This window comes from Natronoarchaeum mannanilyticum, assembly GCF_039522665.1.
In the GTDB taxonomy this organism is placed as follows: Archaea; Halobacteriota; Halobacteria; order Halobacteriales; family Natronoarchaeaceae; genus Natronoarchaeum; species Natronoarchaeum mannanilyticum.
In genome coordinates, this window is sequence record NZ_BAAADV010000001.1 from 930,150 (window position 1) to 1,011,144 (window position 80,995).

At 68.4% G+C, this 80,995-nt stretch carries 80 protein-coding genes, 1 tRNA gene and 1 pseudogene (1 of these 82 running past the window's edge); 49 read left to right on the forward strand and 33 right to left on the reverse strand.

Translation table 11 applies throughout. From position 1 onward, the window contains the following. A protein-coding gene (locus ABDZ81_RS04905) for an MMPL family transporter (protein ID WP_343772759.1) crosses the window boundary here: on the forward strand, nucleotides 1–733 show its 3' portion. Its footprint begins 848 nt before the window's first position; only the last 733 of its 1,581 coding nucleotides appear in the window; its start codon lies off the left edge, out of view; the stop codon is at nucleotides 731–733. Nucleotides 734–789: 56 nt separating this feature from the next. Here the strand turns inward: ABDZ81_RS04905 and rnhB are convergent, their stop codons facing one another. Then, nucleotides 790–1,437, reverse strand: coding sequence for a ribonuclease HII (gene rnhB / locus ABDZ81_RS04910; protein ID WP_343772761.1), 648 nt, complete (start codon nucleotides 1,435–1,437; stop codon nucleotides 790–792). 58 nt (nucleotides 1,438–1,495) lie between these two features. Continuing rightward, nucleotides 1,496–1,660 (reverse strand): hypothetical protein, encoded by a 165-nt coding sequence (locus tag ABDZ81_RS04915; protein WP_343772762.1) that lies wholly within the window; start codon nucleotides 1,658–1,660, stop codon nucleotides 1,496–1,498. Between the two features lie 153 nt (nucleotides 1,661–1,813). On the opposite strand from ABDZ81_RS04915, the gene ABDZ81_RS04920 reads away from it, so the two are divergent. After that, nucleotides 1,814–2,503, forward strand: a complete 690-nt coding sequence (locus tag ABDZ81_RS04920) for a V-type ATP synthase subunit D (RefSeq protein WP_343772764.1) — start codon at nucleotides 1,814–1,816, stop codon at nucleotides 2,501–2,503. A gap of 60 nt (nucleotides 2,504–2,563) precedes the next feature. Further along, nucleotides 2,564–2,974: a DUF6276 family protein gene (locus tag ABDZ81_RS04925; protein WP_343772765.1), complete on the forward strand. Its 411-nt coding sequence runs from the start codon at nucleotides 2,564–2,566 to the stop codon at nucleotides 2,972–2,974. 1 nt (nucleotide 2,975) lies between these two features. On the opposite strand, the gene ABDZ81_RS04930 is transcribed toward ABDZ81_RS04925, so the two are convergent. Together ABDZ81_RS04930 and ABDZ81_RS04935 are read right to left on the reverse strand one after the other, a co-directional pair. After that, nucleotides 2,976–4,073, reverse strand: coding sequence for a thiamine pyrophosphate-dependent dehydrogenase E1 component subunit alpha (locus tag ABDZ81_RS04930; protein ID WP_343772766.1), 1,098 nt, complete (start codon nucleotides 4,071–4,073; stop codon nucleotides 2,976–2,978). Between the two features lie 86 nt (nucleotides 4,074–4,159). Beyond that, a complete protein-coding gene (locus ABDZ81_RS04935) occupies nucleotides 4,160–9,082 on the reverse strand; it encodes a beta-galactosidase small subunit-related protein (protein WP_343772767.1) in 4,923 nt (1,640 codons plus the stop codon). Nucleotides 9,083–9,327: 245 nt separating this feature from the next. Here ABDZ81_RS04935 and ABDZ81_RS04940 point away from each other — a divergent pair, with 245 nt between their 5' ends. Both ABDZ81_RS04940 and ABDZ81_RS04945 read left to right on the forward strand, forming a co-directional pair. Continuing rightward, nucleotides 9,328–9,645 (forward strand): DUF7991 family protein, encoded by a 318-nt coding sequence (locus tag ABDZ81_RS04940; RefSeq protein WP_343772768.1) that lies wholly within the window; start codon nucleotides 9,328–9,330, stop codon nucleotides 9,643–9,645. Nucleotides 9,646–9,802: 157 nt separating this feature from the next. Continuing rightward, complete coding sequence (locus tag ABDZ81_RS04945; RefSeq protein ID WP_343772769.1) at nucleotides 9,803–10,783, forward strand: transcriptional regulator; 981 nt, start codon at nucleotides 9,803–9,805, stop codon at nucleotides 10,781–10,783. A gap of 823 nt (nucleotides 10,784–11,606) precedes the next feature. On the opposite strand, the gene ABDZ81_RS04950 is transcribed toward ABDZ81_RS04945, so the two are convergent. Next, the gene (locus ABDZ81_RS04950) at nucleotides 11,607–12,482 is read right to left on the reverse strand and encodes an EamA family transporter (RefSeq protein WP_343772770.1); all 876 of its coding nucleotides are present in this window, start codon (nucleotides 12,480–12,482) and stop codon (nucleotides 11,607–11,609) included. A gap of 148 nt (nucleotides 12,483–12,630) precedes the next feature. On the opposite strand from ABDZ81_RS04950, the gene ABDZ81_RS04955 reads away from it, so the two are divergent. Then, on the forward strand, nucleotides 12,631–13,863 hold the full coding sequence (locus ABDZ81_RS04955) for a S1C family serine protease (protein ID WP_343772771.1): 1,233 nt from the start codon (nucleotides 12,631–12,633) through the stop codon (nucleotides 13,861–13,863). Nucleotides 13,864–13,998: 135 nt separating this feature from the next. Next, on the forward strand, nucleotides 13,999–14,484 hold the full coding sequence (locus ABDZ81_RS04960) for a TRAM domain-containing protein (RefSeq protein WP_343772772.1): 486 nt from the start codon (nucleotides 13,999–14,001) through the stop codon (nucleotides 14,482–14,484). Nucleotides 14,485–14,593: 109 nt separating this feature from the next. On the opposite strand, the gene ABDZ81_RS04965 is transcribed toward ABDZ81_RS04960, so the two are convergent. Both ABDZ81_RS04965 and ABDZ81_RS04970 read right to left on the reverse strand, forming a co-directional pair. Beyond that, complete coding sequence (locus ABDZ81_RS04965) at nucleotides 14,594–16,501, reverse strand: heme-binding protein (RefSeq protein WP_343772773.1); 1,908 nt, start codon at nucleotides 16,499–16,501, stop codon at nucleotides 14,594–14,596. Nucleotides 16,502–16,593: 92 nt separating this feature from the next. Next, a complete protein-coding gene (locus ABDZ81_RS04970; RefSeq protein WP_343772774.1) occupies nucleotides 16,594–17,952 on the reverse strand; it encodes an APC family permease in 1,359 nt (452 codons plus the stop codon). A gap of 94 nt (nucleotides 17,953–18,046) precedes the next feature. Here ABDZ81_RS04970 and ABDZ81_RS04975 point away from each other — a divergent pair, with 94 nt between their 5' ends. Together ABDZ81_RS04975 and ABDZ81_RS04980 are read left to right on the forward strand one after the other, a co-directional pair. Beyond that, a complete protein-coding gene (locus ABDZ81_RS04975) occupies nucleotides 18,047–18,580 on the forward strand; it encodes a DUF5815 family protein (protein WP_343772775.1) in 534 nt (177 codons plus the stop codon). Nucleotides 18,581–18,655: 75 nt separating this feature from the next. Beyond that, complete coding sequence (locus ABDZ81_RS04980; protein ID WP_343772776.1) at nucleotides 18,656–18,868, forward strand: hypothetical protein; 213 nt, start codon at nucleotides 18,656–18,658, stop codon at nucleotides 18,866–18,868. Nucleotides 18,869–18,899: 31 nt separating this feature from the next. Here ABDZ81_RS04980 and ABDZ81_RS04985 read toward each other — a convergent pair whose 3' ends face one another. Then, nucleotides 18,900–19,454 (reverse strand): class I SAM-dependent methyltransferase, encoded by a 555-nt coding sequence (locus ABDZ81_RS04985; protein WP_343772777.1) that lies wholly within the window; start codon nucleotides 19,452–19,454, stop codon nucleotides 18,900–18,902. A 49-nt stretch (nucleotides 19,455–19,503) separates the two neighbouring features. After that, nucleotides 19,504–20,001: a hypothetical protein gene (locus ABDZ81_RS04990; protein WP_343772779.1), complete on the reverse strand. Its 498-nt coding sequence runs from the start codon at nucleotides 19,999–20,001 to the stop codon at nucleotides 19,504–19,506. A 207-nt stretch (nucleotides 20,002–20,208) separates the two neighbouring features. Here ABDZ81_RS04990 and carB point away from each other — a divergent pair, with 207 nt between their 5' ends. From carB to ABDZ81_RS05040, 10 genes are all read left to right on the forward strand, one after another. Continuing rightward, entirely contained in the window at nucleotides 20,209–23,463 is a 3,255-nt protein-coding gene (carB, locus tag ABDZ81_RS04995) for a carbamoyl-phosphate synthase large subunit (RefSeq protein WP_343772780.1), read from the forward strand. Nucleotides 23,464–23,579: 116 nt separating this feature from the next. Then, nucleotides 23,580–23,993, forward strand: a complete 414-nt coding sequence (locus tag ABDZ81_RS05000; protein WP_343772781.1) for a hypothetical protein — start codon at nucleotides 23,580–23,582, stop codon at nucleotides 23,991–23,993. Between the two features lie 261 nt (nucleotides 23,994–24,254). Further along, on the forward strand, nucleotides 24,255–25,157 hold the full coding sequence (locus ABDZ81_RS05005) for a DUF4382 domain-containing protein (protein ID WP_343772782.1): 903 nt from the start codon (nucleotides 24,255–24,257) through the stop codon (nucleotides 25,155–25,157). Between the two features lie 289 nt (nucleotides 25,158–25,446). Next, nucleotides 25,447–26,586, forward strand: a complete 1,140-nt coding sequence (locus ABDZ81_RS05010; protein WP_343772783.1) for an ABC transporter substrate-binding protein — start codon at nucleotides 25,447–25,449, stop codon at nucleotides 26,584–26,586. Between the two features lie 67 nt (nucleotides 26,587–26,653). Continuing rightward, nucleotides 26,654–26,935, forward strand: a complete 282-nt coding sequence (locus ABDZ81_RS05015) for a DUF3006 family protein (RefSeq protein ID WP_343772784.1) — start codon at nucleotides 26,654–26,656, stop codon at nucleotides 26,933–26,935. 146 nt (nucleotides 26,936–27,081) lie between these two features. Next, nucleotides 27,082–28,206 carry a FecCD family ABC transporter permease gene (locus tag ABDZ81_RS05020; protein WP_343772785.1) on the forward strand — a complete coding sequence of 375 codons (1,125 nt, stop codon included), beginning with the start codon at nucleotides 27,082–27,084 and terminating at the stop codon, nucleotides 28,204–28,206. Further along, nucleotides 28,206–29,075, forward strand: coding sequence for an ABC transporter ATP-binding protein (locus ABDZ81_RS05025; protein WP_343772786.1), 870 nt, complete (start codon nucleotides 28,206–28,208; stop codon nucleotides 29,073–29,075). The genes ABDZ81_RS05020 and ABDZ81_RS05025 overlap by 1 nt, the downstream gene beginning before the upstream one ends. Nucleotides 29,076–29,128: 53 nt before the next feature. Then, nucleotides 29,129–30,238 carry an ABC transporter substrate-binding protein gene (locus tag ABDZ81_RS05030; protein ID WP_343772787.1) on the forward strand — a complete coding sequence of 370 codons (1,110 nt, stop codon included), beginning with the start codon at nucleotides 29,129–29,131 and terminating at the stop codon, nucleotides 30,236–30,238. A gap of 118 nt (nucleotides 30,239–30,356) precedes the next feature. Continuing rightward, entirely contained in the window at nucleotides 30,357–31,469 is a 1,113-nt protein-coding gene (locus ABDZ81_RS05035) for an ABC transporter substrate-binding protein (RefSeq protein WP_343772789.1), read from the forward strand. Then, on the forward strand, nucleotides 31,466–32,491 hold the full coding sequence (locus ABDZ81_RS05040; RefSeq protein ID WP_343772790.1) for an FAD-dependent oxidoreductase: 1,026 nt from the start codon (nucleotides 31,466–31,468) through the stop codon (nucleotides 32,489–32,491). The genes ABDZ81_RS05035 and ABDZ81_RS05040 overlap by 4 nt, the downstream gene beginning before the upstream one ends. A 23-nt stretch (nucleotides 32,492–32,514) precedes the next feature. Here the strand turns inward: ABDZ81_RS05040 and ABDZ81_RS05045 are convergent, their stop codons facing one another. From ABDZ81_RS05045 to carA, 3 genes are all read right to left on the reverse strand, one after another. Beyond that, complete coding sequence (locus tag ABDZ81_RS05045; protein WP_343772791.1) at nucleotides 32,515–32,832, reverse strand: hypothetical protein; 318 nt, start codon at nucleotides 32,830–32,832, stop codon at nucleotides 32,515–32,517. 133 nt (nucleotides 32,833–32,965) lie between these two features. Next, nucleotides 32,966–33,199, reverse strand: a complete 234-nt coding sequence (locus tag ABDZ81_RS05050; RefSeq protein WP_343772793.1) for a hypothetical protein — start codon at nucleotides 33,197–33,199, stop codon at nucleotides 32,966–32,968. 94 nt (nucleotides 33,200–33,293) lie between these two features. Beyond that, the gene (carA, locus tag ABDZ81_RS05055) at nucleotides 33,294–34,376 is read right to left on the reverse strand and encodes a glutamine-hydrolyzing carbamoyl-phosphate synthase small subunit (RefSeq protein ID WP_343772795.1); all 1,083 of its coding nucleotides are present in this window, start codon (nucleotides 34,374–34,376) and stop codon (nucleotides 33,294–33,296) included. 106 nt (nucleotides 34,377–34,482) lie between these two features. On the opposite strand from carA, the gene ABDZ81_RS05060 reads away from it, so the two are divergent. Further along, nucleotides 34,483–34,893, forward strand: coding sequence for an Lrp/AsnC family transcriptional regulator (locus ABDZ81_RS05060; RefSeq protein ID WP_343772796.1), 411 nt, complete (start codon nucleotides 34,483–34,485; stop codon nucleotides 34,891–34,893). A 32-nt stretch (nucleotides 34,894–34,925) separates the two neighbouring features. Here the strand turns inward: ABDZ81_RS05060 and ABDZ81_RS05065 are convergent, their stop codons facing one another. Further along, nucleotides 34,926–35,627 carry a CehA/McbA family metallohydrolase gene (locus ABDZ81_RS05065; RefSeq protein ID WP_343772797.1) on the reverse strand — a complete coding sequence of 234 codons (702 nt, stop codon included), beginning with the start codon at nucleotides 35,625–35,627 and terminating at the stop codon, nucleotides 34,926–34,928. A gap of 133 nt (nucleotides 35,628–35,760) precedes the next feature. Further along, entirely contained in the window at nucleotides 35,761–36,849 is a 1,089-nt protein-coding gene (locus ABDZ81_RS05070; protein WP_343772798.1) for an AI-2E family transporter, read from the reverse strand. Between the two features lie 135 nt (nucleotides 36,850–36,984). Between ABDZ81_RS05070 and ABDZ81_RS05075 the strand changes: the two genes are divergently transcribed. Both ABDZ81_RS05075 and ABDZ81_RS05080 read left to right on the forward strand, forming a co-directional pair. Then, the gene (locus ABDZ81_RS05075) at nucleotides 36,985–37,215 is read left to right on the forward strand and encodes an Lrp/AsnC ligand binding domain-containing protein (protein ID WP_343772799.1); all 231 of its coding nucleotides are present in this window, start codon (nucleotides 36,985–36,987) and stop codon (nucleotides 37,213–37,215) included. Nucleotides 37,216–37,299: 84 nt separating this feature from the next. Next, nucleotides 37,300–37,653, forward strand: coding sequence for a DUF2892 domain-containing protein (locus ABDZ81_RS05080; RefSeq protein ID WP_343772801.1), 354 nt, complete (start codon nucleotides 37,300–37,302; stop codon nucleotides 37,651–37,653). Between the two features lie 9 nt (nucleotides 37,654–37,662). Here the strand turns inward: ABDZ81_RS05080 and ABDZ81_RS05085 are convergent, their stop codons facing one another. The 5 genes from ABDZ81_RS05085 to ABDZ81_RS05105 form a co-directional block, all read right to left on the reverse strand. Next, a complete protein-coding gene (locus ABDZ81_RS05085; protein WP_343772802.1) occupies nucleotides 37,663–39,897 on the reverse strand; it encodes a hybrid sensor histidine kinase/response regulator in 2,235 nt (744 codons plus the stop codon). A gap of 341 nt (nucleotides 39,898–40,238) precedes the next feature. Then, nucleotides 40,239–40,312, reverse strand: a tRNA-Phe gene (locus tag ABDZ81_RS05090). A gap of 245 nt (nucleotides 40,313–40,557) precedes the next feature. Continuing rightward, nucleotides 40,558–42,240, reverse strand: a complete 1,683-nt coding sequence (locus tag ABDZ81_RS05095) for a bacterio-opsin activator domain-containing protein (RefSeq protein WP_343772803.1) — start codon at nucleotides 42,238–42,240, stop codon at nucleotides 40,558–40,560. A gap of 123 nt (nucleotides 42,241–42,363) precedes the next feature. Further along, nucleotides 42,364–43,221, reverse strand: coding sequence for a beta-keto acid cleavage family enzyme (locus ABDZ81_RS05100; RefSeq protein WP_343772804.1), 858 nt, complete (start codon nucleotides 43,219–43,221; stop codon nucleotides 42,364–42,366). Beyond that, a complete protein-coding gene (locus tag ABDZ81_RS05105) occupies nucleotides 43,218–43,478 on the reverse strand; it encodes a hypothetical protein (protein ID WP_343772805.1) in 261 nt (86 codons plus the stop codon). The genes ABDZ81_RS05100 and ABDZ81_RS05105 overlap by 4 nt, the downstream gene beginning before the upstream one ends. Nucleotides 43,479–43,606: 128 nt before the next feature. On the opposite strand from ABDZ81_RS05105, the gene ABDZ81_RS05110 reads away from it, so the two are divergent. Then, entirely contained in the window at nucleotides 43,607–44,572 is a 966-nt protein-coding gene (locus ABDZ81_RS05110) for a ring-cleaving dioxygenase (RefSeq protein ID WP_343772806.1), read from the forward strand. A gap of 1 nt (nucleotide 44,573) precedes the next feature. Then, nucleotides 44,574–45,824 (forward strand): iron-containing alcohol dehydrogenase family protein, encoded by a 1,251-nt coding sequence (locus ABDZ81_RS05115; RefSeq protein ID WP_343772808.1) that lies wholly within the window; start codon nucleotides 44,574–44,576, stop codon nucleotides 45,822–45,824. Between the two features lie 35 nt (nucleotides 45,825–45,859). Here the strand turns inward: ABDZ81_RS05115 and ABDZ81_RS05120 are convergent, their stop codons facing one another. Then, nucleotides 45,860–46,501, reverse strand: coding sequence for an alpha/beta hydrolase (locus ABDZ81_RS05120; protein WP_343772809.1), 642 nt, complete (start codon nucleotides 46,499–46,501; stop codon nucleotides 45,860–45,862). 59 nt (nucleotides 46,502–46,560) lie between these two features. Here ABDZ81_RS05120 and ABDZ81_RS05125 point away from each other — a divergent pair, with 59 nt between their 5' ends. Together ABDZ81_RS05125 and ABDZ81_RS05130 are read left to right on the forward strand one after the other, a co-directional pair. Further along, nucleotides 46,561–46,890 (forward strand): nuclear transport factor 2 family protein, encoded by a 330-nt coding sequence (locus ABDZ81_RS05125; RefSeq protein WP_343772810.1) that lies wholly within the window; start codon nucleotides 46,561–46,563, stop codon nucleotides 46,888–46,890. Between the two features lie 59 nt (nucleotides 46,891–46,949). Then, a complete protein-coding gene (locus ABDZ81_RS05130) occupies nucleotides 46,950–47,156 on the forward strand; it encodes a hypothetical protein (RefSeq protein ID WP_343772811.1) in 207 nt (68 codons plus the stop codon). A gap of 7 nt (nucleotides 47,157–47,163) precedes the next feature. Here ABDZ81_RS05130 and serS read toward each other — a convergent pair whose 3' ends face one another. Together serS and ABDZ81_RS05140 are read right to left on the reverse strand one after the other, a co-directional pair. Beyond that, nucleotides 47,164–48,546: a serine--tRNA ligase gene (gene serS, locus ABDZ81_RS05135; RefSeq protein WP_343772812.1), complete on the reverse strand. Its 1,383-nt coding sequence runs from the start codon at nucleotides 48,544–48,546 to the stop codon at nucleotides 47,164–47,166. 66 nt (nucleotides 48,547–48,612) lie between these two features. Then, a complete protein-coding gene (locus ABDZ81_RS05140) occupies nucleotides 48,613–49,008 on the reverse strand; it encodes a hypothetical protein (RefSeq protein WP_343772813.1) in 396 nt (131 codons plus the stop codon). A 152-nt stretch (nucleotides 49,009–49,160) separates the two neighbouring features. On the opposite strand from ABDZ81_RS05140, the gene ABDZ81_RS05145 reads away from it, so the two are divergent. Continuing rightward, a complete protein-coding gene (locus ABDZ81_RS05145; RefSeq protein WP_343772814.1) occupies nucleotides 49,161–50,072 on the forward strand; it encodes an MBL fold metallo-hydrolase in 912 nt (303 codons plus the stop codon). Between the two features lie 11 nt (nucleotides 50,073–50,083). Here the strand turns inward: ABDZ81_RS05145 and ABDZ81_RS05150 are convergent, their stop codons facing one another. Then, a complete protein-coding gene (locus tag ABDZ81_RS05150; RefSeq protein WP_343772815.1) occupies nucleotides 50,084–50,317 on the reverse strand; it encodes a hypothetical protein in 234 nt (77 codons plus the stop codon). A gap of 187 nt (nucleotides 50,318–50,504) precedes the next feature. Here ABDZ81_RS05150 and ABDZ81_RS05155 point away from each other — a divergent pair, with 187 nt between their 5' ends. From ABDZ81_RS05155 to ABDZ81_RS05170, 4 genes are all read left to right on the forward strand, one after another. Further along, entirely contained in the window at nucleotides 50,505–52,559 is a 2,055-nt protein-coding gene (locus ABDZ81_RS05155) for an AMP-dependent synthetase/ligase (RefSeq protein WP_343772816.1), read from the forward strand. A 141-nt stretch (nucleotides 52,560–52,700) separates the two neighbouring features. Then, complete coding sequence (locus ABDZ81_RS05160; RefSeq protein WP_343772817.1) at nucleotides 52,701–54,689, forward strand: AMP-dependent synthetase/ligase; 1,989 nt, start codon at nucleotides 52,701–52,703, stop codon at nucleotides 54,687–54,689. 150 nt (nucleotides 54,690–54,839) lie between these two features. After that, entirely contained in the window at nucleotides 54,840–56,747 is a 1,908-nt protein-coding gene (locus ABDZ81_RS05165) for a cation:proton antiporter (RefSeq protein ID WP_343772818.1), read from the forward strand. Between the two features lie 72 nt (nucleotides 56,748–56,819). Next, nucleotides 56,820–57,482: a cyclase family protein gene (locus ABDZ81_RS05170; RefSeq protein ID WP_343772819.1), complete on the forward strand. Its 663-nt coding sequence runs from the start codon at nucleotides 56,820–56,822 to the stop codon at nucleotides 57,480–57,482. 28 nt (nucleotides 57,483–57,510) lie between these two features. On the opposite strand, the gene ABDZ81_RS05175 is transcribed toward ABDZ81_RS05170, so the two are convergent. The 4 genes from ABDZ81_RS05175 to ABDZ81_RS05190 form a co-directional block, all read right to left on the reverse strand. Next, the gene (locus ABDZ81_RS05175) at nucleotides 57,511–57,957 is read right to left on the reverse strand and encodes a response regulator (protein WP_343772821.1); all 447 of its coding nucleotides are present in this window, start codon (nucleotides 57,955–57,957) and stop codon (nucleotides 57,511–57,513) included. Nucleotides 57,958–58,079: 122 nt separating this feature from the next. After that, nucleotides 58,080–59,729, reverse strand: a complete 1,650-nt coding sequence (locus ABDZ81_RS05180; protein ID WP_343772822.1) for a bifunctional N(6)-L-threonylcarbamoyladenine synthase/serine/threonine protein kinase — start codon at nucleotides 59,727–59,729, stop codon at nucleotides 58,080–58,082. Between the two features lie 19 nt (nucleotides 59,730–59,748). Then, nucleotides 59,749–59,883, reverse strand: a complete 135-nt coding sequence (locus ABDZ81_RS05185) for a 30S ribosomal protein S27ae (protein WP_097009620.1) — start codon at nucleotides 59,881–59,883, stop codon at nucleotides 59,749–59,751. 1 nt (nucleotide 59,884) lies between these two features. After that, the gene (locus ABDZ81_RS05190; protein ID WP_343772823.1) at nucleotides 59,885–60,202 is read right to left on the reverse strand and encodes a 30S ribosomal protein S24e; all 318 of its coding nucleotides are present in this window, start codon (nucleotides 60,200–60,202) and stop codon (nucleotides 59,885–59,887) included. A gap of 202 nt (nucleotides 60,203–60,404) precedes the next feature. Here ABDZ81_RS05190 and infB point away from each other — a divergent pair, with 202 nt between their 5' ends. After that, on the forward strand, nucleotides 60,405–62,210 hold the full coding sequence (infB, locus tag ABDZ81_RS05195; RefSeq protein WP_343772824.1) for a translation initiation factor IF-2: 1,806 nt from the start codon (nucleotides 60,405–60,407) through the stop codon (nucleotides 62,208–62,210). Between the two features lie 157 nt (nucleotides 62,211–62,367). Here the strand turns inward: infB and ABDZ81_RS05200 are convergent, their stop codons facing one another. Together ABDZ81_RS05200 and ABDZ81_RS05205 are read right to left on the reverse strand one after the other, a co-directional pair. After that, on the reverse strand, nucleotides 62,368–62,763 hold the full coding sequence (locus tag ABDZ81_RS05200) for a DUF5811 family protein (RefSeq protein WP_343772825.1): 396 nt from the start codon (nucleotides 62,761–62,763) through the stop codon (nucleotides 62,368–62,370). 111 nt (nucleotides 62,764–62,874) lie between these two features. After that, complete coding sequence (locus ABDZ81_RS05205) at nucleotides 62,875–63,984, reverse strand: RNA ligase (RefSeq protein WP_377074825.1); 1,110 nt, start codon at nucleotides 63,982–63,984, stop codon at nucleotides 62,875–62,877. A gap of 96 nt (nucleotides 63,985–64,080) precedes the next feature. On the opposite strand from ABDZ81_RS05205, the gene ABDZ81_RS05210 reads away from it, so the two are divergent. From ABDZ81_RS05210 to ABDZ81_RS05245, 8 genes are all read left to right on the forward strand, one after another. Next, entirely contained in the window at nucleotides 64,081–64,755 is a 675-nt protein-coding gene (locus tag ABDZ81_RS05210) for an RNA ligase partner protein (RefSeq protein WP_343772826.1), read from the forward strand. Nucleotides 64,756–64,815: 60 nt separating this feature from the next. Further along, the gene (locus tag ABDZ81_RS05215; protein WP_343772827.1) at nucleotides 64,816–65,685 is read left to right on the forward strand and encodes an alpha/beta hydrolase; all 870 of its coding nucleotides are present in this window, start codon (nucleotides 64,816–64,818) and stop codon (nucleotides 65,683–65,685) included. Between the two features lie 41 nt (nucleotides 65,686–65,726). Next, a complete protein-coding gene (locus tag ABDZ81_RS05220; RefSeq protein ID WP_343772828.1) occupies nucleotides 65,727–65,873 on the forward strand; it encodes a hypothetical protein in 147 nt (48 codons plus the stop codon). 196 nt (nucleotides 65,874–66,069) lie between these two features. Next, on the forward strand, nucleotides 66,070–66,264 hold the full coding sequence (locus tag ABDZ81_RS05225; protein ID WP_256391695.1) for a cold-shock protein: 195 nt from the start codon (nucleotides 66,070–66,072) through the stop codon (nucleotides 66,262–66,264). 282 nt (nucleotides 66,265–66,546) lie between these two features. After that, nucleotides 66,547–67,821, forward strand: a complete 1,275-nt coding sequence (locus ABDZ81_RS05230; protein WP_343772830.1) for an FAD-dependent oxidoreductase — start codon at nucleotides 66,547–66,549, stop codon at nucleotides 67,819–67,821. Between the two features lie 213 nt (nucleotides 67,822–68,034). Continuing rightward, nucleotides 68,035–68,370 carry a DUF7344 domain-containing protein gene (locus ABDZ81_RS05235; RefSeq protein ID WP_343772831.1) on the forward strand — a complete coding sequence of 112 codons (336 nt, stop codon included), beginning with the start codon at nucleotides 68,035–68,037 and terminating at the stop codon, nucleotides 68,368–68,370. Between the two features lie 95 nt (nucleotides 68,371–68,465). Further along, nucleotides 68,466–68,930 (forward strand): Lrp/AsnC family transcriptional regulator, encoded by a 465-nt coding sequence (locus ABDZ81_RS05240; RefSeq protein WP_343772832.1) that lies wholly within the window; start codon nucleotides 68,466–68,468, stop codon nucleotides 68,928–68,930. Nucleotides 68,931–69,092: 162 nt separating this feature from the next. Next, entirely contained in the window at nucleotides 69,093–69,335 is a 243-nt protein-coding gene (locus tag ABDZ81_RS05245) for a HalOD1 output domain-containing protein (protein WP_343772833.1), read from the forward strand. A gap of 185 nt (nucleotides 69,336–69,520) precedes the next feature. On the opposite strand, the gene ABDZ81_RS05250 is transcribed toward ABDZ81_RS05245, so the two are convergent. From ABDZ81_RS05250 to ABDZ81_RS05260, 3 genes are all read right to left on the reverse strand, one after another. Continuing rightward, the gene (locus tag ABDZ81_RS05250) at nucleotides 69,521–70,483 is read right to left on the reverse strand and encodes an electron transfer flavoprotein subunit alpha/FixB family protein (RefSeq protein WP_343772834.1); all 963 of its coding nucleotides are present in this window, start codon (nucleotides 70,481–70,483) and stop codon (nucleotides 69,521–69,523) included. Beyond that, nucleotides 70,480–71,274, reverse strand: coding sequence for an electron transfer flavoprotein subunit beta/FixA family protein (locus tag ABDZ81_RS05255; RefSeq protein ID WP_343772835.1), 795 nt, complete (start codon nucleotides 71,272–71,274; stop codon nucleotides 70,480–70,482). The genes ABDZ81_RS05250 and ABDZ81_RS05255 overlap by 4 nt, the downstream gene beginning before the upstream one ends. A gap of 152 nt (nucleotides 71,275–71,426) precedes the next feature. Next, a complete protein-coding gene (locus ABDZ81_RS05260) occupies nucleotides 71,427–72,770 on the reverse strand; it encodes a helix-turn-helix transcriptional regulator (RefSeq protein WP_343772836.1) in 1,344 nt (447 codons plus the stop codon). Nucleotides 72,771–72,974: 204 nt separating this feature from the next. On the opposite strand from ABDZ81_RS05260, the gene ABDZ81_RS05265 reads away from it, so the two are divergent. Beyond that, on the forward strand, nucleotides 72,975–74,231 hold the full coding sequence (locus tag ABDZ81_RS05265; RefSeq protein WP_343772837.1) for a DUF7096 domain-containing protein: 1,257 nt from the start codon (nucleotides 72,975–72,977) through the stop codon (nucleotides 74,229–74,231). Nucleotides 74,232–74,313: 82 nt separating this feature from the next. Beyond that, a complete protein-coding gene (locus ABDZ81_RS05270) occupies nucleotides 74,314–74,781 on the forward strand; it encodes a type IV pilin domain-containing protein (protein ID WP_343772838.1) in 468 nt (155 codons plus the stop codon). A gap of 70 nt (nucleotides 74,782–74,851) precedes the next feature. Here the strand turns inward: ABDZ81_RS05270 and ABDZ81_RS05275 are convergent, their stop codons facing one another. Continuing rightward, nucleotides 74,852–75,472 (reverse strand): methyltransferase domain-containing protein, encoded by a 621-nt coding sequence (locus ABDZ81_RS05275; protein WP_343772839.1) that lies wholly within the window; start codon nucleotides 75,470–75,472, stop codon nucleotides 74,852–74,854. A gap of 167 nt (nucleotides 75,473–75,639) precedes the next feature. Between ABDZ81_RS05275 and ahaH the strand changes: the two genes are divergently transcribed. The 7 genes and pseudogenes from ahaH to ABDZ81_RS05310 all read left to right on the forward strand — a co-directional run. Next, nucleotides 75,640–75,972, forward strand: a complete 333-nt coding sequence (gene ahaH / locus ABDZ81_RS05280) for an ATP synthase archaeal subunit H (RefSeq protein WP_343772840.1) — start codon at nucleotides 75,640–75,642, stop codon at nucleotides 75,970–75,972. After that, a complete protein-coding gene (locus ABDZ81_RS05285; protein WP_343772841.1) occupies nucleotides 75,959–78,241 on the forward strand; it encodes a V-type ATP synthase subunit I in 2,283 nt (760 codons plus the stop codon). The genes ahaH and ABDZ81_RS05285 overlap by 14 nt, the downstream gene beginning before the upstream one ends. Before the next feature lie 273 nt (nucleotides 78,242–78,514). Continuing rightward, nucleotides 78,515–78,787, forward strand: coding sequence for a hypothetical protein (locus ABDZ81_RS05290; RefSeq protein ID WP_343772842.1), 273 nt, complete (start codon nucleotides 78,515–78,517; stop codon nucleotides 78,785–78,787). Between the two features lie 22 nt (nucleotides 78,788–78,809). Next, a complete protein-coding gene (locus tag ABDZ81_RS05295; protein ID WP_343772843.1) occupies nucleotides 78,810–79,391 on the forward strand; it encodes a V-type ATP synthase subunit E in 582 nt (193 codons plus the stop codon). After that, nucleotides 79,388–80,443: a V-type ATP synthase subunit C gene (locus ABDZ81_RS05300; RefSeq protein WP_343772844.1), complete on the forward strand. Its 1,056-nt coding sequence runs from the start codon at nucleotides 79,388–79,390 to the stop codon at nucleotides 80,441–80,443. The genes ABDZ81_RS05295 and ABDZ81_RS05300 overlap by 4 nt, the downstream gene beginning before the upstream one ends. Continuing rightward, nucleotides 80,440–80,769, forward strand: a complete 330-nt coding sequence (locus tag ABDZ81_RS05305; protein WP_343772845.1) for a V-type ATP synthase subunit F — start codon at nucleotides 80,440–80,442, stop codon at nucleotides 80,767–80,769. The genes ABDZ81_RS05300 and ABDZ81_RS05305 overlap by 4 nt, the downstream gene beginning before the upstream one ends. Before the next feature lie 3 nt (nucleotides 80,770–80,772). Further along, a pseudogene (locus tag ABDZ81_RS05310) lies at nucleotides 80,773–80,995 on the forward strand (V-type ATP synthase subunit A); the annotation flags it as partial.

An 80,995-nucleotide genomic window follows, 5' to 3' on the forward strand; every position in this document is an offset into this window, starting at 1 on the left:
CAGTCAGTGGGGCTACTGTCAGCTGATCGTCTACGACAACGAGACGATCACCGGACTGACGATGAACCCCGGGCTCGGCGACTTGATGGAAAACGACCAGTTCGCGCTGGATCCGACGTTCGTCGTCTCGACGCCGGACCGCCAGAGCGCCCAGGAGATCCGCACCAGCATGCAGCAGGGTAGCCTGCCCGCGACGCTGGACCTGGGCGAGGACTCCAGCAGCTACGAAATCCAGCCCGATCAGGCCCAGCAGTTCCGGACCAGCTCGGCGCTGACCGGCCTCATCGCGGTGCTAACGGTCGTGCTCGTGGTGTTCCTGCGGTACGGTAACCCGCGGGTCGCGGCGCCGATGTCGGTCACCGCGCTCTCGGAGGTGGTGATACTGCTCGGCTTCGCTGCGGCGATCAAGATGCCGATCGACCTCTCGCACGTCGCCGGGTTCATCGCGGTCGTCGGGACCGGGGTGGACGACCTGATCATCATCGCCGACGAGGTGTTAGACGAGGGCGACGTCAGCTCCGGCCGGGTGTTCGACAGTCGGTTCCGGAAGGCGTTCTGGGTGATCGGCGCCGCGGCGGCGACGACGATCATCGCGATGAGCCCGCTGGCGGTGCTCTCGCTCGGCGAGCTGCGCGGGTTCGCCATCATCACGATCCTCGGCGTGCTGATCGGCGTGTTCATCACCCGACCCGCCTACGGGAACATCCTCCGGCGGCTGAAGACGGACAAGTAGAGCGTTCGCTTTCGCTGGCCGGATTCTCGTTTTGCGTCGTCGTTTCGCCGATTAGCTTAGAACTGATCCAACGCCGACTGCTCGGCGGCCGCCAGCGCGTCCTCGCAGGTGCCCCAGCTCTCGCGGGCGCAGTCCGGTAGCTCGCCGTACTCCTCGACGTACGACCGGATGAACTCGCGAGTGGTCGAGTCGCTCGGGTAGCCGCTGCCCACGTCGCCGTACGTCTCGGCGAGCGCGTCGACATGGCGATCCCGTGCGACCTTCGCGAGCACGCTCGCCGCGCTGACGACCGGGTACGTCTCGTCGGCGCCGTGTTCGGCGCATACCTCGACGTCGGCGTCGACGCCGTCGCCGACGCGTCGGGCGAACCGTTCGGCGTCGGTGTGGCAGGCGTCGACGATTCCCGCGGTTCCAGGCTCGACGACGGCGTCGAGCGCCCGCGCCTGGGCGTCGACGGTCAGCTCGTTCATCCCGGATTCGGGGGCGTCGATGCGCTCGGTCGGGATCTCCACGACGGACGCCTGAACGCGGTCGTCGCCGCGCAGCTCGGCCGCGAGCTCCTCGCGGCGCTCCCGGGAGAGTTGCTTCGAGTCGTCGACGCCGGCCGGGATCGCCGCCGCGGCGTCGACCGCGACCGCCGCGACGAACATCGAGCCGAGCGCCGGGCCGCGGCCGGCCTCGTCGGCGCCGAAGGCGTACTCCATCGAGCGATAGCAGCCGCTGGGCGCGCAAAGTCGTTTCGCAAAAACATGGCGGGTGTGCTCAGTCGTCGGCCGCCGGCTCGGGCGCCGTCGGTTCGACGGGCTCGTCCTCGTCGTGCGGATCGTCATCGACGTGCAGGTCGTCCTCGACGCGCTCGTCGTCGGCGTCCGCTTCGAGCAGCTCCTCTTCGAGGGCCAGTTCGTCGTCGACGTAGTGATGGCACATACTGTCTCCCCCTCCGTGGTACTATCTGGCACGAACGGGAATAAGCGTCACGCCGGCAGGAGACGGCCGTCGGTCGCGAGCCCGTCGGGACGCCGAAGCTCCCTCGAATCGTCTGTAAACAGTTATCCGACTCGGCCCACAAGGACCCGGTAAATGGCCAAAGACGTCAAGCCCACTCGGAAGAACCTGATGGCGATCGAGGATCGCATCGAGCTCTCCGAGCGGGGCCACGACACGCTGGAGAAGAAGCGCGACGGCCTGATCATGGAGTTCATGGACATCCTCGACCAGGCCCAGGACGTCCGGGCGAACCTCGAGGCCGACTACGAGCACGCCCAGACGACGATCGACAAGGCCCGCGCGATGGAGGGCGACGTCGCGGTGCGGGGCGCGGCCGCCGCGCTCAAGGAGCACCCCGAGATCACGACCGAGTCCAAGAACATCATGGGCGTCGTCGTCCCCCAGATCGAGTCCACGCGCGTCAAGAAGAGCCTCGACCAGCGGGGCTACGGCGTGCTCGGCACCTCCGCGCGGATCGACGAGGCCGCCGAAGCCTACGAGGATCTGCTGGAGTCGATCATCCTCGCCGCCGAGGTCGAGACGGCGATGAAGAAGATGCTCGAGGAGATCGAGACGACCAAGCGGCGCGTCAACGCCCTGGAGTTCAAGCTCCTGCCCGACCTCAAGGAGAACCAGGAGTACATCGAGCAGAAGCTCGAGGAGCAGGAGCGCGAGGAGATCTTCCGCATGAAGAAGATCAAGGAGAAAAAGGAGGAAGCCGAGGAAGAGGAGGAGCGCGCCGAGGCCGAGCGCGAGGCCGAGCCCCTGCAGGCCGACGACTGACAGACGCGTCTCGTTTCGTTCTCCCGATGACTTTTCTCGCTTCGCGCCGTTCCAACCAGCATGCGCTGTGACGCCTGCGGCGACGAGAGCGTGGTCGCGTTCGACGTGCCCGACGAGCTGCGCGAGTACGCGCCTGACGAGGCGGGCGTGGCCGCGATCTGCCCGACCTGTCTCGACGTCCGGTCCGCGTCCGACGCCGACGTGCAGGGTGGCGACGCCGCGGACGCCGCTGCGTCAGCCCACGACGCCTTCCCGGCCGATCCGGACGCCGCCGCGGGGGTCGCGCTGCTGCTCGGATTGCTGGAGTCGCTGGTGCTGAACAAGTCCGAAATCCAGTCGCTGGTCGACCACCTCGAAGCGAGCGGTACGGACGTGTTCCTCGTGCTGGATCGGTTAGAGGCCGATCCGGACGTCGACCCGCAGGTGGATCTGGAGCGGCGGCGACCGCAGCTCCAGCAGCTGATCGAGTAACCTACTCTTCGTCCGCAGTCGTCTCGCCATCGCCGTCGGTGCCGGTCGCGCCGTCGCTGCTCGGCCGCGCCTCTCCTTCGCCGTCAGTCTGCGTCAGCAGCTCTCGCTTTTGTCGTTCCAGTTCCGGCGGCAGGGTGTCGTAGACATGGTCGAACACCTCGCCGGCGGATGGGTCGGACACCGCTTCTGCGCGCCCGACCGCCCGATCGACGGCGTCGCCGGCGCCCGCGCGGATCGCCTCGCAGGTTTCGGCGTCGAGCAGCCCCTGCTCGATCAGGTACGCCTCGTAGCGCTCGACCGGGTCGGCGGTGCGCCACTCGGGGAACTCGGGGGCGTCCTCGCGGTACCGGGAGGGGTCGTCGCTCGTGGTGTGGGCGCCCTGCCGGTAGGTCAGGCTCTCGACGAGCACCGGCTCGCCCGCTCGCGCCTGCTCCAGAGCGGCGGCGACGACGTCCCGGACCGCCAGCGGATCGTTGCCGTCGACGCGCTCGCCGTCGATGCCGTAGGCGTCGGCTTTCTCGGCAATGGTGGGGCTGGCAGTCTGGCGCTCGGCCGGCATCGAGATGGCCCAGCCGTTGTTCTCGCAGAGGAAGACGACCGGGGCGTCGAACACGCCCGCGAAGTTGACGGCCTCGTGGAAGTCGCCCTCGCTGGTCGCGCCGTCGCCGAACAGGCACAGCACGGCGTTGTCGTCGTCCCGGTAGTCCGCGGCCATCCCCACCCCGACGGCGTGGGGGAGCTGTGTCGCGATGGGCACCGCCTGCGGGAACACGGGGCGGTCATGGTTCGAGCGGAACTCGGCGTGCCCTCGCCGGAACAGGAGGAGGTCGCTCATCGGGACGCCGCGGGCGATCTGGGCGGCGTTCGAGCGGTACGTCGGGACGAGCCAGTCGTCGCCCGCCATCGCGCGAACGGCGCCGACCTGCGTCGCCTCCTGGCCCCTGAACGGCGGGTAGCCGCTCATCCAGCCGCGGCGCTGGAGCGCGAGCGCGCGCTCGTCGAAGCGCCGCGCCCGGACCATCTCGCGGTAGATCGCGAGCGCGGCGTCCGCCGAGACACCTGTTTCGTCGAGATCGCGCTCGTCGATAACCCTGTACACGCACTGTGCGACGTGCGGCCGCGGCTTAACCGTTCGGCCGGCGCGAAAGAATAGAGCGAACGGGGCGTCGCGACGCCAGCGCCGACTTACTCGTCGGCGTCGGGCAGCGTCCGATTGGCGAGCGCCATCGGATCGGCGTCGTCGGGATCGAACGGCCGGAGCACGACGCTGAACGCGGTCGAGTCGACCGGGACCTGGTAGCGGTCGATCGGGTCGGTCGGCGTCCCGCCGACGCCGGTCACGCGGTGGTCGAGGTTGAACCCGACCGAGCCGCGCTCCTCCAGTTCGTACTGGTGCTCGGCCTCGTCGAGGTTCGCCCACTGTTCGAGGCTGACGTTGGCGTCCTCGTCGCCGGGCATCCCGAGCAGCGAGACGTCGCCGTCCGAGAGCGTCGCCCAGCGCGTCTGGGCCTTGTTCCCGTTGTCCGTCGGCGGCAGGTAGGGGACGTACTGCTCGTCGACCGAGCCAGCGTGGCGCCCGATCGGGACGCCCCACTTGCGGTCGGGGTAAGTCTCCAGCTCGCCGCGGCCGTACCACTCGAACTCCTCGAACCGCTCGGGCAGTTCGAGCTGGACGCCGACCTTCGGGAGCCATCCCGTCACCGCGTCGCGCAGCGGCGCGTTCGGATCGGCTTCGACGTCCATTCGCACGTCGCCACTCCCGTAGATCCGGTAGCGGTACTGCATCTCGAAGCCCATCTCCGTCGACTCGCCCTCCTCGAACTCGTCCAGTTCGTACCACAGCACCGTGCTCTCGGGCGGTTCGTCGAAGCCCGAGGAGATTTCGCTCGCCGACAGCGCCCGGTCGTAGATCCGCACCTCGTCGATCGTCGTCGCCGTGTACCGGTCGGTGTTCTCGGCGTTGTGCCCGACGTGGACCGGGAACGACGACCGGTTGACGCTCGTCGCACCGTGACTACTGCTTCCCAGCAGCTCCCCGTCCAGGTACATCCGCAGTTCCCCGTCGGTCGCGACGCCGGTCAGCGTGTGCCACTCGTCCTCTGCGAGGTCAGCGGGCACCGGCTCGTTGAGCGTGATCCAGGTGTCCTGGTAGATGAAGAACTGGAGTTCGTTGCTGTCGGAGACCTTCAGCGCGTACTGGTGGTCGCCCTTGCTGACGAACGGGTTGTTCTGGCCGTTCGCGGGGAGCCCCTTGAATCGCACCTGGATCGTGAACTCCGGCGCGCCGAAGTCGAGGCTGGCGTCGTTGCCGGCGTCGATGTACTGGGACTCGCCGTCGAGCGCGACGGCCTGGCCGCTCTGGCCCGAGACGATCTCGGGGTCGCCGACGACCTCGCCGCCGTTCCCCTCGCCCGAGGCGTCCGGCGTAACCAGCGGCGGCGGGAGCTCGGTCCCCGCCGCGAAGCCGTCGACCGACACCTCCACCAGCGAGTCGTCGAGCGCGTTCGTCTCGACGGACTCGACGGTGTGGGTCAGGTCGTCGAGGCCGGCGTCGTACCACGAGAGCGCGGGCGCCGACCCCCACTGCTGGATCTCGTTCATGATCGGCGCGCGCCACGAGCTAAACAGCGGGCCGCGGTCGAGCAGCTCGCTGCCGTCGTACGCCATCGAGGATAGCGTCCCCGCGTCGGCGTCGACGACGTACTCGAACTCGTCGCCGGAAACTGTGATGTCGGCATCGCTCTCATCGACCGAGAGCGACGGCATGGCGTCGAGCGATTCCGGCTCCGGCTCGGGCGCGTCGACGGGCATCTCCAACTGTTCGAAGGCGACCTCGTGGCCGGCGTCGGCGTAGTCGGTGTCTTCTGCGAGGGCGAACCGCACCGTCAGCCGGTACTCGACGCCCGGCTCGGGGTCGGCGGGCACCTCGACGCCGAGGCCGACGCGGCGCGTCTCGCCCGGTTCGACGTCGACGTCGATCTCGCCCGTCTCGATCGTCTCGTCGTCCGCGATCAGCTCCCACGACCCCTCCAGGGCGTCGAGGTCGGTGAAGTTGTAGCGGTTCGAGACGTAGATCTCGCCGTCCTCAACGGCGGCGTCGGCGACGCCGACCGGCTGGTGGGCGTGCTTGAGCTGCCACAGCTCGGGCTGGGGATCGCGATCGGACCAGACCAGCCCGTTGAGGCAGAACGCCCCGTCCGGGCCGTCGCTGTGGTAGAACTGGAACTTCTCGCCGTCCTCGGTGACGTCGTCGAGATCCTGGTTAACCCAGTCCCAGATGAACCCGCCGACGAGGCTCTTGTCCCGCAGCAGGTCCGCGAAGTCGTAGGCCGCGACAGCGCCGTCGTCGAGCTCGCCGTCGGCGTCGCCCGCTTCGTCGGCGCTCACGGCGCGATCGTAGATGCCGACGCCGTCGACGGTGAGAGCCGCGTCGGCGTGGCGGCCCTCGCGACCGCGATCGGCGTCGCCGCCAATCCGAACCGGCCCATCGCCGGCCGGCAGGTCCGAGATGGAGTGGCCCACCGCGGCGACGCGTTCGCCGTCGACGTGGATCGCGAGTTCGCTCGCGTCCGCGACGCCGACCACCGTCGTCCAGTCGTCGAGCGCGCCGACAGGGAGCGACGCCGAAGCCGACGCCTCGCCGCCCGCGAGCGAGAACTCGATCTCGCCGTCCGAGAGCGTCAAGGCGTAGCGGTCGTCATCCACGACGACTGGCGCGTCGGCGCTCGCGTCGAGATCGTCGCCGCGGATCGTCGCGCCGACCGTGAGCCCGACGCCGACGTCGAGGCTCGCGTCGCGCCGGATCTCGATCGCGTCGCCGGCACCGAGGGCGACGGCGCCGTCGGTGTTCCCGCCCGGCGCGGCGTCCGGCCCGGGGACGACCTCGGGCGAGCCGACGAGCGCGCCCGGATTGTCCGAGCCGCTCCGATCGGTCGCCTCTCGGACGGGCGGCTTGATGTGCTCGTTCCACATCTCGTGGACGAGCCCTAAGCTGTTGCCCATCGCGTGGTTGTACTCGCCCATCACGACCGGGCGGAGCCCGTCGCCGATGTAGGAGCCGTCGGCGACCGACAGGATGGTGCCGACGTCGGGGTACCGCGGCCCGAGCATGTCGCCGTACTCGACGTTCCAGCCGCCGCCGTTGGGCTGGTGGTAGAGCAGTCGATCGGGCGCGAGCCCCTCCACCGCCCCGTCGAAGGACTCGACGTTGCTGACGCCGGCGACGTCCGAGGTGTCCGCGGGGATGTACTCGTCGGAGTCGGCCGCCATCGACGCCATCTCCAGGTGCTCGGCGCCGGTGCCGGCCTCATTCCCGGTCGACCAGCTGAAGATCGACGCGTGGTTGCGATCACGGAGCACCATCCGGCGGAACTGCGAGACGGCCTGGTCGTGGTAGACCTCGGTGTTCGCGAGCAGACCGCCCCACCAGTGGGTCTCGACGCAGACCTCGTCCTGCACGTAGACGCCGTACTCGTCGGCGAGCCGGTACAGCGACGGGTCGTTCGGGTAGTGGGAGGTCCGGATCGAGTTGACGTTGAACCGCTTCATCGTCTCGATGTCTTCCCGTACCCGGTCGATCGGGACCGTCCGGCCGAAGTCGGGGTCGGTCTCGTGGCGGTTCACGCCCTGGATGTCGACCGGCTCCCCGTTGACCAGCACCTCTGCGCCCTGCTGGCCGCGGGTCGTCTCGAAGGTGCGGAAGCCGACCTTCTCCAGCATCGCCTCGGTCGTCCGGCCGTCGGCGTCGACGAGCTCCAGCGCGAGCTGGTAGAGGTTCGGATGCTCGGCCGACCACTTGTCGGGATCCTCGACGTCGGCGTCGAGCGAGACGACGGCGCCGTCCTCGTCGACGGTCGCGGTCGCCTCGATCGTCGTGACCTTGCGCCCGCGCGGCGGGTTGTCGCCCGGACCGCGCCCGTGCGGCGGGCCGCCTCGTTCGCCGGGACCGCGGCCGTCGGGCGGGCCGCGTTCCCTCGACTTGTCGTGTCCCTTCTTCTTGCCGTTGCCACGCTTTGCCGCGTTCGCTCTTCCCTTCCCGCGCGGCGGGCCGCGCCCCGGCTTCGTCCGGTCGGTCTCGTAGAGGTGCGCGCGCACCTCGTACTCCCCCGCGGGCGCGTCGCCGTAGTTGGCGATCTCGGCGTCGATCCGGAGTTGGCCGTCCTCGTAGTCGTCGTCGAGGTCGGTCCGCGCGTAGAAGTCCCGGAGGTGGACCGTCGGCGTCGCGAACAGGTAGACGCTCCGGAAGATGCCGGCGTACCGGAACATGTCGATCGTCTCCAGGGCCTCGCTGTCGGCCCAGCGGTACACCTGTACCGTCACCTGGTGGTCGCCGCCGGCTTCGACGTGGTCGCCGACGCCGAACTCGGCGGGCGTCATCGAGCCGGTGCGGAAGCCGACGTACTCGCCGTCGACCCACACGAAGAAGGCCTGCTTGACCCCCTCGAAGTGCAGGAACGTCTCCCGGCCGTCCCACTCGGCGGGCACCGAGAACTCTCGTCGGTAGGTTCCAACGGGGTCGAGGCCGTCGTCGTCGACGCCGGGGACGTCGACGGTGCCGTCGTCGCCGGGGACGAGCTCGCCGTCCTGTCCCGGCTCGTAGACGTCCCACGTGATCGAGTTGTTCGTGTAGATCCGCTGGTCGTACCCCTGCGTCTGCCAGACGCCGGGGACGTCGATCGATCCCCAGTCGTCGGCCCCGAGGTCGTCGTACGAGTCGGGGAGGTCGTCGGGATTCTCGTGGAACGCGAACTGCCACTCTCCGTTGAGCAGCCGGACGTACTCGGACTCGGCGAACCGCGCTTCGAGTTCGGTGAACGGCTCGTCGGCCTGCCGGGCCGCCCGTACGGATCCGTAGGGGACCGCGGTGGTGACGTGTGTCGGTTCGACGTTCTCCGCGACCGTCTCGGGATCCTCGAGATACGCCGCGAGGTTCGAGATCCGGCCGGGGTCGCCCGGCCCGTCCGACGGCGCCGCGGCGCCGGACTGGGCGCCGACGCCCGCCGCCAGCGCCGCCATCCCGGTCGCCTGCAGGAACTTCCGTCGCGTCGGCGAGAGCCGATCGCGAGGTGACTGTTCGGTCTCCGCCTCCCGTCGCTGTGAGTCGCTCATGGTGGTAGTATCGTTCGGTCGGCGAGGCGACCCGCGATGGCTATTAGCCTTCCCCCTGGAGTGCACGGTCGCGGAGTCGCGCTCGGCCTGTTACGATTATTTGCAATTACTTACTTAATACTAACAATCACTAGAAATTCCATCATGTATGGGTGTAAGCCATCACCGAAAACAAGTGCGAATGGCAATCGAACCGGTGGCCGGGTTCCGACAGCGAAAAGGCCGGGCGGATCGAACGGGCACGCATGGCTTCCATCGGCGCGGTCGCGGGACTGCTGTTCGTCGTCGCCCTGCACACGGTGATCGCGGCGGTCGCGACGCGGTTTTTCCGGATCAGTCTCGACACCGTCTGGGGTTCGGCGGTGTACGCCGTCCTGTTCGTCCCGATGCTGCTGATCGCGAGCACGCTCGTCCTGACCGGCGCGCTGGGGCTCGGCGGGAACCTCGGCAGCAAGACGACGGCGGTGTTGCTGGTCATCGCGATCCCGCTGACGCTCGGGTTCGCCATCGACCTGCTGTGGATGCCCGACCCCGAGACCGTCGAACTGCCGAAGAAGACCTGAGAGGCGGGCGATCCGGCGGCGTCGTCGGGCGTCGAGACGCCGACGACGAGCTGGCGCCGTATTTTAAACTATCGCCGGCGTTCGGGCGCAATCACCCGACGCGAGCGCGACGTAGACGCCACAACCCCTAAATAGAGCGAATTACTTACGTACGGGTATGTCCCGGTCTGCGCTGGTCGGCAACGTCGTCGCCATGCTCGAGGACGCGGGTTTCGCGGTGAGCGACCGCTGTGCGATCCGTCCGCGGAGCTTCGACGTCGCCGCCCGCCGGGGAGAAGACCTGGTGTTGCTGAAGATCCTGCGGAACGTCGACGCGTTCGACGCCGAGACGGGCCAGGAGATGCGCCGCATCGGCGCGTACCTCGACGCGACGCCGCTGGTCGTCGGCCTGCGGACGCGCGACGAGGAGCTCAAGCCCGAGGTCGTGTACTTCCGCCACGGCGTCCCGGCGCTGAGCCCCGACACCGCGATGGACCTGTTCGTCGAGGAGCTCCCGCCGCTGATCTACGCCGCCCCCGGCGGCCTGTACGTCAGCATCGACAGCGAGATCCTCGAAGACAAGCGCGAGGAACGCGGTTGGAGCCTCGGCCAACTGGCCTCGGAGCTGGGGGTTTCGCGACGCACCGTCTCGAAGTACGAGGACGGGATGAACGCCTCCATCGAGGTCGCGATGCAGTTAGAGGAGATGTTCGGCTCCGGGCTGACCAGCCCGGTCGACGTGCTCGACGGCGCCGAGGAGGTCCGCGACGAGGACCCGACGCCGAACGAACCCGACGCCGACCCCGACGACGAGCGCATCGTCACGGTGATGACCCAGGCGGGCTACGACGTCCACCCGACGCTGCGCGCGCCGTTCAAAGCCGTCAGCGAGGAAGCCGAGGACGCCGACCCCGCCGAGGGGACGGTGCTGACGGGCCACTCGGAGTTCACCCGCGCCGCCGAGAAACGCGCCAAGATCATGGGCTCGCTGGGCCGAGTGGTGGGGACGCGCTCTGTGTACTTCGTCGACAGCACCAAGCGCGACTCCGTCGAGGGCACCGCGCTCATCGAGCGCGAGGAGGCCGAGTCGATCGACGACCCCGACGAGTTCCGCGACCTGCTCCGCGAGCGGACGGACTACGAAGAAGAACCGGCCTAGGATCTGGTTTCGAGGTTTTGTCGTGAAGAGTCGTTCGTATCACGAGCGGTGCGACTGCTTCGGACGCCCTCGACTCATTTCTAGGAACCGCAGTGATCGATACGGAATGGATCAGCTCGAAAGCCCTCGGCCCGCTCCTAGCAGTGACTGTCGGTTCAACCAACGAAAACACCTCGAAAGCCCTCGGCCCGCTCGCGTGTTCTCAAGCGGATATCCTCGCTCCGCTCGGATAGAGCCGCTTGAGAACACGCGACCGCGCCTCGCCCTTTCAGTCCACCGGAAGACTCGCTCCGCTCGTCTTCCGAGCCCTGCCTCGCTTCGCTCGGCAGGACACCAGGCCCCGCGACCGCTTGCGCGGGTCGCTCACAGCGACCACGCGCAGTCCGGCCCTCCCCCGCGGGCGCAGCACGGTGGCTGCGCCCGGCCGTGCGGCTGCGGTGGCGCGCGCTGTCGAGCCTTTATGCCGAGACAGCGTCGCGCGAGGGGCGAGTAGCGCAGGAGCGGAGCGACGAGCAACGCAGCCGGTTGGGGAGGACGAGGCTACGGGTGGGGGGAATGAAAGGGGCCGTCGTCTGTGCGAGCGAAGCGAGCACAGGCTCGAAAGAGCGTGCTCTTTCGGCGCGCTCGATCCAGTGAGGCGAAGCAAGCACCGCAGCGACCGACGGGAGCGAGGAGCACAGCGAGCCGCAACCGGTCGAGCGCGGCGGAGGCTTTCGGAGAGTTGTGAGCAGTCAGTGCTGTTCCAGAGAGTGCACCGAGGGCTTTCAGGGCGTTCGATACGATCACCACGACGCCAAAGCGCACCCCCCAAACCGGTGCTAGTTCAGACCGCGATCAGCGTCACGCCGCCCACAGCCAACACCGCCGCGGCGACGCGCACGCGGAAGTGCTCCTCGCCGAGCACGACGCCGCCGAGCAGGACGACCAGGATCGCCTGCGTGTTGATGATCGGCGAGGCGACGCTGGCGGGCACCAGCGAGAACGCCAGCGAGGTGACGTGCTCGCCCGTCGCGACGAACGCGCCCGCGACGGCGAACTTCGGCAGGTCGGCCCGCATCGCGTCCGGGCGCTCCCTGACGGCCGGCACCAGCAACACGAGGAGGATGCCGCTCAGCAGCACCGGCACCCACAGTGCCGTCGGAATGGCGAGCTCCTGTAAGGCGACCCGCTTCCCGACGTCGCTGACGGCGTACAGCGCGGCCGACAGCAGCGCGAGCTGGGCCGGCCGCGAGCGGGCGATCCGCCGGAACGGATCGAGCAGCCCGCCGGCGCGGTAGTTCGCCACGTAGATCGCGGAAGTGGCGACGACCACACCCAGGAGTTGCAGCGGCGTCAGCACCTCGCCGAGGGCGAGCACTTCGATCGGGACGACCAGCGCGGGGACGATCTTGTTGATCGGCGTGACGTAGGAGACGTCGCCCTCCGCGATCGCGTACAGAAAGAGGACGAACGCGCCCGCCGTCGCACAGACCGTCAGCGCGACGACGCCGACGTCGAGCGCGCCCAGACCTGCGAGCGCCGATCCGGCGCCGTTCGAGAGCGCCCGCAGGGTCACCGGGAGGTAGAACGCGATCGCGAAGGCGTTGACACAGACCGTCAGCGTCGTCGCGGGGTAGCCCTCGAAGTACTGCTTGAGGCCGAACAGGTAGCCGCCCCAGACGAACGCCGCGAGCACCGCGTAGCCGAGCCCGAGTTCCATCCGCTCTGTGGGTTCCGCGGGATACCCTTGAACCCGCTGGTTCGGCCCGCAAGGTGGTCCGACCGGCAACCGATCGACGGATGGCCGAGACAACCGGCAACGGTCCGGCAGCATCCCCTTTCCGACAGTCCGTGGTAGCCCGACGCGCATGGGGCAGGGACGCTTCGCGCTCGGCGTCGCGCTGCTCGTCGTCATCGGAACGGTGGCGGCGGGCGCGGTCGCGGCGCCGACGAACGGCGGCGCATCGAGCGGTAACCAGGCGAGCGAGATCGACGGAGCGGCGCTGCAGGCGGACGCGACGGACGATAGCGGAACCGCGACAAACGAGAACGGATCGGGAACGAACGACGGCCCGAACGGGACGACGACCGCGACCCGGTCGCCCGGCGTCTGTGACTACGCGGGCCTGTACGACCGGACGATAGACTCGGTCGTCGCGATCCAGACCGGCACCGGGATCGGCTCGGGATTCGTCTACCGCGTCGCGGACGACGGGACGGGGTACGTCGTCACGAACGCCCACGTCGTCGGCGATTCCGAGGAGGTCGTCGTCCAGCTGGCCGACGGCGAGTCCCGGACCGGCGAGGTGGTCGGGCGGGACGTGCTCTCCGATCTAGCGGTGATCGAGATACCGGAGACGCCCGACGACGCCGAGGCGCTGCCGGTCGCCGACGGGACGGCCGATCCCGGCAACGCCGTCGCGGCGCTGGGCAACCCCTTCGGCCTCGACGAGACGATCACCCACGGGATCGTCAGCGGCGTCAACCGGTCGATGCCGACGACGCGGGGATACTCGGTCCCCAACGTCGTCCAGACCGACGCGCCGATCAGCCCGGGGAACAGCGGCGGTCCGCTGGTGACCTGCGACGGTACCGTCGTCGGCGTCAACACCGCCGGCATCGCCGCCCGGGGCGCCGAGAACATCGGCTTCGCGGTCTCGGCGACCCTGATCGACCGGGTCGTCCCCGCGCTGATCGAGGACGGCGAGTACGAGTACTCGTACCTCGGCGTCGCGGCGACGCCGGTCACGCCGCCGATCGCGGAGGCCAACGATCTGAACGTCACCGAGGGGCTGTACGTCGTCAGGACCGCGGAAGATAGCCCGGCGGCCGACGCGCTGGATGGCGCGACCGAGAACGAGACCGCCGCGGGCTTTTCCGTGCCGGTCGGCGGTGACGTGATCGTCGCGATCGACGGCCAGCCGGTGTCCTCGGGCGAGGAACTCTCCTCGTATCTCGTCACCGAGACCAGCCCCGGCGACGAGGTGACGCTGACGGTGCTGCGCGACGGCGAACGGCAGGAGATCGAGGTGACGCTCGCCGAACGGCCCGAACCCCAGACCGGGCCGACCGGACAACCGCCCGGCGGTCCTCCGGGATGACCTCCGCCGTCCCAGCGAAGTGACGCCGCCGCGCGGCCGCGGGATCGGCACGACCGCCGTGGCGCCCGCAGCGGGCCGGCGACGGCGGCCCAACCAGTCGCAAGCGTTTACTTCGGGGGTCGAATACCCCATAGCATGGCCGACTGTCCACTGGCGGACGACTGCCCGAGTTTCTCGGAGCGCATCGAAGGCATGGGGTGCCAGCACTACGGCGACCGGGGCGGCAAGGAGTGGTGCAAGCACTACAGCCAGCCGATCAGCGACCTGAAGACCCAGCCCGTCAAGCCCAAAGAGGAGGTCGTCGTCGACGTGACCGACATCCACGAGAGCGGCGCCGGCGTCGGCCGGACCGAGGACGGCTTCATCGTGATGGTCGACGGCGTGCTGCCCGACGCTCGCGCACGAGTCGAGATCACGGAGGTTCGCTCGAATCACGCCCGCGCGGAGGAGTTAGAGCGCCTCCCGATGGACGAGGACCTCGAAGACGCCGACACCGAGAGCGATGACGAAGACGGCGCGGACGCCGAGGACGACGCCGACGCCGAGGACGACGACAGCGGCGGCGGCCGCGGCCCCGACCGCGAGCGGCTCGGCAGCCGCGACAACTTCTGGGGCTCGTAGGGCCGATCCGGCCCGTCCCGCCAGCCTGGACAGCTATCGCTTTCTTCCGTTTCGCAGTCTCGCTCGTTCGACGCCACTGAAAAATCAGTTCGGAAGCCTAGCGACCGCGTTACGCCAGAAACACGTGTCGCGGACGCCCGTCGAGCACGTCGCGGCCCCAGTCGACGGTGTCGACGAACGCGTCGCTGCGGAAAAACTCCATGCAGTCCTCGCGGGACTCCCAGCGGCTCGCGATGAACATGTCGTTCTCGTCCTCGCGGTTGGCGTAGAGATCGGTCCGGCGGTGGCCGTCCATGTCCGCGAGCAGGCCGCCGACGGTGCCGAACTTCTCGACGAAGTCGTCGCGGTACTCCGGCTTGACCGTGTAGAACATCCCCATCGTCCCGAACTGGGACTCGTCTTCGGGCTCGTCGCCCGCTTGCCGGACGATTCCCGGCAGGTCTTCGAGGTAGCCGCCGGCGGTGCCGGCCGCGTCCTCGTTCTCCCAGATGCTGACGACCGCAGGGTGAGCGTCCTCGGGTGCGGCCTCGTACACCGCGGTCTTGACGTGGGAGTCGTACCGGTCGAACCCGTCGCTCAAGCTCTCGACTTCCTCGGAGAGCTCGTCGGGGTCGGCCTCGGAGTACAGCACGAGCGCGTACACGTCCTCGCCGCGGGGCTGACCGCCGTAGATGCCCCGTTCCTCCAGCTCATCGCGGATGTCGGCCTCGCCGTCGCTCCCGTGGGACGGGGCTGCGCGCTCGGTTTCGGCTTCGTGCGCGGCCGCGTCGTCGCCGTGGGGGTGGCCGCCCGAATCTGCATCGTCGCCGCCGTGCGGGTGGCCGCCCGCGTCGGCGTCGCTTCCGGGGTGACCGGCGTCGTTCTCTGCAGCCCCGCCTTCGGCGTCGCCCGCGCCGCCCAACGAGCCCTGTCGGTAGTCGGTGACGCCCGGCAGCTCTTCGAGGAAGCCGGCGGCGGTGTCGGCGGCGCTCTCGGTTTCCCAGACGCTGACGATCGCCGCGCCGTCTCCGTCCTCGTACACCTCGGTCAGCACGTGCGTGTCGTAGTGCTCGAAGTTCCCGCGCAGGCCATCGACCTCCTCGCGGACGGTTTCGACGTCGGCCTCGGAGTCGAAGACCAGTCCGTTCGCGCCGGCGGGCGCGGCGTCGACGTCGACGCCGAGCCGCTCCAGTTCCGCGAGCAGGTCCTCGTCGGCGCCGGCGGCGTCGGCGTCGCCGAAGGCGTCCTCGTCGGTCGGGATCGACTCGCCGGCCAGCAGCGCGCCGAGATCGCTCGGCGGGAAGCGCCGGCCGGAGAAGAACGGCCCGAACTCGGCGTACTTCGAGGAGGAGGGGTCGAAGCGCATCTCGTAGAGCAGATCCTTGACGTCGGTCGGATCGTCGGCAAAGAGGGTGACGCCCCACTCGAAGTCGTCGAGGCCGACGCTGCCGGAGATGATCTGGCTGACCTTGCCGGCGTACTCGCGGCCGATGTCGCCGTGGCCCGACATCAGCTCGGCGCGGTCCTCGAACGACAGGTCGTACCAGTTCTGCTCGGGCTGGCGGCGCTTGTCCATCGGGTAGAAGCTGACGAACTCGGCGTCGGGCAAGTCGGGGTAGAGTCGCGACTCGATGTAGTTCTTGATGCCCGGGTCGGCTTCCTGCTCGGGGTCGAAGTACGCCTCTGCGCCGGTGTAGCCCGACGCCTCGGTCACCGAGAGATAGGAGTTCGTGCGCTCGGTGAACTCGGCGAACGCGGTCTGCTCGAACCGGCGCTCCAGCGTGTCGAGTTCGCGGATCGTCGGCCGGAGGTGCAGGATCAGGAGGTCGGCCTCGTGGCCGAAGACGCTGAACACCGCGGAGGCGCCCGCCTCGGCGTCGTCGAGGTTCTCTGCAGCTTCCAGAAACTCGACGCCGTCGTCGATCGCCAGTTCGCGATCGCGCTCGGACGCTCCGCGCCAGGCGTCCCAGTCGATCGTCCGCAGGTCGTGGAGGACGTACCAGCCCTCGTCGGTCTGTGGCGGCTCCCGTCGTTCCATGCGGGCGGGTTGGAACGGACCGGGTAAGTGAGTTGCCGTTCGGCGGCGGTCCGAGGGGGCTGCAGTCGCCCGAGGCGTCACGCCCGGACGGCTCAGTCGGCCGAGTCTCCGGCGTCAAGGTACGGGATCTCCCGCTCGATCACCGTCCGCTCGAAGTACAGCAGTTCGACGGCGAACACCGCCGCGGCGATGAGCGCGACGGCGTAGAACGTCCCGCGCTCGGCGGTGTAGAGGTGATAGAGCATCAGGAGGAAAAACAGCGACGCGCCGACGGCGCCGACGGCCGGCCAGGTCGCGGCGATCCGGTCGGTGTCGCGTTTGGCGAACGCGAGCGCGCTCATCGCGCCGAAGACGAGGATGAAGGACAGCGACGCGAAGGAGGTGATCGCCGAGAGGCTCCCGTACGCGGTGAACGCCGCCGTGACGACGCCGAGGAGCAACAGCGTCTGCGTCGGCAGGCCGCTGGCGCTGGAGTCGCCGGCGCGATCGGGCAACAGGTCGTCGGTGAGCATCCCCTTCGCGAAGTAGCCCGCCGAGAACAGCGTCGCGTTGATCGCGCTGCCGGTCGAGAACAGCGCCGACAGGGAGATGACGATCGCGCCCGCGTTCGAGAGGCCGACGACGCCCGCGATCGTCGACGCCGCGTCCGCAAGTGCGGTGTGGGGGTTGCTCTGGACGGCCTGTGGGGCGATGTTGTACGTCACCACCGCGACGATCGCGTAGATCGCCACCGCGACCGGGATCGCGACGGACACCGCCGTCGGGATCACCTCGAGGGGGTCCCGCACGCTCTCCTGGTCGTAGAACAGCAGCTGCCACCCCTGGAACGCCACGAAGGAAACCGCCGCGGCCATGATCGGCCCGAACGACGCGATCTCCGCGGCGCCCAGCGCGACCTGTTCCGACGAGACGGTCGTCGCGTACAGCAGGCCGGCGACGCCGAACGCGACGAGCACGAGCACTTTCGCCGCCGTGAGGACGTTCTCGGCCGACCCCGTGGCCTGCGCGCCGAGCAGGTTCAGGCCGACGAACCCCGCTACGACGAGCACCGAGACGACCGGGCGCAGCGGCAGGCCCGCGAGCCGGCTCGGAACGCCGGGGAGCGCGATCGAGAACTCCGCGAACGCGAACGCGTACATCGCCATCGACCCGACGTAGCCGACCAGCAGCGTCCACCCGACCATCCCGGCGAGCGTCGAGTTGCCGGTGAACGACTGGACGAACGTCACCGAGCCGCCGCCGTCGGCGCCGTCGTCGGCGACGAGCCGGTTCAGCCCGACGTAGGAGTACCCCGTACACGCGGCGACGACGCCGGCCAGAACGAAGGCGAGCCACGTCGCGGGGCCCGCGATCTGCGTGACGATCCCCAGCACGGCGTAGATGCCGCCGCCGACCATCCCGCCGAGCGCCATCGAGACAGCCTCCGTCAAGCCGAGACTGTTCTCTCCCATACACCGTTGCCGTTCGGGCTCGAGCGTGGTATAACCGATGCTCGACCGGCCGCGAGACGCGGAGTTTATTCGGCCCGACCGCCAACCGACGACCATGCCTGAGCCGCGCGTCCCGGGCGGAGCGAGCGACGAACTGTCGCTGCCCTGCGGCGAGTCGGTCGACCCCCGGTCGCTGGATCTCGGCGTGCGGGAGTACGACTGCGACTGCGGGTCGGCCCACGCGGTCGTGATGGACGTCCACCCGCCGTCGCGGTTCGTCCCCGAGTCGCTCGTCGAGATGCTGCGCCAGACGATCGAGACCGACGACGAGTTCGAGGAGTTCGGGACGCCCCACGTCATGGGCGTGGTGATGGAGGAGTTCCCCGAACAGATCGTCAGCGAGGACAGGAGCGACGACGGCAACGTCGGCTACGGACTGCTGTGGGTGACCGACTTCGACTCCCGACGCCTCCACGAGATCGTCGTCGAGCTGCTCGTCGAGCTGATGGACCACGCGATCAGCCACGCCGACAGCGACGCCGCGGCCTCGGAGTTCGAAGAGCAGATGCTGGAGTTCGACGTCACCGAGTTCGTCGACCAGTACCGGGCACAGCGCGACTTCGAGAGCGAGCACGACGCCGCCCTGTAAGCGCGCGACGGCGACGCGTCTGACACACGCACGACGCAAGTTTATGAGCGTTCGGCAATAATATCCGGTACACCCATGCACGCTCGGGGGGAGTACGAGCGCATCAAGGACGCACTCGACGACGCGGACGTCGACGAGCCGCTGACGGCCAAGGAGATACTACAACTGCTCGAGGAGCGGGGCGTGGAGTTCGAGAGCGCCCACCGCATCGCGACGGTGCTCGGCCGGGAAGCCCAGCGCGGCGACGTGAAGGTCCACCGCGACCAGCCCTACCGGTACGAGATGTAGAGGATGCCCCGGATCCGGATCGACGCCGTCGCTACGCCGTCGCGACGACGAGCAACGTTTCCGGTCGCTCCTCGACCCGTTCTAGCGCGAATCCGGCGTCCTCCAGCATCGACGCCGCGGCGGCCGCGTCGTACCGTTCCGCGACCGGCGGGCCCGCCTCGCCGTCGCCCGACGCCGACCAGTCGACCGTCACGAGTCGACCGCCGGACGCCAGCGCGCGCCGGATCTCGACCAGCGCGTCCGCGCTCGCGAACTCGTGGAACGTCATCGTCGAGAACGCGGCGTCCAGTTCGGCGTCCTCGAACGGAAGCTCCTCGACGTTCGCGGTGACGAGTTCGACGGCCTCGGGGACGCCGTTCTCCCGATAGCGAGCGTGCATCTCCTCTTGGACGTCGACGCCGTACAGCCGGCCGACGAACGGCGCGACCTCGTCGGTGTAGAAGCCGGTACCGCTGCCGAGGTCGGCGACCGTCGCCGACGGGTCGGGATCGAGCGCCGCGAGCAGTTCCTCGCGCGAGCAGAAACGAAAACGGGTGGGGTCCTCGAGACGGTCGGCGCCCGCCGGATCGAACGTGTGAAAGCCCATCGCGCGGACGTACGATCCGGAGCCGCTTCATCCCTCGCGAACGGGTCGATCAGGCGACGAGCAGGTAGACGATCGCGCTCGCGATCAGGAGCTTTTTGACGACGATCACCGCGATGAGGAGTTTGTTGGTCGAGAGATCGCCGACGCGGCCCGTCGCAGCCCGGTAGGCTCTCGAGAGAGGGTCGAACCGACCCGTCGACGCGTCCCCGAGGACGTCCGGCCCGGCGTCGGGGAGCGTGGCCGCGGGCACCCACTCGCCGTCGAGGTAGACCGCGGTGACCGTCTCGCCCTCCAGATAGGGGAGATGGTCGTAGTCGTAGCCGAGGCCGCGGGCCAGCGTCTTCAGTTCCATCACGTCGCGCTCGCTGTCGAGATCGAACTCGGCGATCTCGCCGCCGTCCGTCCAGTCGAACTCGAGTGTCAGGCGAGCGGTGCTGTCGCCGACGCGGACGTCGGCGATCCGGGCGGGCTCCTCGTTGCCGGCGATCTCTCGCTTGCTGGTCTGGAGGGTCTCGTACTCGTCGTCCGTGTACTCGGACGCGCCCATGCGAGTAAAGTTCGGTCCGCAAGATCAAAAATGTAGCAGCCTCGACGCGTACTCGTCGCGTGAAACGCGCCCGTACGCGTGTGTGACGACTCGAGAGCCGGACTTCTCCCGACCGCGGCCGCCGAGATACGAATTTCGAAATTCCATTTCGCTCTTCGTAATCTATCGCCGGGCTTATTACGATGTGCGGATTCTGGGTAGATAGAAATGACGAGCGACGGGACAACCGACCCGGCGGAGGAAGACCGCAAGATCCTGCTCATCGGGAGCGGCCCGATCCAGATCGGGCAGGCCGCGGAGTTCGACTACTCGGGCGCCCAGGCCTGCCGCGCGCTGCAGGAGGAGGGCGCGGAGGTCGTGCTGGTCAACTCCAACCCGGCGACGATCATGACCGACCCGGAGATGGCCGACGAGGTCTACATCGAGCCGATCACCACCGAGGCCATCGCCGAGGTCATCCGGAAAGAACAGCCCGACGGCGTCATCGCCGGTCTCGGGGGGCAGACCGGCCTGAACGTCACCGCGGAGCTGGCCGAGGAGGGCGTCCTCGAGGAGCACGACGTCGAGATCATGGGGACGCCGCTGGACACGATCTACGCGACCGAGGACCGCGAGCTGTTCCGCCAGCGCATGGAGGAGCTCGACGAGCCGGTCGCCCGCTCGACGACGATCGAGCTCGACGAGGACGAGGCGGTCGCCGAGATGACCGAAGCCGGCCTCGAGGAGCGCGTGCAGGACGCCGTCGACCAGGTCGGCGGCCTGCCCGTGATCTCTCGGACGACCTACACGCTGGGGGGCTCGGGGTCCGGCGTCGTCGACGAGTTCGACGAGCTCGTCGAGCGCGTCCGCAAGGGGCTGCGCCTCTCGCGCAACGACGAGGTGCTGATCACCGAGTCGATCGCCGGCTGGGTCGAGCTGGAGTACGAGGTGATGCGGGACGCCGACAACTCCTGTATCATCATCTGCAACATGGAGAACATCGACCCGATGGGGATCCACACCGGGGAGTCGACAGTTGTAACGCCCTCGCAGGTCATCCCCGACGAGGGCCACCAGGAGATGCGCGACTCCGCGCTGAAGGTGATCCGCGACCTGGGCATCCAGGGCGGCTGTAACATCCAGTTCGCCTGGCGCGACGACGGCACGCCCGGCGGCGAGTACCGCGTCGTGGAGGTCAACCCCCGCGTCTCCCGCTCGTCGGCGCTGGCGTCGAAGGCGACGGGCTACCCGATCGCCCGCGTCACCGCGAAGGTCGCGCTGGGCAAGCGCCTCCACGAGATCGACAACGAGATCACCGGCGAGACGACCGCCGCCTTCGAGCCCGCGATCGACTACGTCGTCACCAAGGTGCCCCGCTGGCCCAAGGACAAGTTCGACGACGTCGAGTTCGAGCTGGGCACCGCCATGAAGTCCACAGGGGAGGCGATGGCGATCGGCCGCACGTTCGAGGAATCCCTGTTGAAAGCCCTGCGCTCCAGCGAGTACGAGCCCGAAGCCGACTGGGACGAGATTTCGGACGAGGAGCTCGAGGCCGACTACCTCGAGACGCCGACGCCCGATCGCCCCTACGCGATGTTCGAGGCGTTCGAGCGCGGCTACTCCGTCGACGAGGTCGTCGACCTGACGGGTATCTACGAATGGTACGTCGAGCGCTACCAGAACGTCGCCGAGGCCGCCGAGGCCGCACAGGACGGCGAGTTCGACGACGCCGCCCAGCGCGGCTTTACCGACGGCCAGATCGCGGCGGGCGTCGAGGCCAGCGAGGCCTCCAGCCTGCCCCGCGCGGACGGCGGGGAGATCGACGCCGTCGAGGCGACGACTCCCGACCGCTCGTTCAAGCAGGTCGACACCTGCGCCGGCGAGTTCGCCGCCTCGACGCCGTACTACTACTCGGCGCGCCAGGCGGCCGCCAGCAAGGGCCAGAGCCGGCTCACCGACGAGGTGAAGGTCGACCGCGACGCCGAGAGCGTCGTGGTCGTCGGCGGCGGCCCGATCCGCATCGGGCAGGGCGTGGAGTTCGACTACTGCTCGGTCCACGCGGTGCGCGCGCTCCGCGAGGTCGGCATCGACGCCCACGTCGTCAACAACAACCCCGAGACGGTCTCGACGGACTACGACACCTCCGACGGGCTGTTCTTCGAGCCGATCACCGCCGAGGAGGTCGCCGACGTGATCGAGGCGACCGGCGCCGACGGCGTGATGGTGCAGTTCGGTGGCCAGACCTCAGTGAATATCGGCGAACCCCTCGAGGAGGAACTCCAGCGCCGCGATCTGGACTGCGAGATCATGGGTACCACCGTCGAGGCGATGGACCTCGCGGAGGACCGCGACCGGTTCAACGAGCTGATGGACGAGCTGGGCATCGCCCAGCCCGAGGGCGGCACCGCCTTCAGCAAGGAGGAGGCGCTCGAACTCGCCCACGACATCGGCTACCCCGTGCTCGTGCGCCCCTCCTACGTGCTGGGCGGGCGCGCGATGGACGTCGTCTACGACGACGCCGAGCTCGAGGAGTACATCGAAGAGGCCGTCCGCGTCGCGCCGGACAAGCCGATCCTCGTCGACGACTTCCTCGAAGACGCCGTCGAGCTGGACGTCGACGCCGTCGCCGACGGCGAGGACGTGCTGATCGGCGGCATCATGGAGCACGTCGAGACCGCCGGCGTCCATTCGGGCGACTCCGCGTGCATGATCCCGCCGCGCTCGCTGGGACGGGACGTCAACCGCCGGGTCCGCGAGGTCGCCGAGGACATCGCCGAGGCGCTGGACACCGTCGGCCTGCTGAACGTCCAGCTCGCCGTCAAGGACGAGGAAGTGTACGTGCTCGAAGCGAACCCGCGCTCCTCGCGCACCGTGCCGTTCATCTCGAAGGCGACCGGCGTGCCGATCGCCAAGCTCGCCGCGAAGGTGATGGCCGGCGCCTCGCTCGACGAACTCGACGTCGACGAGCAGGTGCCCCAGCAGACCTCGATCAAGGAGGTCGTCCTGCCGTTCGACCGCCTACCGGGCTCGGACCCGCGCCTCGGTCCGGAGATGAAATCGACCGGCGAAGTCATGGGCACCGCCAGCACGTTCGGCAAAGCCTACGACAAGGCCCAGGACTCGGTCGGCAAGCCGATCCCCGAGGACGGCACGGCCGTCATCGACCTCTCGGCCGACGAGTTCCCCGACCCCGACACCGAGGCGGGCGAAGAGCTCGTCGAAGGATTCACCGAGTTCTACGACCTCTGCGAGGCCGTCGACCTGATCGACGCCGTCAAGCGCGGCGAGGTCGACCTGATCGTCTCGCGCGATCGCGACCTGCTGGAGACGGCCGTCGAGGAGGAGATCACCTACTTCTCGACCCACGCCTCCGCGAAGGCGGCGCTGGAAGCGCGCCAGCACAAAGAGGAGCCGATCGACGTCGCGCCGGTCGACGAGCGCCCCAAGATGCAGGAGTTCTGGGGCCAGCCGAAAGGCGAGTAGAACGGCCGCGGTAGCGATTCGGTTTCGGCGTCGCAGTCTCTTTGCGGAGCGGGATAGCGGTATTCGGCTCTCGTTCCGCAACATATTTTTATGCGATGACGGGAGCAAACTTCTCCGTGACCCGAGAGAAGTACACGCGTCGTCGCGCCGTCCTCGCTACCGGAACGACTCTTGCTGCCGTCGGTCTCTCCGGCTGTGCGGGCGTTCTCGGCGGCGGTGCCGACGGAGTGGTGACGGAAAACGAGTTAGAGGGCGACCTCGAGGTGCTGGATCACGAGATCGAGAACACCCGACTGAGCGGGACCAAATCAGTGAAGGTCGACGTCACTGTCACGAACAACTCGGAGGACGCGCTCACGGCGGCGGCGATCGCGGAGTTCTTCGACGGCAACGGCGTGTCGATCGACGAGTCTGCAGCCACGACACCGAAGTCTGTACCCCGAAGTCAGGACGTCCAGTTGCATCCGGCAGCGCGAGGCCGCGTCGAGGACGTGTCTCGGTACGAACTGCGGCTCGTCGAGAGATTCTAGTGGTACGGGAGCCCCTACCGGCGGCGGCCACAGGCGCCCGAAATATCGGAACTCGTCTACCCAACGGGTCGCGTCCGAACGTCGACGCCAGACGTTCGACGCGAGATCCGACGATTCAAGTGTCGACTTCGTCCCGCTGACGCCGGCCGGCGGAAATTCGGCTGAATCCGGGACAAAACTCGAATGAACGGCGTTGAACTGTCGTTGAATCGGCTTGACGAACTGCCGACTATTAGGCCGGTCCCCCACTGGGTGCGACCGATGACACGACACCGATCCGACGCCGACGATCGCGCCGACGAGCACAGCATCCAGCGCCGCGCACTGCTGGCGGCCGGCGGCGCGGCGGGCGCCGCGCTGGTCGCCGGCTGCACGGGAGCGACCGGTGACGCGGGCGACGACGGCGACACCGGGACGTTCCGGCTGCTCGTGACGGACCTCCCGGCGGACATCGGCGACTTCGACTCGCTCGAAGTCACCCTCGACAGGGCGCGCGTGTTCAGGGGGTCCGACGAAGAGGGAGAGGAGAGCGAAGAGAGCGAAACGGATGGTACCAACGCTAACGAGAGTGAAACGGACGACGCCGACGCTAACGAGAGCGAGGACGACGCGGATTCGACGAGCGAGGACGACGACGGCGCCGACAACGACTCGGACGGGGAGTCGGACGATCGGGAGTTCTTCTGGCTCGATCTGGACGGTGCGACCGTCGACCTGACTCAGGTCGTCGGCGACAAGGCGGTCTCCGTGTTCGAGGGCGAACTGGAGGCCGGCGCCTACTCGAAGGTCGAACTCCACGCGGCCGGGATCGAGGGGATCGTCGACGGCGAGCGAGTCGACGTGAAGATCCCCAGCGGGAAGCTCCAGATCGTTCACGGATTCGAGATCCGCCCCGACGAGCCCGTCGAGTTCGTGTTCGACATCCACGTCGTCGAGAAAGGAAACGGCGGCTACAACCTCCGTCCCGTGGTATCGGGGAGCGGCGTCAACGGCAAAGACGTCGACGTCGAGGAGATCGACGCGGACGAAGACGACGACGAAGCGTCGGGCGGTCAAGACGACGGCGACGCCGAAGCGACAGGCGATGGAGACGGCGGCGCGGACAACGAGAGCGCGGACGGCGCGGACAACGAGAGCGCGAGCGGTGAAACCGGGTCGGAGTAGACGGCCCGCGCGACTGCCGGCCAGCCGCTGCTTCGGTGCCGCCGTTCTCCCGGGAGTGACGTGCGCGCAGCGAACCGATCAACGCGGGCGTCGCAAACCGGGCCGTCCGCAACTAAACAGTGGTAAACGTACGGAAGTGGATCCAGAGAGCCTATAAACTGGACGGCGAGTCACGAGGGTATGTTCCCTATCGGTCACCACGCCGTCGCTCGTCGCCCGCCGATCGAGGCGGACGCCGCCGCCGGCATCGCGCGCTGGTCGCCTGCGGCCCCGCGGAGGTGCTGACGCCGTGGCGAACGAGCGAGTCGTGAGCCGGCGGGACTTCCTGCGGGCGAGCGCGGTCGTCTCAGTCGCGGGCGCGCTGGCCAGCGGGACGGGATCGATCGAGCGGTCGGGACCGCCCAAGGACACCAAAACCGACCGAGAGCCCTACGAAGTGACGATGGAGCCGGTCGGGACGGTGGAGTTCGACGCGGTGCCAGAACGGTGGGTCGCCTACGCGCCGGGGTACGCCGACATGGGCGTCGCGCTCGGTCTCGCGGACGATCTGGCGGCCGTCGGCGACTGGGGCCGGTACGGCGCCGACCGGTACGACGAGCTGGACGGCGTCGGGTTCGACGACCGGCCCGCGACGCTGGACGGGGACGACCCGGCCGACCGCAGGACGTTTCGCGAGCTCGGCGCTGACGTCCATCTGGCCGATCCCAACCAGCTGGTGTACGCGTCGGCGTTCGATCTCAACGCTGCCGACGTCGGGGAGATCGCCGAAAATATCGGGCCGATCGTCGGGAACGCGAACCGCCGGCGGAGCCAGCCCTGGCACAGCTATCGGTACTACGCGCTGTACGAGGCGTTCGAGAAGGTCGCCGCGGTGTTTCGCCGGCGGGAACGGTACGAGGCGTTCGCAGCGTTCCACGAGGAGTGGCTCGCCGAGCTACAGGCCGAGCTCCCGCCGGCCAGCGAGCGGCCCGACGCGCTGCTCGTCCGGCCCAAGGAGACCGGCAGGTTCGCGCCGCTGCGGATCGCCGACCGCGGGACGAGCACGAAGCAGTGGCGGGATCTGGGCGTCGGCGACGCGCTCGCGGACCTCAGCGCCGACGAGTTGCCGACCGCGCCGGACGGGACCGTCGGTTACGCGACGATCCGGAGCGTCGATCCGGACGTGCTCCTCGTCCGCGGGCACGAGGATCTCGACCGCGCGGCGTTCGAGGAGGCCGTCGTCGCGCCCATGCGCGACCACGACGTCGGCGGGACGATCGACGCGGTGCGAGAGCGCCGAGTGTTCAGCGGCGGCCCGAGACACCAGGGGCCGATCCTGAACCTGTTCGCCACCGAGCGCGCGGCCCGAGCGATCTACCCGGACGTCTTCGACGGTCGGTCGCTGTTCGACCGCGACCGCGTCGCGCGCATCGTCGCCGGCGAGGAGTGAGCGGCTGCGGAACAGGACACCCCCGGCCGCCCAAAGACCGAAGCGGCTGCGACGCGGGACTTCGAACGTGATCGAGGACGGTCGGTACGCTGCGACGATCGACGAGATCGAGGACGAGCGAGCGACGGTGCTGCTCGAAGCCGACGGCGAGCAGCTCGCCGAGCTGGTCGTCCGGACGGCCGACCTGCCGACCGACGAGGAAGGCGCCGTGCTCCGCGTCGAGATCAAGGACGGCGAACTCGTGGACGCCAGCGAGGACGCCGAGACGACCGCGGCGCGGCGCCGCCGTCGCCGCGCGCGGTTCGACGAGCTGGCCGAGCGGCCGCCGGGACGCGACGAGGACGCCTGATATTTAGAATTCTACGACGGAGAACGGCTATACTCTCGATGAGCGTGGTCGAGGTCCCCCGGCCGTCTACGTCCGTGCGCCGGAGAGCCCCGCACCGGTTTCGGATCGAAACGCCTAACTCCCTGTTTAGGCAAACCTAAATCCACATGGGAGAATCGCACGCGTCGACCGCTCGCGCGGCGACCCGGGAGCGGCAAGGATGGTTCACGCCGACGCTCGTCGCGTTCTGTCTGGCGTGTACGGCGCTCACCGTGCTCGGCGGGCTCGTGCAGGTGACCTTCGGCTCGTACGAGATGACGATCGTGCAGGCCTGGAAGACGGTGTTCGACCCGCACGTCGTGTTCAACCTCCACGCCTGGAACGCGTTCCTGTTCGGCGCCGAGCTACCCGAGATGAGCACCGCGAGCGTCGTCGTCTGGAACCTCCGCCTGCCGCGGGTGTTCGTCGGGATCATCGCCGGCGCCGTGCTGGCGATCTCGGGGGCGATCTTCCAGGCCGTGACGCGCAACGAGCTGGCGAGCCCGTTCGTGCTCGGCGTGAGCTCGGGCGCCGGCTTCGCGGTGCTGCTGACGCTCGTGATCTTCAGCGGTCTGGCGCCGTTCCTGCCGTTTCTCGCGGCGGCGGGCGGGGCGATCGCCTTCCTGATCGTGTACGCCATCGCCTGGAAGGGCGGGACGAGCCCCGTGCGGCTCGTGCTGGCTGGCGTGATCGTCAACATGGTGTTCCAGTCGCTGCAGAACGCGCTGTTCTTTTTCGCCGACGATCTCGGCGTCGTCCAGACGGCGATCGCCTGGACGACCGGCTCGCTCACCGGCACGGGCTGGGAGGAGGTGCGGATCGCGATCCTGCCGGCCGTCTTCGCGATCGCCGTGGCGCTGGCGGGCGCCCGCCAGCTCAACGTCTTGCTGCTGGGCGAGCGCACCGCCCAGTCGCTGGGGATGCGCGTCGAGCGCGTCCGGTTCCTGCTGTCGGGCGTCGCCATTCTGGCGGCCAGCGCCGCGATCGCGGTGGCGGGCATCGTCGGCTTCTTCGGCCTCGTGGTGCCCCACATCGTCCGGAACGTCGTGGGAAGCGACTACCGCCGGCTGATGGTCGGCTGCCTGTTCGCCGGCCCGGCGCTGATGGTCGTCGCCGACGTCGGCGCGCGGCTGTTCTTCCCCGTCGTGATGAACTCGCCCAAGCAGATGCCGGTCGGCGTCGTCACGGGGCTGGTCGGCGGGCCGTACTTCCTGTACCTGATGCGGAAACAGCAATCCATGGGTGAACTCTGATGACGCGAACCGACGCCGACGCGAAGTCCGAGGACGTCGAGCGCGACCGGATCACCGACGGCGACGGCGCGGTCGTCGACAGCGCGCTCGTCGGCGACGGGCTCGAACTGAGCTACCCGACCAGCGACGGCACGGTCGTCGACTGCGCCCGCCTGGACATCCCCGAGGGCGCGGTGACGGCGCTGGTCGGCCCGAACGGCAGCGGCAAGAGCACGCTGCTGAAGGCGCTCTCGGACCACCTCGCGCCGGACGCGGGCGACGTGCTGATCCGCGGGAAGGACATCGACTCGTTCGACAAGAAGGAACTGGCACGCGAGCTCGGCGTGCTCTCCCAGGAGAACGACTCGCTGGAGAGCATCACCGTCGAGGACCTGACCTACCACGGCCGGTACCCGCACCGCGGCTTCTTCGACGAGACCGACGCGGAGGATCGCGAGGCCGTCGAGCGCGCCCTGGAGATGGCGGGCGTCGAGCACCTCCGGGACGCCGAGCTCGGGCAGCTCTCGGGCGGCCAGAAGCAACTCGCCTGGATCGCGATGGTGCTGGCCCAGGACACCGACGTCCTCCTGCTCGACGAGCCGACGACGTTCCTCGACCTGTACCACCAGTTCCGGGTGCTGGAGACGGTGCGCCAGCTCAACGAGCAACAGGACGTCACCGTCGCGGTCGTGCTCCACGACATCGCGCAGGCCGCCCGGTTCGCGGACTACCTCGTCGCCATGCACGACGGCGAGCTGTACGACTGGGGGCCGCCGGAGGACGTCGTGACCGAGCAGCTGCTCGCGGACGTGTTCGGCGTCGAAGCTACGGTGAAGCACGAGCCCGAGCTGCAGGTGCTGCCCCACCGCGCGCTACCCGACGAGCAGTAGCGAGGCTTCGCGTTTCGGAACATTTTTGCTTTTTTAGGCTAACCTAAAAACCGATGACCGATCGAAGCGGATCGACGAGGCGGAACGTACTGAAAGCGAGCGCCGTCGGCGGCGTCGGCGCCCTCGCAGGCTGTCTGGCCTCGCCGGAGTCCGGCGACGACGAGGTAACCCACACCGTGACGATGGAGCCGGTCGGCGAGGTCGAGTTCACCGGCGTCCCCGAGGTCTGGGCCGCGAACAACGGGAGCTGGGCCGACATGGGGATCGCGCTGGGCCAGGATCCCCCGGCGTCAGCGTGGCTCCCCAGCCGATACCACACTCACTACTACGACGAGATCCCCGGGCTCAGCGTCGACAAGAGCGACATGGTCCGGCTGTCCGACGACGGCGTCGACGCCGAGAAGTTCTACGAGATCGACGCCGACGTCCACGTCATCGACCCGAACTTCCTGACGGGCCGGTGGTCCGACAGCTGGAGCGAGGAGGACATCGAGGAGGTCGAGGAGACGACCGGCGGCCCCTTCTTCGGCAACAGCATCTTCTCGACGGGGTACACCTGGCACGAGGACTACCCGTACCTCTCGCTGTACGAGGCGTTCGAGAAGCTCTCCGAGGTGTTCCAGGAGCAGGAGCGCTACGAGGCGTTCGCCGAGCACCACGAGCAGTTCCAGTCGAACGTCGAGGACGCCGTCCCGCCGGAGGGCGAGCGGCCCGCCGTCGCGGTCATGTGGGCCGCGGGGAACGACCCCGACGCGTTCTCGCCGTACCTGATCGGCGAGGGGACGAGCTTCAAGCAGTGGCGCGATCTGAAGGTCCGCGACGCGTTCGCCGAAACGAACGTTCGGGACTTCCACGACACCCGCGGTCAGGTCGACTACGAGACGCTGCTGGAGATCGACCCCGACGTCCTGCTGTTCCGCGGCCACGAGACCCAGACCGAAGCGGAGTTCCGGAACACGCTGGTCGCGAACATGGAGGCCAACGACACCGCTCAGGAGCTGACGGCCGTCCAGAACGGCGACGTCTACCGCGGCGGCCCGCTGTACCAGGGCCCGATCACGAACATGGTCGTGACCGAACGCGCGGCCGGGCAGCTCTACGGCGTCGAGGAGGAGCTGTACGATCGCGAGCGCGTCGCCGAGATCGTCGAGGGCGACTTCTAACTCGGCGTCCGCGGTCGGTCGGCGGCCGCGGCGTTCCCGCCGACCGACGGGATCGGACCGCCGGTCGACGGCGGATCGCATCGGAACGCTTTTTAATTTTTAGGTTAGCCTAAAACCCATGGCTAGAGAAAGCACCACGACCAGACGCGCGATACTCGGAACGGGCGCGGCGCTCGCGGCCGGAGCGACGGCGGGTTGCACGACGTACGGCGGGCCGAGCGCCGACGACGGCGGCGACGATAGCTACTCGGTGACGATGGAACCGGTCGGCACGGTCGAGTTCGACGCGGTGCCCGAGACGTGGTTCCCCTACACGGGCGACTACGCCGACATGGGCGTCGCGCTGGGCCAGGCAGACGGACTCGCGGCCATCGGCGTCGCCGCGCGGTACGGCGCACACCTCTACGACGAGCTCCCCGGCGTCGGCGTCGACACGTCGGCGCTCACCGAACTGTACCAGGACGGCACCGACCCGGAGATCTTCCACGAACTCGGCGCCGACGTCCACCTGATCGATCCGAACTTCATGCAGAACCGGCTCCAGTGGGACCGGAGCGACGTCGAGGAGGTCGAGAACACGACCGGACCGTTCGTCGGCAACACGATCTTCTCCCGGGTGTACGACTGGCACGACTACGCCGACTACTCGCTGTACGAGGCGTTCGAGAAGGTCGCGCAGGTGTTCCAGGAGCAGGCACGCTACGAGGCGTTCAAAGCGTACCACGACGAGGTGATCGGAGACGTCCGCTCGCGACTCCCCGAAGACCGACCGGACGTCGCGGTGCTGTACCCGGCGGAGGTGCCCCCTGAGTCGTTCTACCCCTACCTGATCGGCGACGGTACTCAGTCGAAGCACTGGAACGATCTGGGCGTCGGCGACGCGCTGGCCGCCCACGACGTCACGGACGCCCAGGCCGGCGGCGGCACGATCGACTACGAGACGCTGCTGGAGGTCGATCCGGACGTGCTGGCTGTCAGGCTCCAGGGCGAGATCACGCCCGAGTACTTCGAGGAGAACGTCGCCGCGCCGATCCGCGACCACGACGTCGCGAGCGAGCTGCGGGCGGTCCGGAACGATCGGATCGTCTACGGCGGCCTGACCTACCAGGGGCCGATCATCAACCTGTTCCAGACCGAACGAGCGGCACAGGGACTCTATCCCGACGAGTTCGGCGGCGAACGGCTGTTCGACCGCGAGCGCGTCGCCGAAATCGTCAACGGAAACCTATGAGCGAGGGGCGCGACGACGAGGTCGATGCGGGCACCGACGTCGACGCCGACGCGACCGGCGGGACAGACGTCGAGACGGCGAACAACGTCGAGGCGGCGATCGACGCCACTCGCGACGTCGTCGTGATCGGCGGCGGCCCGGCGGGCTGCTCGGCCGCGGTGTTCGTCGCCCGGTACGGCCTCGACGCGGTCGTGTTCGACCGCGGGCCGGCGGCGCTGCGCCGGTGCGCGTACCTCGAAAACTACCTCGGCTTCCCCGCGGGGATCGACGTGGACACGTTCCACGAGCTGATACACGAGCACGTCGAGCGGGCGGGCTGTGCGCTCCGCTCGGAGCTGGTCGAGGCCGTCGAGCGAGTCGAGGACGACGGCCCGACACCGGACGACGCCCGGTTCGTCGTCGAGACCGACGAGGGGCGCCGCGTCGCCGCGGCGTACGTGATCGCCGCGGCGTGGTACGACGGGTCGTACCTCCGCACGCTGGACGACGACGCGATGTTCGAGGAGCACGAACACCACGGCGAACTCGAGGAGCGGTTCGATCCCGAGTACCCCGACGAGGACGGCCGGACGCCGTTCGAGGGGCTGTACGTGGCCTCGCCCGCAGGCCAGCGCAGCGCCCAGGCGATCGTCGCGGCGGGCAACGGCGCCCACGTCGCGCGCTGTCTGCTCGAGGACCACCGCATCGCGCGGGGGTATCCCGAGGGCGTCGCGACGGAGTACGACTGGCTGCGACGGGACGGCGAGTTCTCCGGCGAGTGGGCCGAGCGGGACCGCTGGCGCGAGTGGTTCGAGAACGAGGCCGGCGAGGACCACGATCTCGACGACGATCGCCTAGAAGAGTTGCGGGAGCGCTACATCGACCGCGCGTTCGAGACGCGCCTCACGGACGCCGAGGCCGAGTCGCGAGCGGACGGCGGCGTCGAGCGGCTGGTCGACGTTCTCGGGCCCGAACGCGTGCTCGACGCCATCGACGACGCGACGATCGAGAAGTACGCCGAGGGAAGTCGGGACGCGCGGTGAAACGTCGGGATGGCCGGCCGCAGTTACAGGCCGTCCGCGGAGCCCCGCCAGCCGTCTGAGCGCTCGAACGCTTCGATCTCCCGTTCGAGGTCGATCCTCGCGATGCCGTAGTACCGCTCCCGGCCCGCCGGCGTCTTGCAGCGCAGGATCGCCGTGTCGGGTGTCGCCTCGAAGATCGTAACGACGCGCCCGCTGGCGTGTTCCCACTCGCCCAGCGTTGCCGCGTCGTCGGTGTTCCGTTCGCCGAGTCGCCAGCTCATCGGGTTGGCCGTGTCCAGCGAGACCGGGAGGGGTCGACCGAGAGTGCAGCGTCCGGTCGGGGCCGGTGCGCGTTGCGACATACGTTCACGTACCGTTCCACCCATTATATTCGTGATGGTTCGGCGCCGCGCCGGGCGCGGGTCGTCGTGCTGGCGTCTACTGCGCCGACTCGACTGCGCTCGTCGACGCCGCTGCGAACGTCACGCCGCGGCTCTACGCGGTCGCGTTGCCCGCACCGAGATCGCTCGCGCTGTGGAGGAACACGTCGAGGTCGACGTGGGACTCTCGGCCGGCGCGCCGGGCGGTCTCCGGATCCGAACAGACGCGGACGTAGTCGGTCAGGAAGCTCCGGGGCGTGGCGCCGAACGCGCCCTCGTACCGGTCGCCCATCTCGACGGTGGTCGTCGCGCTGTAGGGCGCGCCGCAGTTGGGGCAGGCGTCGGTCATAGCACGACGGACTAGCCGCTCGGGACACTTCTGGATGACGGCGAGATGTCGGTCGGCGGGAAAACTGCGAAAATCGAACGGACGCCGACGGCGCTCAGTCGTCGGCCGTGACGGTCGTCTGGGTCGCGGCGGAGTCGGTCATCGCGAGCACGTCGTCGAAGAAGTCGAGCGAGTCGTTCGGGCCGGGGTTGGCCTCGGGGTGGTACTGGCGCGTGATGATGTCCAGCTCGTCGTTGTCGAGCCCTTCGGGCGTGTCGTCGTTGACGTTAAACTGAGTGACCTCCAGCGTCTCGCCGGGCTCGTCGACGGTGTAGCCGTGGTTCTGGGTCGTCATGACGACCTGGTTGGTGCGGACGTCCATGACGGGCTGGTTGACGCCGCGGTGGCCGAAGTCCATCTTCTCGGTGGTGCCGCCCAGCGCCTCGGCGACGATCTGCTGGCCGAGACAGATGCCCGCGAGGGGAACCTCACCGGCGAAGTGGTCGACCAGCTCGATCGTCGCCTCGAAGTTCGCGGGGTCGCCGGGGCCGTTCGAGATAAAGAGGACGTCGGTGTCGTAGCTCTCGACGTCCTCGACCGACGCGTCGTGGGGCAGCACGTCGACGTCGGCGCCGCGCTCGTTGAGCGAGTCGACGATCGAGCCCTTCGCGCCGCAGTCGATCAGCGTGACCGAGGCGTCGACGCCGCCCTCGGCGCCCTCGTGGTGTTCGGGCTCGTCGACGCTGACCTGCTCGCCGATCTCGGTGTGCTCGCTCATCCCCTTGCAGGCGTCGAGTTCGTCGAGCGCGTCCTGCTCGGTGACGTCCTCGCCGACGGCGATGCCACATTTCATGGCGCCGCCCTCGCGGATGTCGGTCACGAGGTCGCGGGTGTCGAGATGGTCGACCGCGGGGGTGTCTTCCTCGTCGAGCCACTCGACGACCTCGTCGGTGAGCTCGCGGGCGACGACGGCGTTGGGGTGGACCCGATCGGACTCGAAGCGGTCCTCCCGGACGCCGTAGTTGCCGATCAGCGGGTACGAGAACGTCAGGACCTGCTCCTCGTAGGAGGGGTCGGTCAGGCTCTCCTCGTAGCCCGTGTACGCTGTGGTGAAAACGAGTTCGCCGCGTGTACTTCCCGGAACGCGACCACGGGCTTCGACCACGTGACCGCCCTCGAGCGCTACGTAGGCATCCATCGTTACGATATGCGTATGCCCTTCCGGTGCATAAAGCTTGCTTTCGAAGTGAAGTTACGAATTTCGTAACGGGTAAGTGGCCCCCCGGCGTAGCACCGGCCATCCGATGGACGACCTCGATCAGCAGATCCTGAACGTGCTGCGGCGGGACGCCCGGACGCCGTACACCGAAATCGCCGAGCAGGTCGGGACCTCCGAGGGCACGGTCAGGAACCGCGTCGAGCGGATGACCGAGGAGGGCGTCATCGACCGCTTTACCGTCTCGACGCGGACGGGCAACGTCAAGGCGATGGTCGAGGTCAGCGTCGCGGTCGACGTCGACACGACCGCGGTGTCCGAGCAGATGGCCGAGTGGCAGCTCGTCGACTTCGTCTGGCAGGTCAGCGGCGAGGAGGACGTCGTGCTGATCGTCGACGCCGCGGACACGCAGGCGCTCAACGAGCTGATCACGAAGGCCCGCGAGCTCGAGGACGTCGTGAGCACGAAGACGCGGCTGATTCTGGACGAGCAGCGCTGATCGCGGTCCGGACCCCGCTCTCCCGGCGAGCCTCACTCCTCGGGCGGGACGCCGAAGCCCGGCGTCGTCACCTCCGGGCGCTCGAAGTGGCCCTTCTGCCCGTGGACGAACCGGTACCCCTTGCGGATCGCCCGATGGGGGAGCCAGTCGTCGACCCGGGCCTCGACGCGGCCGTCCCGGATCGCCGCGACGACGCTCTCGGGCGTCAGCTCCTCGGCGTCGATCGCGGTGTGGGCCCGCCCGACCTCGATCGGGTAGTGGGCGTCGCTGCCGCCCACGAGCGGCAAGTCGAGGTCGTCGGCCAGCTCGCGCACCCAGTCGCTGGTCCGGGGGTGCTTGCCGTTGATCTCGACGGCGTCGAACCCGGCGTCGGCTTCGCGCAGGCTGCTGTCCCGGAACGGGTGGGCCAGGATCGCCGCGCAGTTCCGATCGTGAGCCAACTCGACGGTCTCGGTCGGCGTCAGTTCTCCCTGCTCGGTCTCGACGGGCGGGTCGGGGCCGACGATCAGCACGTGGCCGTCGCTGGTCGTCACCTCGATGCCCGGCAACACCGACACCGAGTTTCGATCCTCGAAGGGCGTGTAGTAGTCGTGGTTCGTCGTCGCGAGGCCGTCGAGCCCTCGCGCGGCGGCCGTCCGGGTGAGCAACTCGACGCCGACCGGGTCGAACAGGTCGCCGAGGCGACGCCGGCCGTGGAAAAAGCGCGTGTGCGAGTGGAGGTCGACCGCGAGCATGCGTCCGTATACGACCGCGAGGGGGTTGTGAGTTGGGCCTAAACAGCGCATCGCGGCGGCGAGGGGACGCCGCTTCGCGGTCAGCCGTCGGCGCTGGGGCGCCCCACGCTCGGCCGCGAGCGCCGCCCCCTCGTCACCGATGCAGGTACTCGCCGGCCAGCCACGGAAAGACCTGCTCGCCGAAGTGGACAGCCGCGACGACGACGATCGGGCCGAAGAACAACCCCCACCAGCCGAACGTCAGCGCCCCGAGGAAGTAGCCCAGCATCACGAGACCGATGTGGAGCGTGTTGCGTCCGGAGAGGTACGGCCGGATCACGACGTCGGGGATCGTGTCGACGATGACGGCCGAAACCGCCAGGAATGCGACCGGGTGCCAGATCGGCGTCGCCGTCGTCACGGCGAGGACGCCGAGGTAGGCGGCGTAGGGCAGGTAGACGATCTTCATGCCGACGACCGGGATGAGTGTCCCGATCCCGATGAGCGCGCCGAGCAACACCGGCGTCCCGACGACGGCTCTGCGCGGCGCGACCAGGTTGAACGCGAAGTAGATGATCGACGCCTGGATCGCCGTGAACACGATGAAGGCGAGGTTGTTGAAAAAGACCGTCTCGAGGTCGTCGTCCACGCTCTCGACGAACGAGACGATCCGCTCGTCGCGATCGACGGCGTCGACGAACCAGTTCCGGAGCTTGTGGCCGTCTCGGAGCAGGTAAAACAGGAAGATGAGCATCAGGACGACTCTGGTGAGCACGCCGAACAACACTCCCAGAACGCTCGCGAACCGGGTGAACAGGTCCCGGAGCGCGGCACTGACCGTCGATCCTTGCAAGCGGCCCTGGCCGGTGAGCGCGTCTCTGATCTGCTGGACCTCGCCCTGCCGGGCGTACTCGATGTACGGCTGGAAGTACGGGCGGAACGCGGAGAGAACGCCGCCAGAGAGGAGTCGATCGACCTCGTTGACCAGCAGAAATCCGGCGTACCCGATCACCAGCAGCATCGGCACCACAAGCACGAGCAGCGTGAGCGTAACGGCGACGTTCGGGTAGTCCGTGCGCGCCTCGATCCGCCGGTAGATCGGTCGAACCGCGTAGTAGATGAATATCGCCGAGACGAGCGCGCCGATGTAACTGTACAGCGCGAGGCCGACCAGCGCCGCCAGCGCGAGGCCGATCACCAGCCAGAGAACTCTTTCGGCGCCGGTGTCGCCGATGACGCCCATACGTCACGTTCGACGACCGACGGGAAAACCGCTGGCCTGATTCGGCGTCGTGACGCAGGGGCGTCTAGGTTCCGAAGGCGGCCGACAGCAGACGTCGGAGGGGTGTTTTCACGGCGGAGCGCGAAGTACGACGCGATGGTCAGGGCGTACGCGATGATCGACACCGGGGAGGGCACGTCGCCGGCACTGTGCGAGCGGATCCGAACGTTCGACGGCGTCACCGAGGCCCACGTCGTCGCGGGCGATTTCGACATCGTCGTCGAACTCGAAGGAGATCGTCCCTACGACCTCCAGCGGATCCTGACGAGGGAGATACGAGCGCTGGACGGCGTCGGCACGACGCGGACGTACGTCGTCCTGGAGTGATCCGCGCCGCCTCGACGGGTGACGACAGCGCCGCGCGTTGTCGCGACGGTGACCTTCAAGAGTGCGGAGCCCATCCGTTCGGATATGGAACTGCAGACCGTCGTCGACGATCGCAGCCGACTCGCTCGCATAGTCGCCGCCGGCGCGCTGGCGGTCGCGGCGATCGGCTCGCTCAGAAACGGAAAGCGGCTGCGCGGCGCGCTGGCGGGCGCCGGCGCGGTCGTGCTCGGCTACAAGGCGGTCGACAGCGGCGACGAGCTAACCGAACTCGACGTCGACGCGATCGGCGCGACCGACGAGGAGGAATCGACCGAATCCGAGACGACCGACGAGACGGCGAAGCTCCACTGTGCGGCCTGCGGCGAGCCGATCGTCGTCGGACAGGCGCGCGGCCCGAACGCGAACGACGAGATCGTCCACGAAGCCTGCGAGAACTGACCGAGCGAGTTAGCCCACCTGGCGCTCTACCTCGGCGTCGGTGATCTCGAAGCGGGCGCCGCCATCACTTCCGTCGGTCGCGGTGATGTCCCACCCGTGAGCGACCGCGAGCTGTTTCACGCTCGCCAATCCGAACCCGTGGCTGCCCTCGCGCGTCGAGTACCCCGCCTCGAACACGCGGTTTCGGTCGTCGATAGGAATCCCCGGGCCGTCGTCCTCGACGTAGAACCCGTCCGCGAGCGCGCCGGCCGTCACCGTCACCTCGGCCCCGGCGTGCTCGAGCGCGTTCGCGAACAGGTTCTCGACCAGTCGCTTGAGCGCCTCGGCGTCGGCGCGGATCGAGCCGTCGGTCTCGATCCGCAAGGTCGCGTCGCCCGTCTCCAGGGTCTCCCAGACCGACCGCAGACAGTCCCCGAGCCCGACCGCCGTCGGCTCGTCGACGAGCTCCCCTTTCCGCATCGCGCTCGAGAGGTTGTCGACGAGCTCTTCGAGGCGATCGAGCGCTGCCGTCGCCTGGTCGAGATGGTCCGTGTCGCCCGTTTCCCGGGCCAGTTGGAGCCGCCCGCGAACCGTGGTCAGCGGCGTCCGGAAGTCGTGGGACAGCACGCCGCCGAAGTGCTCGAACTGCGCCAGCTGCCGGTCGAGCTGGCGCTCCAGGCGTTTCCGGTCGGTGACGTCCTGCTGGAACCCCACGTAGTTAGTCACGTCGCCGGCGTCGTCCCGGATCGGCGTGATCGACACGCGGTTCCAGAACTCGGTGCCGTCCTTCCGGTAGTTCCGTAGTTCGACGGTCGTCCCCGCCCCGGCCTCGATGGCGGCGGCCAGTTCGCGGACCGGTTCCGGTCGGGTCGCCTCGCCCTGCAGAAACCGACAGTTGTGCCCGAGGATCTCCTCCCGCGAGTAGCCGGTCAGCCTGACGAACGCCTCGTTGGCGTAGACGAGCGGGACGTCATCCGACGGCGGCCCGCTGATCGTTATCCCGACGGGCACCTCGTCGATCGCCCGTTCGAGGAGCCGATCGTCGATACCGTCGTCCGCAGCGAGGACGTCGCCATCGTCGGCGCCTCGGCGGCGCCGGTCGGTCAGGTCGCGCGTGACTTTCAGGAACCCCTGATGGCAGCCGTTGTCGTCGCAAACGGCGGTAATCACGACGTTCGCCCAGAACGTCGAGCCGTCCTTGCGGACCCGCCAGCCTTCGTCCTCGACCGATCCCTCTTCGCGCGCGGTCGCCAGGAGCTCCTCGGGATACCCCTGTTCGGCCTTCGCGTCGGGATAGAACGTCGAGAGGTGTTCGCCGACTATTTCGTCCGCACTGTACCCCTTCAGCCGTTCGGCGCCGCGGTTCCAGCTGGTGACTCGGCCCTCCGTGTCGAGCGCGAAGATGGCGTACTCCTCGACCGCGTCGACGAACTGCTCGAAGTGTCGACGCTGGCGTTCGAGCGTCCGCTCCATCGCCTTCGCCTCGCTGACGTCCTGGATGAAACACAGCAGCGTCCCCTCGCTGCAGTACGCGAGCGCGTGACTGACGATTAACTCGGTGCCGTCCTTTCGGCGGTGGACGCTCTCGCCGGTCCACTTGCCGTCGGCGGGGACCGACGGCAGGATCTCGTCGTACACCTGCTCGACGCCGTCGTCGGGGTACAGCACCTTCCAGTGTTCGCCGATCAGCTCCTCGCGGTCGTAGCCGTACGCGTCGGCGTACGCCGGGTTGACGTAGAGGAATTTCCCGTCCTCGTCCAGAAACGAGATGCCCTCCCGCGCCGTCTCGATCGCCTGGAATCCCCGCTCGACTTCTCTGGTGGCGCGATGCTGCTCGACGGCGTTGCGGACCCGGTTCGCCAGCACCGCGTACTGGTCAGTGCCGCCGCCCTTCTGCAGGTAGTCGGTGACGCCCGCCGAGATCGCCTCGCTGGCGATCTCCTCGCTTCCCTTGCCGGTGTAGAGGATGAAGGGGAGCTCCGGGTGCTCCTCGCGAACGGCGTCGAGAAACTCTAGGCCGTCCGTGCGAGGCAGGTCGTAGTCGCTGACGACGCAGTCGACGTCGGCGCGCCCGAGCCGCTCGATCCCGTCCACCGCGCTGGTCTCGGTGAGCACCTCCATCGAATCGCTCTCCCGCTCGAGATAGGTCGCAACGAGGTCGGCGAACCCGGGATCGTCGTCGACGTGGAGGACGGTGAGCGCGTCCGGAGCGGTCAGGCGCTCTATACTGGCCTGAGGCGAGTGATCGGCCGAAAACGACGCCATAGCCAATTCCTAGGAACTTCACAATAATAATTATTTATAATGCGTCACGGTTGTGAGGACATGGAAACAAGATCATGACGGCCGTTCGCCGCACGGCGACGACACCGCTCGACCCCGCCTCGACCCGGCGATGAAACGCCTCGCTAGGCGGGGGTGCTCAGAGGAGTGCCGCCTCCCGGTCACGAGGAGGCGAGCAGATGAACTGCTCGCTGAGTTCGCCGCAAAAGTATGCCGCCTCCCGGATTTGAACCGGAGGAAGACTCACTTCGTTCGTCTTCCAGGGCTCAGATCCAGTCGGCGTCGTTTCTTCGGCTACTCACTTCGTTCGTAGCCTCAGAATATGCCGCCTCCCGGATTTGAACCGGGGACAGCTCGATCTTCAGTCGAGTGCTCTCCCAGTCTGAGCTAAGGCGGCGCGCCGCGTGGCGTACTCCCTACTCGGTCGATGGGAGAAAAAAGGATTTCGATACGGAGCCGACGCCGTACCGTGGTACGGCGCCGCATCCGACCCGGCAGTCAGGCTTTTGACGCCAAAGCTCGTCAGCACAGCACATGGGCGATCCCGCCTGTCATCTCGTGATCTGCGAGGAGTGCGACGCGACGGCACACAGGCAGGACGACCAGTGCCCCGAGTGCGGCGCGGACCTCGACGAGCAGTAGTCAGTCGTCGCCCGCGCCCTCGGGCGCTTCGTCGTCGCGCGCCTCGTCGAGCAGGACGTCGCCGATCTTGCGCTCGGCGTTGCGGATGTGCTGGGAGAACGTCGCCGGCGCGACGCCGAGCGTCTCGGCGATCTCCTCGCCGCTGTTCTCGCGGGGCCACTCGAAAAAGCCCGAGAAGTACGCGGCTTCCAGCGCGGTGCGTTGCTTCTCGGTGAGTTCCTCGAACACGCGGCTGCGGAACTCGCCGGTCGTCACGGCGTCCTGCTCGGTCGTGCGCTGGGCGACGAGTTCGGCGTCGGCGTACCGCTCCCGGACGGCCTCGAGGATCGACCGGACGTCGGCGTCCGGCGGCAGCTCGACCGTCGCGCGGAACTCGCCGTCCCGGACGGTCCCGGATCGGACGCGGCCGCCGAACGCCGCGACCGTGCTCGTCAGCGGCGGATCGGACTGGGCGACCTCGAACTGGTGTTCGGTCTCCGTTTCCTCGGCGCCGAGGTGCGAGACGCGCTCGACGCTGTCGACCTGCGCTGCGAGGTCGCGGACCGCGTCGGGGGGGATCCCCTCGACCGTGAGATACTGGACGTACTCGTCCTCGCCGGCGGGCAGCGTGCGATCGACGCGGATCGAGCAGTCCCGCTCCTCGGTCGCGGCGACCAGCGGCGACTCGAGTTCGGGAATCCGGAACTCCAGTTCCGTCAGCACGTCGCCCATCAGCGTCTTCTTGCGCTGGACGGCGTTGAACGCGTGGCCCAGCACGTCGCCGAGGGCGTCGAGAATCTCGCTCTCGCGGCCGCCGAACGCGTTCGTTCGCTCGGAGTAGACGGTCAGCACGCCGTACACAGACCCGCGGTGGGTGATCGGGATCGACGCCGCCGACCGGAAGCCCCGTTCGAGGGTGGTTTCGCGCCACGGCTCGAAGGACTCGGCGGTCGCGATATCGCCGACGATCTGGGGCTCGCTGGTGCGAACGGCCGTCCCCGCCGGCCCTTTCCCGGTGTCGGACTCGTCGGCAGTGATCGTCACGTCCTCGAGATATCCCTCCTCGCCGCCGGCCGAAGCCGACGGCGTGATCGCACGCGTACCCCGATCGACGTCGCCGATCCACGCGAACGCGTAGGAGTCCGACTCGACGAGCCGCTCGCAGACCCGGCGTTCCATCTCCTCGCGCGTCGGCGTCTCGATCACCGACACCGCGACGTCCTCGAGCACGCGGTGGAGCCGGTTGATCGCCGCGAGCCGCTCGCGCTGGCGCTCCAGCGCCGTCTCGGTCCGGTGTTTCTCGACGCCGTTTATGACTCGGTTCGCGAGTACGGCCGGCTGTTCCTCGCCCAGCGACACCGGGACGTAGTCGGTGACGCCCGCCGAGATCGCCTCGCTGGCGAGCTCCTCGCTGCCCTCGCTCGCGTAGAGGAACACCGGGATCGACGGGTGAGAGTCCCGGATCGCGTACAGCACGGAGACCCCGTCGGTGTCCGGCAGCGCCTCCGCGCAGACGACGCAGTCGACGTCGCGCTCGCCGACGATCGATCGGGCGCGTTCGCCGCTGGTCGCCGTCGTCACCGCGAACGCGGGCTGGGCGCCCCGGAGCTCGTCCGCCGTCGACTCGACGTGCTCGGCGGGTCCGACGAGCAACACCCGCGGCCGCTCGCCGTCGGTGACGGACTGAACCGTGACGGTGTCCATTACGATCCGTTACGAGAACCGAAACAAAAGGCGTTACCTACCACTCGAATTCACCGAGATTTCTGCATAGTTGCGTGACAGCTTGAGTGTCTGTAACGTCGTCTCGAACGGCGCCGGACCGGCTCAGCGATCGATCGCTCGAAGTCCGAGGATCTCGCGCGCCTGCGCCGGAGTGGCGACCTCCCGGCCGAGCGTCTCGGCGACGCGGACGACCCGCTCGACGAGCTGGGCGTTGCTCTCGGCGAGCTCGCCCCGCTCGTAGTAGACGTTGTCCTCCAGCCCGACGCGGACGTGCCCGCCCAGCAAGATCCCGAGCGTCGCGAAGGGTAGCTGGTGGCGGCCGAATCCGAGCGTGTTGAACAGCGCTCCCTCGGGGAGGTCCTCGACGGCGTTCAGCAGGTTTCGGGGGCGCGGCCGCGTCAGCGTCCCGCCGCCGAAGATCAGCGTCGCGTACACCGGATCGGCGAGGTCGCGCCGTTCGAGCAGGCCGTGGACCTCGTTGCGGTGGCCGTCGTTGAACACCTCCAGTTCTGGCTTGATGCCCCGCGCCCGCATCTCCTCGTGGAGCGCGTCGACCGTCGCCCGCGTGTTCTCGCTGGTCAGGCGGTCGTACCGGTTCAGCGGCCCCATGTCGAGCGACGCCATCTCGGGCGGCGGATCGGTCCGGAGGGGCTGGTGGCGCTCGGCGGCCGGCGCGCCGGTCCCGCCGGTCGAGTGCTGGATCACCACGTCGTCGGCGTGGCGCCGCACCGCGTCGTCGATCTCCTGAAAGCGCTCGGCGGCAAAGGAGCGCTCGCCGTTGGGCCGCCGCGCGTGGAGGTGGACGACCGCGGCGCCGGCGTCCTCGGCGGCCGCGGCGGCCCGGCCGATCTCCTCGGGCGTCTCGGGAAGGTTGGGATTCGCCTCCTTCCCGTGGACGCCGCCGGTCAGCGCCGCGGTGACGATCAGGGGCTCGCCCGCGAGAAAGTCCTCGTAGCTCACTGGTCGGACACCTCGTTTCCGGTGGTGTCTTCGGTATCTCGTGCGCCGGCCGCATCGGCATCGCCGCCGTCTCCGACCTCGTCGGCGTGCTCGCGGTAGATCTCGCAGTGCTCGGCGTGCTCGAGGTCGTACCGGTCGTTGCAGATGTCGGCGCGCATCGGCTGGACGAACCGCTCGACGGCGCCGCAGTACGCGCGAGCCTCGTCGAACTGCAGGTCGCCCGACTCGCGGCGGTACTCCAGAAACGGGCAGGTCATACCGAACCGTGGTCGTGTGCGTAGTTAACGATTGGCCGACGTCGCCGTCGGCCGGTGACGTCGGCGTAACCTGGTTGCGCCCCCGTCCGCAAAGCCATACCAACGTGGAGGCCCTACGGTGTGGCACTATGGCACCGCCGACTTCGGGACTCCACCACGTGACCGCGATCGCGGGCGACCCCCAGCGCAACGCCGACTTCTACGTCGGCACGCTCGGCCTGCGCTTTATCAAGCGCACGGTCAACCACGACGACACCGGCACCTACCACTTCTACTTCGGCGACGAGCGCGGGTCGCCGGGGACGAACATCACCTTCTTCCCCTGGACCGAAGGGGGCCGGCCCGGCGAGTTCGGCGCCGGACAGACCCGGGACACCGCGTACGCGATCCCGCCCGAGTCGGTCGACTTCTGGGTCGATCGGCTCGAATCGCGGGACGTCGACGTCGAGCGGGGCGAGCGCTTCGGCGAGACGGTGCTCCGCTTCGAGGACCCCGACGGGATCGGTCTCGAACTCGTCGCAACCGACCTGGCCGACGAGGCCGACGTCGACCTGTGGGACGACGGCCCCGTTCCGGTCGACCACCAGCTCCGCGGATTCCACGCCGTGACGCTCGCCGTCGAGGAGTTCGACCCCACCGCGTCGGTGCTGACCGACGTGCTGGGCTACGAACTGGAGGAAGAATCCGACGGCCGCCGCCGCTACCGCGCCGCGGAGGGCGGCCCCGGATCAGCTGTCGACCTCGTCGAGACCGACGCCGGGCGGGGCCGGATGGGCGTCGGGACGGTCCACCACGTCGCCTTCATGGCGGAAGACGAGGACGAACAGCAGCGCTACCGCGAGGCGTTCGCCGATCAAGGACTGCGCGCGACCGATATCGTCGACCGCAAGTACTTCCGGTCGATCTACTGCCGCGAGCCCGGCGGCATCCTCTTCGAGGTCGCGACGAACGGGCCCGGGTTCGCGGTCGACGAGGACGTGGAAGACCTTGGCTCCTCGCTGGTGCTCCCCGAGTGGCTCGAAGACGAGCGCGAGTCGATCGAGGCCCAGCTGCCCGAGTTCGATACCCCCTCGTTCGAGAGCGGGAGCGAGTGATATGAGCCCGCACGACGCCAACCCAAACTCCCGAGACGGCGTCCGGTTCGAGTACGATCCCGGCGTCGTCAGGTTCCGCACGGGCGCCGCCGCCGACCTCGCGGACGAACTCCAGAAACACGGACTGGAGCGGGCGCTCGTGGTCTGTGGATCGACCGTCGGAAGCACCTCCGCGGTGATCGACCCAGTCACCGAGGGACTCGGCGACCGGCTCGCCGGCGTGTTCGACGAGACGACGCCCGAGAAACGCCTCGACACCGCGTACGACGGCCTCGACGCCGCCCGAAAGCACGACGCCGACGCGCTGGTCGCGCTGGGCGGCGGGAGCAGCCTCGACGTGGCGAAAATGATCAGCGTGCTCTCGGCGGACGACCGCGACCCAGAGGCGGTGGGAGCCGAACTCGCCGACACCGGCTCGATCTCCGTGCCGGAGGGCTCGCTGCTGCCCGTCGTCGCCGTTCCGACGACGCTCGCGGGCGCCGACCTCTCCGCGGTGGCCGGCGTGACGGCGTCGCCTGGCTCCGATCTCGTCGACGAGAGCGCGGTTCCGGCCGGCACCGACGCCGTGGGCGGGGGCGTCTCCGACCCGCGTCTGATGCCGACCGCGACCGTCTACGATCCCGAGCTGTTCGCCACGACGCCCGAACGGATCCTCGCGGCCTCGGCGATGAACGGGTTCGACAAGGGGATCGAGACGCTGTACGCCCGGAACGCGACGCCGGTCACCGACGCCACGGCGGCCCGCGGGCTGGGGCTGCTCGCGGACGGGCTCCGGAAGTTCGGCGCGGAGGAGGAGGCGACTGCGGAGACGCTGGAGCCGGTCGTCGAAGGGATCTGGCTCGTCCAGTACGGCATCTCGCGGCCCGACGGGACGACGCTCTCGATGATCCACGCGTTCGGCCACGGGCTGACCCGCACCTACGACGTCCAGCAGGGCGCGGCCCACGCCGTCGTCGCGCCCCACGTCCTCCGGTACCTGTTCGAGCGCGTCGACGCCCGGCGCGACCTGCTCGCCGAGGCCCTGGGCGAACCGGGGGCGGCCGATCCCGCCGAGGCGGTGATCGACGCCGTCGCCGAGGTGCGCGACGCGCTGGGGCTGCCGTCGCGACTCCGCGACGTCGACGGCCCCGACCCCGAGGCGTTCCCGCAGGTCGCCGAGGCGATCGTCGGGGACTCGTTCGTCGCGAACGCGCCGCAAGGGCTCGACGTTCGGGCAGAAGAGATCGAAGCCGTGCTGCGCGACGCGTACTGAGCGGCGTCCGCGCAGCTGCGCCGCGGCGCCGCGTCCTACTCCTCGACGAGATCCGCGAGCAGATCCGAGACGTACTCGACCTCGTCCTCGTTGACGCCGTGGCCCATCCCCTCGTAGAGGCGCTTCTCGACGGCCGCGTTCAGGTTCTCGAACACCGACGCCGACTCGTGAACGCGCTCCTCGGGGATGTGGGGGTCGACGTCGCTGCAGCCGAAGAAGGCGGGCGTGCCCTCCAGGTCACCCTCGTAGTCGCCTTCGTCGACCGACTCGCCGATGAGGCCGCCGCTCAGCGCCACCAGCCCGCCGTAGCGCGTCGGGTTCCTGGCGACGAACTCGCTGGCGAGGCAGGCGCCCTGCGAGAACCCCAGCACGACGACGCGCTCGGTCGGGATTCCCGCGTCGTTGGCCTTGTCGACGGCGTCGGCGACCGCCTGTAGACCGGAGCTCCGGCCGGGCTCGTTCTGCTCGACCGGCGCGAGGAACGAGTTGGGATACCACGTGTTCCTGGCGGCCTGGGGCGCGAGGAACGCCACGCCGTGTTGGTAGAAGTCGTCGGCCATCTGGACGATGCTGCCCGCGCTGGCGCCGCGGCCGTGGACGAGCACCGCGGCGGCGTCCGCCGCGTCGAGCGGCGCGCCGGCGGTCACGAGTTCCTGGTCCTGGTGGGGTCCGCTCATGATCTACTGCACGTACCCGCTGCGGAGCCTTTAGTGTCCTCCCACCGGAAACGAACGCCATGGACTCGCCCGAGGAGCTCGTCCGCGCGTTCTACGACGCGCTCGACGAGCACGCTTACGACGACCTGCGCGGGCTGCTCGACCCCGAGTTCGTCCAGGAACGCCCCGACCGGACGTTCGAGGACCGCGAGGCGTTCGTCGCGTTCATGCGCGAGGACCGCCCGCAGACCGACACGACCCACGAGATCGAGCGCGTGTTCGTCGACGAGGACCGGGCGGCCGTTCAGGGGCGGCTGCTCGACTCGTCGGGCGAGGAACTGTTCCGGTTCGCTGACGTCCACGACGTCGAGGACGACCGGATCGTCCACCTGCGTACGTACACGCACTGACCATATCTTCGCCGAGATCAGACGGAAACAAAGATGGAGCCGGAGTCGGAAGCCGAACCATGGACCCGATACGAGTCCTCGCGATCGTCCTGACCGCCGCGATCGGCGGCCTCCTCGTGTTCTACGGCAGCCTGTTCACGATCATCGCGATCGGCCCGATCGGCCTCGCGGGCGTCGCGCTCGCGGGCGTGTTCGGACTGCTCGCGGCGTTCAACGTCGGGTCGTACGTCCGCGCCGTGACCGGAGACAGCGCCGAACGGCGCTGAGAAGGTACTACTCCCGCTCGCCGGCGCCGACGGCGGACTCGCCGACCGGTTCGTGGCCTTCGATGACCTCCTGACCGCCCATGTAGGGGCGGAGCGCCTCGGGCACCGTCACGGTGCCGTCGTCGTTCTGGTAGTACTCCAGAATCGCGACCAGCACCCGCGGGATCGCGACGCCGGAGGCGTTGAGCGTGTGGAGGTAGTCGGCCGATTCGTGGCGCTCGGGCCGGTAGCGGAGGCCGGCGCGCCGGGCCTGGAACTCCTCGAAGTTCGACGCCGAGGAGACTTCGAGCCAGCGCCCGCCCTCCTCGGGGCCCTCGTCCATGTCGTCGCCGGGCGCCCAGACCTCGATGTCGTACTTCTTGGCCTGCGTGAAGCCCATATCTCCCGTGCACATCTCCAGCACGCGGTAGGGAAGGTCGAGGCGTTCGAGCACCTCGGCGGCCTCCTCTACCAGTTCGTCGAGGCGGTCGTAGCTCTCGTCGGGGCGGACGAAGTTGACGAGTTCGACCTTGTGGAACTGGTGGACGCGAACGTATCCTCGGGTTTCGGTGCCGTGCTCGCCGGCCTCGCGCCGGAAGTTCGGCGAGAACGCCTGGTGCTTGATCGGGAGATCGTCGTCGAGCAGGATCTCGTCGCGGTACATGTTGGTGACCGGCACCTCCGCGGTCGGCAGGAGCCAGAGGTCGTCGTCCTCGATCTCGTCGTCCTGCCGCGCGCCGACGCGGTAGGCGTCCTCGGCGAACTTCGGGAGCTGGCCGGTCCCCTCCATCGATCGGGAGTTGACGGGGATCGGCGGCAGCACGTCGACGTACTCCTGCTCGCGGTGGACGTCGAGCATGAACTGGATCAGCGCGTGCTCTAAGCGTGCGCCCTCGCCCTTGACGAACTGGAACCCGCCGCCCGAGACTTTCGCGCCGCGCTCGAAGTCGAGCACGTCGAGTTCCTCGCCCAGATCGTAGTGCGGGACGACCTCGTCGGGCAGGTCGCGCAGCTCGTCGAATCCCCAGCGGTCGACCTCGACGTTGTCCGATTCGTCGTCGCCGACCGGCGCGTCCTCGTGGGGAATGTTCGGGAGCTCGAGCATCCGCTCGTCGATCTCGTCTTTCAGCTCGTCGGCGCGATCCTCGACCTCCTCGAGTTCCTCTTTGAGCTCCTGGGAGCGGTCGATCGCCTCCTGGGCCTTCTCCTCCTCGCCGGACTGCTTGTACTCGCCGATCTGCCGGCTGACCTCGTTGCGCTCGTGGCGCAGCTCGTCCCCGCGAGCCTTCAGGTCGCGCCACTCCTCGTCGAGGGCGACGATCTCGTCGACGTCGACGCCGTCGACGCCTTTCACCTCGACGGCGCGGCGCACCTGCTCGGGGTCCTCGCGGAGCAACGTTCTGTCGAGCATTCTTGCTCGGGAGTTCCGGGGCGCGTGGCAAAACCGTGTCGATGCGCCGGACCGGCCGGCCGGCGCCTACCGGAACAGGCCCTTGATCTTCGCGACGAACCCCTGGTCGTCGTCCGACGCGTCGGCGGTGGATTCGTCGGACGAGAACAGGGAGTCCACCCGACCGTGACCCTCATCGCCGTCGTCGCCCGCTGCAGCGTCCGCCTCGTCGTCGGCGTCGCCTTCCGATACAGTGTCAGCCCCGTCGGCGGCCGCCGCGTCGACGTCCGGTTCGCTATCCTCGACATCGGCGACCTCCGGGTCGGCCTCCTCAGCGGCGTCGTCCTCGGCGTCGTCCGCGTCGGCGACCTCTTCGAGGTCGGCGCGGAGGTCCTCCGGCGGCTCGAACAGATCCCCGTCGCACTCGTCGCAGACCTCGGCCTGGGGCCCGACCTCGGCCCCGCAGTGGTGGCAGTATCTCATTGCCCGGTTGTTTCCGGGCGGTTCCCATAAGGTTGCGGGGCTGAGAACTCGGGCGTCGGCTGCCGCGTCGGCGGGACGTGGAGCGGCGCCGAGCGACGCCGACGGGTTCCGGCGCGCCAAGTTCTTTGAGGCCGGGGGACGCGCGTCAAGGTATGGCAGCAGGCGACGTCTTCGAGGTGACGACCGGGAACTGCGAGGACTTGCACTACGTCGACACCGGGATGTACGACTCGCCCGAGTACGGCTCGGTGTACGTGCTCGACGCCGAGCGCCCCGCGGTGATCGATACGGGGCTCGGCACGAACTACGAGCGCGTCGTCGACGCGATCGAGGCGGTCGGGCTCGCGCTCGCCGACATCGAGGTGATCGCGGTCACGCACGTCCACCTCGACCACGCGGGCGGCGCGGGCTTTCTCGCGCGGGACTGCCCGAACGCCGACGTGTACGTCCACGAGATCGGCGCGCGCCACCTCGTCGACCCCGAGCGCCTCGTCGAGGGAACGAAGCGCGCAGTCGGCGACCAATGGCAGTACTACGTCGAACCGCGCCCGATCGCCGAGGATCGGATCGTCGAACTCTCGGACGGCGACGCGATCGATCTGGGCGATCACGAACTGGTCGCCCACCACGCGCCGGGCCACGCGCCCCATCAGGTCGTCTTCGAGGACCCCGCGAACGACGCGGCGTTCACCGCGGACGCCGCGGGCATCTGGGTGCCCTCGCTCGACCGGATCGAGCCGACGTCGCCGCCCTCGAACTTCGATCTGGAGGCGGCGATCGACGACGTCGAGATGCTGCAGGAACTCGGCGTCGAGACGCTGCTGTTCGGCCACTTCGGGCCGTGTCCGGCCGACGGCGTGCTCGACGAGTACGCCGACGTGATCGCGGAGTGGGTCGGCGCCGTCGAGGACGAGCGCGAAGAGCGGGGCGACGACGAGGCCGTCGTCGAGCACTTCGCCGAGACCGTCGACCCGGAACTGATCGAGATCTGGGGCGAGCACAAGACGCGAGCGGAGGCGGCGATGAACGTCCGGGGCGTGCTGGGATACCTCGACTCGTCGTAACGGTTCGCGTTTCAACGCACATCGCTCGCGCTTCGGCGCACGTCGCGATAGTACGCGTATCCGCCGACGTTGACGAGTACGAAGCCGAGCGTCGCCGCGGCGATGCGAAAATCGCTCGGGAAGTCCCCGGCAAACAGGCCGACACCTAATCCGACGCCGAGCAGCGCGGTGCCCGCCTGGCGCTGCAGTGACTCGCCTCGAAAGCGGTCGAGAACCGCGAGTCCCAGAAGCGTCAGAACCGACATCGCCACGAGGAGATCTACGACGCCAGCCATCGATATATTCACATCCATCTCGGAAGTATATAAACGTCGGTCGCGTAGCCTGCGTCCACCGCCATGAGCGATCGATATGCACGGCCGCGATTCCACAACTATACACGCCCTGCCAGTTCAGGACCTTTTATCATGAACGGGGGACGTTGACATGCACATGAACTGGCGAGAGGCGGAACGGGACTTTTCGGACGAGGTAGTCGGGATGACGACGCTCCCCCGGATGTTCGAGGCGAGCGCCGAGCGCAACGAGAACCGGCCCGCCCAGCGCTACAAGGGCGGGATCTACGACCGATCGCTGACCGAGACGGTGCTCCCGGCGGCGCCCGACGGCGAGTTCCGGTCGATCCCCTACGCAGAGATGCGCGATATCGTCCACCACCTCGCGGCCGGATTCCGCGATCTGGGCGTCGAAGCCGGAACGCGCGTCGGCATCTTCGCCGACACGCGCATGGAGTGGGCACAGTCCGACTTCGCGCTGCTGGCGGCGGGCGGCGTCGTCACGACGGTCTACACCGGCTCGTCGCCCCGGCAGGTCCAGTACCTGCTCGACGACCCCGGCGCGGAGGGCGTCGTCGTCGAGAACGAGGAGCTGTTGGATCGCGTGCTGGCCGTCGAGGACGAACTCGATCTGGAGTTCATCGTCGTGATGGACGAGGTCGACAGGCGCGACGAGGCGTTCGACCGCGACGACGTCCTGACGCTGGCGGACGTCCACGATCGGGGCGCCGAGCTGTTCGATCCCGACGAGTACGAGGGCTGGCTCGACGAGCGCGACCCCGAGGATCTGGCGAGCCTGATCTACACGTCGGGGACGACCGGCCAGCCCAAGGGCGTCGAGCTCACCCACGCCAACTTCCGGTCGAACGTCAATCAGGTGTACACCCGGTACGGCCCGCGCCCGGACAAGGGCGACGTGCCCGCAATCGACCAGGAGACCCGCACCGTCTCCTTTCTCCCGCTCGCGCACGTGTTCGAGCGCCTCGCGGGACACTTCCTGATGTTCGCGGCCGGCGCCTGCGTGGGCTACGCCGAGAGTTCCGACACGGTACAGGAGGACTTCCAGGCCGTCGGGCCGACGACCGCCACGAGCGTGCCGCGCGTGTACGAGAAGATGTACGACGCGATCCGCGAGCAGGCCCGCGAGTCGGATCTCAAGGCCCGAATCTTCGAGTGGGCGACCGACGTCGGCCGGGCGTACCACGAGGCCGACTCGCCGGGCATCGCGCTGGAAGCTAAGCGCAAAGTCGCCGACAAGCTCGTGTTCGGCCAGGTCAAGGAGGCGCTGGGCGGCGAGGTCGAGTTCTTCATCAGCGGCGGCGGCAGCCTCTCGGCGGAACTCTGCGCGCTGTACCACGGGATGGGCCTGCCGATCTACGAGGGGTACGGGCTCACCGAGACCGCGCCCGTCGTCGCCGTCAACCCGCCGGAGGAGCCCAAGGTAGGAACGATCGGCCCGCCGGTCGTCGACGTCGACGTGCGGATCGACCGGTCGATCGTCTCCCAGGAGAAGTACGAGGATCGACCGGGAGAAGTCGGCGAGCTACTCGTCAGGGGGCCGAACGTCACCGCGGGCTACTGGAACAAGCCCGAGGAAACCGAATCGGCGTTCGTCTCGGACGCGGCGCTCGCCGACGCCGCCGACGCCGCGGCGACCGCCGAGGACGGCGGGCCCGGTTCCGAACCGACCGAGGCCGACGGGGGAACGGCGGGAACCGACGCCGACGACCGCTGGTTCCGCACCGGCGACGTGGTCCACCGCCGCCCGGACGACTACATCGAGTTCGAGGAGCGCGCCAAGCAGATCCTGGTGCTCTCGACGGGCAAGAACGTCGCCCCGGCGCCGATCGAGGACGCGTTCGCTTCCAGCGAGGTCGTCGAGCAGTGCATGGTCGTCGGCGACGGCCGCAAGTTCGTCTCCGCGATCGTCGTTCCGAATCTCGACGGGCTGCGCAAGTGGGCCGACCGCGAGGGGATCGACCTGCCCGACGACGAGGACGAGCTGGCCGACGACGAGCGCGTCCGCGAGCGCATCCAGCGGGAGGTCGACGAGGTCAACGAGAACTTCGAGAGCTACGAGACGATCAAGAAGTTCCGGCTGGTCGGCCAGGAGTTCACCGAGAACAACGACCTGATGACGCCGACGATGAAGAAGAAACGCCGGAACATCATCGACCGATTCGAGGCCGAGATCGACTCGATGTACGAGTAATCGAGGCGGTGCGACGCGCGCCGTCGCCGCCGCCGTTCTCTTACTCGGTCTGACGTATCCACTGGCGGCCATCGCCAGGCGCGCTACCGGCGGAAACATCCCACTGATTTATTATTATAGAGTGAGACTGACACGCAAGGTATGAGCTGGCGTGACGCGGAACGGGAGTACGAGGACGAGGTAACGGAACTGACCACGCTCCCGCGGACGTTCGAGGCGGCCGCGGATCGCCACAGCGACCGGACGGCCCAGCAGTACAAGGGCGGCATCTACGACCGGTCGCTCGCCGGCGTCGCGGTCGACCCGGCGCCCGACGGCGAGTACGCCGCCATCTCCTACGACGAGATGCGCGACGTGGTCCGGAATCTCGCGGCGGGCTTTCGCGATCTGGGCGTCGAGGCCGGCGATCGCATCGGCATCTTCGCCGACACGCGCATGGAGTGGGCCCAGTCCGACTTCGCGCTGCTGGCGGCGGGCGGCGTCGTCACGACGATCTACGAGGGCTCCTCGGCCGACCAGGTCGAGTACCTGCTCGACGATCCGGGCGCGACCGGCGTCGTCGTCGAATCCCAGGACCACCTCGAACGCGTGCTGCGAGTGGCCGACGATCTCGACGTCGAGTTCGCGGTCTCGATGGACGAGCTCGACCCCGAGTACCGCGAGGAAGAGGGCGTGTACACGCTCGCCGAGGTGTACGAGCGGGGCGCCGACCGGTTCGACGCCGACGCCTACGAGTCGTGGCTCGACGAGCGAGAGCTGGCGGATCTGGCGACGCTGATCTACACGTCGGGGACGACCGGCCAGCCCAAAGGCGTCGAGCTCACCCACCGGAACCTGCGGGCGAACGTCACCCAGATCTACCGGCGGGTCGCTCCCCGCCCGGATCGGGACGCCTCGCTGCCCTCGATCGACCACGAGACCCGAGCGGTCTCGTATCTCCCGCTGGCGCACGTGTACGAGCGCACAGTCGGTCACTTCCTGATGTTCGCGGTCGGCGCGAGCGTCGCGTACGCCGAGAGCCCGGACACGCTGCGCGACGACTTCCAGGCGATCCGGCCGACCGCGGCGACGAGCGTCCCGCGCGTGTACGAGAAGATGTACGACGCGATCCGCGAGCAGGCCCAGGAGTCGGATCTCAAGGCCCGGATCTTCGAGTGGGCGACCGACGTCAGCCAGGCCTACCAGCGCGAGGAGCGTCCCGGCCTCGGGCTGAAGCTCAAGATAAAAGTCGCCGACAGGCTGGTGTTCTCGGACGTCCGCGACGCGCTGGGCGGCCAGCTGGAGCTGATGAACAGCGGCGGCGGGACGCTCTCGCCGGAGCTGTGCCAGCTCTACCACGGGATGGGCCTGCCGATCTACGAGGGGTACGGACTCACCGAGACCGCGCCCGTCGTCTCGACGAACCCGCCGGAGGACGTCAAGGTCGGGACGATCGGCCCGCCGCTGCCCGGCGTCGACGTGCGGATCGACACGTCGGTCGTGCCGGAGGGGGAGTTCACCGACGCGATCGGCGAGGTCGGCGAGCTGCTCGTCAAGGGGCCGAACGTCACCGCGGGGTACTGGAACAAGCCCGACAAGACCGAGGCGGCCTTTACCGAAATCGACGGCGAGCGCTGGTTCCGCACCGGCGACATCGTCCAGCAGCGCCCCGACGACTATCTGGTGTTCCGCGAGCGCGTCAAGCAGATCCTCGTGCTGTCGACGGGCAAGAACGTCGCGCCGGCGCCGATCGAGGACGCCTTCGCCTCCAGCGAGGTCGTCGAGCAGTGTCTCGTCGTCGGCGACGGCCGCAAGTTCGTCGGCGCGCTGATCGTCCCGAACGTCGAGGGGCTGCGCAAGTGGGCCGACCGCGAGGGGTTCGACCTGCCCGCGACCGACCAGCTGATCGACGACGAGCGCGTCCGCGAGCGCATCCAGCGGGAGGTCGACAAGATCAACGAGCAGTTCGAGGCCCACGAGCGGATCAAGCAGTTCCGGCTGGTCGGCCAGGAGTTCACCGAGGACAACGACCTCATGACGCCCACGATGAAAAAGAAGCGCCGAAACATTCTGGAGCGGTTCGACGAGCAGGTCGAAGACATCTACGAGAGCGCGGAGGAGTCCGACTCCGAACCCGCGCCCGCGGAGTGATCCCGCGGCCGTATCGCTCCGCCGGCTGTCGGTCCCGGAATCGACTGTCGAATGGGAAACCGGTTTGAGAGTGGCTCTCCTTGCTACCCGTGTGGGCCGCATCAACAGCTACGAGTCGATCCTGACGCCCCGGAGCGGCGGTGATCGGCGGTGATCGGGACGCTGGTCCCGCTACAGGAGGCCGGCGGCCAGTCGAACGTCGTCATCGTCGTCGCCGCGATCATCGCCGTCGGCATCGGGGCGCAGGTGATCGCCGACCGGTTCCAGGTGCCCAGCGTGCTGTTTCTGATCCTGGCGGGCGTCGCCATGGGGCCGGAGGGGTTCGACGTCATCCACTTCGCGCCCGACACGCTCTCGGCGATCGTCGGCATCAGCGTCGCGATCATCGTGTTCGAGGGGGCCTTCCACCTCAAGCTCGACAAGGTCCGGACGGCGCCGAACGCGGCGCTCAAACTGGTCACGATCGGCGCCGCGATCGCCTTTCTGGCCACCAGCGCCGCCGTCCACTTCCTGCTTGACGCCGCGTGGGACATCTCGCTGCTCATCGGCGCCCTGCTGGTCGCGACCGGGCCGACCGTCATCACGCCGATCCTCGAAGTCGTCCCCGTCCGGGATCGAGTGGCCGCCGCCATGGAGGTCGAGGGGATCGTCAACGACGTGACGGCGGCGATCCTCGCGATCGTCGTGTTCAAGGGCGTCACCGCCGAGCGCCTGGAGAACGTCCAGTTCCTCTCGCTGTTCTTCGAGCGGCTGGGCGCCGGGCTGATCGTCGGCGGCGTCGTCGCGCTCGTGCTGTGGTACCTCTTCGAGCACGTCGACCTCTCGCGAGGGAGCGCCCCCCAGAGCGCCCGCTTACTGACGCTGGCGGGCGCGATCGTCGCCTACGCCGCGGCCAACACCATCGCCAAGGAGGCCGGCGTCGCCGCCGCGGCGACGGCCGGCATCCTGCTGGGCAACGCCGACGTTCCCTACGAGGAGCAGATCGAGGAGTTCAAGGGCGACATGACGCTGATCGTGCTGTCGTTCGTGTTCATCGCGCTGGCCGCCCAGATCGAGTTCTCCACGCTCGCGGAGGTCGGCTGGCGCGGGCTGGTGGTGGTCGTCCTCGTCGGGCTGGTGATCCGCCCGGCGCTGGCGTGGATCTCGACCGCGGGCGATCGGTTCACCAGGAACGAGCGGCTGTTCGTGGGGCTGGTCGGGCCGCGCGGGATCATCCCGGCGTCGGTCGCGACCCTGTTCGCGCTCGAACTGCAGACGCTGGCGGCCGACACCAACAACCCGGTGTACGCCGCGGAGGCCGACCTGCTGCTGGGCACAGTTTTCCTGACAATCCTGCTGACGGTCGTCTTCCAGGGCGGCCTCGCCAGGCGGATCGCGGAAGCACTTGACGTACTACCAATGCGCGTACTCATCGTCGGAGGCGGTCGCGTGGGCCTCGCGCTCGCCGAGCGCCTCGAAGATCGCGGAGAGAACGTCGTCATCGTCGACGACAGGAAGGAGAGCATCGAAAACGCCCGCGAACTCGGGTACACCGTCCACCAGGGCGACGGGACCAACTCGGAGGTCCTCGCGGACGCCGGCGCCGACCACGCCAAATCGGTCATCGCCGCGACCGGCAACGACGACGCCAACCTGCTGATCGCCCAGCTCGCCGAGTCGAAGTTCGGCGTCGACCGGGTGATCGCCCGCGTCAACGAACCGACGAACGTCGACGCGTTCGAGGATCTCGGCGTCGAGACCGTCTCCTCGTCGCTGGCGACCGCGTGGGCGATCGACAACCGGATCGAGCGACCCGCGCTGTCGAACTGGATGACAGAACTCGGTCGCAGCGGCGACGTCCAGGAGATCGAAGTGACCGCGGAGGATCTGACGGGCCAGACGATCGACGATCTCGACGACGAGATCCCCAACGGCGCCATCATCGCGCTGGTGAGTCGGAACGGCGACAGCCACATTCCCGACCCCGAGTTCACGCTGGAGTACGGCGACCACCTCACGGTGATCGGTCGGAACGAGGCCGTCGAGACGGCGCTCGAACGCTGGCATCCCCACGACTAAACCGCAGTTCGCGGTCCCGTTCTCGCGGCGCCGTCCGAACGCTTAGCACGCCGGCCGCCGTACGCCGCTCCAGTGACGACGTACGATCTCTCCCAGCCCCTCGACGGCGAGGGAACGGTCTACCCCGGCGATCCGGCGGTGTCCGTGACGCCACACGCCACCCACGAACGCGACGGCTACCGCGTCAGCGAACTCGCGCTGGGCAGCCACGGCGGCACGCACGTCGACGCGCCGAGCCACATCCTCCCGGACGGCCGCGACCTCGACGAGTTCGACCTCGCGACGTTCGCGTTCGACGCCGCCCGGATCGACTGCACCGACGCCGCCGCCCGCGAGCCGATCAACCGCGACGCGGTCGCGGCGGCGCCGACCGACGCCGATCTGCTGGTCGTCCGGACCGGCTGGAGCGAGCACTGGGGAACCGATCGCTACCTCGATCATCCGTACCTCTCGCCGGATGCCGCGGCGTGGCTCGCGGAGCGGGGATTTCACGTCGGCGTCGATACGCCGAACGTCGATCCGACGCCGCGACAGGAGTCGACTGCGGAACGAACGGACGAAGCGGAGGGGTTCCCCGCCCACCGCGCGCTGCTCGGGAACGATCGCGTCCTCGTGGAAAATCTCACAGGTCTCGGGGCGCCGCCCGAGCGCTTCGAACTGTGTGCCTATCCCCTGCCGATTCCGGACGCCGACGGCGCGCCGGCGCGGGCGGTAGCGCGAGTCGACGACCCGTAATTCGATCGGGGACTCGCGACCCGTTCGCTCAGTCGCCGGCCGCCGACTTCTGGACGATCGCGAGCCAGAAGTCCTCGATCGTCCGCACGAAGTCGATGAACTCCTCGGTCTCGACCGGCTTGCGGATGAAGTGATCGGCGTCGAGCCCGTGTGATTTGACGATCTCCTCTTCGGCGTCCGAACTCGTCAGCACCACGACGGGGATCTCGCTCAGTTCCGGATCGCCGTTCAGTTCGGAGAGCACGTCTCTGCCGCTCTTTCCGGGCAGGTTCGGTTCGAGCAGTACGAGATCGGGCCGAGGCGTCTCAGAGTAGTCGCCGCGCTGGCGGACGAACTCGAGCGCGGCCTCGCCGTCGGAGACGGCGTGGAGGTTGTTGGTGAGTTTGGCGTCCTTGAACTGCTCCGTGAACAGGCGGGTGTCGGCGGCGTTCGGCTCGATCAGGAGGATGTCGATCTGGTCGTCGTCCGAGGCCATTGTAGCGAGTAGCGAACGAAAAGTGATAACGCCGCCGGTTGTGGGTACTGCCCGATTGGGTCGCTGTACGTGGCGTTTTGTTCCGCTAACTCGCGAAGGGTGCGGCGGTGCTCGGCCGCGATCTACTGGTAGCGCCCGCGGGACTCGATCTCGCGCAGCTGCTCGATCACGGCGTCGTCGCCGACGTCGGCGTAGCCGTCCTCGACAGCCGCCCGCATCGCGGCGGGGTCCTCGGCGGTGCCGTCGAGGCTCTGGGCGAACACGTGCAGGTCCATCGCGTAGTCCTCGACGGCGTCGGTGTAGAACCCGAGCCCGAAATCGATGAGGTAGACGCGATCGGCGTCGCCGCTCGGCCGGTCGGGCCGACCCTCCGCACCGCCCTCCAGATCGACCCGGACGTTCCGGGTCGTCGGGTCGCCGTGGACCATCCCGGCGCCGTGAAGCGCCGCGAGGTGACGCCCGACCGCCCGCGCCCGGTCGGCGGTCAGGTCGGCCTGCAGGTCGGCGTCGCCCACGCGCTCGAAGACGATGGTGGCCTCCCGCGGATCGACGTCGCGCACCAGCGGCGTCGGGACGCCGTGGCGTCGCGCTTCGCTGGTGAGCCGCGCCTCCAGCGTCGTGCGCTGGCGGCGCAGGCGCTCGTCGAGGTCGGGGTGGCGGTAGCGCTTGGGCACCCGACGCTTGACGACCCGATCGGCCTCGATTGTGACCGTGGCTTCGGCGCCGCGCAGTTCGTCGCCGACGGCACCGTCGCTCGTCGGCACGCGAGCGACGCTCTCGCCCTCGCGCCACGTCACGGGCACCTGATCGGGCCGGAAGTCCGAGTCGATCCGCGAGTCCTCGATCTCGATGGTGTCGCCGGCTTCGTACATCGTCGCGCCCAGCACCGCGATCATCCCGGCGTTGTCCCGCAGGAATCGCGGCTCGGGCGCGAAGAAGTCCGCGCCGCGCTGCTCGCACATCGCGTCGAGCATTTCCCGCAGGCGCTCGTTCTGCGCGACGCCGCCGCCGAGCACGAGCTCGTCGCTGCCGGTCAGCGAGAGCGCGCGCTCGGCGACCTCGGTCAGCATCGCGAAGATCGTCTCCTGGAGCGAGTAGCAGACGTCCTCGACCGGCACGCCCCGGTCGTACGCCTGCTTGGCGGCGCTCATGATCCCCGAGAAGGAGAAGTCCATCCCCTTGACGACGTACGGCAGGTCGGTGTACTCGCCGTCTTTCGCGGCGTCCTCGACCTTCGGGCCGCCGGGGTGGGACCAGCCGACGTGACGGGTGAACTTATCCAGGGAGTTGCCGACGCCGGTGTCCATCGTCTCGCCGAGCACGCGGTAGCGGCCGTCGTGGAAGCCCAGCACGTGGGCGTTGGCGCCGCTGGCGTTCAGGCAGACCGGCGAGTCGAATCCGGACTGGTGGCGACCGATCTCCAGGTGGGCGACCATGTGGTTGACGCCGACGAGCGGCACGTCGAGCGTCATCGCCAGCGAGCGGGCCGCTGTGCCGACGATCCGCAGGCACGGACCGAGGCCGGGGCCCCGCGAAAACGCGACCGCATCGACGATCGGCTCGTGGTCAGCCGCGCGATCGGCGGCCTCCGCGAGCGCGGCGTCGATCACGCGGGGAATCGCGTCCCGCATGTGCTCGGCGGCCTCGCTCGGGTCGATGCCGCCGCTCTCGGGCTGGTAGGCGTCGGTCTCGATAAAAACGTCGTCGGACTCGGAATCGTAGACTGCGGCACTGGCTGCCCAGGCCGTTCCTTCTATCCCGAGAATGCGCATTGTGGGAAGCTAGGAGCCGCTATTCCCACTCGGTGTACCCGCACTTGCCGCAGTGCAGGCGGTCGCCGTGGTCCGCGAGGAACGAGTCGCCACAGCGCGGGCACTGCTCGCGGTCGGTCGTGCCGTCGTCGTCGTAGAGCTCGTGTCGGGGCATATTAGGCCTCCTCCGCCTCTTCGGCGTCGGCGTCCTCGCCGGCGGTGATCTTGTTGCGCTCGAGCATGAAGTCCTGCTCGACGTCCTTGGCGTGGTCGGAGGTCTCGTAGACCTTCGCCTGGCCGATCGTCTTGCGCATCCCGAACTTCGTGTCGAGGCTGCGGACGACGACCTCGCCGGCGTCCTTGTTGAGCTTCGCCGCGAGGCTGTCGCGGACCGAGAGGCGCTCGGGCGTGGCGTCGTCGTGGGTGATGCGGAAGGTCACGTCGGTGCGGTGCAACATCGGGTTCTCGTCCTCGTCGATGATTTCGACGTCCATGTGTACTCAGTTGTCTCTAGGTTGCCCCCGAAGCGCGTAAAAGGATTTCGAACGGAGGGGACGAGCACTCCGGCGACCGCGGCGCGAGGGCGGCGAAACCGCCGCGTTCGGTGCGTCACCGCCTGACGAAGGGCGGGGCGTGACGATGGAACTAAATGCCGCGCCGCAAAGTTCCACACAACAACCTTCTCTGGTGGTTACCATGTCGGACACCGAACCTCCCGAATCCGCGGCATCCTCCCTCAGAACGCCGATCGTCGCCGTCCTCGGTCACGTCGACCACGGCAAGACCAGCCTGCTCGACAAGGTCCGGGGCTCGGCGGTGATCGAGGGCGAGGCCGGGGCGATCACCCAGCACATCGGCGCCACCGCCGTCCCGCTGGACGTCATCTCCGGGATCGCCGGCGATCTGGTCGACCCCGACGACTTCGACCTGCCCGGCCTGCTCTTCATCGACACGCCGGGGCACCACTCATTCACGACGCTGCGCTCGCGGGGCGGCGCGCTCGCGGACATCGCGATCCTCGTCGTCGACGTCAACGACGGGTTCCAGCCCCAGACCGAGGAGGCCATCGAGATCCTCGCGCAGTCCCAGACGCCCTTCATCGTCGCCGCGAACAAGGTCGACACCGTACCGGGCTGGAACGCCGAGGAGAACGCGCCGATCCAGAAATCCCTCGAGCGCCAGAGCGACCGCGTGCGCGGGGACGTCGACGAGAAGCTCTACGAGATCATCGGCCAGCTCTCGGACAAGGGGTTCTCGGCGGACATGTACTGGCGCGTTCAGGACTTCCAGAACAACGTCGGCGTCGTCCCCGTCTCGGCGATGACCGGCGAGGGCGTGCCGGACCTGCTAACGGTGATGATGGGCCTCTCCCAGCGCTACATGAAAGAGGAGATGGCGATCGACGTCTCGGGGCCGGGCGTCGGCACAGTCCTCGAGGTCAAAGAGGAGAAGGGCTTCGGATCGACGATCGACGTCGTGCTGTACGACGGCGTCGTCGAGGAGGACGACACCATCGTCGTCGGCAGCTCCGGCGACCCGATCGTCACCGACGTCCGCGCGCTGCTGAAACCCCGCCCGCTCGCCGAGATCCGCACCGAGAGCCGCTTCGAGAAGGTCGATCGGCTCAAGGCGGCCTCGGGGATCAAGATCGCCGCGCCCGACCTCGACCGGGCGATGTCGGGCGCCCCCGTCCGCGTGGTCCGCGACCGCGAGATCGACGAGGTCGTCGAGGAGGTCCAGGCCGAACTGGCCGACATCGCCGTCGACGCCGAAGAGCAGGGCCTGGTCGTCAAGGCCGACACGCTCGGCAGCCTCGAAGCGATGGCCAACGCCCTGGGCGAGGCCGAGATCCCGATCGTCCGCGCGGAGGTCGGCGACGTCGCGCCCCGCGACGTCTCTGTCGCCAGCACCGCCGAGGACTCGCTCCACGAGGCGATCCTCGCCTTTAACGTCGACGTACTCTCGGACGCTCGCAAGCAGGCCGAGAGCGACGACGTCCGGATCTTCCAGAGCGACGTGATCTACCGACTGATCGAGGAGTACGAGGAGTTCGTCGAGGAGCGCGAGCAGGCCCAGCAGGAAGCCGTCCTCGAGAACATCACGCGCCCGAGCCGGTTCCAGATCCTCCCCGATCACACGTTCCGCCAGAACGACCCGGCGGTCGTCGGCGTCGAGATCCTCGCGGGCACCCTCCAGAACAACACCAACGTCGTGGACTTCGAGGGCAAGGAGCCCGAGCGCATCGGCCAGCTCAAGGGCATCCAGAAGGACGGCGACGACGTCGACGAGGCCCGCAAGGGCGACCGCGTCAGTATCGCCATCGATGGCCCCACCGTCGGGCGCCAGATCGAGGAGGGCGACGAGCTCTGGACCGAACTCCACGAGAAACACGCCAAGATCCTCGAACAGGAACTCGTCGACGACATCCCGCCGGACGAGCGCGACGCGCTCCAGATGTACCTGGACAAACACCGGCGGCGCGACCCCTTCTGGGGGAAGTAGACGACGAGCCGGACGGGCGACTTCTCGCTATCGCGGTTCGATTCCTCGGAAGCGACAGCACTGCACGGCGGCCTGACGCCGCTGCTCAGCGTTCGACGGCGGCCTGACGCCGCCGCTCGGCGTCAAACGACGGTCGACAGAAACGAGACTCCGGTAGCTATCGCGCGGTCGGCATCACGTCGTCCTGCACGGCCTGCTTGACCTGCAGGGCGGCGCTGGCGGCGAGTCCGCGAGCGACCTCGCTGCGGTCCTCGTCGTCGATCAGCGAGTCGGACTCCAGATCCTCGTTCTCGGGCGAGAAGCCGGCGCTGACGGGGTGCCCGACCGGCGGCTGCACGGCGACGGTCGCGCGGGGGCCGCCGGCGGCCTGGCTCACGTCGGAGTCGACGACGTACTCGTCGGGGAGGTACGCGCGGGTCTGGTCGGCGATCCGCGAGACGTCCCGGCGGAGCGCGCGCTTCTGCTCGCCCGTGAGTTCGGGGAGATCGGCGGTGGCGCGCTTGCCCGCCTGCGTGGTGCCGGGAGACCCTGCGTACGGCGTGTTTCCGTTCATGAACAGTTCTACCCCTTATAGGGAACGGGCGGGTAAAAAGATTCGGACGCCGACGGTTTTTCGAGGGATCGGCGCGCGGTGATCCCGCCGAAGCCGACGCGACCGAGGCGATCACTCCCGGACGATCTGCCCGTCGAGGTAGCCGCGGATCTTGTCGTTGGTCGACTGGACGCGCTTGCAAAACGTGACGACGCGCTCGCCGTCCGCCCGATCGTCGGCCTCCACGTCGATCGTCAGCCCCTGCTCTTCGAAGTGGTCGAGCAGGGCGTCGATGGCGTCGGGATCGCCCCGCACCGTGTGGCGCTCGCCGACGGCCTCGCCGTCCGCGACCCGCTCGATGGACTCGGTCATCGACAGGACGATCGCCTCGCCCACCGCTCGAGCGCGCTCGCGGGCGGCTTCGGGCGACTCGTCCCACTCGATCGACTGGAACGCCTCGCGGATGAGCCGGCGGAACATGAACGCCTGCCCGTAGTCGAACGGCAGCGAGAAGGCGTACGCGAGGTCGCCGCGGTTGGCCGCCGACGTGGTGTACTTGAGCTGGGTCGCGCCGTCGAGCGACTTCATCACCACGCCCTCCCGGTCGTCGGCGTCGAGCTCGTCGACGATCTCTCGCAGGTCCGCTGCCGCGTCGTCGGGATCGTAGACGCCAAACAGCCGGGTCTGGGGGACGCCGTACTCGCCGTAGCGCTCGCGGCGCTCGCGGACGTCCAGGGGCTCGCCGGACTCGCGGTCGCGCCAGTCGAACGCGCGGAACGCCAGCGAGTCGACGTCCGGGTAATCGTGGGCCGTGTAGGGGTTCTCGGGACCGACCATCTCGCCGCAGACCGCGGCGTCGGGGTAGTCGTCGAACAGCGGATCGAGGTCGAGTTCGCGCTCGACGAACCACGTCGTGTACGGACAGACCAGCCCGCCCCGCGAGAACGCCAGCACGTCGCCGTCGATCCGGGCGACGCGGACGTTGTACCCGTCCAGTTTCTCCTCGACGGCGACGGGGCTGTCGAACTGCCGCGGGACGCCCTCGGCGAGCACGAGCGTCCGGGGCACCTTGGGGAACCCGCGGACGACCTCGCCGTCGAACAGGACCGTCCCGCGCTCGACGCCGCGCCGGTAGTCCGGGACGTGGCGGTACTCGGTGCCGTCGTAGCTCGCCCGCTCGGCGTGCTCTATCACGCCCTCGAACGCGTCCTCCGAGAGGCCGAGCTTCCTGTGGTACTCCACGATCTCTCCCCCGGCGTGAGTACGGCGCCGGCCACAATAGTCGCCCGTGGCGAATTGTGACGCACCTATTTGCCGGTCGCCCACCAACGTGTAGGTATGCCCGGCGATCCGTTCAAGCAGCGGTTCGTCCTCGACACGTCGATGTTTCTGACCGACGAGATCCGGGACGACGACGAGTCGCTGCAGGAGGCGCTGCTCGACCTGCTCGACCTGATCGCGGAGGCGCGACTCCGACTCGGCATCTCCTGTTACGTGCCGCCGACGATCCACGACGAGCTGACGACGATGCTCGCGGACCGCGACGTCGACGACGAGGTGTTCTCGAAGCTCAACACCTGGGTGATCCGCAAGCACCCCGACCGCTACGAGGTGTCGATCCCCGCGAACGTCGTCTACCGCTTCGTCGACGAGATGAGCGACCGCGTCGACCGCGGGCTCCGGGTCGCCGAGGACGCGGTCCGGCGCGCGGAGTCGGCGTCCGACGAGCCGATCGAGGACCACGAGCACATGACCGACGCCGACCAGATCGTCTCGGATCTGCGGGACAAGTACCGGAGCGCGCTCCGGCGGGGCGTGTTAGACTCACGGGAGGATTTCGACCTGCTCGTGCTCGGTCGGGAGCTCGACGCCGGCGTCGTCACCGAAGATCGGGGGATCATCGCCTGGACCGAGGACTTCGGGCTGCGATACCTCCGCGGGCGGGAGTTCCCGGATCTGCTCCGGGAGTACCTGCGGGCCGTCGAGGAGATCGACGAGGCCGACCGAAACTAACCGGCCGCCCCGGAGCGAAACCGAAACGGATTCTCTCCTGCGATCGAAACCGTACGACCAATGACCGACAGCCTCGACTGGCGCGAGTACGACCTCTCCGACGACCCTACCGTCACGGGCGACGTGCGCGTCTCGGAGCAACTGTACTCCGAGCGCCTCGACCGGGAGACACAGCTCCTCGCGTACCTGCCGCCGTCCTACGAAACGTCGGACCGCGAGTATCCCGTGGTGTACATGCACGACGGCCAGAACCTGTTCGACGACCGGACGAGCCACTCGGGCGAGTGGCGGGTCGACGAAACCATGGAGGAGCTCGCCGACGAGGGGCTGGAGGCGATCGTCGTCGGGATCCCGAACGCGGACGACGACCGGGGCACCGAGTACAGCCCCGTCCAGCCCGAGGGACGGGGTGCCGAGGACGGCCCCTTCGAGGACGACGACCTGCCGGGCGGCCGGGCCGACGAGTACCTCGCCTTTCTCGCCGAGCAGGTCGTCCCCGCCGTCGAGGCGTCGTTCCGGACGAAGGCGGGCCGCGAACACCGCGGCCTCGCCGGCTCCTCGCTGGGCGGGCTCGTCAGCCTCTACGGCTACTTCGAGTACCCCGACCTGTACGGGTTCGCCGGCGTGATGAGCCCCGCGTTCTGGTGGACGGAGGGACAGATCTTCGAGTACGTCGCCGACCAGTCCCGCGTTCCCGGTCGACTCTACCTCGACGTCGGCGGGGACGAGATGCCCGACAGTCCCGACCTCTCGGCGCGCTACCGCGAGGAGGCCCGCCGGATGGTCGACCTGCTCGAAGAGCTGGGGTACGGAGAGGAGGAACTCGAGTTCGTCCTCGAAGACGGGGCCGTCCACCACGAGGACGCCTGGGCGCGGCGGTTTCCCGACGCGGCACGGTTCCTGCTCGACGGCGTAGCGCCGCGTACGTAGCTACTTGCTCGCCGAGTGCGTTACCCCCGACCGGGAGAACTGTGGTACTCAGGATCGACGTGCAGGTCGAGTCCGGCGTGCGCGTCACGGACGCGGCGGTGACCGTCGACGGGGAGGGGACGGTCGCGTTCTCGGTCGACGGGACGATCGTCGTCACCGAGCTGGACGCCGATGACGGGCTGCTGTGATCGCCGCTTCGAACTTCCGATTCGGCGGAAAGGCGAGTTTCTCCGTCCGCATCCGCCACCACGGTGCTCATATTGCGACCGCGCATAGACAAGCGTAGCTCTCAGCATCTAATACCAAACCACCCGTCCAGAAATTTTCCCATCTGGGGAACGTATCGGAACCATTATCCGTGGTGCGGGCTTCTGTTAGGGTGTAATGGCGAAAGGAAACGTTGATTTCTTCAACGACACTGGCGGCTACGGTTTCATCGAGACGGACGAGGAAGACGACGACGTGTTTTTCCACATGGAGGACGTCGGCGGCGAGGACCTCGAAGAGGGACAGGAAGTCGAATTCAGCATCGAGCAGGCCCCCAAGGGTCCGCGCGCGACGAACCTCACCCGGCTGTAATTCGGTACTAATCGGTCGCTTTACCGCGACTTTTACAGACACCATTTCTTTCAGTGCTACTGACGAGCGACGCGTCTCCCGATTCCGATCGACGGACGGCGCGCCGTAGCAGCGCATCTCGACGGACGATCGATCGCAGCGACGGCACCCCGTGATCGTCCCCGTCGGTCGACGGCGTTGCGGTCGCGATGCTCGACGACGTACGCCGGCGCGGCGCCGACACGGCGGCGACTCGACGCCGCTACCCGGTTCCTGAAGTCGATTCGGCCCCTAGATCCGTCGATGGACCGAACTGACGTTCTGATCGTGGGCGGCGGGGGCACCGGCACGGGGATCGCGCGGGATCTGGCGATGCGCGGCGTCGACGTGACGCTGGTCGATCGCGGCGGCCTGGGATCGGGGACGACCGGCCGCTCGCACGGGCTGCTGCACAGCGGCGCGCGGTACGCCGAGGCCGACGCGACCGGTGCCCGCGAGTGCATCGCCGAGAACGAGATTCTCCGCGAGATCGCGGGCCGTTGCATCGACGACTCCGGTGGCCTGTTCGTCCAACTGTCCGAAGACGATCCCGACTACTTCGACGAAAAGCGCGACGCCTGCCGCGAGCACGGCATTCCGGCCGAGGAACTCACGCCCGAGGAAGCCCGAGAGACGGTGCCCGACCTCGCCGACGACGTCGAGCGGGCGCTGTCGGTGCCCGACGGCGTGATCTACCCCTCGCGGCTCGTCGCCGCGACGGCCGCCGGCGCGCGCGAACACGGCGCGACGGTACTTCCCGACGCTCCGGTTATCGACCTACTCGTGGAGGATAGCGAGGGCCGACGGCCCTCGAACCAGTCGAGCGGCCAGCGGCCGAGAGACGAGGCGGTCGTCGGCGCCGAACTCGACCACGAGGTCGGCGAGATACGGGCCGACCACGTCGTCAACGCGACGGGCGCCTGGGCGGACCAGCTCGGCTCGATGGCCGGCGTCGACCTCGACATGAAGCCGACGCGGGGCGTGATGGTCGGCGTCGACTACCCCGGACTGGGCCCGGTAGTGAACCGCTGCCGGCCGCCGTCGGACGGCGACATCGTGGTGCCTCACGAGAACGAGGCGGTCCTCGGAACGACCAGCGTCGCCGTCGACGATCCGGACGACTACGAGCAGGCCGACTGGGAGATCGAGCAGACGATCGAGGAGTGCGCCGCGATGCTCCCGCCGGTGGCCGACGCGTCGCGGACCAGAACGTACTGGGGCGTCCGACCGCTGTACGGCCCGGAGGAAGCTGAACTTGAGGGCGAGCGCGGCATCTCGCGGGGCTTCTTCGTCGTCGATCACGCCGACCGCGACGGCGTCGACGGGTTCACCAGCGTCGTCGGCGGGAAGCTCACCACGCACCGACTGATGGCCGAAGCCGCCGCCGATCACGTCGCAGACGTCCTCGGCGTCGATGCGCCCTGCCGGACCGCCGAGGAGACGCTGCCGGGCCACCGCGACCCCGAGCGCCTGGACGCCCTCGTCGAGGAGTTCGACGCCGGCGGACCGGCTGACGCCGACGTGATCGGCGGCCGGTAAGGCGCCGTTACGCGCCGCTCTCGAAGTAAGGGGAGCCAGAGCGGGCGGAAACCCCGGGCGATCACACCGATTTAGCTTCGGCGTCCGGCGGCCCAGCCCGCCACCGACGCTCGTAGCCGGCCCGGAAGCGGCACGATCCCTCGAACGGATGGCCACCGGTCCGCCGTCACCTCGCAAAAACCCTCTTTCCGTACCGTCGCGTTACTCGGAACGATGGCATCCCTGAGCAGGATTTTCGACCTCCTTAGCGAGGAACGACGCCGGTACGCCCTGTATTATCTCGAACAGAGCGAGGAGCCGGTCCCGGTCGACGAACTCGCCGAGCGGATCGCCGAGTGGGAGGACGATCCCGACGCCCTCGACCTGCCCGAGGACGAGTACCGAGGCGTCGAGATCGAACTGGAACACAAGCACCTCCCGAAGGCGTCCGACGCCGAGTTCGTCGAGTACGATCCCGCCGAAGGGGTCGTCGAGGTGACGGGGAGCCCGGCGGAGTTCTCGGCGATCATCTCGGTCTCCGAGACGGTCGAGCGTCCGAGTAGCGACTGACGGACGGAGCCCTCTCGGACGAAAACCCGGACCCAGAGGTGCGACGCATCCAGACCAAACGGCTATTTTCCCGGCACCCGTACGATCACTATCGGATGCCTCCGGAGAACCTCGACGAACTCGACCGAAAGATCCTCCGCGCGCTGGCCGACGATGCGCGGAACGTCACGACCGAAGAGATCGCCGACCAGGTCGGGTTGGCGTCGAGTACGGTCGCAGCCAGGATCAACGATCTCGAAGAAGACGGCGTCGTCGATGGGTACGCGCCGATGATCGACTACCGGCAGGCCGGGTTCGACCCGCACATGATTCTCTTCGGCACCGCGATCGACGACGAGTTCTCGGTCGAGGACACGCTCGCGGTCGACGGCGTGACCTGCGTCCGCCGGCTCGCGACCGACGAGGAGAACGTGCTGATCGAACTGGTCGCCGCGAGTCAGGAGGAGATCGAGCGCCGACTCGACGCACTCGACGAGCAAGGCCTCGAGATCACGCGCACCGAGGTGCTCCGTGAAGAGGCGGCCCAGCCGCTCGGCGGATTCGGCGACGATCCGGAGTAGCCGCTGGGGCCGCCAGCGGCAATCTCGCCGGGGCTCCCGATGGAACCGCAATTCGTCCGGAGAATCCCGTCGCGGCGGAAATGTATCCGGCGCTCTCGGTCGAACCCCGTATATGTATTATCTCCGACAGTTATTTACCCGCGGATCGCGTATCTCACGGCGATGAGCAGCACAGCCCTCAGTGACGAGTCTGCCCGAACCGTCGCCGAAAAGGTAGTCGACGCGATATCGGATGCGGAAGGCGAAGCGGCGACCGAACTGACGCCGCCGCTGTACGACGCTATCGATCCGGAGGCGTTGGACGCCGTGACCGAGTCGATGAACTCTGAGGGGACGATCGCGTTCGAGTACTGCGGCCACGAGGTGCGAGTCGACGGCGACGGAGAAATCTCGATCGACGGCTGACGGGTGGGTGTCGCGAACCGGGGCGGATACTTCTACCCCTCGAACTCCTCGATCAGCGCCGGCACCACGTCGAACAGGTCGCGCGACGACCTTTTTCTCGTCGGGTGCCGTCGCTACGCTCCGGCACCTCTCCTCGAAAAAGCTCGGACAAAAAGACTGCTCGCTCCCGCCGGTCGCTCGCAGTTCTACCCCTCGAACTCCTCGATCAGCGCCGGCACTACGTCGAACAGGTCGTCGACGATGCCGTAGTCGGCGATGTCGAAGATCGGCGCGTTCGGGTCGGTGTTGATCGCGACGATCGTATCGGACCCTTTCATGCCGGCGACGTGCTGGACGGCGCCGGAGATGCCGATGGCGATGTAGACGTCGGGCGTGACGACCTTGCCCGACTGGCCGACCTGCCGGTTCTTGGGGAGCCAGCCGTTGTCGACGATCGGCCGCGAGGCCGACAGCGTCGCGTCCAGCGCGTCCGCGAGATCCCGGATCAGGTCGATGTTCTCCTCCTCCTCGATCCCGCGGCCGACCGAGACCAGCACGTCGGCCTCGCTGATGTCGACGTCGCCGCCGCCGACCTCCTCGAAGCCCCGGACCGACGAGAACACGCGCGAGTCGTCGATCTCGACGTCAAACGACTCGATTTCGGCGTCGCCGGTGCCCTCGGCGGTCGGCCACTCGCCGCTGCGGATCGTCGCGACGACGCCGTCGCTCGCGTCGACCGAACAGGTGGTAGCGACCTTCGAGCCGTACATCTCGCGCTCGGCGGTGAGCTCGTCGCCGTCGATCGAGAGCTCGACCGCGTCGGAGACGTAGGGCAGGTCGAGCGACTCGGCCAGCGCCGGCGCGTAGTCGAGCCCGTTGACGCTGTTGGGCGTGAGCACCACTGCCGGATCGACGGCGGCGGCGAGCTGCTCGACCGACTGGAGGGAGACGTCGTGGTTGAACTCCTCGCCCTCGTCGACGGCGAGGACGCGGTCGACGCCCTCGCGGTCGAGCTTCTCGGCGAACTCGTCGACCGCGCCGCCGATCACCGCGGCGTGGAGGTCGCCGCCGGTCTGGTCGGCGAGTTCGCGACCCGCGGTGAGCAGTTCGAGGCTGACGTCCCGAAGGTCGCCGCGGCGGTGCTCCGCGACGGCGAGCACGTCGCTCATTCCGCGCTCACCCCCTTGTCGCGGAGAACGCCGGCTAACTTCGCCGCGCTCTCGCCGGCGTCGCCCTCGAACAGCTCGGCGTCGCTTTCGGTCTCGGGGACGAACATCTCGGTCACGTCGATCCGGCTGTCGGCCGCCGCGGCGTCGATCCCCAGATCGGCGAGCGTCTGCACGTCGAGCTCCTTCGACTGGGCCTGGCGGATGCCCCGCAGGCTCGCGTACCGGGGCTCGTTGATCCCCGTCTGGATCGTCAGCACCGCGGGCAGCTCGACGTCGGTCAGCTCCTCGACGCCGCCCTCCAGCTCGCGGCGCACCGACGCGACGTCGCCGCCCGGTTCGAGGTCGAGATCGTTGACGACCGCGGCCCAGCCGTAGCCGACGCGCTCGGCGAGCGCGACGCCGGTGCCGCCGAAGGCGTCGTCCTCCGCCTGGACGCCCGACAGCACGAGGTCGGGCTCCTCGGCTTCGACGACGCCCGCCAGGATCTCGGCCTTGGCGCCGACGTCGAGCGTCTCTACGTCCTCCAGCGCGTCGTCCCAGACCCGGATCGCGCGGTCGGCGCCTTTCGCCAACGCCATCCGGATCGTCTCCTCGCTGCGTTCGGGCCCGATCGTCGCGGTGACGACCTCGACGTCCTCGCCGGCCTCGGCGAGCTGGACGGCCGCCTCGATCGCGTAGTCGTCCCACTCGTTGAGGTCGTACTCGCGGTACTGCTCGCCGACTTCGGTGCCCTCGATCTCGAAGTCGTCCGCGACCCGCGCCACTTCCTTGACCGTGACCAGAACCTTCATCATTGTACGTTGCACGGACCAGCCGCTAAATGGTTTTGAAACTTGAGATACGTCGTCCGGCGTTGTCTCGACGCCGCCGAGCGGCAGTCGCGAGCACGCCCTCGGCGTCCGGCACAGTTGGAGGCCAGAATCGGCGCTACTAAACCGAGCGCTCACTCGACCTCGGTCACGTCCTCGTCCGGCAGGCTGATCAGGTTCTCCCGACCGATCCGGAGCTTGTCGACCCGGCCCTCTTCGTCCATCGACGACAGCAGCTGGGACACCTTCGCGTTCGACCAGCCCGTTTCCGTGACGATCGAGGCCTGCTTCATCCGACCGCCGTTCTCCCGGAGGAGTCGCTCGACGCGCTCCTCGTCGCTGAGCAGTTCGGGGTCGATCTCGTCGCCGCTATCGGCGGCACCGTCGTCCGCGTCCGACGCGTTCGCGGCGGCGCCCGCAACGCCGGCAGCCTCGCCGTCGGCGCCGTCGCTCGACGCCGCTTCGTCGTCGTCCGTACTGGCGCCATCAGCATCGGTCGTCGTCCCGGCCTCGCGGTCGCCGGATGCCGCCTCGTCGGCCGCCGGTTCGCCTGACGACGTCAGCCGAGCGGTGAGAGACTCGTCCTCGCCGGTAGCCGGATCGTCACCGACGCCGGGGATCGCCGCGGCAATCCGGGATGCGGCGTCGTCGCGTTCCCTGAGGACGTACCCCCCCAGCGCCAGCCCGCCGACGATCGCGACGAGACCGACGCCGAGCAGCGCGAGCCCGTCGAACGGCGAGTCGCTCGGCTGCTCGCCCGGCGATCCGGGCGGCTCCTCGGACCCGCCCGTGGCGACGTACGTCGCCTCGATGCCGCCGGGTTCGAACGTCGCCGGTCCGGTCCAGGTCGCGGTACCTCCCTTGACGCCGCCGTCCGGCGAGGTGCCGAAGTTCCAGGACTCGTAGGCGTAGCCGTTCGGCGCGGTGATCATGAGTCGTTGCCCGGCTTCGAGATCGGACAGCCACGTCCCGGACGGCGTCAGGAACGCGTCCCCGAGCGCGACGCGGTCGCCGTCGACGCGCGCGAAGTTGGTCCAGGTGAACGAGAAAGACAGGTAGCCCGTCCCGTTGTCCAGGCGGGTCGAGCGGCTCTCGTTGCGGATCGTCATCTCTCGGCCGGTCGACTCCGAGGCGTTGGCGGCGAACGGCTCGAACGTCGCCGCGGAGTAACCGGCGTCCGTCTCGCCGGCCTCGTACTCCGCGGCCAGGTCGCGGAACGCCTGCCGGTCGTCCTCGGTGTCGAGGTCGTGGATTCGCGTGGTGACGGTCCAGCGCGCGTCGCCGTCCGCCGTGAGGTTGATCCGGAACACCTGGCGCACGTCCGACTCGTTGGCGCCGTCGCTCTGTAGCGTCGGCGCCGCGGACTGGGCGGACGGACCGTCGGCCGCACCCGCCGGTAGGAAGGCCGTTCCGGCGGCCGGGGCGACGAGGAGGGCGAACAACAGCGGGACTGTCAGGAGGGCGGCGCGAACCCGCATACCCATCCATCCTGACTGGGGGAAGAAAATGCTTTTCATCGTGATAAAACGTCAGATCGGGTTATAAATCGTCTCGCGGACGCTCGTCTCGTCGCGGTACGCTCGACACACCGGTTCTGACGGGTGCGCAAACGGGAGATCGAGCGTTCGGGCAAGCGCCGGAGGCAGCGAACTTTTGTATAAGAACGTCCTACGTCGCCGGTAATGACACGCATCCCCGCGACGGTCGTCGTCGCCCTCCTCCTCCTCGTGTCGCCGGTGGTCGCCGCGACACCCGCCGGCGGCGTCGACCCTGCGAGCGCCGACGGGGCCACCCCCTCGATCGAGCACGAGGTCGCTGCGCCGGCCGTCGACGCGACCTCGCTCACCGAGTCGGCCGGACCCATCTCGTGGATCACCCACGACGGCCAGTCGTCGAGGGGCGTAGCCGGCGAGACAGCCCGGAGCATCGGTAGCACGCTGGGAATGGCGGACCGCGACCTCCGCGCGGAGCTGACCGAGGCGCGGTACGAGAACCGCTTCGAAGCGGGCGATACGAGCGCCGAGCGACAGGCCGTGCTCGACGAGGCGCTGGCGGACATGGAGCGGCGACACGACCGGCTCGTCGAACGGGAGCGAGAGGCCATCGCCGAGCACGCCGCGGGCGAGCGGTCGACGGAGGCGTTCCTCCGGGAGCTCGCCAAGATATCCGCCGACGCGTCCGCCGTCGAACGGCGGCTCGACCACCTCGACCGGCTCGCGGACCGCGACGCCGACGTGGAGATCAGTACGCGCAACCTGCGGTACGCGATGTCGCGGTTCGACACGCCGATCAGGAACGACCTCGTCGCCGCGACGACGGCCGGCGGCCCAGTCGGGGAGCGCATCTACGTCGAGACGTCCGAGAACACCGCCGTTCTCTCGAAGATCGAGGGCGATCAGTACCTTCGCGAGGGGATCCAGACCGACCAGTACGATCCCGACGGCACCGAGCAGTTCCAGAGCCGCGAGGAGGTCCTCGAGACCGCCGGCAGTCACTACCCCTGGCTCTACTCGCTTGCGCCCAACGAGCGGGAGCCGTCCTCGCGAACGTACGGGACGACGACCCGCGAGACCGTGAACAACCACCCCGCGGGCTCCAGCCGCATCTTCCTCGACAGTTCCACGAAAGGCGTGTTCCTCGAGTATCACACGCTCGACCTCGCGGCGCTCGACCAGACGGCCACCGTGCGACCGTCGGACAGCGAGTTCACCGTGGGCGCGAACCGCGTCCCCAACGGCGGCCCGCTCTGGGTCAACGTCACCGACGACGGCGGTGATCCGATCGACGCCACGGTGACGATCGGCGACGGGCACACGGCCCGAACCGGCGACGACGGCGTCGCGTGGTTGCTCGCCCCCGAGGGCGACGTGACGGTGACGGTGTCGGCGCCCGGCGCCGCCGAAAACGCGACCGTGACGGTGCGGGCGCTGTCGGGCTGAAAGGCGTCTCGACGCGACGCCGGTCCGTCGTCCGACCGTTCGCTCGACAGGTTGATAGTCGATGGCGCGGCGAGCGCCGGTCGTGACCGATCGCGGAGTGGCCCCGCTCGTCGGCGTCGCCCTACTCGTGCTCCTCAGCGTCGCGCTCGCGGCCGTCGTCGCGGGCGGTCTGGCGGCGGTCGACGCCGACGATCCGCCGCCCGCGGCGACGCTGGAGGTCGACGCCGACGCCGACGCGGACCGGATCGGCGTGACTCACGGCGGCGGGGACGCGCTCGATCCGGACGCCGTCTCGCTGCGCGTCGAGATCGACGGCGAGAACCTCGACCGCCAGCCACCGGTTCCGTTCTTTTCGGTACGGGGGTTCGATCCGGGACCGAACGGGCCGTTCAACTCGGGCTGGCACGGCGACTGGGTGGCCGGCGAGACGGCGTCACTGCGCGTCGCCGGCACGAACGATCCCGACGGTATCGACGAGGGCGAGACTGTTCGGGTTGTCGTCAAAGTCGACGGACGAGTGCTCGCCGATCAACGCGCCGTCGCGCAGTAAGTCAGCCGGTAGAAGCGGACGGGGGCGGCGGTCCGACGCCGGATCGCAGCGGCGTGTCGACGTTGCGCCGCTATTCGGGCGCGCGGGCCGCGGTGACGATCGCGATGTTGGGCTTGTGGGAGGGCCCCATCAGTCGGTGTTCGATCGCCTCGTAGCCCGCCTCGGAGAACATCCGGTCGGCCTCCTCGTCGTCGTAGAACAGCATGATCGCGTCGGCGACTTTCTGCGCGAGAGAGTTCTTCGGGTTGTTCGGCCCGACGACGAGCACCTGCCCGCCGGGCTTGACGACGCGGCGGAACTCCCGCAGCGCGGTCACCGGGTGGGGCCAGTACTCGATCGAGCCCGACGACCAGATCACGTCGAAGCTGTCGGTCTGGTACGGAAGCCGCTCGGCGTCGCCGCGGGCGAACTGCACTGGGTCGTGCTTGCCGAGCTTGGCCCACGCCTTCTCCATCTGGTGGACGCTCTGGTCGAGTCCGTGGACGTTCTCGGTGCGCTCCAGCAGTCCCTCGGTGGCGAACCCGGTGCCGCAGCCGACGTCGAGCACCCGGTCGCCCTCCTCGATGTCGAGCATACCGATCGCCTCCTCGCGCATCTCCTCGTTCCAGATGAACGGGTTTACCCGGTCGTACACCTGCGAGAGGTACTTGTAGAACAGCCGTGCGCGCCGCTTGTTCTCGAGAACGCCCATTACTCGGGGTTTTGGACTGCCGAGTCATAATCCTGACCTTTGGCATCGGCCGGTACTGGGCGTCGTCCCGCGCCGTGCCAACCGACGCCGTTCCGCGCGACCCGCGGCGCGGAACCTTTCGCAACTACCTTATACGCCCCTTTGCAAAGTTCCGCCTGATAATAGACATGCCGAGGCCAGAGGTTCTCGACCGAATACAGGAGGCCGAAGACGAAGCCGACGAGATCGTCGCTGAGGCCGAGGCGGATCGGGACGACCGCATCGCCGAGGCGCGCGACCGCGCCGAGGAGATCCGCCAGCAGGCGGAGACCGAGGCCCAGGAGCTCAAGGAGGAGCGGCTCTCGGAGGCTCGCGAGGAACTGTCCGAGGAACGCGAGGAGATCCTCGAAGAAGGACGCCAACAGCGCGACCAGCTCGCCGAGACCGCAAGCGAGCGTGAGGACGAGGTGGTCGAACACGTCCTCGAGGTGTTCACGGAGGCGGTGCATGCTCAGACCTGAGCGGATGAGCAAGGTGTCGGTGGCGGGCTCCCGCGCTGTGATGGAGCCGGTCATCGAGGCCGTCCACGACCTCAACCTGGTCCACCTGAGCGACTACGACGGCTCGTGGGCCGGGTTCGACAACGGCAACCCCGTCGAGGGATCGGAGACGGCGTCCGAGAAGCTGGTCACCGTCCGCTCGCTCAAGAGCATCCTCGGCGTCGAGGAGGAGGACGCCGGCCCGAGCCGGATCGTCGAGGACGAGGCCCTCGACGAGGAACTCGCCGAGGTCCGCGAGGAGGTCAACGAGCTCGACGAGCGCCGCACGGAAGTGCGCGACGAGCTGCGCGAAGTCGAGGATCGGATCGGTTCGATGGCGCCCTTCGCCGACCTGGGGATCGACTTGGATCTCCTGTCGGGCTACGAGACGCTCGAGGTTCGCGTCGGTGAAGGCGACGCGGAGGAGCTTCGCGCCGCGCTCGAAGCCGCCGAGGACGTCGACGAGTTCGAGCTGTTCACGGGCGAAGGTGACGTCGTCGCGGCGTTCGTCTATCCCGAAGGCGAGGCCGACGGCGAGACGCTCGACGACGCGCTCGTCGGCGTCGACTTCGCCGGCCTCGACGTGCCGGACGCGGAGGGCAGTCCCGAGGAGTACCTCGAGGAGCTGCGCCACCGAAAGGAGAAGCTCCAGTCGAAGCTCGACTCGATCGAGGGCGACCTCGAAGAGATCAAGCTCGACGCCGCCGGCTTCCTGCTGGCCGCCGAGGAGAAGCTCTCCATCGAGGTCCAGCAGACCGAGGCGCCCCTGCAGTTCGCGACGACCGAACACGCGTTCGTCGCCGAGGGCTGGGTGCCGACCGACCGCTACGACGATCTGGTCGCCGCGCTCGAGGACGCCGTCGGCGACCGCGTCGAGATCGAGGAGCTCGAGCGCGCGGAGTACACCGAGGAGGGCCACGCGGCCCACACCGAGGAAGTCGACCACGGCGAGCCCGAGTCGACCGAGACGCCGGCCGAGCCCGGCGACGCCGACGAAGAGGAGCCGCCCAAGGCGGCGACTGACGGTGGAACTGCCACCGCGTCGGCGGCCGGTTCCTCCGGCGCCGTCACGATGGCCGACGACCCGCCGGTGATCCAGGACAACGTCAAGGCGGCCCAGCCGTTCGAGTTCCTGCTCGAGATGATCAACCGGCCGAAGTACTCCGAGCTGGACCCGACGATCGTCCTGCTGCTGACGTTCCCGGCGTTCTACGGGTTCATGCTGGGCGACCTCGGCTACGGGCTACTGTACATTGCAGTCGGCTACCTGCTGTACAGCCGCTTCGAGGACGACGTGTTCCGCAGCCTCGGCGCGATCGGCATGTGGGCCGGCGGCTTCACGGCGCTGTTCGGCGTGCTGTACGGCGAGTTCTTCGGGATGCACTTCCTGGGAGAGATCGTGTTCCCGAGCGGGAGCCCGCCGCTGCACAAAGGCCTCCAGCCCGCCTTCAGCTACTACGGCCAGGCGTGGCTGGTGGCGAGCCTGCTGCTCGGCTTGCTCCACCTGACGATCGGCTACGTGTTCGGGTTCGTCAACGACCTCGATCACGGCGTCGTCGAGTCCTATCTCGAACACGGCTCGTGGGCGACGCTGATGATCGGGCTCTGGACGTGGGTGTTCAGCCGGCATCTCCAAGGCGCAAAGCCCAGCATGCTGTACACGTCGTTCGGCCCGCAGGGCGAACACACCGCACTTAACCTCGGATTTAGCGGTCTCCCCGAGGCAGTCGGGCTGTTCGTCGGCCTCCCGCTGCTGGCCATCGGCTTCCTGACGATGGTCTACGGCGAGGTCAAGCACTACGGTCTGCTGGGCGTTCTCATCGGCGGCCTCGAGAGCTTCAGCGTGTTCGGCGACGTACTGTCGTACCTCCGGATCGGCGCAGTGATTCTGGCGAAGGCGGGGATGGCGTTCGTCGTCAATCTCCTGTTCTTCGGAGTGTACGTCGTCGACGGCGAGTGGCACTTCGCAACGAGCCACGCACCGTCATATTACGCCGAACACGGCTACCACGGCGCCGAAGTCACCGAGGTCATGTTCGGCGGCCTGCTCCACGGCGGCATCGCTACGGCGATCCTCGGCGTGTTCGTCCTCGTGTTCGGCCACGCGGTCGTCCTGCTGCTGGGCGTGACCAGCGCCGGCCTGCAGGGGATCCGCCTCGAGTACGTCGAGTTCTTCGACAAGTTCTACGAGGGCGGCGGCCGCGTGTTCGACCCGTTCGGCTACGATCGGGAGTACACGGCCGAGGACTGATTCCGTCGACGCGACTCGTTTTTTCGGTCGGCAGCAGCTCGACAGCGACGACGCCGCGCCTCGGATCGAACGAGCGTGCTCGACGCCGCGTCCGGCTTGGCCGACGAACGACCATCGTACCTGTCACGATCCGGGCTCGTATCGAAAGTATAATACCCCTCGAATCCCCGTTTTAGCTGTTAGACCGCCGAAATCGGGCGTTTCGTTTGGGAAGCTTTATGAACTCCGTAGGGAGAAATACGGACTGTCCGAAGCCACGAGGTACACATAATCATGTTCGAAACCATCGCACTCGCACTAGTCGATAGCCTCACCGTCCTTCAGGACGGCACCACCGTCAACGAAGCACCCGCCCTCCGCCAGGGCGCCGCAGCCGCCATCGGCATCGGCCTCGCCGCGATCGGCGCGGGCTACGCCGAGCGCGGTATCGGCGCCGCGGCCGTCGGCGCGCTCGCCGAAGACTCCATCTCTACGGGTATCGGGATCGTTCTGACGGTCCTGCCCGAGACGCTGGTGATCTTCGCGCTCGTCGCGCTCTTCACGTAAACCGCACCCCCACTTTCTTACAATGAGTCTGGATACAGTCGTTGAGGACATTCGAGACGAAGCCCGCGCGCGTGCGGAGGATATCCGCGAGGAGGGCGAAGCCCGCGCCGAGGAGATCGTCGACGAGGCTCAGGCCGACGCCGACGAGATCGTCGCCGAGGCCGAGGAGGAGGCCGAGCGACAGGTCACCCAGGAGCGCGAACAGAAGCTCTCCAGCGCGAAGCTGGAGGCAAAGCAAAAGCGCCTCGAGGCCCGCCGCGACACGCTCGAGTCGGTCCGCGAGACCGTCGAGTCGGAGCTGGCCGAGCTGAGCGGCGACGAGCGCGAGGAGCTGACCCGCGCGCTGCTCGAGGCCGCCGAGCCGGAGTTCGAGGACGCCGACGACGTCGTCGTCTACGGTCGCGCCGACGACGAGGAGCTCCTGACGGAGATCCTCGAGGACTACGACGGGTTCGAGTACGGCGGCGAGTACGACTGTCTCGGCGGCGTCGTCGTCGAGAGCGAGTCGAGCCGACTGCGCGTGAACAACACGTTCGACTCCGTGCTCGAGGACGTCTGGGAGGACAACCTTCGAGAGATCAGCTCGCGACTCTTCGAACAATGAGTACGAGCCAGCACGGTGCCTCGAACCCGGAGTACGTGAACGCTCGCGTTCGCTCCCGGCGACAGAAGCTGTTCGACGACGAGGACTACCGCAAGCTGGTGCGGATGGGCCCCGGCGGGATCGCGCGATTCATGGAGGAAAGCGAGTACGAGCGCGAGATCAACTCGCTCGGGTCGCGCTACGGCGGCGTCGACCTGATCGAGTACGCGCTCCACGCCAACCTCGCGAAGCACTTCGACGACCTGCTGGAGTGGTCCGAGGGGACGCTGTACGACCTGATCGCGCGCTACCTCCGGAAGTTCGACGTCTGGAACGTCAAGACGGCGCTGCGCGGCATCTACACCGACGCCGACGCCGAGGCGATTCAGGCCGACTACATCCGCGCCGGCGAGTTCGACGACCGGTTGCTCGACCGACTGTCGGAGGCCGGCAGCGTCGAGGACGCCATCGAGCTGCTCGACGGGACCGTGTTCCACGAGCCCCTCGACGGCGCCTACGAGGCGTTCGAGGCCGAGGGGCTGCTCGTCCCGCTGGAGAACGCCGCCGACCGCGCGTTCTACGAGCTGCTGCTGTCGGACGTCAGCGTCGGGCCGAACGCAGAGGGGCCGACCGCCCGCTACGTCGAGTTCCTCGAAGCCGAGATCGACTTCCGGAACGCCCTGCGGCTCGCCCGCACCGGCGCCGACATCGAACCGACCGAGTTCTTCATCGAGGGCGGAACGCTCTTCGACGAGCGGGAACTCAGACAACTCGTGGGCAACTTCGACGAGCTCGTCGCGCACATCCGCGACAGCCACTACGGCGACGAGCTTGACGTCGCGCTCGACGAGCTCGAAGGTGCCGAGAGCCTGATCGGCTTCGAGCACGCCCTCGAGGCGGCGCTGCTGGAGTACTCCGACCGGCTCTCGAACGTCTACCCGGTGTCGATCGCCGCGGTGCTGTCCTACATCCTCGCCAAGGAGCGCGAGGTCGAGAACGTCCGCGCGATCGCCCGCGGTCGCGAGGCCGACCTCGACGAATCGGAGATCGAAGACGAACTGGTGATACTATGAGCCAGGAGATCGCCGTCGTCGGCAGCCCGGACTTCACGACCGGCTTCCGGCTGGCAGGCGTCCGCAAGTTCGAGAACGTCCCCGACGAGGAAAAGGAAGAGGCGCTCGACGACGCCGTCGAGAACGTCCTCACCGACGAGGGCGTCGGCATCGTCGTCATGCACGACGACGATCTGGAGCACCTCTCGCGGAACGTTCGACAGGACGTCGAGACGAGCGTGGAACCGGTCGTCGTCACCCTCGGTGGCGGCGCGGGCAGCGGCGGGCTGCGCGAGAAGATCAAGCGAGCGATCGGTATCGACCTGATGGAGGAAGACGAGACTTAAATCATGAGTCAAGCAACAGACACAGACTCCGTCCGCGAGGACGGCGTCATCGACAGCGTGAGCGGCCCCGTCGTGACAGCGACGGACCTCGACGCCCGGATGAACGACGTCGTGTACGTCGGTCACGAGGGGCTGATGGGAGAGGTCATCGAGATCGAAGGCAACGTCACGACGATTCAGGTGTACGAGGAGACGTCCGGCGTCGGGCCGGGCGAACCCGTCGAGA

Coding starts and splice junctions, on each gene's coding strand:
- rnhB (WP_343772761.1), bottom strand. CDS start 1,437: ATGGAGTACGCCTTCGGCGCCGACGAGGCCGGCCGCGGCCCGGCGCTC.
- ABDZ81_RS04915 (WP_343772762.1), bottom strand. CDS start 1,660: ATGTGCCATCACTACGTCGACGACGAACTGGCCCTCGAAGAGGAGCTG.
- ABDZ81_RS04920 (WP_343772764.1), top strand. CDS start 1,814: ATGGCCAAAGACGTCAAGCCCACTCGGAAGAACCTGATGGCGATCGAG.
- ABDZ81_RS04925 (WP_343772765.1), top strand. CDS start 2,564: ATGCGCTGTGACGCCTGCGGCGACGAGAGCGTGGTCGCGTTCGACGTG.
- ABDZ81_RS04935 (WP_343772767.1), bottom strand. CDS start 9,082: ATGAGCGACTCACAGCGACGGGAGGCGGAGACCGAACAGTCACCTCGC.
- ABDZ81_RS04940 (WP_343772768.1), top strand. CDS start 9,328: ATGGCTTCCATCGGCGCGGTCGCGGGACTGCTGTTCGTCGTCGCCCTG.
- ABDZ81_RS04945 (WP_343772769.1), top strand. CDS start 9,803: ATGTCCCGGTCTGCGCTGGTCGGCAACGTCGTCGCCATGCTCGAGGAC.
- ABDZ81_RS04950 (WP_343772770.1), bottom strand. CDS start 12,482: ATGGAACTCGGGCTCGGCTACGCGGTGCTCGCGGCGTTCGTCTGGGGC.
- ABDZ81_RS04955 (WP_343772771.1), top strand. CDS start 12,631: ATGGGGCAGGGACGCTTCGCGCTCGGCGTCGCGCTGCTCGTCGTCATC.
- ABDZ81_RS04960 (WP_343772772.1), top strand. CDS start 13,999: ATGGCCGACTGTCCACTGGCGGACGACTGCCCGAGTTTCTCGGAGCGC.
- ABDZ81_RS04965 (WP_343772773.1), bottom strand. CDS start 16,501: ATGGAACGACGGGAGCCGCCACAGACCGACGAGGGCTGGTACGTCCTC.
- ABDZ81_RS04970 (WP_343772774.1), bottom strand. CDS start 17,952: ATGGGAGAGAACAGTCTCGGCTTGACGGAGGCTGTCTCGATGGCGCTC.
- ABDZ81_RS04975 (WP_343772775.1), top strand. CDS start 18,047: ATGCCTGAGCCGCGCGTCCCGGGCGGAGCGAGCGACGAACTGTCGCTG.
- ABDZ81_RS04980 (WP_343772776.1), top strand. CDS start 18,656: ATGCACGCTCGGGGGGAGTACGAGCGCATCAAGGACGCACTCGACGAC.
- ABDZ81_RS04985 (WP_343772777.1), bottom strand. CDS start 19,454: ATGGGCTTTCACACGTTCGATCCGGCGGGCGCCGACCGTCTCGAGGAC.
- ABDZ81_RS04990 (WP_343772779.1), bottom strand. CDS start 20,001: ATGGGCGCGTCCGAGTACACGGACGACGAGTACGAGACCCTCCAGACC.
- carB (WP_343772780.1), top strand. CDS start 20,209: ATGACGAGCGACGGGACAACCGACCCGGCGGAGGAAGACCGCAAGATC.
- ABDZ81_RS05005 (WP_343772782.1), top strand. CDS start 24,255: ATGACACGACACCGATCCGACGCCGACGATCGCGCCGACGAGCACAGC.
- ABDZ81_RS05020 (WP_343772785.1), top strand. CDS start 27,082: ATGGGAGAATCGCACGCGTCGACCGCTCGCGCGGCGACCCGGGAGCGG.
- ABDZ81_RS05025 (WP_343772786.1), top strand. CDS start 28,206: ATGACGCGAACCGACGCCGACGCGAAGTCCGAGGACGTCGAGCGCGAC.
- ABDZ81_RS05030 (WP_343772787.1), top strand. CDS start 29,129: ATGACCGATCGAAGCGGATCGACGAGGCGGAACGTACTGAAAGCGAGC.
- ABDZ81_RS05035 (WP_343772789.1), top strand. CDS start 30,357: ATGGCTAGAGAAAGCACCACGACCAGACGCGCGATACTCGGAACGGGC.
- ABDZ81_RS05040 (WP_343772790.1), top strand. CDS start 31,466: ATGAGCGAGGGGCGCGACGACGAGGTCGATGCGGGCACCGACGTCGAC.
- ABDZ81_RS05045 (WP_343772791.1), bottom strand. CDS start 32,832: ATGTCGCAACGCGCACCGGCCCCGACCGGACGCTGCACTCTCGGTCGA.
- ABDZ81_RS05050 (WP_343772793.1), bottom strand. CDS start 33,199: ATGACCGACGCCTGCCCCAACTGCGGCGCGCCCTACAGCGCGACGACC.
- carA (WP_343772795.1), bottom strand. CDS start 34,376: ATGGATGCCTACGTAGCGCTCGAGGGCGGTCACGTGGTCGAAGCCCGT.
- ABDZ81_RS05060 (WP_343772796.1), top strand. CDS start 34,483: ATGGACGACCTCGATCAGCAGATCCTGAACGTGCTGCGGCGGGACGCC.
- ABDZ81_RS05065 (WP_343772797.1), bottom strand. CDS start 35,627: ATGCTCGCGGTCGACCTCCACTCGCACACGCGCTTTTTCCACGGCCGG.
- ABDZ81_RS05070 (WP_343772798.1), bottom strand. CDS start 36,849: ATGGGCGTCATCGGCGACACCGGCGCCGAAAGAGTTCTCTGGCTGGTG.
- ABDZ81_RS05075 (WP_343772799.1), top strand. CDS start 36,985: ATGGTCAGGGCGTACGCGATGATCGACACCGGGGAGGGCACGTCGCCG.
- ABDZ81_RS05080 (WP_343772801.1), top strand. CDS start 37,300: ATGGAACTGCAGACCGTCGTCGACGATCGCAGCCGACTCGCTCGCATA.
- ABDZ81_RS05085 (WP_343772802.1), bottom strand. CDS start 39,897: ATGGCGTCGTTTTCGGCCGATCACTCGCCTCAGGCCAGTATAGAGCGC.
- ABDZ81_RS05095 (WP_343772803.1), bottom strand. CDS start 42,240: ATGGACACCGTCACGGTTCAGTCCGTCACCGACGGCGAGCGGCCGCGG.
- ABDZ81_RS05105 (WP_343772805.1), bottom strand. CDS start 43,478: ATGACCTGCCCGTTTCTGGAGTACCGCCGCGAGTCGGGCGACCTGCAG.
- ABDZ81_RS05110 (WP_343772806.1), top strand. CDS start 43,607: ATGGCACCGCCGACTTCGGGACTCCACCACGTGACCGCGATCGCGGGC.
- ABDZ81_RS05115 (WP_343772808.1), top strand. CDS start 44,574: ATGAGCCCGCACGACGCCAACCCAAACTCCCGAGACGGCGTCCGGTTC.
- ABDZ81_RS05120 (WP_343772809.1), bottom strand. CDS start 46,501: ATGAGCGGACCCCACCAGGACCAGGAACTCGTGACCGCCGGCGCGCCG.
- ABDZ81_RS05125 (WP_343772810.1), top strand. CDS start 46,561: ATGGACTCGCCCGAGGAGCTCGTCCGCGCGTTCTACGACGCGCTCGAC.
- ABDZ81_RS05130 (WP_343772811.1), top strand. CDS start 46,950: ATGGACCCGATACGAGTCCTCGCGATCGTCCTGACCGCCGCGATCGGC.
- serS (WP_343772812.1), bottom strand. CDS start 48,546: ATGCTCGACAGAACGTTGCTCCGCGAGGACCCCGAGCAGGTGCGCCGC.
- ABDZ81_RS05140 (WP_343772813.1), bottom strand. CDS start 49,008: ATGAGATACTGCCACCACTGCGGGGCCGAGGTCGGGCCCCAGGCCGAG.
- ABDZ81_RS05145 (WP_343772814.1), top strand. CDS start 49,161: ATGGCAGCAGGCGACGTCTTCGAGGTGACGACCGGGAACTGCGAGGAC.
- ABDZ81_RS05150 (WP_343772815.1), bottom strand. CDS start 50,317: ATGTCGGTTCTGACGCTTCTGGGACTCGCGGTTCTCGACCGCTTTCGA.
- ABDZ81_RS05155 (WP_343772816.1), top strand. CDS start 50,505: ATGAACTGGCGAGAGGCGGAACGGGACTTTTCGGACGAGGTAGTCGGG.
- ABDZ81_RS05160 (WP_343772817.1), top strand. CDS start 52,701: ATGAGCTGGCGTGACGCGGAACGGGAGTACGAGGACGAGGTAACGGAA.
- ABDZ81_RS05175 (WP_343772821.1), bottom strand. CDS start 57,957: ATGGCCTCGGACGACGACCAGATCGACATCCTCCTGATCGAGCCGAAC.
- ABDZ81_RS05180 (WP_343772822.1), bottom strand. CDS start 59,729: ATGCGCATTCTCGGGATAGAAGGAACGGCCTGGGCAGCCAGTGCCGCA.
- ABDZ81_RS05185 (WP_097009620.1), bottom strand. CDS start 59,883: ATGCCCCGACACGAGCTCTACGACGACGACGGCACGACCGACCGCGAG.
- ABDZ81_RS05190 (WP_343772823.1), bottom strand. CDS start 60,202: ATGGACGTCGAAATCATCGACGAGGACGAGAACCCGATGTTGCACCGC.
- infB (WP_343772824.1), top strand. CDS start 60,405: ATGTCGGACACCGAACCTCCCGAATCCGCGGCATCCTCCCTCAGAACG.
- ABDZ81_RS05200 (WP_343772825.1), bottom strand. CDS start 62,763: ATGAACGGAAACACGCCGTACGCAGGGTCTCCCGGCACCACGCAGGCG.
- ABDZ81_RS05210 (WP_343772826.1), top strand. CDS start 64,081: ATGCCCGGCGATCCGTTCAAGCAGCGGTTCGTCCTCGACACGTCGATG.
- ABDZ81_RS05215 (WP_343772827.1), top strand. CDS start 64,816: ATGACCGACAGCCTCGACTGGCGCGAGTACGACCTCTCCGACGACCCT.
- ABDZ81_RS05225 (WP_256391695.1), top strand. CDS start 66,070: ATGGCGAAAGGAAACGTTGATTTCTTCAACGACACTGGCGGCTACGGT.
- ABDZ81_RS05230 (WP_343772830.1), top strand. CDS start 66,547: ATGGACCGAACTGACGTTCTGATCGTGGGCGGCGGGGGCACCGGCACG.
- ABDZ81_RS05235 (WP_343772831.1), top strand. CDS start 68,035: ATGGCATCCCTGAGCAGGATTTTCGACCTCCTTAGCGAGGAACGACGC.
- ABDZ81_RS05240 (WP_343772832.1), top strand. CDS start 68,466: ATGCCTCCGGAGAACCTCGACGAACTCGACCGAAAGATCCTCCGCGCG.
- ABDZ81_RS05245 (WP_343772833.1), top strand. CDS start 69,093: ATGAGCAGCACAGCCCTCAGTGACGAGTCTGCCCGAACCGTCGCCGAA.
- ABDZ81_RS05250 (WP_343772834.1), bottom strand. CDS start 70,483: ATGAGCGACGTGCTCGCCGTCGCGGAGCACCGCCGCGGCGACCTTCGG.
- ABDZ81_RS05255 (WP_343772835.1), bottom strand. CDS start 71,274: ATGAAGGTTCTGGTCACGGTCAAGGAAGTGGCGCGGGTCGCGGACGAC.
- ABDZ81_RS05260 (WP_343772836.1), bottom strand. CDS start 72,770: ATGCGGGTTCGCGCCGCCCTCCTGACAGTCCCGCTGTTGTTCGCCCTC.
- ABDZ81_RS05265 (WP_343772837.1), top strand. CDS start 72,975: ATGACACGCATCCCCGCGACGGTCGTCGTCGCCCTCCTCCTCCTCGTG.
- ABDZ81_RS05275 (WP_343772839.1), bottom strand. CDS start 75,472: ATGGGCGTTCTCGAGAACAAGCGGCGCGCACGGCTGTTCTACAAGTAC.
- ahaH (WP_343772840.1), top strand. CDS start 75,640: ATGCCGAGGCCAGAGGTTCTCGACCGAATACAGGAGGCCGAAGACGAA.
- ABDZ81_RS05285 (WP_343772841.1), top strand. CDS start 75,959: ATGCTCAGACCTGAGCGGATGAGCAAGGTGTCGGTGGCGGGCTCCCGC.
- ABDZ81_RS05290 (WP_343772842.1), top strand. CDS start 78,515: ATGTTCGAAACCATCGCACTCGCACTAGTCGATAGCCTCACCGTCCTT.
- ABDZ81_RS05295 (WP_343772843.1), top strand. CDS start 78,810: ATGAGTCTGGATACAGTCGTTGAGGACATTCGAGACGAAGCCCGCGCG.
- ABDZ81_RS05300 (WP_343772844.1), top strand. CDS start 79,388: ATGAGTACGAGCCAGCACGGTGCCTCGAACCCGGAGTACGTGAACGCT.
- ABDZ81_RS05305 (WP_343772845.1), top strand. CDS start 80,440: ATGAGCCAGGAGATCGCCGTCGTCGGCAGCCCGGACTTCACGACCGGC.